The following is a 108,100-nucleotide window of genomic DNA, read 5'->3' on the forward strand; positions in this document are numbered from 1 at the left end:
CCTACAGCGACAAGCCCACCATCCTGACCTCGATCAGGTCGAGGCTGCTCACCCTGCCCGGCGACACCGCGGTCAGGACCGGCCACGGCGAGGACACCACCATCTCCGCCGAGATCAGCCACGTGCAGTGACCGGATGACCAGCGGCTCCGGCCGGGCGGGGTGGCGAGGGACACCCCGCCCGTCCGGAACCGGTCGGCCGACGCCGGTACCCTCGATGAGTGCCTCGCGGTGACGGACGGCTGACGCACGACCTCGACCCCCATTCCCCCGGACCCCAGGACGCCTGCGGCGTCTTCGGTGTCTGGGCGCCGGGGGAGGAGGTCGCCAAGCTGACCTACTTCGGTCTCTACGCCCTGCAGCACCGCGGTCAGGAGGCGGCGGGCATCGCCGTCTCCGACGGCGCCTCGGTGGTGGTCTACAAGGACCTCGGGCTGGTCAGCCAGGTCTTCGACGAGGCCACCCTCGGCAGCCTGCGGGGCCACCTCGCCGTCGGGCACACCCGGTACTCGACGACCGGCGCCTCCACGTGGGAGAACGCCCAGCCGACCTTCCGGACGACGGACGCCGGTACCGGGCTGGCGCTGTGCCACAACGGGAACCTGGTGAACACCGCGGAGCTCGCCAGCCGCGCCGCCGACGCCGGGGTGCCGGGCGCCTTCGCCTCCACCACCGACTCCGACCTGGTGACGGCGCTCATCGCCTCCCGGCCGGACCTCTCGGTGGAGGCCGCCGCGATGGAGGTCCTGCCGCAGCTGCGCGGCGCCTTCAGCTTCACCTTCATGGACGAGACCACCCTCTACGCGGCCCGCGACCCGCAGGGCGTGCGGCCGCTGGTGCTCGGCCGGCTGGAGCGCGGCTGGGTGGTCGCCAGCGAGACGGCGGCCCTCGACATCGTCGGCGCCTCCGTCGTGCGCGAGGTCGAGCCCGGCGAGCTGATCGCCGTCGACGAGAACGGCCTGCGCAGCCAGCACTTCGCGCCGGCCGAGCCCAAGGGCTGCGTGTTCGAGTACGTGTACCTGGCCCGGCCGGACACCACGATCAGCGGCCGCGGCGTGCACGCCGCCCGGGTCGAGATCGGCCGCCGGCTGGCGAGGGAGCACCCGGCCGACGCCGACCTGGTCATCCCCGTGCCGGAGTCGGGCACCCCGGCCGCCGTCGGCTACGCCGAGGCCTCGGGCATCCCCTACGGCATCGGCCTGGTGAAGAACTCCTACGTGGGGCGGACCTTCATCCAGCCCAGCCAGACCATCCGGCAGCTGGGCATCCGGCTCAAGCTCAACCCGCTGCGCGACGTCATCCGCGGCAAGCGGCTGGTCGTCGTCGACGACTCGATCGTGCGCGGCAACACCCAGCGGGCGCTGATCCGCATGCTGCGCGAGGCCGGTGCCGTCGAGGTGCACGTGCGGATCTCCTCGCCGCCGGTGAAGTGGCCGTGCTTCTACGGCATCGACTTCGCCAGCCGGGCCGAGCTGATCGCCAACGGCCTCGACGTCGACGGCGTGCGGGCCTCGATCAACGCCGACTCGCTGGGTTACGTCTCCGAGCAGGGGCTGATCGCGGCCACCGAGCAGCCGGTCAACCGGCTGTGCACCGCCTGCTTCACCGGCGAGTACCCCATCCCGCTGGCCGAGAGCGAGCTCCTCGGCAAGCACCTCCTCGAGGGCATCGGCCGCCGGGTGGACCAGGACCGCGCGGTCACCGGGTGGACCGGCCAGCAGGCCGGCAGGGCCACCGTCCAGGGCGGGGCGGACGACGCGCTGACCCGCCCGTGACCAGCGAGAGCGACGCCCGAGTGAGCCTCGCAGGGAGCGCCGGCGACCGAGGAGCGGAACGAGGGCGGAGCCGAGCCATGGGCACGGCCGAGCAGTTCACCTACGCCGCCTCCGGCGTCGACATCGACGCCGGCGAGCGGGCCGTGACCCTGATGCGGACGGCGGTCGAGAAGACGAACCGCCCGGAGGTCGTCGGTGGCCTCGGCGGCTTCGCCGGGCTCTTCGCGCTGGACACGGCGAAGTACCGGAAGCCGCTGCTGGCCTCCTCCACCGACGGCGTCGGCACCAAGATCGCCCTCGCCCGCCAGTTGCACCGGCACGACACCGTCGGCATCGACCTGGTCGCCATGGTCGTCGACGACCTGGTCGCGTGCGGGGCCGAGCCGCTGTTCCTGCAGGACTACGTCGCCTGCGGGCGGGTCGTCCCGGAGCGGGTCGCGGCGATCGTCACCGGCATCGCGACCGGGTGCACGCTGGCCGGCGCCGCGCTGGTCGGCGGGGAGACCGCCGAGCACGGCGACCTCATGGCCCCCGACGACTACGACCTGGCCGCCACCGCCGTCGGCGTCGTGGAGGCCGACGCGGTGCTGGGGCCCGAGCGGGTCCGGGACGGCGACGTCGTCGTCGCGATGGCGTCGAGCGGCTTCCACTCCAACGGCTACTCCCTGGTGCGGAGGGTCGTCGCGGCCGCCGGCCTCGACCTGACCGCCACGCCGGCCGGGCTGGACCGCCCGCTGGGGGAGGTGCTGCTCGAGCCGACCCGCATCTACGCGCTGGACTGCCTGGCGCTGGTGCAGCGCTTCGGCGTCGAGGGCGTGCACGCCTACGCGCACATCACCGGCGGCGGGCTGGCCGGCAACACCGCCCGCGTCGTCCCCGGCGGGCTGGCGGCCGTGCTGGACCGCGGCACGTGGGCGCTGCCGGCCGCCGTGTCGCTGCTGGAGGAGCACGGCGTGCCGCGGGCGGAGTCCGAGCGGGCGTTCAACTGCGGCGTGGGGATGGTCGCCGCCGTCGCCCCGGACGTCGCCGACGACGTCGTCGCCGCCCTCGCCGAGCGCGGGGTGCCCGCGTGGGTCGCCGGCGCCGTGGGGTCGCGCACGGGCGGGGACGCCGCCCGGCTGGTCGGCAGCTACCGCTGAGCCGCCGGAGGGTGCGTTCGACCCTCTGCGCGCGACGACACCGCAGCCCCCCGAGGGGAGCCGCGGTGTCGTCGGATCAACCCGTGGCGGTCAGGCGGTGGTCAACGACTGGCCGCCCAGTCGTCGTCCGAGTCGTCGTCCGCCCAGCGGTCGGTGTACTCGCCGTCCTCGTCGTCGTCCGTGCTCGCTCGCGAGGGAGCGGAGTAGGACGTCGACGGTGAACCGGCCAGCTCGCGCTGCAGCGCGGAGAGGTCGGTGTTCGGTGAGCTGTACTTGAGCTCACGGGCCACGCGTGTCTGCTTGGCCTTCGCTCGGCCGCGCCCCATCGGCTCGACCCCCTCGTTACGGAGTACGGGAGCCCAGCTCCGGGCTGGACGGCCCGCGTGGCGACCCCGACTGAGTGTCTCTGTCTCGACCGAGCTTACGACACGGATCGGCGACCGGCACGGGTCTCCCCCCGCTGTCGCCCGACCGGGGGCCTTCCTCGGCGCGGCAGCCGGATCCGCGCCAGTCGGCCGACCGACGCATCCGCTCCTCGGCCAGCCGGTCGGCGGCCACGGCGGGGGAGCCGCCGTCGGCGTCGGCGGCCTCGGAAGACCCGCAGCGCGACGTCGGAGATGCGGCCGCTCGAGCCTCGGCGCGCTCGCGGTGGTGACCGCCTCCGCTGCGTCGGGCACCGGGCCTGTTCCGGGAAACCCGTGGTCCCATCGACGCTCGAGCCGTCGCGCCAGGGTTCGACCGAGCAGTTCGTGGACGAGACGGCCCCACTGGCCGCTGTTCAACCAGCGGAACCTCGGCCGCCGGAGGGAACGGCGCCTGCCCCGGTGACCTGCCTCACACGGTAGCCGGAGCGCCCCGGTTCACACCACTCCACCGCCGCCCGGACGCTGCAGCGGGACCCGGGACGGGCCTCGGGTCAGCATGTTGCCGTTCGCGGGGATTCCCTCGACCTGTGCCGGAAGCGTCGACGGCGGGCTTCGCCCGCCGTGCCGGATCAGCGGTCGAGGGGGCCCTTGAGCAGAGAGGAGACGCGCTGGCGAGTGACGCCGAACAGCCGGGCGATCACGTCCATGGTCAGACCCTCATCGTGCAGGGCACGGGCCTCGGCCCGTCGCCAGCGACTCCCGGCGTCGGCGAGCTGGGACAGGGTGTCGCTGATCAACTCCACGATCAACGGGCGCGGCTCAGCCGGCACGATCTCTCGGTAGGAGGCGCCGGCTGCTCGCTGATCCCGGACGAAGGCCGCGCGCTCGAGGATCTGCTCGCCATTCGTGATCATCTGGCGCGCGGTGGCGCACACCTCCTCCAGCGCCGTCATCGCCGGATCCTCCGAGGAGCCTGGCCGCCGCACTGTGTCTCCTGTCGGTCCGGGGCGACGCCTCTGCTCGGTGCCCGCGCCCAGGATACTTCGCATCGCAAGGCCTGTTGCGGCAAGGGGAGGTGCAGCAACGGGCGATTCCGCAATGGTCCTTGCGGCAACGCCTATTGCGCTCGAAGGGTCGGGCTGACACCATCGGCTCGTCGCAATGGGAGCGGGGGCGCCGGAGGTGCGTGATGGCCGATCTCGCCCAGGTCATGTGTGACGTGGCGGCCCAGCTGCGCACGAAGCGGCACCCGCCGGTGGAGACGACGCTGGAGGCGATCACCGCCGCGGCTGTGGACGCCGTGCCCGGCGCCGAGGACGCCGGCATCAGTTTCGTGGTCGACCGCTCTCGGATCGAGGCCCGGGCGCCCACCGGGGCACACCCCAGAGCCCTGGATGCGCTGCAGGACCAGCTCGGCGAGGGCCCGTGCTACTCGGCGATCCGCGAGCACGCGACGGTGCGCGCCCCGGACGTGGCCACCGAGGCGCGCTGGCCCCGCTTCGCGGCGGCCGCCGGCGAGCAGGGGGTGGGCAGCATGTTGACGGTGCGGCTGCACCACACCGCGGATTCGACGCTCGGCGCGCTGAACCTCTACGCCAGCACCCCCCACGCCTTCGACACCGACTCCGAGGCCATCGCGCGGATCTTCGCCGTCCACGCCGCGCTCGCGCTGGCCGCCGCCGAACGCGAGGAGCACCTGGAGGCGGCGCTGCGCAGCCGCGACCGGATCGGTCAGGCCAAGGGCATCCTCATGGAGCGGTACAAGCTCACGCCCGAGCAGGCCTTCGCCGTGCTCGCCACCATCTCCTCGGGCACCAACCGCAAGCTCAGGGACATCGCCGACGAGATCGCCACCACCGGCGCCATCCCCGCAGACCCGCGCGATCACCCCGGCCACCGCCGGAGCGGGCAACACCCGGACACCGCGCTCGCCGACCTCCACCGACCGCCCACAGCCACTGCGCGGACCCCGGAGTCCCGGATCGGAGACCACCACCGCCCGGCCTGACCGCTATGGCGCTCGGACCGACCATCCCCGTGGATCCGAGTCCTGCGACGTGGCCCTGGAGGTCAGCGTCACCACGCTGTTCCCGGTCGACGTCGACCGCGAGGGGGGCGGCGTGAGCGTCCGCGGAACGTCTCTGTCACGGCGTCCGCTCACCAGTCACGCGACAGCCGGATGCCCCGGAGCCGGCCGACGGCGGCCATCCGCTCCTCGGCCAGCCGGTCGGCGGCCACCGCAGGCGAGACGCCCTGCTCCTCGGCCACCTGGAGCACCCGCAGGGTGGTGTCGAAGATCCGCTCCGTCTTCTCCTTGGCTCGGTCGAAGCTGAAGCCGGGCTTGCCGCTCAGCGGTAGCACCCCGGGCAGACCGTGCCGCTCGTCCTCGACCTGCATCACCCCGCCGGCGTTCACCAGGTAGTCGGGGGCGTAGAGGATGCCGCGGCGCATCAGTTCGGCGGCGATCCCCTCGTGCGCGAGCTGGTTGTTGGCCCCGCCGCAGACGATCTCGGCCTCCAGCACCGCGACCGTCTCGTCGTCCAGCGCCCGGCCGAGCGCGCAGGGGGCGTAGACGTCGGTCGGCGTCCGGACCAGCGTGGCGGTGTCGGACACGGCGTCGACGGCGGGGTGGCGGGCCAGCACCCGCTCGACCGCGCCGGCGTCGACGTCGGTGACGACCACGTCGGCACCATCCTCCACGAGCCGGTCGACCAGCCAGCTGCCGACCTTGCCGACCCCGGCCACGCCGACGGTGCGCCCGGCCAGCGAGGGCTTGCCCCACCGGTGCTGCGCCGCCGCGCGCATCCCCTGGAACACGCCGTAGGCGGTCAGCACCGAGGAGTCCCCGCAGCCGCCGTAGGCGAGCGACCGGCCGTGCGCGAAGCGGGTCTCGCGGGCGACGACGTCGAGGTCGGCGTTGGAGGTGCCGACGTCGCAGGCGGTCAGGTACCGCCCGCCCAGGGACTCCACGAACCGGCCGTAGGCGCGCAGCAGCGCCTCGGTCTTGTCGGTGTGCGGATCCCCGATGATGACCGCCTTGCCGCCCCCGAGGTCCAGGCCGGCCAGGCTGTTCTTGTACGACATCGCCCGCGACAGGGCGAGCGCGTCGGCGACCGCGGCGTCCTCGTCCGCGTAGGGGTGGAAGCGGGTCCCGCCGAGCGCCGGCCCGAGCGCGGTGGAGTGGATCGCGATCACCGCCCGCAGCCCGGATGCCGGGTCGGAGCAGAAGACGACCTGTTCGTGACCGGAGCCGAGTACGTCCACGACAGCGAGCCTAGGACGCCGCGGCCGAGGGCCGACGACGCGGAGCTCGGGACCGACCTGCAGCGGGTGCAGCCGAAAAAGGACGCGGCGGGGCCTCAAGTCCACCCGGGAGGGTGACGAGAACAGGAGGGACAGGAGTGGGGCGAGTGCCTCGTGGGCCCGGTGTGACTGCCGTGCCGCGTGGTGACTTCCGAGACCGGTGTGGCGCTGTCACGCTGCGGGCCGCCCCTCCACCCTCTCTTCCCTGGGAGCGACATGCTGCACAGCCGTCCTCACCGGCGTACGCCCGGGACCGTGACGCGCTGCCTCCTGGCCGGTGTCGTGGCCGGCACGGTGGTGCTGACCGGGGTGTCGCCCGCCACGGCCGCCCCCACGCCGCCGCCGCCCAACCCCACCGACGAGCAGATCGGGCAGGCGCAGTCGGCGCAGGACGCCGCCGCCGCGGAGGTCGGCCGGATCGCCGCCCTGGTCGCCCAGGCCGAGTCGCAGCTGGAGGGGTACGCCGTCCAGGCCGAGGCCGCCGGTGCCGCCTACCTGGCCGCGGAGGAGGCCCTCCTGCAGGCGCAGGCCGAGGCGGAGCGGACGGCGGCGGAGCTGCAGGCCGCCACCGAGGCCGTGGACGCATCGCTCGCCCGCATCGCCGGCTTCTCCCGCGACAGCTACATGAACGGCACGACGCTCTCCACCGCCGCGGTCCTGCTGGACGCGGAGGGCCCGGCGGAGCTGGTCCAGCGGGCCGCGATGCTCGACTACGTCTCGGCCAACCAGCTCGACGTCCTCGGCGAGCTCGAGGTGGCCCAGGTCAAGCAGGCCAACGCCGACTCCGCGGCTCGCGCCGCCCGCGACCGGACCGCCGAGGCCGAGGCCGCGGCGGCCGCCGCCAAGGCGAAGGCCGACCAGCAGCTGGCCGCGCAGAAGGCTGCCTACGACCAGGTCGCCGCGCAGAAGGCCGTTCTCGACCAGCAGCTGCAGGCCGCCGAGGTCGAGCTGCTGCGCCTGCAGGGTGAGCGCGACGCCTTCCAGGCGTGGCAGCGGCAGAAGGCCGCCGAGGAGGCGGCCGCCGCCGAGGCCGCCCGCCGCGCGGAGGCCGAGGCCGCCGCCGCGGCCGCCGCGGCCCGCGAGGCCGCCCGCAGCCAGGGCTCCGGGTCGAGCAGCAGCCCCACCAGCGCCGGCAGCTCCGGCGGGTCCGGCCCCTACGTCAAGCCGACGTCGGGCCGCACCTCCAGCTGCTACGGCCTGCGGTGGGGCGCCCTGCACGGCGGCGTGGACATCGCGGCCCCGATCGGGACGCCGATCTACGCGGCGCACTCGGGCGTCGTCGCGCGGGCCGGGACGGCGACCGGCTTCGGCTATGCCGTCTACATCCGCGGCGACGACGGCGCGGTCACCGTCTACGGGCACGTCAACGAGTACTTCGTGCGGGGCGGTGAGCGGGTCGTCGCCGGCGAGCTGATCGCCGAGGTCGGCAACCGCGGTCAGTCCACCGGCCCGCACCTGCACTTCGAGGTGCACCCGGGCGGGGCCATGTACGGCGGTCAGGTCGACCCGGTGCCGTGGATGCGCGCCCGCGGCGTCGCCATCAGCGGTTGTTGAGACGGGCTCCCCTGCAGTGCCCGCCGCGAGCTCGCGAGCAGTGGGGCAGGGGGGCGTCTCTCAGCTCGGAGGCGCCGTCGAGGTCAGGCCGCAGTTGGCGACGACGTAGTCGGTGAGGCCGCTCTGCGCCTCGCCCAGCTCCGCGCCGATCCGCGCCTCCGCGTCGGCGTAGGCCTGCTGACCCTCCGGGGTGCCGAGGTCGAGGGTGCCGGCCGTGTCGGCGAGCCGGCGCAGCCCGTCGAGCAGCGCGGTCCAGTCGCCGGCGACCTCGGCCGGTGCCGCCACCTGCTCCAGCCTGGTCACGACCTCCGGCAGCCGCCCGGCCACCTCCTCGGGGGAGGCCGCGCCGAGGGTGCCCTGCAGCTCGGTGAAGGCGGTGGTCATCTCGCCGCAGAACTCCTCGGCGGCCGGGTCGGGTGCCGCCGTCCCGCTGCTGGGGGCCGAGGACGAGGTCGCCGGTGCCGGCGTGCCCGACGCGGCGGCCGGCTCGTCGCCCCCCGACCCGCCGCAGGCGGTCAGCAGGACGACGGCGGCGGCACCCGCGAGGGCGCGGCGGAGCAGCGGAGCGGGGGAGCGCATGGCCCGACGGTATCCGCCGGTCGCGCCGGGGCGGCCGGGCGCGGCTACCGTGCCCGACGTGCGCACCCCCATCGACCCGCGCGCCACCTGGGACCTCCCCGCCCCCGGGGCGATGCCGCGGACGGCGGACCTCGAGCCGCTGGTGACCCGGGTGCTCGCGCCCAACCCCTCGCCGATGACCCTGGACGGCACCAACACCTACGTGGTCGGTGCCCCCGGCAGCGGGCAGGCGGTGCTGGTCGACCCGGGGCCGGACGACCCGGCGCACCTGGCCGCGGTCGAGGCGGCGCTGGCCGCGCGGGACGCCCGCTGCGTCGCCGTCCTTGTCACCCACCACCACGGCGACCACGCCGAGGCGGCCCTCCCGTGGGGCGTCCGGCTGGAGGCACAGGTCGCGGCGGCCGACGCCCGGGTCGCCGGGCCCGGCGGGTGGGTGCTCGAGCCCGGGGAACGGCTGGAACTGGCCGGCACCACGCTGGACGTCGTCCCCACGCCCGGGCACACCGCCGACCACCTGGCCTTCCGGCTGGAGTCGGGTGCGGTGCTCGTCGGCGACCACGTGCTGGGCCGGGGGACGTCGGTGGTGACCCACCCCGAGGGCGACGTGCTGGCGTACCTGGCGTCGCTGCGCCGGGTGCACGACCTGGGCGCCAGCGCGCTGTACTGCGGGCACGGCCCGGAGCTGACCGAGGACCCGGGCGCGGTGCTCGACTTCTACCTGGCCCACCGGGCGTTCCGGGAGAGCCAGCTGCTGGCGGCGGTGGTGCGCGGCGCCGGGACGGTGGACGAGCTGGTGGCCGACGTCTACGCCGACGTGCCGCGGGAGGTGTGGCCGGCGGCGGCCGAGTCGACGCGGGCCACCCTGGCCAAGCTCGCGGCCGAGGGGCACATGGTGGTGGACGGCGACCGGGTGCGCCTGCCGTGACCGACGTGCCCGTCGTCCGCGCCGCGGCCAGCGAGCGCGACCAGCGGCGGGCCGCGGCGGCGCTGCGGGCGGCGGGGCTGGGGCCGGGCGACCGGCTGCTGGTGTCCGCGGCCGCGTCGCCGGAGCTCCTCGCCGTCGTCCTCGGGGCGCTGCGCACCGGCGTCGTCCCCGTGGTGCTCGACCCGGCGCTGCCGGCCGCCGAGCGGGCCGCGCTCGCCGAGGACGCCGATCCGGGGCTCGACCTCGGCCCCGACCCGGCGCGGCTGCTCACCGGCACCGCCGAGGACGAGCTGGCCGACGTCCCGCTGGCCCGGCCGATGCACTACACCTCCGGGACCACCGGCCGTCGCAAGGGCGTGTGGTCCGGCGTGCTGGCCGAGGACGACGCCCGCGCGCTGGCCGCCGAGGAGATCGACCTCTGGGGCTTCGGCCCGGCCGACCGGTACCTGCTGCTCTCCCCGCTGCACCACTCCGCCCCGCTGCGCTTCGCCGTGCACACGCTGCTGGCCGGCGGCGAGGTGCTGCTGCCCGGCCCGTTCGACGTCGCGCGGGCAGCGGAGGCGATCACCACCCTGCGGCCGACCACCACCTTCTGCGTGCCCACCCACCTGCAGCGGCTGCTGCGCACCGGGGCGTCGACTGGTCGTCCTTCCGCCGGCTGGCCCACGCCGGCGCGCCGTGCCCCGAGCCGCTCAAGCGGGCGGTGCTCGCCGCGGCGCCCGAGGGCAGCGTCTGGGAGTTCTACGGCTCCACCGAGGCGCAGTTCACCGTCTGCTCACCGGAGGACTGGCTGGCGCACCCGGGCAGCGTCGGCCGCGCCCGGCCGGGCCGTCGGCTGGAGACCGACGAGCGCGGCCAGCTGTGGTGCGCGGTGCCGCGCTGGGCCCGCTTCGCGTACTGGCGGGCGCCGGGGAAGACCGCGGCTGCCTGGCGGGGCGACCTCGTGACCGTGGGCGACCTGGGCCGGGTGGACGACGACGGCACGGTGTGGCTGGACGGCCGCCGCGAGGACCTGGTCATCTCCGGCGGGGTCAACGTCTACCCGGCCGAGGTCGAGGCGGTGCTCGACGCGCACCCCGGCGTCGTGGAGAGCGCGGTCGTCGGCGTGCCCGATCCCGACTGGGGCCAGCGGGTGGTCGCCGCCTACGTGGGCGACGCCGACCCCGCCGACCTCGCCGCCTGGGCGCGCGAGCGGCTGGCGCCGGCCAAGCGGCCGAAGAGCCTGCACCCGGTCGGCGAGCTGCCCCGCACCTCGACCGGGAAGGTCCGCCGGCTGGACCTGCCGGAGGCGCTCGGGCTGTGAGCGGCGCCGAGTGGGACGTCGTCGTGGTGGGGGCCGGCACGTCCGGCGCCCCCCTCGCGGCGCGGCTGGCCGACGCCGGCCGGCGGGTGCTGGTGCTGGAGGCCGGCGCCGACCACGCGGTCTTCCCCCCCGACCTGCGGAACGCCGCGCGGATGGCCGCCGCCGTCCCGGGTCACCCCGCGAACTGGGACCTCACCGGGGAGCTCACCGAGGAGGTCACCTTCCCGGTGCCCCGGGGGCGGGTGGCCGGCGGGTCCAGCGCGCTCAACGGCGGCTACTTCATCCGCGGCACGCGGGCCGACCTCGACGGCTGGGCCGCCGCGGGCAACCACCTGTGGTCCTACGACGCCGTCCTGCCGTCGTTCGTCCGGCTGGAGGCCGACCGCGAGTACGGCGACCGGCCCGGGCACGGCGCCGACGGGCCGGTGCCGGTGCGCCGCCCCCGGGACGGGCACCCGCTGGCCGACGCGCTGGGCGCGGCCGCGGCGGAGCTCGGGGCCCCCGACGAGCCGGACAAGAACGCCGACGGGCCGCCCGGCTGGGGTCCGGTCCCGCTCAACGTGGCCGGCGGGGTGCGGGTGAACACCGCCATGGCCTACCTCGCCCCGCGCCGCGGGCACCCCGGGCTGACCGTGCGCGGCGGCGTGCACGTGCGCCGCGTGGTGGTCGAGGCCGGCCGCGCGGTGGGCGTGGAGACGGCGGACGGCGTCGTCCGGGCCGGTGAGGTGGTGCTGGCGGCGGGCGCCGTCGGGTCGCCGCAGCTGCTGCTGCTCTCCGGGATCGGCCCGGCCGACGACCTGCGCGCCCTGGGTGTGGACGTGGCGGCCGACGTCCCCGGGGTGGGCGCGGACTGCACCGACCACCCCGACGTCTACGTCACCTGGCGGCCGGCCCGGCGGCTGCCGATGCCGCGGGACCTGCACCCGCTGTCCGGCGTCCTCAACACCCCGGACGACCTCGAGGTGCTGCCCTGGCTCAAGCCGTTCAGCCGGGTGGTGGCGCCCCGGACGTCGGTGGGCGTGGCGCGCGTGCTGCGCCGGCCGGGGGCCGCGCTGCGCGCGCTGCGCGGGGTCTCCCCGCACCGGCTGCTGGAGACCGCCCGGCACCGCGACGACCTGTTCCTCGGCGTGGGGCTGCAGCGGGAGGACAGCCGCGGCCGGCTCACCTTGACCAGCACCGACCCGCGGGTGCAGCCGCGGCTGGAGTACCGCTACCTGTCCACCGGGTCCGACCGGCGGCGGATGCGGGACGGCGTGCGGCTGGCGGCCGAGCTGCTGCGGACGGCGGCCATGGCCCCGCTGGTCGCCGAGCGGACCGGGCTGCCCGACGACGTCCTGGCCTCCGACCGGGAGCTGGACCGCTGGATCCGCCGCTCGCTGGCCACCGCCGTCCACCTCGCCGGCACCGCGCGGATGGGCCCGGACTCCGACCCGGGAGCGGTGGTCGACCAGCACCTGCGGGTCCGCGGGGTGGAGGGGCTGCGGGTGGTCGACACCTCGGTCATGCCCACGGTGACCTCGCGCGGGCCGGCCGCGACCGCGGTGGCGATCGGCGAGCGCGCCGCGGAGCTGATGACCCGGAGGTGACCTCGGCCCCCCTGCAGGGCGGGGCCCTGCAGGGGGGTCCTCTATCCGCCCGACGGCGGTGGGAGCGGGATGCCCGGCGGCGGGAAGAACACCGGCGCCTCGGCCGACAGGACCGGCAGGAAGGCGTCGTGCCAGATCTGGCCGCCGCGGCTGCCGCCGAAACCGCCGACGTCCACGTTCGCCGTCGGGTTGAACAGCATGACGCTCGCGGTGTACCGCGGCGTGGAGCCGACGAAGGACACCGACGCGCGGTCCTGGGCGGTGCCGGTCTTGGTGGCGATCTGGTGGCCGGGGATCGCGGCCCGCCGGCCCGTGCCGTAGGGCAGCGACGAGCCGCCCACCATCATCTGGTTGACCGTCGTGGCGATCTGCGGCGACACCACCTCCGGCGTGCACGAGGCGCCGGTGCCCAGCGGGCTGCCGTCCTCGCGGGTCAGCGGCCGCCCGTCGCGGCCGAGCACCTCCACGACCGGGACCGGGGTGCACCGGGTGCCGTTGGCGGCGAGCGTGGAGTAGGCGCTGGCCAGCGCGAGCGGGCTGGTCGCCTCCGGGCCGAGGGTGAACGAGCCGCGGTTCTGGGCGATCACCTGGTCGGCCACCGGGTCGAGGGAGGTCAGGCCCAGCCGCTGCGCCACCCGGACCGGCCCCTCGACGCTGCCCAGGTCGTCCTCCAGGGCCACGAAGTAGGTGTTCGAGGAGCGGACCAGCGCCTCGTACATGGTCAGCGTCGGCGGGAACGTGCCCTCGACGTTGCTGACCGTGTAGGGCTCCAGGCCGTTGCGGTACACGCGCGAGGTGTAGGGGTCGCTCGTGGTGATCGTGTGCGAGGGCGGGAAGCCGCGCTCCAGGGCCGCGGTGGCCACGAAGACCTTGTACGTGGAGCCGGAGCCCTTGCTGGCGACCACGTTGAGGTTGACCGACGACTGGGCCGGGTCCGCGGCGTCGAAGCCGAAGACCCGGTTCGCGCTCATCGCGAGCACGTTGCCCGTGCCCGGCTCGACCGCGGTGAACATGGCGGCCACCGGGTCGCCCATCGGCTGGGTCGCCAGGACGGCAGCGTCGGCGGAGCGCTGCAGGTCGGCGCGCATCGTGGTGCGGATGGTCAGCCCGCCGTCCTCGAGCTGCTCCTGGGTCATCCCGAGGGTGCCGACGAGGTACTGCTGCAGGAAGTCGCAGAAGAAGCCGCCGAGGACCCCTGCGCCGGCGCAGCCGTTGGGCGGGGCCGGCGCCGGGTTGGTCTCCACCGGGCCGGCGGCGGCCTCGGCGCGTTCGTCCTCGCTGATGTACCCGAGTGCCTGCATCCGCTCGAGCACCACGTCGCGCCGCTCCCGGGCGCGCTCGGAGTCGACCAGGGGGCTGTCGGACGTCGGCGTCTGCACCAGGCCGGCGAGCATCGCCGCCTGGGGGAGCGTGAGGTCGGCCGCGTCGACGCCGAAGTAGGCCCGGGCCGCGGCCTGCACGCCGTAGGCGCCCTCGCCGAAGTACACGGTGTTCAGGTACCGGGTGAGGATCTCCTCCTTGGGATAGGTCTCCTCCAGCGCCAGGGCCAGCCGGGCCTCGCGCAGCTTGCGGCCCACCGTCTGCTCGGTGGCCGCCTGGCGGTCCTCGGGGGTGACGGCGGTCTGCAGCAGCGTCTGCTTCACCAGCTGCTGGGTGATCGTCGAGCCGCCCTCCTCGACGTCGCCGGAGCTCACGTTGCGCGCCAGCGCCCGCAGCGTGCCCTGCACGTCCAGGCCGTTGTGCTCGTAGAAGCGCTCGTCCTCGATGGCGACCAGCGCCTGCTCCATGACGTCGGCGATTTGATCGGCGCCCACCGGCGTCCGGTTGTCCCGGTAGAAGTACGTGATCACCGACCCGTCGGCGGCCAGGACGACGGTGTTGGGCGGCGGCGTGGCGTCGGTCAGCTCGACCGGCAGCGGGGCGAGCAGCGTGGCGGAGGTGCTGGCGGCCAGGCCCGGCCCGACGACCCAGGGAGCCACCAGCGCGGCCAGCAGCGCGCCGGTGAGCGGGATGACCAGCGCGAGGCTGCCCAGGGCGCGCAGCCGGGGGTGGGGGTGGCCTGACCTGTGCGACCGCGCCATGTCGTCCTCGCCGAGCTCGTGCTCCCGGCGCGCGGGAGAGCGCGACGCCGTGGGGGGAGAGCATCGCGCAGGGCGACCGATCCGGACACCCGGACGGGCACGGTCACCGGCGCGTCCCGGCGGCGCGCCGTGCGCAGCCGCCGGGACGGCGGACGAGGGGTCCTCAGCGGGCGGTCGGCAGCTCCGACGTCGCGGGGTTCACCGACGCGGACCAGGCGTCGGGGTACCGCCGGCCGGCCTCGGCGACCCACCCGCTGCTGGGCCGGGTGGCCGGGCGGGCGCTGAGCCCGACGATGAGGGCGAGCAGGCCCACGAGGCCGACTAGGACACCAGCGACCACCAGCAACGTCGTGAGCATGTACCGAACGTAGGCAGAGGACCGGTCCGTGTCACGTGGCGGAAGTGCACCGGAGTCCGGCGCGAACTCGGACAGGTTCTGCCGAGCCGATCGCTCCTGTCCCACCCGTCCCGGGCGGATCGCCACAGCTGGACGCGGACCCGCCCGACCGGGTATGGGGCGGGGACCCGTCGACAGGAGGACCTCGTGACCGACCTGCCCCGGACGGCCGGCCGTGCCGTCGCCGTCCCGCTGGGGGCGCTGGCCCGCCGGCGCCACGGCAAGCCGATGCACCCCCGGGGGGTGGTGCTGGACGCCGTGCTGGAGCGGGCCGGCGGCCCGGCCGGCTGGGGCGTGCCGTGGCTCGCGGGCGGTGGCGAGGAGGCGGCGCTGGTCCGGCTCTCCCGCGGCGCGGGGCTGCCCGCGCCGCTGCCGGACCTGCTCGGGCTCGCCGTCCGCCTGCCGGGGACGCCGGGCGCGGCGGGGCCGGTGGACCTCCTGCTGTCGAGCACCGGGCGGGGCCGGCTCACCCGCTGGATCCCGGTCCCCCGGTGGGACGCGCTGGCCGTCCACTCGTCGATCATGGGCTACCGGACGGCGGCCGGGCCGGTGTTCCTGGCGGCGCTGCCCGACCCCGGGGCCGGGCCGGTGACCGCGGAGCCGGGGCCGGTCGCCGCGGCGGCCCGCGCCGGCCGGCTCGCATTCACCCTGGCCGCGGCGCGGGGCGCGGGGGAGTGGCAGCCGTTCGCCCGGCTGCGACTGCTCGCCCCGGTGCCCGAGGTGGACCCGGACCTGCGCTTCGACGCCGTCCGCAACCCGCCGCCGGGCCTGGTCCCCGGCGGGCCGATGGCCCGGTTCCGGGCGCCGGCCTACGCGGCCGCCCGGCAGGGGCGGGACGGCTCGTAGGGTCGCCCGGTGTCCACGGTGCCCCCCGACCTCGTGGCACACCTGCGCCGGGCCCGGGACCACGTCGACCGGCACTTCGCCGAGGACCTCGACCTGGACCGCCTGGCTCGGGTGGCCGGGGTGTCGAAGTACCACTTCGTCCGGTCCTTCGAGGCCGCCTACGGGGAGACGCCGATCCGCTACCTCACCCGGCGGCGGGTCGAGCGGGCCCAGGACCTGCTCCGCTCGGCCAACCTCACCGTCACCGAGGTGTGCATGGCGGTGGGCTACGCCAGCCTGGGCTCGTTCTCCACGCGCTTCCGGGCGCTGACCGGGGAGTCGCCGGTCGCCTACCGGGACCGCTGGGCCGCCCGCGGGGAGGCGCACGTGCCCGGCTGCTGGCTGTTCATGCGTGGCGTGGTGGACCTCGGGGGCACGACCGGCTCGGGTCGAGCAATCCCGGAGAAGCCACCGGCCGGTCGCCGTCCCTAGGGTCGGGGCCATGATCACCAACATCTCGCTGGTCACCGTCTACTGCCTCGACCAGGACCGGGCCAAGGAGTTCTACGTCGACGTCCTCGGCTTCGAGGCCCGCACCGACATCACCATGGGCGAGGGCTTCCGCTGGGTCACCCTGTCCCACCCGAGCCAGCCCGAGCTCGAGATCACCCTCATGACCCCCGGGCCGCCGCTGGACGAGGACGCCGCCGCGTTCGTCCGCGGCCAGCTGGAGAAGGGCTCATGGGCGGGCTGGGGCTGGCCGTCGACGACTGCCGGAAGACCTACGAGGAGCTCTCGGCCAAGGGCGTCGTCTTCCTGCAGGAGCCCGCCGAGCGCCCCTACGGCGTCGAGGCCGTGATGCGCGACGTGTCCGGGAACTGGCTGGTGCTGGTCGAGCGGCGGGACTTCACGCCCGCCGACTTCGCCTGACCCCTCCACGGGAGGCCCGTGCACGCCGCGTGACCGCTCGGGTTGGATGGGATGCCGGTGGGTAATTCACCGGTACCAGCCAGTTCTGATCGGAGCACCGCCCCTGCCGTCGCAGTGCGCGGCCGCAGGAGGAGTACCGCACGTGAACGCCGCCGAGCCCCCGGCAGGTCCCGGGATCCGCGTGGTGACCGTCCCGTACTGCGATCCCTACGTCGACGCCGTCCTGCCCGCGGACGTCGTCCGGGTGGGCCCGGCGCAGGGGCCCAGCCCCTGGCTGGACCCGGCCTACCTCGCCGCCCACGCGGACGGCGTCGACGTGGTGCACCTGCACTCCGGCTACGGACACCTGCCCGAGGACGAGGTGGTCAGCTGGGTGGAGACGCTGCGGCGGACCGGTGTGCCCCTGGTGCTGACCGTCCACCAGCTGCGGGACCCCGAGCACGAGACCCGGCGCCGGCACGACGCGCACCTGGCGGCGCTGCTGGCGACGGCGGAGGTGGTGCTGACGCTGACCCCCGGGGCGGCCGACGAGGTCGCCGGGGGGTTCGGCCGGACGGCGATCGTCGTGGCGCACCCCTCGATCGCCGAGCCGGTGCCCGAGCTGGGCGCCGAGCGCGGCCTGGTGGGCCTGGCGCTGCGGGGACCGTGCGCCGCCCTGCCCGACCCCGCCGCGCTGGTCCGCGCGGCGCTGTCCGGGGCGGTCAACGGCGGCGGGCGGCTGCGGGTGTTCCTCGACGACGGCGTCGAGCCGCCGCCGGTCTTCGCCGCCGGGGACAGCCTGGAGTACCGGCCGCGCAAGGCCGACTCGTGGATCGCGCAGCTGCAGGAGCTGCACACCGTCGTCCTGCCCGAGTGCTGTGGCACCCACTCGCCGGAGCTGGAGGTGTGCCGGGACGTCGGCACGCGGGTGGTGGCGCCCAGCTGCGGGTGGTTCGCGGACCAGTGGTCCGACGTCGTCCCCTACGACAACGACGAGGAGCGCGGGCTGGACCCGGTGTCCCTGGACGCCGCCGTCGCCGCGGCGCTCACCCGGCCGGCGCCCCGACCGGCCGACCGGGCGTGGCGGGCGGAGCAGAAGGCCGCCGTCCAGGCCGTGCACGCGCAGGTCTACGCCCAGGTGGTCGCCGACCGCGCCGGCTGAGCGCCGCTCAGAGCTGCCGCTTGAACCCCACGTGCGAGGCGGTGAACCGGAGCCGCTCGTAGAAGCGGTGCGCCTCCGCGCGCCGGGTGTCCGTGGTGAGCTGCACCAGCCCACAGCCGCGCCGGCGGGCCTCGTCGATGGCCCAGGCGAACAGGGCCGCGCCGATGCCCTGGCCGCGCAGGTCGGCCCGCACCCGCACCGCCTCGACCTGCAGCCGCGTCGTCCCGCCCCGGGACAGGCCGGGGATCTCGGTGAGCTGGGCGGTACCGACGACGTCCGGACCCCGCGTGACGGCGAGCAGCAGCTGGGCAGGATCGGCGTCGACGGCGGCGAACGCCCGCCGATAGGGCGCCGGATCGGGGAGCTCGCGGTCGCGGCCGAGCGGGTCGTCGGTGAGCAGCGCCACGAGGGCGGGGACGTCGTCCGCGGTCGCTCGGCGCAGGCCGACGCTGGTGCTGCCGACGTGCAGCGTGGCGGGGAGCGAGGTCACCGCGGCAGTGTGCCCGGCCGGTGTGGCGGGGCAGCAGGAGGATGGTGTGGGCAGGGGCGGGGTCGAACCGCCGACCTCTCGCTTTTCAGGCGAGCGCTCGTACCGACTGAGCTACCTGCCCCTCCCGGTGTCTCCACCGGAGAGCGACCCTGACGGGACTCGAACCCGCGACCTCCGCCGTGACAGGGCGGCGCGCTAACCAACTGCGCTACAGGGCCTTGCTGTGTGGTGCTGGTCGTGCTGTGCCCCCAACGGGGTTCGAACCCGTGCTACCGCCTTGAAAGGGCGGCGTCCTGGACCGCTAGACGATGGGGGCTCGTGTTCGCCGGGGGCAGCGAGAACTCTACATGCTCCGCGCACCACCTCCGACGCGGGGGTGCGGTGTCCCTCGCCACCCTGTGCCGGACGCGGTGCCGATGGCCTTCTGCAGTCTGCCCCGCACCTCGCCGGCTCGGTCCTCCGTCCCCCTCTCTGCTGGCCTCTTCCCGCTCAGACGCCCGGGATCGTCGTACCCCTGCTCTGGCGGTCAACGCCTCGCGGAAGGCGGCGGTGGTGCCGTAGCCGGCATCGGGGACCACCCCCGGCGGGGCCAGCCCCCCAGCCGGCCAGCTCATCGAGCATGTCGATGGCCAGCCGCCACTTCTCCCGTTGCCGGGTCGCGTCGGGGATGCCGGCGCGCTCGCGCCGCGCCCGGACCGCCGCGGCCGCCTCCTCCGTCGCGGTCTGGGTGTCGTCCCAGCCCGCGGGGAGGAACAGCCGCCAGTTCAGTGGGCAGGAGGCGGTGTCGGTGACCGCGCGGACGCTGACGCCGATCCGGCAGTTGCCGACCTTGCCCAGCGTGCCGGAGTACTGGCGGGCCACCCCCGGCGAGGCGCTGCCGTCCTTGGGAAAGCCGGTGTCGTCGACCACCCACGCATGCGGGGCGGTCACCTCGACCGCGCGGCGGGCCAGCCGTTCGCGCACCGGCTCCACTGCCCAGGTGGACGACGAGACGAACTGCTGCAGCCCCCTGGATCACATCGATGAGATCGTCAGGACAGGGCCTAAACGGCCCACTCAGGGCTACCGGTGGCAGTCGAGGCCCGCGATGCCGCAGTGGGGCCAGGTTCCCTCGTCGCTACGAATCCGTGTCAGGTCCCGCTGAGTCCTCCGCCACCGGGATGCTGTAGATGAAGATCCGCTCCGGGCGACCGTCACGGCAGTGCCACACCGACGCACCCTCGACTCGGATGGGCCGCCCGGTAGGTGCCATCCCGAAGAGGTCGCCCGTGTGGGTAGCCGTCAGGGTCCAGCGGTGCGCGAGCCGATCCTCGGTGGCGAAGCGGTCATGGACCGTGGTGCGCAAGTCGGACACCCCGGCGCGATAGGCACGCATGAAGGCGATCCACTCCTGCGGCCCGCGCAGCACCCGAGCGCGGCTGACCAGGTGGATCTCGGTGTCCGGGTACATCCACTCCGTATGCCTGCTGAAGTCTCCTGCATCGTCAGCCGCGGTCCACTGCTCGGCGATGGCGATGAGATCCGCTGCCGACATTCGGGCTCCTCATGCTGTGCAGAGCGATGTCAGCCGAACGATACGGTTCTTGCGAACCGTAATCGCGCCGCTACGCGTCGAAATTGCCGCTGCGCCCAGGACGTGCTCACTAGGGCACGTCAGATGCCCCCCCAACCGCCTTCAGGACTGGGAGGCGGCGCACAAGATCCGCAGGACAGACCCTGGCACCGCGTCAGGTGAGAGTGATGGGCGTGATCGTCTGCGTCCTTCGGCACACGTGCCCACTCGAGGGGAGAAGATCTCGACCCGCGGTGATCCACATCGAGACCGACGACGAGTCGTGCGGCGTCTTCTCGACGATGGACCGCGCAGCGCCGCTCGTCAGCAGCTGACCGAGTTGGAGGAGGAGAGCATCAGCCGGCGCATCGGTCGAGGATCTCCCCGGGCTCTTGCGCCAGGTGGAGGGTCGGGGATCGTCGTCCCCATGGCGGGAGTCGTCGGGACGTCAGGGCCGCCCACGGGAAGCGCCGCACCCGGGGGGAGGGCTCGAACGCTCGCTCAGGTGTACCGACACTTCGGTGAGGTCGACGCCGCGGGGACATCGCCGCTGTACGAGCGCGTCGCCGTCGCCCTGAGCGAGTCCGACGAGGCGCTGCGCGCCATCGGGACGGCGCCGGCGCGCAAGCGGCACCCCACGGTGATCCTCGCCGCGCTGCACGACCTCGCCCTCGCCGGACGGGCCCCGGCGCTGGCCGCGGCGTATGCCGCCGAGGACGGCGACGCCGCCGCTGGCGCGGCCATCGACACGCTGCTGCGGATGACCGACTCGGTCGTGGCCATCGCCGTGCGCCGGCCGACGCGGACCATCGACACCGGACGCTGCGCCGTGCTGTACCCGGCCGTTGCCGAGGCGGCGCGCCGGGTGGGCGCGAACGCGGTCGGGCTGATCGACGTGGGCGGCTCGGCCGGGCTCAACCTCCACGTCGATCGTGTCGGCGTCACCTACAGCCACGGCCGATCGCTCGGCGACCCGTCGTCCCCCGTGCAGCTGTCGTGCTCGATCGTGGGTGACCGGCCGATCCCGGCGCGGGCGGTGCCCGAGGTCGTCGCCCGCGTCGGCGTCGGCCCCGATCCGCTCGACGTGACCGACGCGGATGACGCCCGGTGGCTGCGCGCCTGCCTGTGGCCCGGCCAGCCGGAGCTGGCCGCGAGGCTCGAGGCGGCGATGGCGGTGGCGGCGACGGACCCTCCGCTGCTGCTGCGAGGCAACGCCGTCGAGGTGCTGCCCGACGCCTTCGCCCGTGTGCCCGCGGACGCCCTGCCGGTCGTCACCACGACGTGGGCGCTGTCGCAGTTCCCCCTGGAGAGCCGCCTGCGCTTCCTGCACCGCCTCGACGAGGCGGCGGTCGGCCGGGCGGTGGCGTGGGTGTCAGCCGAGGGGGTCGGCGTCGCGCCGGCGATACCGACGCTCGGCGATCGCCGCGCCTCCGGCCACAGCACCATCGGTCTCGCGGTGTTCGAGGGGTCGGCTCTGCGGGCCGAGGCCATCGGCCGCTGCTGGTCGCAGGGCCGCCTGATGGCGTGGCTGACGGATTCCTAGCGTCCTGACCGGTCGCTCCACCGACGGAGTCCAGGCGACGCGACACGGCAGCCGTGCTCGCGGCTGGAACGGCCCGCGGCTGTCACCCTCAGCGGGTGATCCGTCGTGCCGCCGTCTGCCCGCCCCTCCTGCTCGCCGCCGCGCTGCTGGCCGGCTGCGGGAGCGCCGACCCCGGCACCGCGCCGTCCGCCAGCACGGGGCAGGCCACCGCCACGGCCGGCTCCACGGCACCCGGCTCCGCCGCACCGACCACCGAGGCGGAGGACACCGGCACCGACGTCCCGCCGTTCGAGGGCGGCACGGAGCCCGCGACCCAGGAGGCCTCCGCGGACGCCCTGGTGACCGTCTCCGACATCCGGACCGCACGCCAGGAGGGCTTCGACCGCGTCGTCCTCGAGACGGGCGGCGCCGGGACGCCGGGCTGGGACGTCCGGTACGTCGAGGAGGCGTACGCGCAGGGCACCGGCGACCCGGTGGAGGTGGCCGGCGAGGCCGTCCTGCAGGTGACGATCACCGGTGCCGGCTACCCGTTCGACACCGGCGTCGAGGAGTGGACCGGCCCCGACCCGCTCCCCGGCAGCGGCACCCGGACGGTCACCGAGGTCGCCTGGGACGCGACCTTCGAGGGCACCTCGGTGGCGTTCGTCGGGACGCGGGGCGAGGCGCCCTTCCGCGTGTACGCCCTCGAGGGCCCCACGCGGGTCGTCATCGAGGTCGGCGACCTCGCCTGAGGGCATTCAGCCCAGCGAGGCGGTGAGCTCCACGGAGTCGGCCTCGACGGTGGTGCAGGTCAGCGTCAGCGGGCCTGCGGTCACGGTCTCGCCCTGGGCGCAGGAGACGCTGGCGTTGCCCACCTCGAGCGAGGCCCGCCCGTCCTGGACGCCGCCGAAGCCCAGCGTCGTCCCGAGGATCTCGACCTCGGCCCCGTCGCCGGACAACGTCACCGAGCACTCGCTGCCGCTGCAGGACAAGGTGTCCGAGCTGAACGAGCAGGCCGTCAGCGGCAGCAGCGACAGGCTCCCGGCGAGGACCCCGGCAGCCAGCCGGGAGGCACGCGACGTCGTCGTGGACATGGGCCGAGCCTAGGTCGGCTGGGTCAGCCCGTCGGGGAGGCGGGCGCGGGAGGCGTCGTCGGGCCGGGCGTGGTCGGTGTCGGGCCCGTCGGGGCGTCGTCCCCACCGACGGCGGCGTCCAGCGGGCCGACCACCTCCCGCTCGATGGTCACCTCGGTCTGCCCCAGCCCGCCCAGGGTGATCTCGTCGTAGGCGGTGACCGCCCCGGTCGTCGGGTCGAGGTAGAGCACCGTGCAGGTCAGCGGCTCGGGGAACTCGCCCTGCAGGGCGCGCAGCCCGGCCCCGCCGGTCGAGCCCTCCACCATGAGCAGCGTGCCCCCGTCGAGCCGGGTGACCTCCCGCTCGTGGGTGTGCCCGGCCAGCACCAGGGGGACGACGCCGTCCAGCGGCGGCGCCTGCTCCGGGTCGTGCACCATCGCGACGGCCGGCGTCTCCGGCAGCGACCCGGCGAACGCGGCGAGGCCCTCGCCGGCCGCCTCCAGCGACTCCACGCCGTCGTCGGCCTCCGGGTCGGGGGTGAATCGGGGGTCCGGCGTCCCCACGATCTGGATGCCGGCCACCGTCACGGCCGAGTCGTCCAGCACGGTCGCGTTCGGCTGGGCGGCGACCAGCTGGACGGTGACGGTGGAGTCGTGGTTGCCCTTGGTGAAGACGTAGGGGACGCCGAGGTCGCCGACCCGGCCGACCAGCGTGTTCTCCGGGGGGCTGCCCCAGTCGGTGAGGTCGCCGGTGTCGAGGACGCCGTCCACGCCGAACTGGGTGACCACCTGCTGCACCAGGTCCAGACCGGCGGGGTTGAGGTGGATGTCGGAGACGTGCAGCAGCGCCACGCTGTCGTCGGCGCCGCCCGGCGGGGGCAGCGCGGACAGCGTCGAGTACAGCGAGCTGACGTTGGAGACGAGGTCCTCGAGCGAGGCGCGGTAGGCGTCGAACCTCGCCACGATGTCCTGCGCGCTGCCGATCAGACTGTTCGCGTTGACCAGCAGCCCGGTGTACGTCGGCTGGGAGAGCGCCGCCGGTCGCCAGGTCGCCGCGGCGATGCCGCCGGTCGCGGCGACGAGCGCGGTGGACAGCCCGAGGGCGATGAGCGGTTCGCGGGGGCGTCGCAGCACCAGCAGGGACGCCGCCGTCGCCCCGCCGACCGCGGCCAGCGCGGTCAGCCACGCCACCCGCTCGACGGCGTCCCGCAGGTCGGCGCTCACCCGGTCGACGACGCCGTCCAGCCGGGCGGGGTCGGTCGCCAGCTGCGTCGCCCGGATCTCGTCGACCCGGCTGAGCTGGATCTCCAGCCGCAGCGGCCCGTCGTAGGCGTCGACCTGCAGCGCACCCAACGGGGGGATGTCGAGGGCGGCGCCACCGCCGAGCGGCCGGAAGGCCACCGTCGCGTCGAAGGGACCGATCGGCGCGGACACCCGGCCGAGCAGCAGGATCCCGAGCCAGGCCCCGACCAGGACGACGGCCACCCGGACGGCCCAGCGGCCCACCCCCCGGGCGACGGTGCGGAGGGCGGCGGAGCCCGCGGGAACTGCGGTGCTCGGCTCGCTCACCTGCGCCAACCTAGCGCTGGGCGGCCGGTCCGCCGTCCCGGCCGCCCGGTGGCGAGGCGGGTGTCACCCGATCGTCGGGCGACGAGCTCGGCGGTCGCCTCGGCCGGCCGCCGACCGCTCGTAGCGGGCGGTCAGGCGGTCACGGCGGCGCGCGGGCGGAACAGCCAGCGGAGCGCGACGAACCGCATGAGGCCGACCAGCCCGGTCACCGTGACCACGAGCGAGACCTGGGCGACGACGCCGGCGTTCGGGGCGAACGAGTCGAGGACGCCGAGGGCGGAGCTGCTGAGCAGCAGGCCGATCACCGTGACGCCGCCGGCCTCGAGCTGGGCGGTGAGCCAGCGCACCCGCTCGCCGGCCCGGAACGTGAGCCGGCGGTGCATCTCGTTCGCCAGCACCGTGGAGACGGCGGTCGCCACGACGTGCGCGGTGAGGTAGCCCAGCCACTCCAGGGTGGTGAACAGCGCGGCGTACACGACGGTCGTGGAGCCGCCGACGAGGACGAAGCGGGCGAACTGCCCGAGGGTGTCCTCGGCACGGACCCGCGTCACGACGCTGCCCACGGCGTCGCCGACCGCCGGACGGCGGGTCAGCAGCGACGGGCAGGTCACGAGGTTCCTCCGCAGGTCATGGTTGCTTTCTGCACCCTCTACCTGGGGATCGGCTGGACACCAGTGGTTATTCCCCTGGGAACCGACAGTTCGGCTGTGCAGTCGATCACCGGACCGCAGGCGCCCGCGTGGCCGTCACCGTCGGATCAACCCTCGCTACAGCGCACCGGGGTCGGCATCGCCGCCGGTCGACGGGGGTAGGAGGCCGTCATGAGCCTCATGGGGATCCTCGACCGGGTCGCAGACAAGGCGACCTTCGACAGTGCGATCGAGCCGGCCCGGCGAGCCGTGCAGGCCGCCCTCCGGCCGCAGGCCCTCCGGGACCTGCTGCACGGCACGTGGCTGGGTCACCCGGTGCACCCGATCCTGGTGCAGGTCCCCGTGGGGAGTTGGACGTCGGCCGGCCTGCTCGACGCGATCCCCCGGCTGCGGCCGGCCGCCACCGTCCTCATCGGCACCGGCGTGGCCGCCGCCGTCCCCGCGGCGCTGGCCGGCGCGGCCGACTGGTCGGAGCAGGCGATCGGCGTCCGGCGGCTGGGCGCGCTGCACGCCCTGGGCAACACCGTCGCGCTCGGCCTCTACGTCGGCTCGCTGGCCGCCCGGGCCCGGGGCCGGGGCGGGCTGGGCCGGGTGCTGTCCTACGCGGGGCTCGGCGTCGCGAGCGGATCGGCGGCCATCGGCGGCCACATGTCCTACGCCCAGTCCTCCGGCGCCTCACACGCCGCGACGGCGGCCCGCGCGCTGAGCTCGGACTGGTTCGACCTCGGCCCGCTGGACGACCTGCCCGAGGGGCGCCCGGCGCTGCGGACGGGCAACGGCGGGAGCGTCGACGTCCCGCTGGTCGTCGTCCGCCGGGGAACGCGGGTGGACGCCTTCGTCGGGTCGTGCTCGCACCTGTCCGGCCCGCTGTACGAGGGGTCGGTGGAGCAGGTGCGCGGCGCCGACTGCCTGGTCTGCCCGTGGCACGGCTCGGCCTTCGACCTCGAGGACGGCCAGCCGCGGCGCGGCCCGGCGGCCAACCCGCAGGACAAGATGGAGATCCGCATGCAGGCCGGCCGGGTCATGGCCCGGTTGCCCGGGCGCGACCGGTAGGCCCCCGGACGGTGCCGCCGTCCCTACCCTCGGGCCATGGGACGGACGGCGGCGCTGGCGCTCGTCCTGCTGTGCGCCGCCTGCTCGGAGTCGGACGGCGCCGCCGAGCCGGTCCCGGCGGCGACGCCCGCGGCGCCGGCCCTCCCGCCCGTGCCCGGGCTCGACGCCGAGGTGGTGCGCCACCGCACCGACGTGCCCGTCCCCGGGCGGGTGCACGTGCGGGTCACCGACACCGGCGACCGGCCGTTCACGGTGACCGCGGTGGCGATCGACTCGCCGGGCTTCGCGCCGCTGCCGCCGACCGCGCTGACCGCCGTCTTCGAGCCCGGCCGGACGATCGACCTGCGCACCGCCTACGGCGAGCCGGACTGCGCCGCGCAGCCGGGGCCGGTGGCGGCGCGGCTGACCGTGGTCCGGCCGGACGGGGCGGTCGAGGAGCTGCGCGTGCCGCTGGCCGGGGACGACCTGGACGTCGTCCACCGCGAGGCGTGCGCAGCCACCGGGGTGCTCGCCGTCGCGGACGTCGGCCTCACCGGCCTGGCCGCGGCGGGGGATTCGGTGACCGGGAGCGTCGTCCTGTCCCGCGCCGGGGACGACGGCCGCGCCGTCACGGTGGTCGACGCCCGGGGCAGCGTCGTCCTGGACGTCGCCGTGGCCGGGCTGCCGCTGGAGCTGGGGCCGGGCGAGGAACGGGCGACGGCGGAGGTGGCGTTCACCGCGGCGTCCTGCGACCCGCACGTGCTGGCCGACACCAAGCAGCCGTTCGTTTTCCCGCTGTGGGTCGCGGTGGGGGACGCCGAACCCGTGCCGGTGCCCCTGCCGGTCGACGCCGACCAGCAGGCGCTGCTGCAGGACCTGCTGGGCCGGGTCTGCTGAGGCCGGGTCTGCTGCGGCCGGGATGAGCCCGGCCCGGCCGCCACGGGGGGAACGGGACGACCGGGCCGGAGCCTGGGGCCGCGCGTCGGGAACGTGTCCTCGCGCGGCAGCAGGAGTCACGCTAGGTGACTTGACGGCGTCAAGCCATCCCCTGAGCAGGTGAAGTCCCCGTGTCGTGGACCACGGAGCGTGCGTGCCGGGTTCGCGGGTCGCGGGTGGGGGAACCCGCCGTCCGTGTTCTTCCTCTTCTCCAGCCGGCTCGGCTGCCTGGGCTCGCTGGTCGTCTCCGCGTTGCTGACCCTCCTGCTCCTGTTCCTCTTCGACGTCATCTAGAGGCGACTGCCGTGGGCGAGGGCGCCGAGGAGGCGGAGCTGTGGGTCCCGGTGCTCGTCCGCCGCGGTCACTGGACCGCCGACGTCGTCCGGGACGGGATCGTCCGCGCCCTGGCCCGCGGGCAGCCGCCGTACCGGGCCCGCTGGTTCCGCGGCCTGGCGGCGCGGGTCCTCCTGCCCAAGGGCCCCGCGTGACCGTCCGCGGGGGCCGGGGAGCACGGAACGACACGAGACCCCTGCACGGCGCACCCGTCGCGCGGGGCCTCGTGTCGTCGCGAACCCGCCTGCGCCGGAACCTGCCCGGGCCTCCGGGCGCGGGTGCAGGCTGTGGCCCTCTCCGCGTCGCACTCCGGGAGGAGCAGCCATGCCACCCCTGATCGACCTGGACAGCACGGCCACGTCCGCACCGCGGATGCGCGCGTCGGACGCCGACCGGCTGGCCACCGTCGGGCGCCTGCAGGACGCGGTGGCCCGTGGCCTGCTCACGCCGGACGAGGGCAGTGAGCGGATGGCCGACGCCTTCGCCGCCGTCCACCTGACCGACCTCGACCCGCTGACCGAGGACCTCCCGCCGGCGCCGGCCGAGCGCACGGCGCCGGGGTGGCGGTCGCTCGGGACGCTCGCGGTCGAGCAGGTGCGGGCCTCCCTGACCACCGCCACCGGCCGGTTGAGCGCGGCGCGGGTGGCGGTCGTGCTCCTGGTCGCCGCTCTCTTCCTCGTTCTCGTCGGCGCCCTGAGTGGGGTGGCGCTGTCCGACAGCGGTGGCGGCGGCTGGCACGAGCACGGGCACGACCACTGGGGCGACCGCTGGGACGACGACTGACCTGCTCGCCGATCCCGTCGTCGTTCGGAGACCGGTCGGGGGAGCGGCGGTGCGCGAGGCGGCCCACCTGCCGCCGCTGCGGTTTGCACGACGTCGGGCGGTCACCGGGCGCGGGGAGTGACCGCCGCGTCCGCCGACCAGCTCGCAGACCAGGACCTGCCAGCGACTCCTCAGCGCCTCGTGCAGGAATGGGCACCTCGTCACGACGTGATGGGGAGGCGCAACCCGGCCGCGGCGTCATCGGTGTCCCCTTGCCGCGGAGCGCGCCCGGGGGACGTTGTGCTGCCGTAGGCTCCGCGGTGGCGGATCCGGGGGCTCGAGTCAGCCCCGGTGAGTTGCACCGGGGGAGACCTCGAGGACGACACCGAGAGAACGACGGATCCCCCGGGCCTCTAGCTCAACTGGCAGAGCAGCGGACTTTTAATCCGCGGGTTGTGGGTTCGATCCCCACGGGGCCCACCTTGTCTGACCTGGGCTTTTGTGCGCTCTAAAGGTGTGGAGGTCCCACCCCTGGTGCCGCTGTGGTGGCCACTCAGCCCCACAGTGCCTCCCCCATGCGTCGAGCGGCGTCCTCTGCCAGCTCGGGGGCGACGTGCGAGTAGGTGCCGAGGGTCAGGCTGATCTGCGAGTGACCCAGCATCTCCATCGCCACCCGCGCCGGTACACCTTGCTGCAGGAGCAGCGTCGCCGCGGTGTGCCGGGCGTCGTGCAATCGCGCCTGTGGCACCTTCGCGTCGGCCAGGAGAGCGCGCCAGGCACGGTGGTCGCTCCGCGGGTCGATCGGCTGGCCGTTCTCCTGGCAGAACACGAGGTCGTTGTCCTGCCACTGGGAGCCGGCCGCCATCCGCTCAGCGAGCTGGGCCGTCCGGTGTGCCCGGAGCGCGTCACGCAGTGGTCCCGGGAGTGCGATCGTTCTCCGTCCGGCCCGAGACTTCGGCTGCACGAAGACCAGCCCCTTGCCGGGCTGTCGCTGGAGCGCCTGGCGCACGGTCAGAGTGCCGGCATCGAGGTCGACCGCGTCCCAGGTCAGGCCCAGGCCCTCGCCCTGCCGTAGGCCCAGGGCCAGGGCCACCGACCAGCGGGCCGCGTTCCGGCGCCCACGCGCCGCCTCCAGCACTCGCCGCGCATCCCCCGCGGTCAGCGGCCGGATTTCGTCGCGCTCCACGCTGGGCGCGTCGACCAGCGTGCACACGTTGCGAGCGACCTTGCCGCGCTGCGTGGCGACTTTGAGCGCCCGGGAGAGCACTCGGTGCGCCTGGAGCACGGAGGCGGGCGCCAGGCCACCGGCCTCCAGGTCGCCGTACAGCTTCTCCACGTGCTCGGGCTGTAGGCGGTCGAGCCGGTGGTGCCCGATGCCGGGAACGAGCTGGTTCACCACGAGCTGCCGGTAGCGGACCAGCGTGGAGGGCCGCACCTTGCGCGCCGCGATCGTGTCGAGCCAGTGATCTAGCCACTGTCCGGCGGTCGGCACCTTACCGGCGGCGCCAGCGATGCCGGCGTCCCGCTTGGCCTCCAGGGCCCGCACCTTGGCCACGACGTCAGCCCGCTTCATCGCGGTCACGTGGCGCCGGTCGCGGCGGCCATTCTCCTTCTTGCCCATCGACACGTAGCCGTGCCAGCGGCCGTCCTCGTCCCTGTAGATCGATGACTCGCCGCTCGCCGCACGTCTGCTCACTGGCGCTCCTCGACTTGATCGCTCTGCATGAGCTCCGCGAGCTCCCGCTTCCTCGCCACTTTCAGTTCCTCAATGAGTGCGCGCGTCACGTGGCCACGACGCGCCTGCAACGCTCGCGGCGTCTCGCCCTCGCGTGTGGAACCCACGCGCCGATCGCGCTCGTCGGCAAGGGAGTGACCCCACAAGCTGTGAGCCCAGAGGTCAACGAGACCGGGGGCGATCCCGAGGCGCTTGCCTGCCTTGATCGCCGCTTCGTTCGGTATCCATCCCTCGACTGAGGTCCCAGCGATTCCTCGCTCGCGGGCGGCGCGCTGTGCCCACGTTCCCTCGCCGCTGAGTGCAGGCCACAGCTCTGCGACTCGCACGGTTCCGTCCGGCAACTGAATCTCGCCATCCTCGCCCAAGAGTTCGGACAGCGGCACGCCGTGCGCACAGATGCCCGCCAGCTCAAGCAGCGACAGCGGGCGCCGGCCGGTTACGACCTGGGTCACACGGTTGGCCGTCCACCGGAAGCCCATGACGTTCATGGCGTTGGCGAGGTCCTGGCGCCGCATACCGCTGTTCTCCAGGAAGGCCCCGAGCCGCTTGGCGATCAGCCTGTCAAGTTCGTCCACGTTCGGGACGGTACGGTGCAGCATGCAGAACCGCAAGGCTTGACGAGGCCGCCAACGTCCTTTACCGTCCGCTCAGGCCTTCGGAATCCCAAGGCTGTAACTACCTCACCAGAGGGAGCGGACATGCAGCCCGTACTGCTTCCGATCTATCCGGACGCTGGCCAGGCCCTCGGAGGCCTAGGCCGGACCAAGGTCTACGAGCTGATCACGTCGGGGAAGCTCCGGACGGTCAAGATCGGCCGTCGCCGCTTCGTCCCCGCGTCAGCCGTCATGGAGTACGTCGCCCGGCTTGAGCAGCAGGCGGACCGGCAGGGGGTCGCCTGATGCCCCTCAACATGAAGACCCCCGCTCAGCGGCAACTGAGCGAGGGTCGCGGAACTCACATGGGCAGCGGTTCCGCAGCAAATCGTACGGACAACCGACTGGCCGGGCTACCGGCCGCGCTGCCGTGGGCGGCAAGGTTCATCACCGCGGGTGGGCCGAACGTGCCCACCTACGGCACGCCGGAATGGGAAGCCCTGCCGGACGGTCCCGCGAAGGTGGCCGCCGTCGTGGCCGCCGCCGAGTGCTGGCGGACCTACTGGGACCCCGCCGAGCACGCCCGCCGGCTCCACGCCGAGCTCGACGTGCTGCGGGAGTACGAGGAACCGGCCGTCTGGTCCCCGGAGATCGTTGCCCAGGTCCACCGAACCGCCAACCGCCCCCGCTACGCCGAGCTGTGTGACCTCCGCGGCGAGCCTGAGAAGGCCGCACGCGCCCGCGAACACGAGACCCGGATGCGGGAGGTCGCGTGACCACCAACCGCCGACGCACCCCCCGCGTCATCCGCATCGAGGTCGGCCCACGGAACACCAGCTACCTGCACGGCGCCGGCCTCGTGCCCATCCTCGACAAGCTCGGCGTCCCCCACATGCGCTGCCCGTACCGGCGGGTGCTCTCCTGCCCGTCCAACCGACTCGACGACGTGCTCGCCTACCTCGACCACCGAGACAGCCCCGTCGTCGAACTCGTGGCGGTCGACAGGTGACCCGCCTGACGCCGCGGAACCGGTGGCGAAAGGCGGTCGCCTCGGAGGCGTTCCCGGCCTCTCAGCGGCCCGTCAAGGCGACGCTGCTGGTCCTCGCTGACCTACTCACCCCCACCGGGGAACTGCACGTCTGGCGCGACGAGATGGTGAACGCCACCGGGCTGCCACCGCGAACCCTCGACCGGCACCTGCAACGGGCCGTCCAGGACGGCTGGCTCGTCCGCGAGGTCCCCGGAGGGCATGGCCGGAAGAGCCTCTACCGAGCTGCGATCCCCGGAAGTTGTGCGCCATCCGCGGCCCACAACTCGGGGAGTTGTGCGCCACCTACTCGTATCCAACTCCCGGAAGTTGTGCGCCACCCTGCGGCGAACTCAAGAAAGAAGAGTGCGATCGACAGTGAGCGCGGAGCAGTAGACAGCCCCCGCGGCAGACGACTCGGCCACGACGGCAGCCGCGCCTCCCTTTACGTCGTCGAGACGAAAGACGGCAGCGACAACGGGATCAGTGCGACACCAGTCGCGTTCCTAACTGCCGATCCCAGCGTGCCCGCCACGCAACCGCAGGCCGGGTGGTCAGCATGACCATACGACCCTGCCTCACCTGTGGCGAGCCCACCGAGCGCAGCCGCTGCGACGAGTGCGCCCCGACCCACGCCCGCACCCATCGCACCATCAAGCGGTCAGCCCGTGACCGCGGGTACGACAGCGCCTGGGATGCGCTGAGCAAGCGTGCCCGCCGGATGCAACCGTTCTGCACCGAGTGCGGGACCACCGAGGACCTGACGGCTGACCACAGCCCGGCCGCGTGGCAGCGACGCGCCGAGGGCCTGCCCATCCGACTGTGCGACGTCGAGGTCGTGTGCCGGTCGTGCAACGCCCGCCGCGGTCCCGCTCGACCAGGGGACGGAGGGCCGACCGACCGGCTTAGGGACCCGGGGGGGAAGGCAGAGGGGCGATCACTCTTGCGGGGGCGACGGCCCGTCTCCGCCGGACAGCTCGTAGAGGCTGTAGAACAGCACGACTCCAAAGGAAGTCCACACCAAGGCGCCCCAAAAGTGGTTGAGCCCGTCGGACCTTCCTCCGCCGATAACCGCGACGAGTTCGCCGAGCAGTACGAGAGCGACGATGACAAACGTCACCTGGTGTGCTCGACGGCTCCCGTCCGGGTCCGACCGCCGGTAGGGACGGTCGATGCTCTTGACCATGTTGAGGAAGGCGCTGCCTTTCGCGACCAGCACGAGCAGGAATACGGGCATCACCTGGGCGATCAGCCCGCTCGTCTCCTGACTCATGCGAAGAGGCTATGAGGGCCGGTCCCAAGGCCGCGGTGGACCCTTCGCCGCTGCCCTTCCGGTCTCGGGAGCAGGGTGCGGCGCGGTTGGCCGCGTTCGTCTCCACCTTCTGCACGGTGCCCAAGGGGACCGGAGCGCGGAGGCGGCTGCGGCTGCGGCCGTGGCAGCTCGACCTCATCGGGTCGGTGTGGGATGAGGACCCGCGTCCCCGGCTGGCCGGCTGGATGCTGCCGCGAGGGCAGGGCAAGTCGACGCTGGTGGCCGCACTGGGCCTGTACGACCTACTGCTCGGCGACGAGGGCGCCTCAGTGGTCGTCGCCGCGACCGACGAGCGGCAGGCCGGGATCGTGTTCGGCACCGCGGCGCGCATGGTGGAGCTCGACGAGCGGCTGAGCGCCCGCGTGCAGGTCTACAAGGACCGGCTGGTGGTGCCGGGCCGGGGTGCGTCGTTCACCTGCCTGCCGGCCGAGCCGAAGCGGCTGGAGGGTCTGGACCCGACCCTGGCGATCCTCGATGAGATCGGGGTGATCTCCCGCGAGGTCTACGAGGTCGTGGCGCTGGCGCAGGGCAAGCGGGAGTCCTCGACGCTGCTGGGGATCGGCACGCCCGGCCCGGACCCGCACAACTCGGTACTGACCGACATGCGGGACTACGCCCGCGCCAACCCGGCGGACCCGTCGTTCGTGTGGCGGGAGTTCTCCGCGGCCGGGTTCACCGATCACCCGGTGGACTGCGAGCACTGCTGGGAGCTGGCCAACCCGGCGCTGGATGACTTCCTGCACCGGGACGCGCTGGCCGCGCTGCTGCCGCCGAAGACGCGGGAGGCGACGTTCCGCCGCGCCCGCCTCTGTCAGTTCGTGACCGACACGTCGGGGGCGTTCCTGCCCGAAGGGGTGTGGGACCGGCTGTCGACCGGGGAGGACGTGCCCGAGGGCGCCGAGGTCGTGGTGGCCCTGGACGGCAGTTTCAACGGTGACGCAACTGCGCTGCTGGTGGCGACCGTCTCGCCTCGCCCGCACATGGCCGTCGTGGGCCTGTGGGAGCCGCCGGCCGGTGATTCGGACTACCGGGTGCCGGTCGCGCAGGTGGAGGACGCCGTACGGGCCGCCTGTCGCCGCTGGAAGGTCGTCGAAATCGTGGCCGACCCGTTCCGGTGGACCCGCACGTTGCAGGCGCTCGAGGCCGAGGGCCTGCCGGTGGTGGAGTTCCCGCACTCCACCGGCCGGCTGACTCCGGCGACCACTGACCTGTACGCCGCGTGCATCGCCGGGGAGCTGTCGCACTCCGGGGATGCGGACCTGGCCCGCCACATCGGGAACGCCGTGGTGACCGAGGACGCCCGTGGGGTGCGTCTGGACAAGGGCAAGCGCGGCTCGACCCGACGTATCGACCTGGCCGCGTGCGCGGTCATGGCTCATTCCCGCGCCACCTGGCGCGCCACCCGCAAGCCAACCCGCAGAAGGGCGGTTGCTTTCCGATGACCAAGACCTACCTGGAGACCCTGGGCCGCAAGCTCGACGAGGACGCCGGCCGGCTGGCCACCCTGGACGGCTACTGGCTGGGCACGCAGCCGTCCGCGTTCCTCTCCCCGGAGGCCAAGGAGGCGCTGGGGGACCGGCTGCGGACCCTGGCGGTGAACTTCCCGCGGCTGGCGGTCGGCTCGCTGGCCGAGCGGCTGCGGGTGACCGGGTTCCGCACCGAGGGACCCGGTCACCCGCAGCCGAACGAGGCGCTGTGGCGAGTGTGGCGCCGCAACCGGATGGACGAGGCCGCCGACGCCGCGCACGCCGACGCGCTGGTCTACGGCCGGTCGTTCGTCATCGTGTGGGCCGGCCGGGACCCGGCTGTGCCGCGGGTGACGGTGGAGTCGGCCCGGCAGGTGGCCGTCGAGGTCGACCCGGCCGACCGGACGGTGACTGCCGCGGTCAAGCGGTGGACCGCTGGCGGCCAGGCGCACGCGGTGGTGTACGAGCCCGACCGGATCACCCGCTACGTGTCCGAGGCGACCGTTGTGGAGGCCGGCGCGATTCCGCTCACCGGCTGGACCGCGACGCAGACCATCCCCAACCCGCTCGCTGTCGTGCCGGTGGTGCCGCTGGTCAACCGCGGCCGACTGCTCGACGTCGACGGAGTGTCGGAGATGGGGCCGGTGCTGGACCTGGCCGACGCCATCGCCAAGCTGCACGCCGACGCGATGGTCACCAGCGAGTTCTACGCCCGGCCGCGCCGCTGGGTGACCGGCCTGGAGATCGTCACCGACGACGAGGGGAACCCGGTCAAGCCGTTCTCCACCGAGCTGGACAGCCTGTGGCAGTCCGAGGCGCCGGAGACCAAGTTCGGGCAGTTCGACGCCGCCCGGCTGGACGGCTACGGCGACCTGATCGCCACGCTGACCCAAGAGATCGGCGCGCTGACCGGGCTGCCGCCGCACTACCTCGGGCTGCACGGCGACCAGCCCGCGTCCGCCGACGCGATCCGGTCGGCTGAGGCGTCCCTGGTGGCCCGGGCGCAGTCCAAGGCGCGCACGTTCGGGCAGGCGTGGGCCGACGTCGCGCGGCTGATCCTGGCCGTCCGCGATGGGGTGGACCCGCTGTCCCTGGATGTGGAAACGGTGTGGGCGAACCCGGAGACCCGCACTCCGGCGCAGTCCGCGGACGCCGCCGCCAAGCTCGCCGGGATCGGCGTGCCGTTGTCGGTGGTGCTGGCCGAGCAGATGGGGTGGAGCCCGGCGCAGGTGCAGCGGGTGCGTGACGCTCGCCGCGGGGAGGCCCTGGACGGCGCCGGGCTGGACCTGACCAGCCTGCTCCCGACCGCGGAGGCGTCGTGAGCTACGCCGAGACCATCCGCGGGCTGGCCGGGGACACCGAGCGCCGGGCGCTGGAGCTGTTCGCCGCCTGGCAGGCCGGGGCGTTGACCGACGAGCAGTTCGCCGCCGCGCTGGCCGTGCTGGTCGCCACCGCCAACGCCCAGGCCGTCACGGTCGCGGACCTGTCCCTGGCCGCCGCGGTCACCGTGGCCCTCGGCGTCCCTGTGGCACCGCTGGGGCTGCTGCCCACCCCGGGGGAGCCCGAGAGGCTGGTCAGGGCCTCCAGGACGCTGCTGGAGGCCGTCGAGGTCAGCTCCGACCTGCCGGCCCCGGTGGCTCGCACCGAGCTAGCCACGCCGGCCGGGCAGCCCGACCTATCGGCTCGGGTGGCTCGGCTGGCCCGCGCCGAGCCGCTGACCACCGCCGCCCGCGCCTACAGCGAGGGCATGGCCCGCAGTCCGCACGTCACCGGCTGGAAGCGGGGCCTGTCGGCCAACGCCTGCCAACTCTGCCGCTGGTGGCACCGCGACGGCCGGGTCTGGCCCGCCGATCACAAGATGCCCGTCCACAAGGGCTGTTCGTGCAGCCCGATCCCGACCATCACCGCTACCGCACCCCGACCCGTTCAGCGATGAGAGGACCCACCACCATGCCCGAGATCACCGAGAGCACCACTTCCAGCGAGCCCACCAGCGAGGACGCTCCTACGCTCGACCTGGGACCCGCGGAGGGCCCCCCGCCGTCCCGCCAGGTCGAGCAGCCGGTCGGCGGGACGAGTCGGGCCCCGGAGCCCGAGACGTTCCCGGCCGCCTACGTCCGCGAGCTGCGCCAGGAGAACGCCCGCTACCGCACCCGAGCCCAGGAGGCCGACGCGCTGGCCCAGCGGCTCCACGGGGCGCTCGTGGCCTCCACCGGCCGGCTGGCCGACCCCACCGACCTGCCGTTCGACGCCGCGCACCTCGACGACGAGGCCGCGCTGACCGCCGCCATCGACGAGCTGCTGACCCGCAAGCCTCACCTGGCCGCCCGCCGTCCTGTCGGTGACATCGGGCAGGGTGCGACCTCGGGTCCGACGACGGTCGACCTCGCGGGCCTGCTCCGGTCCCGCGCGAGCTGAATAGGGGGACGAGCGCACCATGAGCGACTACGCGACCGCATGGGACTCGCTATGCCAGGCCATCGGTGCTGCCAAGGGGCAAAGCTCCGGCTACTTCGACGACCAAGACCACCTGACCGTTGACCAGCGGCTCAAGGCCGCCGAGGTGGCCGCGCTGCTGGCGATCGCTCAGGAGCTGTCCGCGATCCGGCACAGCGGGGTCAATCCCAACTACACGCAAGACTAATACCCCCGAGGGGTATGATGAAGGGGCGAGGCCTGGCGCCTCGCCCCTTCGCTGCGGTCCTGGCGGCCGGCGTGATCCCTTTCGATCTCACGTCTGGAGCCACCCATGCCCGCCAGTACCGCCACCGCACCCGAGCTCACCCGCGAGCAGGTGCAGACCATCCTCGTTCAGCCCCTCAGCGCCGCGTCCGCCTTCCTGGCCGCCGGCCCGCGCATCTTCGACACCAACGGCAGTCCGGTCCGCGTTCCCAAGATGGGCGCCCCGACCAACCCGTCGTGGCACGGCGAGAACGAGCAGATCACCGAGGTCGAGGTCGACTTCGACGAGGTGACCCTTCTGCCCTCGACCATGAAGTCGGTCAAGACGCTGACCCGGTTTAGCAACGAGCTGGCCCGCCAGTCCGTCGTCAGCCTTGACGCCGCGCTGCGGGACCGCCTGGTGCGCGACGTCGCCGCGAAGATCGACGCCCAGCTGTTCGGCGCCGGAGGCGACGGCACCACCACCCCGCGGGGCCTGTTCGCCTACTCCGGCACGCAGACGGTCCCGGTCGGTGGCGCGCTAGACCTCGACCACCTGCTCGACGCCTGGGGCCTGGCCCTGGCCGCCAACGTGGACATGAGCCGGCTGCGGTGGGTCATGAAGCCGCGGGAGTTCACCGAGCTGCGCAAGCTCAAGGACGCCGGCAGCCGCTACCAGCTCCAGCCCGACCCCACGCAGGACGGCGTGTTCCGCCTGTTCGGCGCTCCGGTCACCATCACGTCCCGGGTGCCCGACACCACCGCGACCACCCCGACCGCCCGCGCCGCGCTGGTCGACTTCTCCCAGATCGCCGTTGCCCGCGACCAGGCGCCCACGGTCAAGGTGCTCGACCAGACGTTCGGGGACTACGACCAGATGGCCCTTCGGGTCACCGCCCGGTACGACGCCGCCCCGCTCAACCCGGAGGCCATCGTCGTGCTGAGCGGCATCACCATCCCGGCCTGATGCCTCCCATCGCGGAGGACGTGGCCGCGTACCTCGGCCGGCCCGGCGACACCACCGTCGTCGGGCTGGCCGAGCACCACCTGCCCATCGTCGAGGCGATGGTGCGCCGCTACGTCCGCGGGAACGGGTTCGACGCCGCCGGCTTCCCGGACGGCGACCTGTCCGCCGTCATCGTCTCCTGCACCGCCCGTGCGGTCTCCAACCCGGCGCACACCGTCACCGAAGCCATCGACGACTTCAACATCCGTCACGGCGTCTTCAACGGCTGGACCCTGCCGGAGCTGGCGATCCTTCACAGCTACCGCCGCAGAACCGCCTGACACTTCCGGCTCCAGTTCGCCCCTGGCGTTTGAGTCATCCCTTCGGAGCCGGGGCTAGTACCCCGGCCGCCAACGTTCGCCCCCTGCCGATGCGGCGCGGACTGGTAGACGCGGCACCCCGGATGGCGAAAGGTGACGATCATGACAGCACCGGACGATGCTCGTACACGCTGGCCTGACAGCGGCAGCCCCGGCTATCAGGTCCTGCCTGAGCAGGTGGCGCTCGAAGATACGGTCGCCTACCAAGCGGCCGAGCCAACGGAGCCCCCGCCCGACTGGAGCACTGGCTTCGGTGACGTGGGGGACGGCGGTGACGGCGACGGTTAGCGGGCACTACCGGACCCCCTCACTCGGTGAGACAGGTCGACACGCCGCTGTCTCACCGAGCCGCCTTCAGGGCGAACGTTGCCCGGCGCGGCACTAGTTGCTCACTGGGTGCGGATGGCAAGTTCCTCTCGCAGGGCGACGACCTCCCGCCTCAGTGAATCCGTGCCCATGTTGACAGCCCAGGCCACCAGCGCCGTGTGAATGGCGAGCCCCAGGATCGTGAGGATAGCAAGACCGAGAAACACTCAAACTCCGATTCTTTTCTGTCGGTGATCTAATAAGCATCCTCACAATGTTCGACGGGGCCGGTGGCGATGCTCGTCCGAGCCCCCACTCGGATTGGGTAGAGCAGAGGTCAGGGCCTGACTGAGGGCTTCTAGCGTCCACCGCGAGGCCCGCGGTGCACATTAAGCCGGGAGCCCGTTCGGGCTGAACTGCTTACAGGGCCGTCGCCATGCCGAAGCCCAGGAGGTAGGTCACCACCGGCCACACGACGGTGAGCAGCGTCTGCGGGTTCCGCAGCAGCGCACGGACGTCGGCGGCAAGGGACGTGCTGGGGGCCGTGGTGGTCTCGTCGGCGGGCAGGTGGGCGGTAACGTCGAGCATGGTCCTCAGTCCTTCTAGGTGGGGATCAAGGCCCCGTTCGGTGTCCCAGCATCGGCGGGGCCGTCCTGTTCTTTGGGGTGCCGGCTGGTGCCAGCGTGGTGGCCAGCGAACGGCGTTCACGGTCGTCCGCGGGGGTCCGCGACTTACTCCACAAGCCGCTGACCAGGCCAGACGGACGTAGGCGCACCTCGGTGGACAGACCTCCCGCGCCCTTTTAATCCGCGGGTTGTGGGTTCGATCCCCACGGGGCCCACCCAGCGTCACGTCGCCATGCCTGCCGGTCGATGTCCGGCCGGGCGCCACTCCAGCCATGCCTGCACAGCGCCCTGGTGAGCGGGACGGTGGCCGCCGGCGAGCGCTCTCCGGGGGGAGAACTGCCGTTCCGTACTGGTCCAGGCGCTGAGCTCGACTCGCACGACGGGGCACCAGGGTGACCGTTGGTCGAGCCCTGGGCCGGGCCCGCCCGACGTCCGGGGGACATGGGTCCATCGCCATCCGGGCGCGACCCGGCTCTATGGCCAGTCCGTGAGCAGCTCGGCGCCGTAGTGCGCAGCCAGTGTCACGACCCGTTCCAGATCGGGCGGTGCCTGCTCGGCCGGCAGGCTCCGGTCGGGTGCCGGCTCACCGAGTTCGACGAAGAACGACTCCAGACCGCCGGGCGTGACCCAGCTGAGGCTCCGCACCTGCTCCGTCCGCACCGTCAACAGGTGCGGTACGTCGCGGGGGCAGAAGACGAACGAGCCGGGGGTGGCCACGAACGTGTCGTCGCCCACGCGGACGACGACTTCCCCCTCGAGCACGAAGAAGGACTCGTCCTCCCGGTGGTGCACGTGCGGTGGTGGCTCGGCGCCCTTGGCGATCACTCCTTCCATCAACCCGAAGGAGCCGCCTGTCTGCTCCGCCGCGGCGAGCACGGTGACCAGCTCACCGGCCGACACGTAGCTCGTGGCGTCGCGGAGGTTCAGCGCGAACGGAGAGGACGGCATGTCCCACCTCCACCAGGTTCGACAGTGGGGATCCGACGTGCGGCAGAGCCGACGCGAGGTGTCGAGGCCGCGGAGACCGACCTCTGGTCGACGTGGCTGTCGACGCGGCAGTCGGCGGCGTCGCTGACCGACGAAGCCGTTGTAGGAGCGGCCCTCGAGGTCATGACGGCGCACGCCCTCCCGCTCCTCCGGGGCCGATGCGGATGGCACGGTCCGCCTCGGGCACCAAGGACTCCTCCCACGAGCCACCGGTCCACGGCGGCACGACGCGACGCGCGTATGCGGTGCCGAGGAATGCCAGACGCAGGTCCGGAGGCAGGCCCTCGAACGGTGAGGCCTGGGACGCGTGCGCGGCGATGGCCCGCTCTCGCTCGGCCACGTGGTCGGTGGTGTCGGCAACGGTCGTGACGTCCTCGTCCGGGGTCCCGCTGACGGTGATGTCCTCGTCGAGGTAGGCGATGTCGGGGCGCTGCTCTCGCATGACGGCCAGCCAGCGCGCCAGGAGGGACTGCGGGAGGCAGTTGAGGTAGACCCTCTGCACACCGACGGCCTGTGCCGCGACGAGTGCGGCGTCACGGATCCGGGTGTGGTCCCGGTGGCCGTCGCCGTCCTCGATGGTGAGCAGCACGTCGGGGCGGAAGTCCGCGACATGCTGGACCACCGCGCTGACCACCTGCTCGAACGGTGCACCGCTCAGACTGCCGTGAGGGAGCGGCCCGGTCATCCCGGAGTCGACGAAGTGGAGCAGGTCGACGCGCTCGACGCCGAGCAGTGGCGCGGCCTCACGCAGTTCGCGCTCCCGCACCGCAGCGAGGTGCGCAGGACGCCACGTCCGGCCGGGCGGTGGCTCGCCCGCCTCCCCGCGGGTGGCGCAGCAGACCGCGGTGATGGCGCCGGCGGTCGCGGCGTGCAACAGCCACGAGCCGCAGCCGAAGGTCTCGTCGTCCGGGTGCGCGACGACGACCTGTACCCGGGGGCGGGCGGTCGGGGGTCGGTCGGCGCTCGGGAGGTCCTTCTGCCGGCCGGGGTTCGAGGTGGCCATGATGGCTCCACTGCCCATACATACTGCCTTCTGCAGTATCGACAGCCTAGACCCTGCCCTGGGCACCATGTCAATCTCCAGCATGCCCTCGACCCGGAGCACTCGGCGTACGACCACCTCGTACGCGATCCTGGGACTGCTGTCGGTGCGGTCCTGGACCACGTACGAACTGGCCAAACAGGTCACCCGCAGCCTGAACTGGTTCTGGCCCCGAGCCGAGCGGAAGATCTACGACGAGCCCAGACGCCTGGTCGATGAGGGACTCGCGACGGCCACCAAGGGTCACACCGGCCTACGGCCCCGCACCGTCTACAGCATCACCGACGAGGGCCGTCGCGCCCTGCGTCAGTGGCTCGACGAGCCTGCCGCGCCGCGCACCATCGAGTTCGAAGCCATGCTCAAGCTCTTCTACGCCGACGCCGGCTCGCTGGAACAGCTCACCGCCGTACTGGCTGGGATCGAGCGCGAAGCCGCCCAACGACTGGCCGACCTCCGGGCGATGACCGAACGTGCCCTCGAAGGCGACACCGAGTTCCCCCAGCGCCTGCACCTCAACGCGTTGGGTACCAGGCTGTACCTGGAGCAGGAGACGACCGTGCTCCGCTGGGCCCGATGGGCCCGGGCTCAGGTGGCGACCTGGCGATCCACCACTGACCCCGGACCGTGGGACGCCCGCGCGGCACTCGAGGAGCGCACCGACCTGCCGCCGGCCTGACGACATCGGCCACGCCGCTCGCCGGCACCCGCGCGGCCGAGGTCGACGTCAGAGCAGGATCGGGAGGATGTTCAGCAGCGCGAGGCTGTTGAGCGTGATGTGGGCCGCGATGCCGATCCGGATGTCCCTGAACCGCCAGACCACGTACACCATGGGCCCGAGGATGATGATCAGGTTGACCACGTCCCACGGCTTCCACAGGTGGTAGAGGGCGAACAGGCTGGTGTTGACGAGTACGGCCCAGGCGCCGAACCGCCCGATGCGGGGCAGCAGGTAGCCCCGGAAGTAGAGCTCCTCGACGAGGGGGCCGAGCAGGATCAGGATCAGGACGTAGCCGACGGCCGTGACGGTCTTCGCGGTGCCGCTGCCGCTCTCGGCGAAACCCGCCGGAAGGGGATCGAGCGCCCAGCCGGGCATCCAGGAGAAGAAGGAGTCCTTGATGCTGCTGCCGATCCCGAGCACGGACACGGCGAAGCCCCAGGCCACCAGGGCCACGACCAGCAGGACCTTGCGCCACGTGAACGGCCCCGGCCGGAAGGGCAGCACGGCGGCGATGCGCCAGGAGCCGGTGCGTCGGTGTGCCTCGCGCAGCAGCCAGCCGAGCTCGGCGGTGACGAGGACCAGGCCGACGGCGAGGACGGCGGCGCCGATGGCCGGGTAGCCCGCGCGCATCACCGCGGGCGCTGCGGCGTAGAAGACGGCGGCGGTGAGGATCCCGGGCACGAGGTGCAGGGCCACGGACACGGGCAACGGCTGCTGCTCGACGTCCTCGACCGCCGGCGCCGTCAGCGGCAGGTCACCGCCGTGCACCGCTGGACCGGTGTTCACGCTGCGTCCGCTGGGCATCGGAGGGCTCCTCGAGGTGTCGAGTGCGGTGCATCGGTCGCATGGAGCGTCAGGGCTGGGCCGCTCGTCCGGCACGGGGCCACCCCGCGGGATCCCGAGGGCTGACCCTGTAGCGCCGGGGACGGAGCGGGTCCGAGCGGGCGAGCAGACCGGCGGCGCCGGGTGTCCGAGGCGGTACCGGCCGGCTCGGCCGCGGCGTAGCCTCGTCGCTCCGTCCCGGCCCGCGGGGGAGCCGGCGAGCGTGTGCCACGAGGGTTGGCCCGGTAGTCGCCGATCCCTCGGGCGGAGAGCATGCCGGTGTGGAGGCGCGGGTGGTCATCGTGGACGATCACCCCGCGTTCCGGTCGATCGCCCGGCGGCTGCTCGCCGCCGGGGGGTTCGCCGTGGTGGGCGAGGCGGCCGACGGCGCGGGTGGACTGCGCGCCGCCCGCGCACTGCGCCCGGACGTCGTGCTGCTGGACGTGCAGCTCCCCGACGCCGACGGGTTCCAGGTGGCGGCCGCGCTGGCCGCCCTCCCTTCCCCGCCGGCCGTCGTCCTCGTCTCCAGCCGGGCGGCGCGGGACTACGGGAACCGGCTCTCCGAGGGAGGCGCGCGCGGGTTCATAGCCAAGGACCAGCTGAGCGGGAACGCGCTCCGCGCACTGCTGGAGGCGGCACCCCCGTGCGGGTGACTGCTCGCTCCCGGGCGGCGGTGGCGGGCGCCGGGGTGCTGGGCGGGCTCGGCGCCGGCGCTGCGTTGGTCTGGGGCGGCTACACGGTGCCCGCGGACCTCCTCGCTCCGACGCTGGTGCTCGACCTCGCCGTCGGCTGGTCGTTCATCGGCGTGGGGCTGATCGCCTGGTCACGTCGTCCGGGCAGCCGGGTGGGCCTGCTCATGGTGGTCCTGGGGTTCGCCTGGTTCGGCCGGCTCGTCGTGGCGATCGCGACGCCCGCCGGGTTCGTGGTCGGGATGCTGCTGAACACGCTGCACCTCGGCGTGCTCATCCACCTGCTCGTCAGCTTCCCCGACGGCCGGGTGCGGACCTGGCCGCAGCGGGTGGTCGTCACGATCTCGTACCTGCTGGCCACCCCGGCGGACCTGGTTCTCCTCCTGCTGCGCGGCGTCCCCCTGCTCCCGACGGAGGCCGTTCCCCCGGGCGGCGTCGTGATCACCGTGCGGGGGGCCGTGCAGGGGCTCACCGTGGTGGGAGCCGGGTCCCAGGCGTTCGTCGCGGTGTTCGCCGCGTCGGTGATCGCGCTGGTCGTGCGCCGGTGGCGCCGGGCGAGCGCGGTCCGGCGCCGCACGGCGGCACCCGCGGTCTGGGGCGGCGTCGGGATCGTCGCGGTGATCCTCGCGCAGCGCGTCGGGTACCTGCTGCAGGTCCCGCCCGAGGTCGCCGTGGCCCTGGCCTGGGCGGCCAACGTCGTCCTCGTCGTGTGGCCGCTGGCGCTGCTGATCGCCCTGATGCGCAGCCAGCTCGACCGGTCCTCGGTGGGCTCGCTGATGATCGAGCTGGGCTCGGGCGTCCCCGAGCCCGACCGACTCCGCGCGGCGCTCGCCCGGACGGTGCACGACCCGACGCTGGAGCTGGCCTACTGGATCCCGGACGAGGGGGTGTTCGTGGACGCGCACGGGGTCCCGGTCGCGATGGCAGCCGGTGGCGACGAGCGTGCGGTGACCGTGGTGGAGCGCGACGGCGAGCCCATCGCCGCCCTGCGGCACGACGCCGCACTCGTCGCCGAGCCCGAGCTGGTGGACGCCGTGGTCGCGGGCGCCGGGATGGCGTTGCAGAACGAGCGGTTGCACGCCGAGGTCCGCGCACAGCTGCGCGAGGCCCAGGCGTCACGGGCCCGGTTGGTCGACGCGGGAGATGCCGCGCGCCGGCGGGTCGAGCGCGACCTCCACGACGGAGCGCAGCAGGCGCTGGTCTCGGTGGCCCTGGCGCTGCGCCTCGCGCGCTCGCAGCTGGGGACGGTGCCCACGACGGAGACCGCGGCACTGCTGGACGAGACCGCCGCGGAGCTGGACACGGCGCTGCGGGAGCTGCGGGAACTCGCCCGCGGCATCTACCCGGTGCTGCTGAGCGACGCCGGGTTGACCCCGGCGCTCCGGTCGCTGGCCGATCGGTCCCCCGTCCCCGTCGTCCTCGCCGCCGACGACGGACCCCGCATGCCCACGCCGGTCGAGCAGACCTGCTACTTCGTGGTGTCCGAGGCGCTGGCCAACGCCGCGAAGCACGCGGCGGCGAGCGAGGTGCGGATCGGGATCGGCCGCCGCCCCGGCCACGTCGTGGTGGAGATCGCCGACGACGGTGTGGGCGGCGCCGACCCGACGGGATCGGGTCTGCGCGGGCTCGACGACCGCGTCGCCGCCCAGGGCGGACGGCTGGACGTGCACAGCCCGGCGGGCGCCGGCACGACCGTCCGGGCGGAGATCCCGTGCGCCTGATCGTCGCCGATGACGCGGCGCTGTTCCGGGAGGGGGTCGCCCGCCTGCTCACCGGAGCCGGGTTCCAGGTGACCGCCACGGCTCGCGACGCCGCGGAGCTGGTCGCCCGGGTGGACGACGACCCTCCCGACGTCGTCGTGGTGGACATCAGGATGCCGCCCACCTTCACCACCGAGGGCCTCGACGCCGCTCGCACCCTGCGCGAACGCCACCCCCGTCTCGGCATCCTGGTGCTGTCGGCCCACGTGGAGCCGCACTACGCCCTGCAGCTGCTCGAGACCAACGCGACAGGAGCCGGGTACCTGCTCAAGGAGCGCGTGACCGACCTGACCGAGCTCACCGACGCCCTCCACCGGCTCGCGGCCGGCGGACTGGTCATCGATCCGGCGGTGGTGGCGCAACTGGTGGGCCGGCGCCGCGTACGGAACCCCGTCGACGAGCTGAGCACCCGGGAGCGGGAGGTCCTCGCGGTCATGGCCGAGGGCCGGTCCAACCAGGCCATCGGGGAGCGGCTGTTCCTCAGCCCGAAGACCGTCGAGGCCTACGTGCCCAGCGTGTTCACCAAGCTCGGGCTGCACCAGGGACCCGACGACCACCGCCGCGTGCTCGCCGTGCTCGCCTTCCTCCGCAGCTGACCCGCGACGGCGGCGGGCCCACCTGGACCGAGCGCCGCGACGCGCCGGTGTCGCACCGGTGCGAGCGCGACCGAGCGCCGCCGGGAGCCGTTCCACGCTCGGGCGCAGGGGGCTTGTCGACAAGGCGGTGGGCGCAGCGACGGGTCACCGGCCGCGGGACGGGGCCTCCACAACGATGCGGTGACGGGCGCTTCCGCAGCGCGTCCGCGAGCCCGGATCGGCCCTGGTCGGCCCCTACTTTTCGGGCTGTCCGCGGCACGTCCCCGGCCGCGACGGACCCGCCTGAGGAGACCCCGCGTGAGCGCGCCCACCACCACGAGATCCGAGCACCGGCCGACCGACGACGGGCTGGCCCTGCTCCTGGACCTGTTCGCGCTCGAGCCCGCCGAGGAGCCGCAGCGCCGTCCGGCCGACCGGCCGCGGGTCCCCGTCCGGGCGCGGGTGCAGGACTGGGCACGGCGGGCGGCCCTCTGGGGCGCCGGGCCACAGGGGGCCTGGCGTGCCTGGTGAGCGCCCGGCGCCCGGGATCAGGTCGATGAGGACCCGGTCCGCCGGTCCGGCGGCCGGACCGCACTGCGGAGGTGGACTGTGGTGATGGTGGGGCTGGTGGAGGCCGCGCTGGCCTTCGTGGCACTGATCGGCCTGGTGATCGGGCTGGGCCGGAGCTCGACGGCCCGGTACGAGCGCGCCCGCGCGCAGGAGGCCCGGCAGCAGGCGGCGTCCGCGGCGCCCCAGCAGCGGCCCGAGGCCGGCTCGGCGAACCACCCGGCCGGCCGTCAGGTGTCCGCGTGGTGGCTGGTCGACGAGGCCGGGGACCAGCGGGGCGCCCGGGTGCTGGCCGGTCCCTTCCCCGACCGGATCGCGGCGGACTGGGCCGCGGTCTGCGAGGGGCTGCCCGCCTCGGCGTCCGCCGTCTACGGCGCGCGCCGGCCCGACGGCACCCTGGTGCGGCGGCAGTCGCCTGCCGAGCGGGCGTGGCTCGCCGAGCTCGGGCACCAGCTGGACGGGCTGGCCGAGGACTGGGACGAGCTGCTGACGGACGCCGACGCGCTGACCACGCTGCTGGTGGAGGTGAGCGCGGCTCTGGTCGAGGCCGGGTTCGGCCTGCACGACTGCGCCGAGGACAGCCCGGCCGGCGGCGTGTGCCTGGTCCCCGATCCCGGTCACCGCGGCATCCTGGTCAGCTGGCGCCAGCACGACCGGATGAGCGTCGAGCGGGTCCGGGGCGCCGCGGTGGAGGCGTCGGTGCAGCGGACGATGAACTCCGCGATCGCCGACGTCCTCGTCGAGATGGGGTTCCCCGTCACGCCCGTCGGGACGAGCGGGAGCCACCTCGTGGTCGCCTCCGAGCAGTCCGCGTCGGCCGCCTGACGGGCCGGGCTCGGCCGGCTCGAGGGACGGGCGCCCCGCGGACCTGCGGATCACGGGCCACGGGGCGGCCCTCCGCACATGGCCGTCACGTGGTGGTCGTGCACGGGAGCGGAGCGCACCGGCATCGGCTCCGCGGCGGACGGCGGCACCCGGAGGGGCCCGCCCCCGAGCTCAGCCGATGCCGGGCCCACCAGCTCGGCGGGCGACGGAGGACCCTTCCGCCGTCCGTGCCGGGATGGAAGCGTCAGGGGCAGGTCCCTCCGCGGAGACGTCGGCCGGAGCGACCACGTCTGCGGGGGTGAGGACATGGGCGGCAGGACCTCGGACACCGCAGCGCGGCTCGACGTCTACGAGGTGGCCCACCTGGCCGGCGGCCCGGCCCGCGTGGTGGACACGGCGGTGGTCGTGCTCGTGCGCTCGGGTCGGGTGCGCGTGCACGCGCCCGGCGAGCTGGCGACGGCGGAGCTGACCCGGCGTCATCCCGTCGAGGCGGCCGTGCTCGACGCCATCGGGCCGACCGGGCACCGGACCGTGGAGACGGTCCGGTGGCGACTCGCCGGCGACGAGCGGATCGGGAACCTCGCCCGTCGGCTGCAGCAGGAGGGCCTGCTCCGGCCTCGCGGGCTCGGCGCCCTGCCCCGGCGCGAGGCGGCGCCGGTGTCGCCCACCCGATCGGGCCGCCGGCTGCTGGCCCGGCTGCGGGAGGAGCGCGGTGCCGTCGACGAGCCCTGGCGGGTCGCCCTCGGCGGCCGGGCGGCCATGCAGGACCACCGACTCCGGGCCGCGGTGTTCGAGCCGCCGCAGGCCGAGCGGGACGTGGGCCGGCGCAGCATCCGTGCGGCCCGCAGAGAGCTCGCCGCCCAGGATCCGACCCTGTCGGCGCGGTACACGTTCGGGACCGCGGCGGGGAGCGCCGCCGTGGTGGGCTTCGGTGACGGCGGCTTCGCTGACGGCGGAGGCGGTGGTGACGGGGGCGGCTGACGCCCGCGGCGACCGGACCGTCAGCAGGCGGACGACGGCAGCGCGTCGGCGGCCGTGCCCGCGGTGCTGAGCACCCCGGCCAGCGTGTCCAGCGCGCCCGGCACCAGCGCGTAGTACGCCCACACCCCGCGCTTGTCGCGGGACAGCAGCCCGGCGTCCACCAGCACCTTGAGGTGGTGGGAGACCGTCGGCTGGGACAGGCCCAGCGGCTCGGTCAGGTCGCAGGCGCACGCCTCCCCACCGGCGTGCGCCGCGACCAGGGACAGCAGCCGCAGCCGCGCGGGGTCGGCGATCGCCTTGAGCACCCGGGAGAGGTCGCCGGCCTCCTCGGCGGAGAGCGGGCGGCGGACCAGCGGAGCGCAGCAGACCGCGGCCAGCGGGAGAGGGGTGTCGACGCTCACGCGGCCAGTATGCCGATGAGATAGACGGTCGTCGATGGGTCCGCGACACGACCGCCTGAGGGCCGGCGGACGGCGTCGCGCCGTGCCGCACGTCCCACCCGCGGGGCGGGACGTGACCACCGTGACGTTTGAGCCGGTGCTGTGGCCACCTGCACAGACGTGGGGACGGCGGGAGCCGCCCGGAGCTGCCACCGTGGACGTGGGTGCCCGAGGTCGTGTGCTCTCCCCGCCCCTCGAGCGGCCACCCCTGTGCGGTGGCCCGTGTCCCCTCTGCGAGGTCCCCGTGCGCACCTCTCCGCTGCTCTCGCGTGCCCGCACGCACGTACCCGTCCCCCTGCGCGCTCCCGGAGAGCCGTCGCTGCCCCGGCTGCACGCCGCGGTGGCCGCCGTCTTCGCCCTCGACGGCGCGGTCTTCGGCAGCTGGGCCGCCCGCGTGCCGGACGTCGCCGCCACGGTGGGCGTGGGGCACAGCGCGCTCGGCGTCGCGCTGCTCTGCCTGTCCATCGGCGCGCTGGCCGCCATGCAGGTCACCGGCGCGCTGTGCGCCCGCCTCGGCGCCGGGGTGGTGACCACCCTCGGGGCGTTCCTGCTCTGCGTGTCGGTGGTGCTGCCCGGCCTGGCGACGTCCATGCCCGGGCTGTGCGCCGCCCTGCTCGTCTTCGGCGGGGCCACCGGCATGGTGAACGTGGCGGCCAACGCGGTCGGTGTCACCGTCGAGGGCCGGCTCGCGCGGCCGGTGCTGTCCGGCCTGCACGCCGGGTTCAGCTTCGGCGGCCTGGCCGGCGCGCTGCTCGGCGGCCTGCTCGCCACGGTCGCCGGCGTGGCCGCCCACCTGGTGCTGGTCGGTGCCGCCGGGCTGCTGGTCACCGCGTGGGCTGCGCGGGCCCTCGCCGGCGCGGACGGGCCCCGGCCCGCGGCGCCCCGCGCCGCCGCCGCCGACGAGCGGCGGTCGCGGCCCACCGCGGTGCTCGTCGTCCTCGGTGCCATCGCTGGCTGCACCGCCTTCGGCGAGGGCGCGCTCTCGGACTGGGGCGCGCTGCACCTGCGCGACGAGCTCGGGGCGACGACGGCGGTGGCCGCCGCCGGGTACGCCGGCTTCTCCCTCGCCATGGCCTGCGGCCGCCTCGCCGGGGGCCGGCTGGTGGCGGCCCTGGGGGAGCGGCGGCTGCTGGCCGGGGGCACCGTGCTGGCCGCCGCCGGCGGGATCGCCGCGGTCACCGCGACCTCGGTGCCGACCGCCCTGGCCGGGTTCGTCGTGGTCGGACTGGGGCTGGCGAACGTCTTCCCGCTGGCCGTCTCGCGGGCCGGCCTCCTCGGGGGCGCCCGCGGCATCGCGCTGGCGACCACGGTCGGCTACACCGGGCTGCTCGGCGGTCCGCCCCTGATCGGCCTGGTCGCCGAGCACGCCGGGCTGCCCGCGGCGCTGGCGACGGTCCCGCTGCTCGCGCTGGTCGCCACCGTGCTGGCGCTCTCGGTCGCGGGGGACGCGGTGCGGGCGCCCGTGACACCGCGCGGCCTGGTCGCGGTCGTCGCGCCCCGGGTCCAGCCGCTGGTGTCGGGCTTCGGCCACGGCACCGCGGTCTACGTCCGTGAGCTGCGGGTCCTGGACCCGTCGACCTGACCGGACGCCCCGGTTCGGCTTGAGGCCGGACTGCCCGGTGCCGAAGGGACGATGACGGTGGAGTCCGTGCTCCGCCGTGGTCGCGCGCGGCGGGGAGGTGGGGCGGTGGTCAGCGGCACGACCGCGCCCGGCACCGGGCCCCCGCCCGCTGCCGGCGGCCCGCCGGCAGTCATCGCGCCCGCGGCAGCCATCGCGCCCCCCGGGGATCCCCACGGGAGCCGGCCCGAGGGCCGGCCGCTCGTGCTGCTCGCCTACGCCTGCGGCTTCGCGATGGTCGCCCTCTCCTACGGCCTCGACGAGACGCTCGGCGTGATCGCCGGCGTGCTCAACGTCGTCTTCGGCATCTACTTCTGCCGGCACCTCGGCTTCGCCGTCGCCGCCGCCCGCTGGGCCGAGCACGACATGCTCGCCGCCGACGTCGGGCTGCACGGCTACACGCCCCCGGTCGCGGTCTTCGTGGGCTGCAAGAACGAGGAGCTCGTCGTCGACGGGATGGTGACGGCGCTGCTCGCGCTGGACTACCCGGCAGACCGGCTCACCCTCGTCGTGGTCGACGACGGCTCCGACGACACCACCGGCGCCCGGCTGGACGCGTGGGCCGCCCGCGAGCCACGGCTGCGCGTGCTGCACCGCCCGCCGGGCTCCGGCGGCGGCAAGTCCGGCGCCCTCAACGACGCGCTGCACCTGGTCGACGCCGAGATCGCCGTCGTCTTCGACGCCGACCACGAGCCGGAGCCGACGGCGCTGCGGCGGCTGGTCCGGCACTTCCGCGACCCGGTCGTCGGCGCGGTCATGGGCCGCTGCGTCATCCGCAACGGCCGCGACTCGCCGATGGCCTCGACCGTCTTCGTGGACTTCCTCTCCGGCTACCTGGTCAACGAGTACGGCCGGCAGGCGCTGTTCGAGCTGCCCGCGTACGGCGGGGCCAACTGCGCGGTCCGCATGTCCACGCTGCGCGGCTTCGGCGGGTGGAACCCGCACACCGTCACCGAGGACACCGACCTCACGCTGCGGGTGCTCCTGGCCGGCCAGCGCGTCCGCTACGACCTCTCCGCCGTCGACTTCGAGGAGGCGGTGGTCAGCGCGCAGCGGTTCTGGAAGCAGCGGTACCGGTGGGCCCGCGGCCACCAGAAGTGCTTCCGCGACTACTGGCGCCCGCTCATGCGCTCGCCGCACCTGAACCTGGTCGAGAAGATCGAGACGACGCTCTTCCTGCTCGTCTACCACGTGCCCCTGCTCAGCGGCATGGGCCTGGTGCTGACCGTGCTGCGCGCCTTCGGCATCGGCGACCTGCCGGTCGTGGCGCTGCTGCCGCTGTCGATGCTGCTCTTCGTCGGCCCGCTGGCCGAGCTCTCGGTCGGCCTGCTGATCGGCCGGGTCGAGCGGCGGTCGGCCTGGCGGCTGCTGGGCTTCCTGCCCGCCTTCGCGCTGTCCATCTGGATCACCACGCGTGCCTACGTCGACGGCATGCTCGGCCGCCCCTACACCTGGGTGAAGACCTCCCGGTCCGGCGCGACCTCCACGGTGCGGGTCGACCCGCCCGTGGTCGCGCCGGCCGGCGCGGGGTCGTGACGGCCACCGCTGCGGCGGTGCCCCTCGAGCGGGGTCGGCACCGGTACCGGCAGCCCCGCCGACCCCGGCGCAGCGGCCGCCGGCTGGTCCCGGTGCTGCTCGACCTGCTGCTGGCCGTGGTCATCTGCGCCGTCGGCTTCCGCTACGGCGCCGGGTTCCTGCAGGTGCACGAGGCCCGCTGGGTGGCCAACGTGCTCGACCTGGTCGGCGTCGACTCGGTGTCGGCGTCGCTGGAACGGCACATCCTGGTGTTCCGCCCCGACGGCGAGATCATCCTGGCCGAGGTCACCGAGTCGTGCTCCTCGATCCTGTCGGTCCTCGGCCTGACCGCGCTCACCGCCGTCGTCCTGCGCGGCCGGCGCCAGCACGCGGTCGCCGGGCTGGTCGTCGCCGTCGCCGCGCTGCTCGTCCTCAACCACCTGCGGCTGGCCGGCTCCACGCTCGCCGGCCTGGTGTGGGGGACCCCGGCGCTGGTGCTCTTCCACGACTGGGTCGGGACCGTGTGGAACCTCGCGGCCACCCTCGGCGGCTTCCTGCTGATGGTCTGCATCACGCTGCCCACGGCCGAGCGCGCCGAGCAGGACGTCGCCGGCCGGCACACGGCCCGCCGTCCCGACAGCTGGGCGCGCCCCGGCCTGGGCTACCGGCTGGCCGAGGAGGACGTCCGCGCCGTCTCCCGCCGGCTGAACCTGACCGGCCTCATGTACCGGTACGTGCTGCACCGGCGGGTCGCCCGCTGGATGGGCGCGCGCCGCGAGGCCGGGCGCATCGACTACCGCATCGGCCACCTGCCCTCGGCCGAGCGCGCCGCGCGGGTGCGCGCGCTGGCCGGCGACGGGCTGGGGGCGCACGCCGCCTCGCTGGTGGCGGTGGCGACCTACGACGACGACCCGGCCGTCCTGGACGCGCTGGCCGGGGCCATCGCGGCGCGGCAGTGGGAGCCGGTGACCAACTCCCGGGTGGCGGCGCTCCGGCTGTGGGCGCGCGGCTGGCTGCTGCAGCACCCGGAGCGGGACGCCGTCCCCGCCTCCGGGCACGGGGCGGCGCCGGAACCCGAGCCGCCCGTCGCGCCCGGGGTCGACGCCGTCCCCGAGGACGACGCCGTCCCCGAGGACGCCGTCCCCGAGGACGACGAGCCGTCCACCGTGCGGCTGCTGCGGCTGCCCACGCGCGCCGACCTGCGCCCGCCCGTGCCGCTGCCGCCGCGCCCCCGTGTCCCCGTGCCCACCCCGACGACCCAGGACGCCCGATGACCTCCTCCCTGCCCCAGCCCCGCCCGCCCGCGGCCGCCCCGCCCGCCGCCCGCGCCGCCGCCCGCGCCGCCGTCCTCGTCACGGGTTCCGGTGGCCCCGCCGGCGTGGCCGTCGTCCGCCGGCTGGCCGCCCTCGGTCACCGCGTCGTCGCCGGCGACGCCGACAGCGCCGCCGCCGGCGGCGCGCTGGCCGACGTGGCCGTCACCCTCCCGCGCGGTGACCACCCCCGGTTCGTCGAGGCGCTCGTCGGCGTCTGCGCGACGTACGGCGCCGACGCGCTGATCAGCACGGTGGCCGAGGAGCTGCCGCACCTCGCGGCCGGCGCCGGCCGGTTGGCCGCGGCCGGGGTCGCCACCTGGCTGCCCGAGGCCGCCGCCGTGGACCTGTGCTGCGACAAGGCCGCGTTCGCCCGGGCCATGGCCGCCGCGGGGGTGCCGCACCCGGCGACCGCCGCGTCCGCCGGCGAGGCCGCCGGCGTCCCGGGGCCGTGGGTGGTCAAGCCGCTGGCCGGCCGCGGCAGCCGCAGCGTGCGGCTGCTCGACGAGCGCGCTGCCGTGGTGGGGGCGCTCCGCGAGGACGGCGGGCTGATCGCACAGACCCGGCTGACCGGGCGCGAGTTCACCGCCGACGCCCTGGTCGACCGGGACGGCGCCGTCCGCGTGGTCGTGCCGCGCTGGCGGGAGGAGACCAAGGCCGGGATCTCGGTGAAGGGCCGCACCTTCGCCTCCGCCGCGGTGACCGGGGTCGTCGTCGGCGCCCTGGCCGCGGTCGGGCTCACCGGGCCGGCCAACGTGCAGGGCTTCGTCGCCGACGACGGCACCGCGACGGTCGTGGAGATCAACCCGCGCTTCTCCGGCGGGCTGCCGCTCACCCTCGCGGCCGGGGCGGACGTCGTCAGCGCGTACCTGGCCGGCGTCCGCGGCGAGCCGCTGCCGGAGCTGTCCTTCCGGCCCGGCGTCGCGATGAGCCGCTACTTCGCCGAGACCTACTCGAGCCACGACGGCAGCCCCGTCGTCGACCCGTGCGCCCCCGTGGCGGTGACGGCGTGAGCCGCTCACGGCACGTGCTGGTGCCGTTCGGCACCCGGCCGGAGGTGGTCAAGCTGGCTCCGGTCGTCAGCGCGCTGACCGCCGCCGGCCACCGGGTCAGCGTGGTCGACACCGGCCAGCACACCGACCCGGCGATGGGCTCGCAGCTGCAGGCGGCGCTCGGGCTGACCCCCGGGCACCGCTTCGCGCTGCCGGCCGACCCGGCCGAGCGCACCGGCGCGCTCCACGCCGACGCCTTCCGGGCGCTGCGCCTGTTCCAGCCGGACCTGGTGCTCGCGCTCGGCGACACCAACACCGTGCCGGCGTACGCGCTGGCCGCCCGCGCCGCGGGAGTGCCGTTCGCGCACCTCGAGGCCGGCCTGCGCAGCCTCAACCCGCGCAGCGTCGAGGAGGTCAACCGGCGGGTCGCCGCGGCCACCGCCCAGCTGCACCTCGCGCCGACCAAGCGGGCGGCGGCCTTCCTCGCCGACGAGGGGGTCCCCGCCGAGCGGGTGTTCGTCGTCGGCAACCCCTGCATCGACACCCTGGTCGCCCGCGGTGTGCGGCGGGTGCCGGTCGCCGAGCGCTCGGGAGTGCTGGTCACCGCGCACCGGCCGACGAACGTCGACGACCCGGTCCGCCTGGCCCGCCTGGTCGGTGTGGTGCGGGCGCTGGCCGAGCAGGTCGGCCCGGTCACCTTCCCGGTGCACCCGCGCACCGCGGCACGGCTGTCGTCGACCGGGCTGGACCGGGGGCTGGAGCACCCGGGGGTCACCCGCACCGGGCCGGTCGGGTACGACGTCCTGCTGGCCGCGCTGGCCGCGGCGCGCCTGGCGGTCACCGACTCCGGCGGCATCCAGGAGGAGGCCGCGTACCTCGGCGTCCCCGTGGTGGTGCTGCGCGGCTCGACGCCGCGCTGGGAGGGCGTGGAGGCCGGGACGACGACGCTCGCCGGGCTGGCCGACGACCGCGCGGCGGCCGCCGTCCTCTCCGCCGCGGCCGGGCACACCAGCGCCGAGGGGCAGGAGCGGGCCGCGACGGTGCCGTGCCCGTACGGCGACGGGACGACGGGTCCGCAGGTGGCCGCCGTCCTCGCCGACGAGCGGACCGACGCCCTGCTGGCCCTCGACGAGCCGGACTTCACCGACGGCCGGCTGCCGTGGTGAGCCGGCCCCCGCCGCTGGGTGTGGTCGTCGACCTCGACGACACCCTCTACCCCCAGGCCGACTACCTCGCCTCGGCCGCGGCGGCGGTCGGGGTCGCGGCCGGGCACGCGGGGCTGGACGGCGCCGCCGTGCAGGCCGCTCTGCGGCGCGAGCTGGCCGCCGGTTCCGACGCCGGCGGGACGATCGACCGGGCGCTGCTCGCGGTCGGCGTCCCGGCGTCGTCTCTGGTCGAGTTGGTGCCGCCGCTCGTGGCGGCGTTCACCCGGCACACCCCGCCCCGGCTGTCGCCCTACCCGGGGGTGGAGGAGGCGCTGCGGCTGCTCGCGGCGGCCGCCCCGCTGGCCTGCCTGACCGACGGCACCCCGGCCATCCAGGCGGCGAAGGTGGCCGCGACCGGCCTCGGCCCGCTGCTGCCGGTCGTCGTCGTCACGGACACGCTGGGCGGCCGCGCCGTCCGCAAGCCGCGCCCTGCCGGCCTGCTCGCCGTCGCCGAGCGGCTCGGCCTGCCCCCGGAGCGGCTGCTGGTGATCGGCGACCGGCCCGGCAAGGACGTCGCCGTGGCGGCGGCCGTGGGTGCACGGGCGATCCGCGTCCGGCAGGGGGAGTACGCCACGGCTCCCGACGAGCCGCGGGCGGAGGCCGTCGTCGACACCTTCCCGGCGGCCGCCGAGCTGGCCCTGTCCCTGCTGGGGCGCTGGCCCGGAGCTGACGTCCCTCCTTCGGGGGGTTCGCGGCCCGGAGCCCTGTGGTCCCGGCCCGGGCCTGCCGATGCGTCCCGGACGGGCGGGCCGGCCGCCCCGGAGACGAGGACTCGGTTCATGGACGGCAGGTCATCCACGGTGCGGCGCGTCCGCGCCCGCGTCTCCCGTGCCGCGCTGGTCGCTGTGGTCGCGGTCGTGGGGCTGCTCGCCCTGCCGGGCACGGCATCGGCGGTCGGCGAGGTGACGCCGGTGGTCAACTGCATCAAGCGGGTGGCGGGTGAGGCCGACTGGATCGCCGTGCTGGGGTACACGAACAGCAGCACCCAGGCGGTGACCTACCCACGCGGGACGGACAACCGGCTGGTGCCCTCCACCCACGACGGCCGGCAGCCGACGACGTTCCAACCGGGCACGGTCAACGGGGTGTTCACCGAGACCTTCAACGCCAACGAGACGGCGACCTGGACGGTCTCCGGCAGGTCCGTGACGATCACCCGTGACGGTCCGGCGTGCCCTGCGTCGACGGAGCTGCCGGAGGAGGGCAACGGCACCGGCCCGGCCATCGGGCTCGCGGCCGCGGGCGTCGTCGGCGCCGTCCTGGTGCAGCGGACCCGCAAGCGGGCGCTGGCCGTGACCGGGGGCGACGATGCGTAGGGTCCTCGCGGTCGGGGCGCACCCCGACGACATCGAGCTCGGCTGCGGCGCCACGCTGTTGGCGCACTCGGCGGCCGGCGACGCCGTCACCATGCTCGTGATGACCGGGGGCGAGAACGGCCCGGGGGACGTCGAGGTCATCGTCGGCCGGCGTCTCGAGCAGGAGCAGGCCGCCCGCACCCTGGGTGCCCGGCTGCTGTGGGGCGGCCAGGTCGACTGCACCGTCACGCCGGACGCCGCCACGGTCGCGGTCGTGGAGCGGGCGATCAAGGAGACCGACGCCGACGTCGTCTACGTGCACGCCCCCGACGACAGCCACCAGGACCACCGCGCCGTCGCCGCGGCGACCCTGTCGGCAGCCCGCCGGCTCTCCCGGGTCATGCACTACCAGAGCCCGTCCACGCTGACCTTCTCCCCGACGACGTTCGTCGACGTGACCGCCTACCTCTCCGGCAAGCTCGCCGCGCTCGGCGCGCACGCCTCGCAGGTGGAGATGTCGGCGATGGTGGAGCCCGACGCGGTCGTGGCCTCGGCCCGGCACTGGGGCGCTCAGGCCCGGATCGGCTACGCGGAGGCCTTCGCGCCGACGCGCTTGGTCATCGACCTGGTGCCCACGCCGCGACGCGCCGCGGATGACGTCCCGGACACCCTCCGGCTGACCCTGCCCGCCTCCCTGGCGGCCAACGCCCGCTGACGGGTCGCGTTCCGCACCTCGAGCCCGGTGGTCCGGGCCGGTACCCCCGGCCCGGGCCACCGGGCTCGTTCGTCGTCGCCCGACGCTCTACCCGTCGCCCGGCTCGTCGCGGACCGATGGGACCGGCCGGCGCTGCGAGGAGGACACGCCGGGCGAACGGGTGCCGCCCGCGGCAGCGGGTACGCGCAGGTCGAGGGCTCGCGCAGTCCCGCGCGGCCCCGACGGAGGGAGATGCCGTGCCCGAGGTACCGCAGCCGGTCACCGACAACAGCGTCAAGGTCCGCCAGCTCAGCCACTACCAGTTCAGCTGGGTGGCGGGGGAGCCCGGGAAGCCGGGCACCTACACCCTGCAGCTGGTGCTCGACCAGGGCGCCTGGGAGGAGGTCCTCACCCTGGACCCCGACGACGCGGACAACCTGCAGGACCTGCTCGCCAACACCGCCACCGTGCACTACGACATCGAGCGCCGGGTCCTGATGTTCGGCGTCACCCCCACCGGGAGCTGACCGGCCCGGCACGCCACGAGGCCCCGCCGGCGCGATCGCGCCGGCGGGGCCTCGTCGTGTGGTCCTGCGATCAGCGGCCGATCCGGCCGTCGTCGTCGCGGTCGAGGGCGTCCTTGGCCTTGTCGACGAAGCCGCGGTCGTCGCGGCCGGTGGTGCCACCGGTCACGCCGGTGCCCTGGGCGCCGTCGACCTCGATCTCCTCCTTGCGGACATCGGCCGCCACCCGCTCCTGGTCGGTGACGGTCTGCTTGTCCAGGCGCACCCGCTCGACCGGCACGGCCTCCTTCTCCACCACCGGACGCTCGGCGCGGAGCGTGACCTCGTGCTCCTCCTCGGAGATCGCCGGGCCGTCGAGGGCGTTGCCGATGTTGGCGTCGGTGATCGGCTCGCGCTCGACCCGGACCTCCTCGTGCGACACCGGGACGGTCTGGGTCACGTTCTCGGTGACGACGTACTTGCGCAGCCGGGCGCGGCCGACCTCCTCGGAGCGGGTGCCCACGTTGAGGCGCTCCTCCGAGCGGGTCATCGCGTTGTCGGTGGTGGGGCCGGAGGTGTCGTGGCCGACGACGCCCGCCTCACCCGACAGGTCGTGGCGCCCGCCAGCCGTACCCGCGGTCCCGGCCAGCCCGGCCGTCCCGGTGGTCGTGGTGGTGGTGTCGGTGACCGCCGTGCCGTTGCCGAGGCCGTAGTAGCGGTAGAGCTCCTGCTCCTCCTGCGGCGACAGGTGGCCGTCGGTCTCGATCTTCGGGGCGTCCTTCACCTTCGACTTGTCGTAGGGGAAGCGGAGCTGGTCGCCGGAGAGCTCGGCCTGGGCCAGCGGCACGAAGGTCTCCTTGGTGCCGAACAGGCCGGTGTGCACGGTGGCCCACTCGGGGCGGCCGGTCTCGTCGTCGAGGTAGACCTCGCCGACCTTGCCCAGCTTGTCGCCGTCGGCGTCGACGGCGGTGGTGCCGATGACCTGCTGGATCTGCGTCTCGGTGATCATGCTGCTCCTGTCGCGTGTCTCGGGGCGTGCTGCGGGTCCGCAGCACCGTCCGTTGGCGCACCGTCGTGCAGGCGCTGAGGTGGGTGTGCCCGTCGTGCTTACGGCGTAAACACGGTGATCCCGGGTACGCCAGGACGCCAGGTCCACGCGAGGCGGGCCGTACGGCGTACAACGGGGGTCCACGGACGACGACGGGAGGCAGGCGTGGCCGACGACGCTGGGCCTCCTGCTGCTGTGCCCCGGGACGGGCAGCCGCACACACGGGCGCTCCGCGCGTCCCCGCCCGGGACGGCCCGGACGCCGCTCGACCGGCGCCGGGTGCTCGCCGCGGCCATCGAGTTCATCGACGAGCACGGGCTCGACGCGCTCACCATGCGCCGCATGGGGGCGCACCTGGGCGTCGAGGGGATGGCGCTGTACCGGCACGTCACCGGCCGCGAGGACCTGCTCGACGGGGTCGTCGACCTGGTCGTCGACGAGCTGTACGGCGACCCGGAGGTGTACCTGGCGCCGAAGCACGGCTGGCAGGACTACCTGCAGCGGCTGGCGCACGGGGTCCGGCGGATGGCCATCGCCCACCCGGCCCTGTTCCCGCTGATCGCGACCCGGCCCCCCGCCGCCCCGTGGGTGCGGCCACCGCTGCGCAGCCTGCGCTGGCTGGAGAGCTTCCTCGACGCGCTCACCGGCCACGGGTTCAGCGACGAGGCCGCGGTCGCCGCCTACCGCGCGTACACCAGCTTCCTGCTCGGGCACCTGCTGCTCGAGGTCGCGCAGCGGGGGGTGCCGATCACCGCGGAGGACGACCCCGAGGGGGCACCCGACGCGGACGAGCGGTCGCTCGCGGAGTTCCCGCTGGTGCGCCGGCTCGCACCGCTGCTGGCCGAGGACGAGTCCGCCGCGGAGTTCGAGGAGTCGCTGGAGAACCTGCTCGATCGCCTGCAGCGCATGCTCCGCGCGTCCGGGCGTCCCGGCCCGACGACCTGAGCGGCCGCGGTCAGCCGGCGACGACGTCGAACAGGTCGGCCACCCCGGTCAGCCGCAGCACCTGCAGCACCCCCCGCGACGGGTTGCGCAGCTCCGGCCGCCCACCGGCCCGGCGGTGCGCGTCGGTCTCGCGGACCAGCAGGGCGACCCCGGCGGAGTTGAGGAAGCCGGCGGCGGAGGCGTCGACCGCGACGACCGCACCCGACGGCGCGCCGTCCGCCCCGGGTCGTTCGGCGTCCCAGCGGACCACGGTGGCGGTGTCGACCTCGCCCCGGAGGTGCAGGACGGCGCCGTCGTCCCCCTGCTCCAGCCAGACGGCACCGGGTGGGTGGGGCGGCGCGGCGCAGGGGGGCACGGGTCCTCCGGGTCGGCAGGCGGGTCGGCGGCGTGGTCCCCAGGGTGGACCGGATGCCGCCGGCGTGGGGCGGCCGGCACCCCGACGTGTCCGCGTTGTGCGCAGACCGCGGCTGCCCGAGCGGCGGCCGGGCCGCTCCCCCTCGTGGCCGCCGAGCTGCGGACCGCGGTCACCGGCTTCGTGCGCTGACCCCCCGGTCCGCGCATGCGCAGGTCGCCCGGCGGGCAGGACAGCAACCTCGGCAACCCCAGGAGGTACCCGTCGTGAGCCGTTCCATCGCCGACCAGTCGGTCGAGGAGCTCGGGGGGCCGGGCAGCGTCCTGGTCCGCCAGCGCCGCGACCACATCCAGCTGGACCGGCTGCTGCACGCGTTGGAGGGCACGACCGGCCGCGCGCAGGAGGAGGTCCTCACCCGCATCGACCGGCTGGTGTTCAGCCACGCCTTCGCCGAGGAGAGCGTGCTGTGGCCGGTGCTGCGCCGGGTGCTGCCCGACGGCGAGGAGCTCACGCTGCGGATCGAGCAGGAGCACCAGGAGGTCAACGAGCTGGTCAGCGAGCTCGAGACGCTGCCGCACGACGATCCGCGGCGCACCCAGCGGCTGTCCCGCCTCGTGGAGGTGCTGCGCGAGGACGTGCGCGACGAGGAGGACGTGCTCTTCCCGCGGGTGCAGGAACGGCTCGACCCGCACGAGCTGCGGGCGCTGGGCCGCCGCTGGGAGCTGGTCCGCCGCATCTCGCCGACCCGGCCGCACCCGACGGTGTCCCGCCGTCCGCCGGGCAACGCGCTCTCGGCGCTGCCCCTGTCGGCGCTGGACCGCAGCCGCGACGTCGTCGACGCCGTCGTCCGCCGGGCCCCCGCGGGGCTGGCCCCCGTCGGCGAGGTGGTCAGCCGGGGGCTGGCCGGGCTCGCGGGCCTGGTCGAGCGGATCCCGCCGGCCCGCCGCGGCGACCGCCCGCCGACGTCCCGCTGACAGCGGTTCTCGGCGAGATCGGCGATCTCGCACGCTTCGAGCCTGTGACCGTACGAGACCGCCGGTCTCGCCGCTGCGACGGCACGGACCGTCAACCGATCAGCACACCGCTGTGCGACGACCCGGGCCCCCTCCCGATCGGGAGGGGGCCCGGCGCACGGCCTCCCTTCAGGGTCCCGCGCCGAGCATGCGAGGCATGGGGGGAAGGGTGGCCCTTCGTCAGTGCGTGTGCCGGTCCTTGGGCTCGGCGCGGGCGTCGAGCTGGATCTCCTTCTCGGCCAGCGGCACGCCCTCCTTGAGCTCCTTGGTGCGCTCGATCTCGGCGTCGAGCTCGATGCCGAAGAGCAGCGCCAGGTTGGTCAGCCAGAACCAGACGAGGAAGACGATCACGCCGGCCAGGGCGCCGTAGGTGGCGTTGTAGTTGCTGAAGTTCGCCACGTAGAAGGCGAACAGCGCCGAGGCCACGGCCCACACCAGCAGCGCCACGGCGGCACCCGGGCTGGTGAAGCGGAAGCCGCGCAGCTTCACGTTGGGGGTCGAGTAGTAGAGGACGGCGATCATCAGCGCGACCAGCACGACGACGACCGGCCACTTGGCCCAGCTCCACACGGTCACCACCGCGTCGGGCAGACCGATGGCCCCGGCGACCGCGTCGACCACCGGGCCGCTGAGCACCAGCATGGCCACGATCAGCGCGGCGAACAGCACGCCGATCAGCGTGACCAGCAGCTGCAGCGGCTTGAGCTTCCAGACCTTGCGGCCCTCGGGGGTCTCGTAGACCACGTTGGCCGCGCGGGTGAAGGCCCCGACGTAGCCCGAGGCCGACCAGATGGCGGCGGCGAGACCGAGGACCAGACCGAGGCCGACCGGCGCGGTGTTGCCCGCGAGCTGCTCGACCACCGGCGTCAAGGTGCTGGCCGCCTGCTGGGGCACGACGGCCGTGAGCGCGGTGGTGAGGTCCTGCGGGTTGGTCAGCAGCCCGACGATCGACAGCAGCGCGATCAGCGCCGGGAACAGCGCGAGGGTGCCGTAGTAGGTGAGCGCCGCCGCCCAGTCGGTGAGGTTGTCCTCGCTGAACTCCTTGAGCGTCCGCTTCAGCGTTCCGCCGGTCGTCGGCGCCTTGTCGGCGCCCTGGGGCGCGTTGTCGAGCCGGGTGTCGTTGACCTTGGGGTCGTCCGGAGCGGGGTCCCCCGCGGTGTTGCCGGTGAAGCGGGTGTCGTTCGCGGCGGTACCGCTGCCGCGTGGGCCGCTGGAGCGGGCCATCGTCAGTCCTCCGGTCGGATGGGTGCGTACCGCCTGAGGTGCCCCGGGTGATCGAGGTCCATGCCCGCCGCCGGTGTGTCGCGACCCGTCCGTGATCTCAGCGGGCGCCGGGGACCGCGGCCGTCGCGGCCTCCACCGCCGTGTCGCGCCGCCCCCGGCCGGCCAGCGTGACCACGGCGACGGCGGCCGCGCTGCCGGCCCCCACGAGCGCGACCGCGGTGAACGAGCCCGCCGAGGGGAAGCCGGTCAAGCCCGTGCCCGCGGCCAGTACCGCGACGGTCACCGTGCTGCCCACCGCCTGGCCGACCGACCGCGCGATGGAGTTCACCGCGTTGGCCACCCCGGTCTCCTCGGGCCGGACGGCGGCGACCACGAGCGCGGGCAGCGCGGCGTAGGCCACGGTGACCCACAGCTGGGTGAGCAGCCCGGCGACGACCACCTGCGCCGGGCTGTCGCGCAGCACCGCGAGCAGCAGGAAGCCGGCCAGCCCGCACACCGCGCCGGCGCGCAGCGTGGCGAGCGCGCCCAGCCGGGCCACGACCCGCCCCGCCAGCGGCCCCAGCAGGACGCCGGCCACCCCACCGGGCAGCAGGTAGACGACCGCGGCCTCCAGCACCGAGGCGCCGAAGCCGTACCCGGCGGCCTCCGGCGGCGTCTGCACGTACTGCAGGACGACGAGGAAGGAGGCGAACAGGCCGATCCCGGTGAGCAGCCCGGCGACGTTGGGGACCACGATCCGCGGATCGGCCAGCAGCCCCGGGCGGACCAGCGGCTCGGCGCGTCGCCGCTGCAGCAGCACCCAGCCGGGCAGCACGAGCGCCGCGCCGGCCAGGCAGCCCAGCGTCCCCGGCGACGCCCACCCCCAGGCGTTGCCCTGCGAGACCGGCAGCAGCAGGAGCACCAGGCCCCCGGCCAGCACGGCGGCGCCGGTCCAGTCGACCCGGCCGGAGCCGGTGGCGCGGCGGCGGGGGAGCACCACCGCCGTCAGCACCAGGGTGACCAGGCAGACGACCAGCCCGATCCAGAACGGCCGGTGGTAGTCGCCGCCGTCCCGGGTGAGCACCCCGGCGGCCACCAGGCCGACCACGCCGCCCACGGCCAGCGTGCTGCTGACCACCGACATCGCGACGTCCAGCCGGGCGGCGGGGAGCTCCCGGCGCAGCACGCTGATCGCCAGCGGGAACAGGCCGTAGGAGGCGCCCTGCAGGACCCGCGCCACCAGGAGCAGCGGCAGCGAGGTGGTGACCAGGGCGAGCAGCGTCCCGGCCGACATGGCGACGAGGACGCCGAGGGCCACCGGCCGCTCGCCCCAGGTGTCGCCCAGGCGGCCCAGGACCGGCGTGGCGACGGCGGCGGCCAGCAGGTTGGCGGTCAGCACCCAGCCGGCGGCGTTCGCCGAGACGCCGAGCTGCTCGCCGATCGCCGGGAGCAGCGGGACGACGAGGCTCTGCATGAGCGACAGCGCGGTCGTGCCGAGGGCGAGGACGGCGACCAGGACCGCCGGTCGCGGCGACCGCTGCTCGTCGTCGGCGCCGCGGGACACCCGGCGATCAGACCACGGGCGGTGATCCGGGGCGCACCTGACGCCGGGTGTGGAGTCGATCACACACCATCAGGTGCAGCCCCACCTCGACGATTGAGACGGCGGTCGAGCGGGGTAGACCCGGAGCAACGACGACGTGCCACGGGGGCCTCTCGACCCCTGCGGCGACTCTGCACAAAGGGGTTTGACTGATGGTGCTGTGGCCGGCCGTGACCCTCGTGGGGTTCCTGGTCCTGACCGCACTGGTGATCGTGATGGGCACCTCCTCGACCGCGCGGTACGAGCGGGAGCAGCGCGCGGCGCAGGCCGTGGCGGCCCGCCCGGCGACCACCCGGACCGTGAGCGCCGAACCGGTGGGTGCCCGCGCCGCGTGAAGGAGGACCACCCTTCCCCCACGCCTCGCAAGCTCGGAGTGGGCCCCTGAAGGGTGGCCGTTCCATCACCTCACCAGCGCCCCGCGCCTCCTGCCGGAGTCGCGGGGCGGTCGTGCGTCAGAGCCAGGCCTCGTCGGTGTCGAGAACGGTCCGGTCCAGCGACTCGAGCAGGTCGAACTGGGCGCGGGTGCGCGGCAGCTCCCAGCGCCAGAAGTAGCGGGCCGCGGCGCGCTTGCCCTCGGGGAAGGCGCCGGTCGAGCCCTCGCAGGCCAGCGCCTGCTCCAGCCACAGCCAGCCGACCACCAGGTGGCCCGCGGCTTCCAGGTAGACGCTGGCGTTGGCCAGCGCGAGGTCCGGGTCGCCGGTGCCCCACAGCGTCGCGGTCACCGAGCCCAGCCGGGCCCCCGCGGCGTCCAGGTCGGCGGCGAACCCGGCCCACTGCGTGCCCGCAGCGCGCGCCGTCGTCGAGGTGATCGTCTCGCCGAGCAGCCGCAGCCCGGCCCCACCCTGCGCGACCACCTTGCGGCCGAGCAGGTCCAGCGCCTGGATGCCGTTCGTGCCCTCGTGGATCGGGTTGAGCCGGTTGTCCCGGTAGAACTGCTCGACCGGGTAGTCGCGGGTGTAGCCGTAGCCGCCGTGCACCTGGATGGCCAGGTCGTCGGCGACCGGGCCCCACTGCGAGGGCCACGCCTTGGCGATCGGTGTGAGGGTGTCCAGCAGCAGGTGGGCGCGGGCGCGCTCCTCCTCGGTCCCCGCGGTCTGCTCCTCGTCGACCAGCCGGGCGCAGTACAGGCCCAGGGCCAGCCCGCCCTCGGCGTAGGACTTGGCGGCCAGCAGCATCCGGCGCACGTCGGGGTGCTCGATGATCGGCACCGCCGGCGAGGAGGGGTCCTTGGCCCCCGCCGGCCGGCCCTGCGTGCGGGTGCGGGCGTACTCCAGCGCGTGCAGGTAGCCGGTGTAGCCCAGCACGGTGGCGCCCATGCCGACGCCGATCCGCGCCTCGTTCATCATGTGGAACATGTAGGTGAGGCCGTGGTGCGGCTCGCCCACCAGGTAGCCGACGGCGCCGAGCCGCCCGCCGGGGCGGTGCACGCCCTCGCCGAAGTTCAGCAGCGTGTTCGTCGTCCCCCGGTAGCCCATCTTGTGGTTCAGGCCGGCCAGGACGACGTCGTTGCGCTCACCCAGCGAGCCGTCCGGGTTCACCAGGAACTTCGGGACGACGAACAGCGAGATGCCCTTCACCCCGGGCGGGCCGCCGGGGATCTTGGCCAGCACCAGGTGGACGATGTTCTCGGTCAGCTCGTGGTCGCCGCCGGAGATCCACATCTTGTTGCCGGTGAGCCGGTAGGTGCCGTCGTCCTGCGGCACGGCCCTGGTGGTGATGTCCGCGAGCGACGAGCCCGCCTGCGGCTCCGACAGCGCCATCGTGCCGAACCAGCGGCCCTCGATCTCCGGGCGCACGTAGGTGTCGATCTGCTCCCGGCTGCCGTGGGCGAGCAGCAGCCGGGCGTTGCCCATGGTGAGGAACGGGTAGGCCGACGTCCCGACGTTGGCGGCCTTGAACCAGGCGAAGACGGCCTGGCCGACGACGTGCGGCAGCTGCAGGCCGCCGTACTCCTCGTCGAACTCCCCGGCCATCAGCCCGGCCGCCACGAAGACGTCCAGCGCCTGCTTGACCTCGGGGACGAGCACGACCCTCCCGTCGACCATCCGCGGCTCGTTCTCGTCGGCCTTCCGGTTGTGCGGCGCGAAGTGCTCGGTGGCGATCTGCTCGGCCAGGTCGAGCACCGCGTCGAACGTCTCCCGCGAGTGCTCGGCGTAGCGCGGGCGCTTGACCAGGTCCTCGACCTGCAGCCACTCGTGCAGGAGGAAGTCCAGGTCGCGGCGGGACAGGATCAGCGACGAGCGCACGAAGAGCCTCCGGGGACGACGGGGCCGGCGAGCAGCGGCCCCGGTCACAGTAGGCGCGGTTGGCCGCGGCGCCGCGGTGGGTAGCCCGCGGGCGACACCCGTCGACGCCAGGAGGACGCGTCATGGTCGTGCCCAGGTTCCTCGACTCCCTCCGGGGAGCCGCCACGGAGGCTGGGGGCGCGCTGCTCGGCCGCCTCCAGCACGTGCGGCTGCCCGGGGCGGGGCAGTCGTCGTCCACCGACGCCCCCGGGACCGCCGCCCGTCGCTGGCGCGCGGTCACCGTGCTGTGCCCGCCGGAGCAGGTGGGCACCGGGACGGACCTGCCGGCGCCGCTGGCCGCGCTCGGCGACCGCATCGAGGTGCGGATCACCCCGGCGCCGGGCGACCGCGGCACCGAGCTCGCCGCCCGCTACCGCGACCGGCCGTCGGACGACGAGCTGCGCGCGCTCCGCTCGGCCCTGCGCGAGGCCAAGCAGCTCATCGAGGTCGGCGAGGTGCTCCGGGTGGACCCGGCGCCGCACGGGGTGCGCACGCCGACGCCACAGGGTGCGGCGCTGGAGGGGATGACCCGGCGCGCCGGGGGAGAGGGCGTGCTGTGAGGGCGGCGACCTGGACCGGGGTCAACGAGGTGTCGGTGGAGACCGTCCCGGACCCGCAGGTCCTCAACGACCACGACGTCGTCCTGCGGGTGCGGCGCACCACCACCTGCGGGTCGGACCTGCACCTGCTCGGCGGCTACATCCCGTTCATGCGGGCCGGTGACGTCCTCGGCCACGAGTTCATGGGCGAGGTCGTCGAGGTGGGGAAGGGCGTGCGGGACCGGAAGGTCGGCGACCGCGTCGTCGTCAACTCCTTCATCGCCTGCGGGCACTGCTGGTACTGCCGGCAGGAGCTCTACAGCCTGTGCGACAACGGCAACCCGAACCCCGGCATCACCGAGTCGCTGTGGGGCCAGAGCCCGGGCGGCTGCTTCGGCTACTCGCACGCGATGGGCGGCTGGGCCGGCAGCCACGCGGAGTACGTCCGGGTCCCGTACGCCGACGTCGGGGCGTTCGTCGTCCCGGAGGGTGTGAGCGACGAGCGGGCGCTGTTCGCCTCCGACGCGGTCTCCACCGGCTGGATGGGCGCCGACCTGGCCGGCACCAAGCCTGGTGACGTCGTCGCCGTGTGGGGCGCCGGCGGGGTCGGCCAGATGGCGGCCCGGGCCGCGATGCTGCTGGGCGCGGAGCGGGTCCACGTCATCGACCGGCTGCCCGAGCGGCTGGCCCAGGTCCGCGAGCACGTGGGCGCCGAGGTCATCGACTACTCCTCGACCGACGTCCTGGCCGAGCTGCGCGAGGTCACCGGCGGTCGCGGACCGGACGTCTGCATCGAGGCGGTCGGCATGGAGGCGCACAGCACCGGCGTCCAGGGGGCCTACGACCAGGTCAAGCAGCAGCTGCGGCTGCAGACCGACCGGCCCTCCGCCGTCCGGGAGGCGATCCTCGCCTGCCGCAAGGGTGGCAGCGTCTTCGTGCTCGGCGTCTTCGCGCAGATGGTGGACAAGTTCCCGCTCGGCGCGCTGATGAACAAGGGGCTGACCGTGCGCGGGGCGCAGGTGCACGGGCAGCGCTACATGCCCCGGATCCTCGAGCACATGGCCCGCGGGGAGCTGACCACCGAGCACCTGGCCACGCACGTGATGCCGCTGGAGGAGGCGCCGCGCGGGTACCAGATGTTCAAGGACAAGACCGACGGCTGCGTGCGGGCGGTCTTCACACCCTGAGCCCTCGGACGATCATGGCGCCGTGACCACCGGAGAGCACTCCGGGGCGGTCACGGCGCCATGATCGCCGGGAAGAGGTACTGTCAGGCGCGGTGCCGGTGCCGGGGGTTGCCGGGGCGGCCCACCGGCGGAGCGGTGGACGTCGGCGCCGCGGCGCCGACCGCCTGCGGGACCTGCTCACCCGCGTCGTTGGCGGACGGGGCGCCGGCGGCCTGCCGCGCGGCCTCCCGGGCGGCCTGGATGCCGGACTTGTTCGACAGGGCGAGCTGCGGCAGGAACAGGAACACGACGAACCCGAGCCCCGCCACGCACGCGGCGATGAGGAACACCAGGTCGATCGAGTCGGAGAACCCGGCCTTGAACGGCAGGGCCAGGTGCGCCGGCAGGTCCTGGATGAACGAGGTGTCCGACAGGTCGGCGCCGGCCTGCAGCTCACCGGTCTGCAGCGCCTGCCCGACCCGCGGGTCCGTGGCCGCCGCCGAGGTCAGCGACTCCTCGATGTCGACCGGCAGGCGGGTGAACAGCACGGAGAGGAACGCGGCGGTGCCGACGGTCGCGCCCATCTGGCGGAAGAACGTCACCGAGGAGGTGGCCACGCCCATCTGGCTCGGCGGGACGGCGTTCTGCACCGCGAGGACCGCGGGCTGGAAGTTGAAGCCCAGCCCCACGCCCAGCAGGACCATGAACGGCACCAGCGCCCAGATCGACGTCTCCGCGCCGACGACGACGGACAGGGCCAGCAGGGCGACGGTCATCAGCGTGGTGCCGGCCAGCGGGAAGACCTTGTACTTCCCGGTCTTGGAGATGGCGATCCCTGAGCTCATCGCGCCGATCATGATCCCGGCGACCAGGGGGATCATCTGCAGGCCCGCGACGGTCGCGCTCGAGCCGTGCACGATCTGCAGGTACTGCGGGAGCAGCAGCAGGCCGCCGAACATGCCCGCGCCCACGACCACGCTGCCGAGGGTGGCGATGGTGAAGCTGCGGTTGCCGAACAGGCGCAGCGGCAGCAGGGCCTCGTCGCCGTAGGCCCGCTCGGCCAGCACGAAGAGGACCAGGCCGACGGCGCCGATGGCGTAGCAGGCGAGGGCGCGGCCCGACGTCCAGCCCCAGAGCCGGCCCTGCTCGGCGACGATCAGCAGCGGCACGATCGCGGTGACCAGGGCCAGCGCGCCCGGCCAGTCGATGCGGTGGTCGCGGCGCAGGTGCGGCAGGTGCAGCACGCGGTAGACGGCGAGGAAGGCGAGCAGGCCGAGGGGCACGTTGACGAAGAAGATCCAGCGCCAGCCGGTCAGCCCCAGCAGCGACGTCTGGCCGGCCAGGAAGCCACCGATGACCGGGCCGAGCACGCTGGAGGTGCCGAAGACGGCCATGAAGTAGCCCTGGTACCGGGAGCGCTCCCGCGGCGGCACGATGTCGCCGATGATCGCCAGGGCCAGCGACATCAGGCCTCCGGCACCGGCGCCCTGGACCGCCCGGTAGGCGGCCAGCTGGTACATCGAGTCCGCGATGCCGCAGAGCACCGAGCCGACGACGAAGAGGGCGATGGCGAACAGGTAGAACGGCCGCCGTCCGTAGATGTCGGAGAGCTTGCCGTACAGCGGGGTGGAGATCGTCGAGGTGATCAGGAACGCCGTGGTCGCCCAGGCCTGCAGGTCGTAGCCCTGCAGGTCGTCGGCGATGGTGCGGATGGCCGTCGCCACCACGGTCTGGTCCAGGGCCGCCAGGAACATCGCGACCATCAGCCCGGCGATGATCGTGAGGATCTGCCGGTGGCTGAAGGCGCCGTCCTCGGCGGGCGCGGCGGCCAGCGCCCGGGCGTCCCGCCGCTCGGCCGCGCTGGGGCGGGTGCTGTAGGTCATGGCTTCTCTCTCGAGGGGACGGCGACCGGCGCGACGGTGGACTCGCCGGGCAGGGCCGCGGCGAGGTCGTCGAGGAGGCGACCGAGCAGGTGGGTCAGGGCGGTCAGGTCCGCAGCCGGCCAGTCGGCGGTGACCCGGGCGAGGTGGGCCTCGCGCTCGGCGCGGAGCCGGCCGAGCGCGGCCCGGCCGGCATCGGTGACGACCAGCCGGCTGGCCCGCCCGTCGGTCTCGTCGGCGACCCGGTGGACCAGGCCCTCCTCGATCAGCGCGGCCACGTGCCGGCTGACCGTCGAGGGGTCGGCGTGCACCAGCTCGGCCAGCGCGCCCTGGCGCAGCGGACCGAGCCGCTCCAGGGGGAACAGCAGGACCAGCGCGGCGCGGCCCTCGGCGGCGTGGCCGGCCCTGAGGGCGTGCACCAGCCGCATGAAACGCGGCAACTGCTCCCCCAGGACGGCCAGGTCGGTGAGCCGGTCGTCGCCGGGCGCCGCCGGGCCGGGCACGGCAGGGGACGCGGACACGGGTCCTCCAGGGGACGGCGGGCGGAACACCGTGCACCCTACAACCGGTTGCACCGGCCAAACAACCAGTTGTACGGCGCACGCAAGTGAGGCGCCCCACCCCCGCCGACCCGGCCGCGGTGCGATCCTGGAGAACGCGCCGGCCGCCGTCCCCGCAGCCGCACCCCCCATCCCCAGCCGAGGAGACCGTCCGTGACCACGCCGCCCGACGAGCTGCGTGCGCGGCTGGCCGGACTGACCCTCGAGGACCGGCACCGGCTGGCCCGGCGGCTCGACGGCACCCGGAAGACGCGGGACGCCGAGGCGCGGGCGAGGCAGCGGGCGCGGATCGCCGCCGACGTCGCGGCCGCCGAGGAGCGCATCGCCCGCCGTCGTGCCGCCGCCCCCGCCGTGCGCTACCCCGCCGAGCTGCCGGTGAGCGCGCGCCGGGACGACATCGCCGCCGCGCTGCGCGACCACCAGGTGGTCGTCGTCGCGGGGGAGACCGGCTCGGGCAAGACCACCCAGCTGCCCAAGATCGCCCTCGAGCTCGGCCGCGGGGTGCTGGGCCGGATCGGGCACACCCAGCCGCGGCGGATCGCCGCCCGCACCGTCGCCGAGCGGATCGCCGAGGAGCTGGACACACCGCTCGGCGAGGTCGTCGGCTGGAAGGTGCGCTTCACCGACCAGGTCTCCGACACGACGCTGGTCAAGGTCATGACCGACGGCGTGCTGCTCGCCGAGATCGGCCGCGACCGGCTGCTGCGCCAGTACGACACGCTGATCATCGACGAGGCGCACGAGCGCAGCCTCAACATCGACTTCCTGCTCGGCTACCTGGCGCAGGTCCTGCCGCGGCGGCCCGACCTCAAGCTGGTCATCACCTCGGCGACCATCGACGTCGAGCGGGTCGCCAAGCACTTCTCGGTCGACGGAGCCGAGGTCCCGGTCGTCGAGGTCAGCGGGCGGACCTACCCGGTCGAGGTCCGCTACCGCCCGGTGGTCGACCCCGACGACCCGGACGCCGACCCGGACCGCGACCAGGTCACCGCCATCGCCGACGCGGTCGACGAGCTGGCGGCCGAGGGGCCCGGCGACGTCCTGGTCTTCCTCGCCGGCGAGCGGGAGATCCGCGACACCGCCGACGTCCTCACCGAGCGGTTCCCCGCCGTCGAGGTGCTGCCGCTCTACTCGCGCCTGTCGGCCGCCGACCAGCACCGGGTGTTCGCCCCGCACACCGGCCGGCGGATCGTGCTGGCCACCAACGTCGCCGAGACCTCGCTGACCGTGCCGGGCATCCGCTACGTCGTCGACCCGGGCACCGCGCGCATCTCCCGGTACAGCTCGCGGCTCAAGGTGCAGCGGCTGCCGATCGAGCCGATCAGCCAGGCCTCGGCGCGGCAGCGCTCCGGCCGCTGCGGGCGCACCTCCGAGGGCATCGCCATCCGGCTCTACACCGAGGAGGACTTTGACAGCCGGCCGGAGTACACCGACCCGGAGATCCTGCGCACCAGCCTGGCCTCGGTGCTGCTGCAGATGGCCGCCCTCGAGCTGGGGGACGTCGCCGACTTCCCCTTCATCGACCCGCCGGACCGCCGCGCGGTCGCCGACGGCGTGGCGCTGCTGGAGGAGCTCGGCGCACTGGACGACGCGGGCGCGCTCACCCCCACCGGCCGGGCGCTCGCCGCCCTGCCGCTGGACCCGCGCATGGCCCGGATGGTCGTCGAGGCCGACCGGCGCGGCGTGCTGGAGGAGGTCCTGGTCATCGCGGCCGGGCTGACCATCCAGGACCCGCGCGAGCGGCCCGGCGAGCACCAGCAGGCCGCCGACCAGGCGCACGCCCGGTTCGCCGACGAGAACTCCGACTTCCTCGCGCTGCTCAACCTCTGGCGGTACCTGTCCGGGCAGCAGGAGGTGCTGTCGGGCAGCCAGTTCCGGCGCACCCTCAAGCGCGAGTTCCTGCACTACCTGCGCGTCCGCGAGTGGCAGGACCTCTACGGCCAGCTGCGCAGCACCGCCCGCCGGCTGGGCATGACCGTCGGTGAGCCCGCGACCGAGCCCGACGAGCGCGGCATCCACACCGCGCTGCTGGCCGGCCTGCTCTCCCACGTGGGCCTGCAGGTCGAGGACACCAAGAACGGCCGCGGTCGCGGGCGGGAGTACCTCGGCGCCCGCAATGCCCGCTTCGTCATCGCCCCCGGCACCCCGCTGGCGAAGAAACCGCCACGCTGGGTGGTCGCCGCCGAGCTCGTGGAGACCAGCCGGCTGTTCGCCCGCACCGTCGCCCGGATCGACCCGGAGGTCGTCGAGCGGCTGGCCGACCACCTCGTCCGGCGGGAGCACTCCGAGCCCCGCTGGGACGCCAGGCGCGGCTCCGTCGTCGCCACCGAGCGGGTCACCCTCTACGGCATCCCGCTGGTCACCGGCCGCCGCGTGCAGTACGGCTCCATCGACCCCGTCGTCTCCCGGGAGCTGTTCATCCGGCACGCCCTGGTCGGCGGCGAGTGGACGACGCACCACCGGTTCTGGCACGACAACGGCGAGGCGATGCGCCGGGTCGCCGAGCTGGAGGAGCGGGCCCGCCGCCGCGACATCCGGGTGGACGACGAGACGCTGTTCGAGCTCTACGACGCGCGCATCCCGGCTGACGTCGTCTCCACCCGGCACTTCGACAAGTGGTGGAAGGCCGCCCGCCGGCAGACCCCCGACCTGCTCACCTTCACGCCCGAGACGCTCACCAACGCCGCCGCGGCCGGGCAGGTGCGGGCCGAGGACTACCCGGACCAGGTGCCGCTCAGCCAGGGGCTGACCCTGCCGCTGTCGTACGCGTTCGCGCCGGGCACCCCGACCGACGGCGTGACCGTCGACGTCCCGCTGGCGGTGCTGGACACCGTGGCCGAGCAGACCTCGGGGGAGTCGCTGGCCTTCACCGTCCCCGGGCTGCGGGAGGAGCTGGTCACCGCGCTGCTGCGCACCCTGCCCAAGCAGCTGCGCCGCGCGCTCGTGCCGATCCCCGACCGGGTCCGCGAGGTGCTGCCGCGCATCGCGCCCACTGAGCCGCTGCTGCCGGCGCTGGAGCGGGAGCTGCGGCGGGCCGCGGGGGTCGTCGTCCCGCCGGACGCCTGGGCGCCGGACCAGGTGCCCGGCCACCTGCGGGCGACGTTCCGGGTCGTCGACGACCGGCACCGGCCACTGGCCAGCGGCAAGGACCTGCAGGCGCTGCGCCGGGAGGTCGCGCCGCAGAGCCGGGTCAGCCTGGCCGCGGCCGCCTCGGACATCGAGCGCACCGGGCAGACCGCCTGGACGTTCGGCACGCTGCCGCGGACCGTCGAGGTCCGCCGGGGCGGGCACGTGGTCACCGCGTTCCCCGCGCTGGTCGACGAGGGGACGACGGTCGGCGTCCGCGTGGTCGCCACCGAGGTGGAGGCCACCCGGCTGACCTGGCGCGGCGCCCGGCGACTGCTGGTGCTGGTCGCGGGCTCACCCACCCGGCAGGTGGTGAAGGGGCTGTCCCCGACCACCCGGCTGGCGCTGCAGTTCAACCCCGACGGCGAGATCCCCGCGCTGGTCGACGACTGCGTGGACGCCGCGGCCGACGAGCTGCTCGCCGCCGCCGGCGGGCCGCCGCGGGACGAGCCCGCGTTCGCCGCGCTGGTGCAGTCCGCCCGCGCCCAGCTAGTGCCGCTGACCACCGACACCGTGCGGCGGGTGGAGGCGGTGCTCGTCCAGGCCCGCGAGGTCGCCGTCGCCATCGGCGCCGCGCCCGGACGGCGGGTGCCCGAGGCGGCGATCGCCGACCTGCGCCGGCAGATGGGCGGGCTGCTGCACCGCGGCTTCGTGGCCGCGGCCGGACGGCGCCGGCTGCCGGACCTCGTGCGCTACCTGAAGGGGATGGCGCACCGGCTGGAGAAGCTGCCGGCCAACGCGGTGCGCGACGAGCTGTGGATGCAGCAGGTCGCCGCGGTGACCGCCGAGTACGAGCAGCTGCGCGCGCAGGTGCCGTCGACCGGGGCACCCGACGACCCGGTGGCGCGGGTGCGCTGGATGCTCGAGGAACTGCGGGTCAGCCTCTTCGCGCAGAGCGTCGGCACCCCGCGGCCGGTGTCGGAGCAGCGGGTCTACAAGGCGATCGACGCGCTCATCGCGTGACCGGCGGTTTCCGCGGAAACCGCCGGTCCGGCTAGGCCTGGGCGCCGCGGGCCCGCTCGCGCAGCAGGGCGGAGATGCGCTGCCGGGTGACGCCGAACATCGCGGCGATCCGGTTGATGCTGACCTGCTCGGCGGCCAGTGCGTGCGCCTGCTCGCGCCGCCAGGCGCCCCCGGCGCTGGCCAGGGAGCCCATCACCGAGCTGATCTGCTCCACCACCAGCGGCCGGGACTCCGCGGTCACGATGTCGAGCCAGGTGCGGCCGGTCTGCCGCTCCTCGAGCAGCTTCTCCGCGCGCGCCCGGGCGCCGCTCAGCTCGGTGATGCAGCTGTCCAGCACGGACAGGAGCTCGGTGAGCGCCCGGACCGCCGGGTCCTGCTCGATGCGTTCGGTCGACAAGGGCCCTCCGCCTCTGGACGTCGGATGTGGAGCAATCCGGTTGCACACTATCCATACTCCTGGAGCGGAACGCAAGGCCCGTGACGTGCAATGGCCGTCGCCGGGCAATGGTCGTTGCGCGCAACCGGTCGGACCCATAGGTTGTGCGCTACGGGGTGGTGCGGCACCGAGCCGGCGCCGGTGATCGCGGCTGCGGTCGTGGTCCCCGATGAGGGGAGAAGCGATGTCCACGCTCGCCGCCAGCGTCGACCTCAGACCGGTGGCGGCCAGCGTCCCGGTCGCCCGGCACCTGGTGCTGGGCCTGCTGGGCGCCTGGAAGGCGCCGCACGACGCCGGCGACGCCGCCCTCCTCGTGACCGAGCTGGTCGCCAACGTCGTGGACCACGTCGCCGGTGAGGCCTCCTTCACCCTCGAGGTCCTCCTGTCGGAGCGCTGGCTGCGGATCTCCGTCGCCGACGGCTCGGCCCTCCGCCCCGTCGTGCGGGAGCTGGAGGTCGGCGCCTCCCGCGGTCGGGGCATGCGGCTCGTCGCCGCCATCGCCGACCGCTGGGGTGTGGAGGACCACGCCGACGGCAAGCGCGTCTGGTTCGAGCTCGCGGCACCCGTCGGGTCGGGTTTGCCGACCGGGCCCACCGGGGACGGGTGGGGGGAGCGACCGACCGAGGAGGAGGCGGCATGAGCGAGCCGAACGGCACGACCTACAGCGCGGGCGAGGGGCTGTCCGACGAGGAGATGGTCCGCACCGTCGCCGAGCAGACCGACAGCATCTCCGAGCACGCCGACGAGGCGGGCAAGGACTGGAACGGCGACGCGAGCCAGGCCCCGGACCCGAACGTCGACCCCACCGGCTGACCGAGGGATCCCCCGCGGCTCGGTCGGGCTAGCCGGCGGGGGTGAGCATCCCGGCGCCGACGGTGGCGTTGGTGGCCTCGTCGACCAGGATGAACCGCCCGGTCGCCCGGTTGCGGGTGTAGTCGTCGACGAACAGCGGCTGGGTGACCCGCAGCCGCACCCGGCCGATGTCGTTGAGGCCCAGCTCGGAAGCCTCCTTGTCGCGGTGCAGCGTGTTGACGTCGAGCCGGTAGGCCAGCTCCTTGACCATCGCCCGCACCGTGCGGGTGGTGTGCTTGACCGCGATCCGCTGGCGGGGCCGCAGCGGTTCGTCGGCCATCCAGCAGACCAGCGCGTCGAGGTCCTGGGTGACCGTCGGGGCGTTCTCCGGCTTGCAGACCAGGTCGCCGCGCGAGACGTCGAGGTCGTCGGCCAGGCGCAGGGTCACCGCCATCGGCGGGAAGGCCTCGTCCACCGGGCCGCGCGGTCCGTCGATGCCGGCGATCGTCGTGGTCAGCCCGCTGGGCAGGACCTGGACCTCGTCGCCGGCGCGGAACACCCCGCTGGCCACGGTGCCGGCGTAGCCCCGGTAGTCGTGGTGCTCGTCGGTCTGCGGCCGGACGACGTACTGCACCGGGAACCGCGCGTCGGTCAGGTTGCGGTCGCTGGCCACGTGCACGTGCTCGAGGTGGTGGATCAGCGTCGGGCCCTCGTACCAGGGCGTGTTCGCCGAGTGCGTGACGACGTTGTCGCCGTGCAGCGCCGAGATCGGGACGACGGTCAGGTCGGGCACGCTGAGCTTGGCCGCGAAGGCGCTGAACTCGTCGGCGATCGCGTCGAAGACCTCCTCCGACCAGCCGACGAGGTCCATCTTGTTGACGGCGACCACCAGGTGCGGCACCCGCAGCAGCGAGGCGAGGAAGGCGTGCCGGCGACTCTGCTCGACCATGCCCTTGCGCGAGTCGACCAGCACGATCGCGAGGTCGGCGGTGGAGGCGCCGGTGACCATGTTCCGCGTGTACTGCACGTGGCCGGGGGTGTCGGCCAGGATGAACGTCCGCCGCGGGGTGGCGAAGTAGCGGTAAGCGACGTCGATCGTGATGCCCTGCTCGCGCTCGGCGCGCAGGCCGTCGGTGAGCAGTGCGAGGTCGACGTGGTCGCCCTTGCTGGCGCGGGCCACCGCCTCGTACTGGTCCTCGAAGATGGCCTTGCTGTCGTAGAGCAGCCGGCCGATCAGCGTGCTCTTGCCGTCGTCCACCGAGCCTGCGGTGGCGATGCGCAGGATGTCCTTGCGCGCGGTGGCCAGCTCCACGGCGTGCTCGGCGACGGGGGAGTGGACGTCGACGGCGCCGTCGGCGTCGAGGGGGACCGCGGTGTCGGGGTGGACGCCGGGCTGGGCGGCGGTATTCGTGTCAGGAGCCATCAGAAGTAGCCCTCCTTCTTCCGGTCCTCCATGGCGGCGTCGCTGACCTTGTCGTCGCCGCGGGTGGCGCCCCGCTCGGTCATGCGGGTCACCGCGATCTCGGCGATGACGTCGGCGACCGTGGTGGCCTCCGAGCGGACGGCGGCGGTCAGGTTCGCGTCGCCGACCGTGCGGTAGCGGACCGTCGCGCGGAACGGCTGCTCGCCGTCCTTCGGCCGGATGAACTCGTTGACCGCGTAGAGCATCCCCTGCCGCTCGACGACCTCCCGTTCCTGCGCGAGGTACAGCGGCGGGATGGCGATCTGCTCGCGGAGGATGTACTGCCAGATGTCCAGCTCGGTCCAGTTCGACAGCGGGAAGACCCGGAGGGACTCGCCGAGGTGGATCCGGCCGTTGTAGAGGTCCCACAGCTCGGGGCGCTGGTTCTTCGGGTCCCACTGGCCGAACTCGTCGCGGAAGGAGAACACCCGCTCCTTGGCGCGCGCCTTGTCCTCGTCGCGGCGGGCGCCGCCGAACAGCGCGGTGAAACCGTGCTCCTCCACCGCGTCGAGCAGCACCGGCGTCTGGATGCGGTTGCGGGAGCCGTTGGGCTCCTCCCTGACCGTGCCGGCCGCGATCGCGTCGGGCACCGAGGCGACGATCAGCTGCACGCCCAGCTCGGCGACCCGCTTGTCGCGGAACTCCAGCACGTCCTGGAAGTTCAGCCCGGTGTCGACGTGCATGACCGGGAAGGGGATGCGGGCCGGCGCGAACGCCTTGCGGGCCAGTTCCAGCATCACGATGGAGTCCTTGCCGCCGGAGAAGAGCAGCACCGGGCGCTCGAGCTCCGCGGCCACCTCACGGATGACGTGGATGGACTCGGCCTCCAGCGTCTCCAGTTGGGAGAGCCGGTAGTCGGGGGTCGTCACGCGTTCTCCTCGCTGGCGCTCGTCGCCCGCGCGCCGAGTCGTGCTGTGTTCTCGGGTGAGCTCGCGAGCTCGCTCACGTGTTCTCCTCGCTGGCGCTCGTCGCCCGCGCGCCGGGTCGTGCTGTGTTCTCGGGTGAGCTCGCGAGCTCGCTCACGTGTCAGGGCTCCGGGGACGTCGGGGTCAGGGCTCGAACCAGCAGCAACCGCACCGGCCCGGGGAGGATTCCCGCCTCCCAGTCTCCGCCATGCCCCTACGGCGTCGGCTGTGACCCCACCCGCACCGCCGCCAGCAGCCGATCGGCCAGCTCCGGGCGGCACACCAGCAGGTCGGGCAGCCAGGCGTCGGGGCCGTTGTAGACCAGCGGCGAGCCGTCGAGCCGGACGGCGGTGAGCCCCGCGGCCCGGGCGACGGCGACCGGCGCGGCCGAGTCCCACTGGTACATGCCGCCGGCGTGCACGTAGGCGTCGGCCTCGCCGCGGACGACGGCGGTGACCTTCCACCCGGCCGAGCCCATCGGCACCAGCTCGGCGCCGAGGGCAGCTGCCGCGGTGGCGGCGATCGCGGGCGGTCGGCTGCGGCTGACCGCGATCCGCGGCCGTCCGCCGTCGGACGCCGGCACGGTGGGTGCGGGGTCGGTGCGGAGCACCTCGCCGAGCGCGGGAAGCGCGACCGCCGCCGCCGTCAGCTCACCCGCCGACCACAGCGCCACGTGCACCGCCCAGTCCGGTCGCGGGACCTCGCCGTACTCGCGGGTGCCGTCGAGCGGGTCGACGATCCACACCCGGTCGGCGGTCAGCCGGCGGCGGTCGTCGGCCGCCTCCTCGCTGAAGACGACCTCGCCGGGACGGTGCTCGGTCAGGACCCCCGTGATGGCGGCCTGCGCGGCGGCGTCCCCGGCGTCCCCGAGCGCCCGGCCGGTGAGCCGGCCCTCCGCGCGCAACCCCGTGAGGACGGCGGCGGCCGCACGCGCCGCCTCGGCGGCGACCTCGACGTCCCTCACGGCCGGTCGGCGAGCGCGGTGGCGTCGGTGGGGCGCCCCGGCGGCCGGTGCTGGCCGGAGGCGTCGGTGATCGCGCCGAAGTAGTCGGCGTGCAGCTCCTCGCGCGGCATGACGAAGACGCCGCGGGCCTCGACCAGGGTGCGGTCGGGTGCCTCGGCGGTCGCGATGGTGCCGGTCACGACGCACTTGCGGCCGGCCGCCTCGGTGACCCGGGCCTGCAGGGTCAGCGGCGTCGACAGCGGCACCGGCCGGCGATAGTCCAGCTCGAGCCGGACGGTCATGCCCCACAGGCCGGCGGCGATCGCGGCCGAGCCGAGCAGCTGGTCCATGAGCATGCTGCTCATCCCGCCGTGGACGTACCCGGGCGGGCCCTCGTAGGCCGGGCCGAGCGTGGCCTCGCCGACGACGCCGCCCTCGACCCGGTGGATCGTCACCGGCGGCGCCAGCGCGCTGCCCACCCCGCTCACCGGGTTGTAGACGCGGCGGAAGACCAGGGGGTCGTCGAGCACGGGCAGCTGCGTCGGCGGGCGCCGTGCGGCGGCCAGCCGACCGGTGACGGCCCGGGCCTCGGCGGCCGCGGCGCGCAGCTCGTCGGCCGGGACGGTGGTCAGCACCGAGGCGTCCACCAGGTCCCGCAGGGCGGCGCCGAGCTCGGTCACCGCGGCCATCAGATCGGCGTCGTAGGGCTGCCCGCCCGCGTCGGAGGTCACCGGCGAACGGTAACCGCACCGCCCGCCGGCTCAGGCCGCCGGGCCGTCCGTCCCCGGTGCGGCCGCGGGGCCCGAGCGGGGCAGCCGGACGGTGAACACGGCGCCCCGGCCCGGGGCGGTGTCCAGGTGGACCGTGCCGCCGTGCGCGGCGACCAGCGCGCTGACGATGGCCAGCCCCAGCCCCGTGCCACCGGCCGTCCGGGCCCGCGACGGGTCGGCGCGGTAGAAGCGCTCGAAGACCCGCGCGGCGTCCTCGGGGGCCATGCCAGGGCCCTGGTCGGCCACCCGCAGCACGACCACGCCGCCGTCGTCGCCGTCCGCCGTCCCGTCGCCGGCCGCCGGCTCGTCGGAGAGGGTCACCGTGACCGGCGTGGTCGGGGGCGTGTGCACCAGCGCGTTGGTGACCAGGTTGCCGACGACCTGGCGCAGCCGGGCCTCGTCGCCGAGCACCACGGGCAGCTCGCTGAGCGCCGGGTCCAGGTGCAGGCCGATGGGGCGGTCGGGCTGGACGGCGCGGGCGTCGTGGACGGCGTCGCCGGCGACCTCGGCGAGGTCGACCGGGGTGATGGTGAGCGGGCGCTGCTGGTCGAGACGGGCCAGCTGCAGCAGGTCCTCGACCAGCACGCCCATGCGGGCGCCCTCGGACTCGATGCGCTGCATCAGCCGGGCGGTCTCCTCGGGGCTGCCCACCGCGCCCTGCCGGTACAGCTCGGCGAAGCCGCGGATCGAGGTCAGCGGGGTGCGCAGCTCGTGGCTGGCGTCGGCGACGAACCGGCGCATCCGGGTCTCCGAGGCGCGCGCCTGCTCCTCGGAGGCCTGCTGCGCCCGGAAGCCGTGCTCGATGCGGGACAGCATGCCGTTGAGCGCGGTGGCCAGCCGGCCGACCTCGGTGCGGTCGTCCCCGGCCGGCACCCGCTGGGAGAGGTCGCCGGCGGCGATCGCGGCGGCGGTGCGCTCCACCTCGGTCAGGGGCCGCAGGCTGTTGCGGACCAGCAGATACGCGGCGTAGCCGAGGACGGTGAGCACGATCAGCCCGACGACCACCTGCAGCGCGACCAGCCGGGCGAGCACGCGGTCGTCGCTGTCGAGGTCGACGCCCGCGATCGCGATCACGCCGCCGTCGACGTCCTCGCTGATGAGCAGCCACTTCGTCCCGTCCGGTGCCTCCGCGAAGACCGGCCGGTCGACGTCGTCGAGCAGCCGCTCGACGACGGTGCGGTCCATCTCCACCGGCAGGCTCTCCCGGGGCCCGGGCGGTCCGGAGAGCACGACGACCTGGTCGACCCCTGGGGTCAGGCAGGCCACGTAGATCGTCCCGATCGAGGCTTCCCCCGGCCCCCACCGTCGTGTCGAGCACCCGTCGCGGAACCACGGTCCGTTCTCGTACCTGGCCAGGGTGTCGATCAGCTGCTGGTGCTGCTGGCCCCGCACGTAGTCCTCGAGCAGTGCGCTCGTGAGGAACCCCGTCAGGGTCAGCGCGGCGGCGACCAGTCCGGTGAGCAGTGCCACGAGCGTGACCCGCAGCGGTAGCCGGGGGGCGGACCAGGGGCGCGCGGGTCTCCCGCGGCCCTGCTGTCGCGCCGTGCCGGGGTCCTGCAGGATCTCGCCGGCGCCGACCGGTGGCGGGGCGTCCGGAGGTGCGGCCTGGCTGCGTGCCCCCGCCACCCCGGTCACGTGTCCTCCTCGCCGGTCCTCGTCGAGCTCGTGCCCGACGGTGCCACCTCGCGGCGTGACCCCGCGACCGCGGTCACGTCCCGCGTGGCAGCCGCAGGGTGTACCCCACGCCGCGGATGGTGTGCAGCAGCCGCGGCTCGGTCGTGTCGATCTTGCGGCGCAGGTAGGAGATGTAAGACTCCACCACGTTGGCGTCGCCGTTGAAGTCGTAGTTCCACACGTGGTCGAGGATCTGCGCCTTGGACAGCACCCGCCCGGCGTTGGCCATCAGGTAGCGCAGCAGCTTGAACTCCGTCGGCGAGAGGCTGACCACCTCGCCGGCCTTCACGACCTCGTGCGACTCCTCGTCCAGCTCGATGTCGGCGAAGGACAGCCGCGGGGACTCCGCCGGGCGCTGCGGGCCGGTGCTGCGGCGCAGCACCGCCCGGATCCGCGCCAGCACCTCGTCGAGGCTGAACGGCTTGGTGACGTAGTCGTCGCCGCCGAGCGTCAACCCGGAGACCTTGTCCTCCGCGGCGTCGCGCGCGGTGAGGAACAGCACCGGCGTGTGCCGGCCGCTCTCCCGCAGCCGGCGGACGACGCCGAAGCCGTCCAGCCCCGGCATCATCACGTCGAGGACGAGCAGGTCCGGGCGGAAGGACGTCGCCATCGCCAGTGCCTGCTGCCCGTCGGCCGCCGTGGCCACCTCGAAGCCGGCGTAGCGGAGGCTGGCCGACAGCAGCTCGCGGATGTTGGGTTCGTCGTCCACCACCAGGAGGCGTGCCTCCGGTGCCGGACTCGTTCCGGTGCTGGTCACAGCACCCCCTGTCGAACGCGCTGCGGTGGTCATCTCACGAGGGTGGAGCCCCGGGCTGGAGCGGCCCTGGGGGTCACCTGTGAGGAGTCTGGACGCCGTCCGGCCTCCTCCTGATTGTCCCTCGCGAGGTGCCGCCGCCGTCAGCTGCCCATGGCCCGGCCGCGCCGCCAGTAGCCGATCGCGTGGTGCTGCGCCCGGCCGAGCCCCCACCGGCCGCGCAGGTCCGCACGGATGGCGCGGACGGCGCTCGACTCGGCGGCCACCCAGGCGAAGACGTCCTCGCCGTCGGGCCGGTCCAGCGCCGCGACGGCGTCGGACAGCAGCGTGCCTTCCCCGGGCGGGGTGCCCTCGCGGTGCAGCCAGCGGACCTCGACGTCGTCCGGCGCCGGCAGCGGCTGCTCCTCCGCGGCGTCGGCGACCTCGACGAGGGCGACGCCGCGCGTCGACGGCGGCGCGGCGGCCAGGATGCGGGTGATCGCCGGCAACGCGGTCTCGTCGCCGGCCAGCAGCAGCCACCCGGCCGGCCGGTCGCCCAGCGGGCCGCCACCGGCCACGGCCACCGTCGTCCCGGGCGCGGCGGCACCGGCCCACGCCGCGGCCGGGCCGTCGCCGTGCAGGACGAAGTCGATCTCGACCTCGCCGCGGTCGGCGTCCTGCCGTCGGGCGGTGTAGCTGCGCAGGCTCACCCCGTGCGAGCCCTCGGGCCAGACGATCCGCCCGTCCCGCTGGACCCGCGGCCAGCGCGGCGCCGGGTCCCCGACGCGGGGGACCAGCAGCGAGATCGTCGGCCCGGCGGCCGCGGCCGCCGCGGGGGTGCCGGAGAGCAGGATGCGGCGCACCGACGGGGTGACGTCGGTGACCGCGGCCACGGTGAGCACGTCGACCGGCCGGGTGGGGTCAGGTGCGGTCACGGAGCCCGAGCCTAGATGCGGGCCGACCCGGCCGACCCCGGGGGAATGGGGTCGACCGGGCCGGCGATCGCGGACGGGTGCGTCACGGCCGGTAGTCGCATCCACAGCTGTGAGCAGCGGGAACGGTGTGACGCTCCCCGTCGACCGGAACGCTACGTGACGGACCGGCCGGAGTCAGTGCCCGCACGGGTGATCCCGCATCCCGGACGGGTGATGTGTGCCGGGGGCCCGCTCCGGGCAGGGGCAGGGGACCGCGCCGAGCACCCGGGAGGGCCCGATGTCCGACGAGTTCCAGAAGGGTGACCACGTCACCTGGAACAGCCACGGCCAGGAGGTCGAGGGCACCGTCAAGCGGAAGATCACCTCCGAGACGGAGGCGTCCGGCCGGAAGGTCAAGGCCAGCGAGGACGAGCCGCAGTACGAGGTCGAGAGCGACAAGAGCGGCAAGACCGCGGTGCACAAGCCCGGCGCCCTGCACGAGAAGTGACCACGCACCGAGGAGGAGGGGCGATCGTGAGCGAGAGCGGAGACCAGTTCGCCGGGACGGCGGCCCGCAGCACCAAGCACAGCCCTCGCGTCGACGAGGAGATGGAGCACGAGATCCAGGGGATGCTCAAGGCCGAGCGGGCCACCCGCGCCGAGGAGTGGCGCGAGGTCGAGCCCTCGGCGGAGGGCGATCCCGACGTCGACAGCAGTCCCGACGGCACCCTCGTCGGAGGCGTGCCGGTGGGCATGACCGAGGACGCCGTCGTCGCCCGGGCCGAGCTGGCCCGCTGGCTCGACCGCGCCGACTTCCCGAGCGACGGGCCGGCCCTCGTCGAGGCGGCCCTGGACCACCGGGCGCCGGACGTCGTCGTCGACGAACTGCGGCGGCTGCCCGAGGGCGAGACCTACGAGCGGATCGGCGACGTCGTCCGCGCGCTGGGCTACCCCACCGAGACCTGAGCCGCGGCCGGGAGCCGGGCCCACCGGCTCCCGGCCGTCACCCGCCCTCCGCGGCCTGCTGCTCCTCGTCCTCGGCGATCTCCTCGGCGCCCCGCCGCCGGAACAGCCGGGAGCCGGGGAAACCCTTCACCACGTGCCGCAGGTCCTGCATGGTGTCGAGCAGGTCGTGCACGTCGGTGCCGACGTTCCCCAGAGACGACAGCACCGGGAGGACGTCCTCGTCGAGGTGGGTCATCAGCTGCGGCAGCCGGTCGATGAAGGCGACGACGGCCTCGACCTCGGCCGGGTCCACGCTCGCCGCCAGGCGGCGCACCGCCGGGGCCAGGGCCATCAACGGTTCCTGGAAGACGTCGACCATGGGGTCGACCCGCCCCAGCAGCCCCTCGGCCCGCGTCACCGCGCCGTCCGCGCCGGAGACCGTGCTGCCGGCGGCGGTGATGGTCTCGTCGGAGCGGGCGATGGTGGCGCCCACGGCGGTGATGGCCTCGTCGGAGCGGGCGATGGTGGCGCCGACGGCGGTGATGGCCTGGTCGGCCTTCTGGTTGGTGCTGGTGACCGCGGTGATGGCCTGGTCGGCCTTCTGGTTGGTGCTGGTGACCGCGGTGATGGCGGCGTCGGCCTTCTGGTTGGTGCTGGTGACCGCGGCGATGGCCTGGTCGGCCTTCTGGTTGGTGCTGGTGACCGCGGCGATGGCCTGGTCGGCCCTCTGGTTCGTGGTGGTGACCGCGGCGATGGCGGCGTCGGCCCTCTGGTTCGTGGTGGTGACGGCGGTGATGGCCTCGTCCGAGCGGGCGATGGTGGCGCCGACGGCGGCGATGGCGGCGTCGGCCTTCTGGTTGGTGGTGCCGACCGCGACGATCGCCTCGTCCGCCTTCTCCCGCGTCGCCCCGACGCCCGCGATGGCCTCGTCCGCCTTCGTCCGCGTGCTCTCGACAGCAGCGATCGCGTCGTCCGCTCTCGCCCGGGTGCCCACCACCTCGGCGATGGCCTCGTCCGCCCGCTGCCGCGTGCTGTTCACCGCAGCGATCGCGTCGTCCGCCCTCGTCCGGGTGCCCTCGACTGCGGTGATCGCCGCGTCGGCCCGCTCCACGACGCGCTCGATCCCATCCACGACGGTGGTGGCCCGGTCGAGCAGCGACTCCACCCGCCCGACGACCGTGATCAGTCGCGGGACCAGCGCCAGGGCCTCGGCCACGCCCTCGCGGACCCCCTCGACCGCGGAGATCATGTCGGACGGACCCGGCACGAACGGCAGCTTCACCTCGGGGACGCTACGACGGCCAGGACCGTCCTGCCCGCCGGTCCCCGCGCGTCCGGCCCCGGCGGGGCCTCCGCGCCCGTATCGTGGGTGACTGCCCGATTGCGCAGCGATACCTCCGCGCGCGAGCCGGGAGCGACGGTGCCCGCCAGGGCGGCAGTTCGAGGATGGGAAGTCGGCACGGGTGGGGAACAAGCGCACGCGCGACGACGCAGGGGAGGCCCGCTCGTCCGGGCGTCTCCGGGGTCGGCGCCGCCCGGCTGCGGCATCCCCTGCCGCGGGTGACGGGGAGCCGGCCCGGGAGCCGATCACCGTCGAGCAGCTGATCGCCCGGCAGGGCGGCGATGTCGGCCGTCGCCGCGCCGCTCGCACCGGCGAGATCCCGCTGCCGCTGGCCGTCGGCGAGCAGGTGCCCGAGCGCCGCCGCGGCCTGCCCCAGGTCCCCGCCGAGGAGGCCCCGGCGCCCCGTGGGGCGGGACGCCGACCCTCCGGACGGCGCGCCGGTGACGCGCCGCGCGCTGCGGACGACACACCCGCGCCGCAGCGTGGCCTGCCCCCGGTGCCGGGCGGGCCGGTGGTGCGGGCAGCCGAGGCCCCGGTGACGCCGGCCGTCGTCCCTCCGCTGCCTACCGCTGCTGCCCCGCAGCCGGAGTCCCCGGCGGCGCCCGAGCCAGCCCCGGCGGTGCCCGAGCCGCCGCGCAGCGGCCTGCCGCCGGTGCCGCCGTCGGCCCGCCCCTCGGTGCCGCTGTTCCCGCCGTTCGACGAGCGGACCGGCCACCGCCCGTCCCGCCCGGTCGCGCCGCTGCCCCCGATCCCCGGCCGTGACGCCCTGCTGTCCGGCGCGACCCGGCTGGCGCCGCCCTCGCCGCGCGAGCGCCGGGCCGCCCGCCGCGCCGCGCGCAGCCCCGGCCGCAGGCGGCTGGTCCGTGCCGCGACCGGCCTGGCGGCCCTCGTCGGCGTCGTCCTCGCCTACCACCTGGGCCTGTACTTCTACGTCGACCAGCGCATCGAGCGCGTGGCGGCCCTGACCCCCGACGGCGCGGAGGTGCTCGCCCCCGCCCTGCAGGAGGGCGCGGCGACCTACCTCGTCATCGGCACGGGGCTGCCCGGCGAGGAGGGCCCGGCCTCGGTCGCCACCCTCCTGGCGCACGTCACCGCGGACGAGGAGCGCGCCGTCCTGGTCAGCATCCCGCCGACCGCGCTCGTCGACACCCCCGGCTGCACCCGCGCCGACGGCGAGGTCCGCGAGGCCGTCACCGAGTCCTTCGCCGCCTCGCTCCTGGAGGGCGGGCCGTCCTGCACGGTCCGCGTGGTGCAGCAGCTGTCCGGGCTGCGCGTCGACCACTACCTGGGCGTGGACCTGGCCCGGCTGCCCGGCATGGTCGACGCCCTCGGCGGAGTCTCCGTGTGCCTGCCCGCGGCGACGCCGGCGGTCGCCGCCTCGGCCGAGCCGTTGCCGGCCGGTGCCAGCACGATGTCGGGGGAGCGCGCCACGGGCTACCTGGCCCCGGGCGACGCCGGCGCCGACGTCACCGGTGCGGCGGTCGCCGAGCGCGCGCAGCTCGTGCTGACCTCCACCCTGCGGACGGCGATGTCGGCCGGGACCCTCGGCAACCCGGCCACCCTCACCCGGTTCCTGACCGGGGCCTCCGACGCCCTGACCGTGGACGAGGCGACCACGCTGGGCGACCTGCGCACCCTCGCCGGGACGCTCGGGGACCTCTCCGGCGACGCGGTCCAGCGCACCGGCCTCCCCGTCGCCCAGGTGGGCTACGTGCCGGCCGGCAGCGAGCAGGCCCACGTCGTGCTCGACGCCACCGCCACCCGCGCACTGTTCGACCGGGTGATCGAGGAGGGCCGGCTGCCCGCGGAGCTGCTCGCGCCCGAGCCCGCCGACCCGGCGGCCGTGGCCGCGGCGCCCGCCCCCGCGGCCGCCGAGCAGCCCGTGACGACGCCCGCGGGACAGCCGCTGACCGCCGCGCCGTCCGGCATCACCGTCGACGTGCTCAACGGCACCGCCACCAGCGGGCTGGCCGCCACCGTGGCCGAGCAGATGCGCGCCCAGGGCTTCGCGGTCGGCCAGGTCGGCAACGAGCTCGGCGTGGTCAACGAGACCGTCGTCCGGTACGGGGCCGGTGCCGAGGAGCAGGCGCGCACGGTCGCGGCGGCCGTCCCCGGGGCGGTGCTGCAGCCCAGCGACGCGACCGCGGGAGGCATCCAGCTGGTCATCGGGCCTGGCTTCTCCAGCGTCGTCCCGGTGGTCATCCCGCCCGTGGCCCCCGAGGCGCCGGCTCCCGCGGCACCGGCCACGCCGTCCGCCGAGCCGGCCGTCACTGCCAGCTGCTCCTGACACAACGCCCCCGGGGCCCCGCGGCGCCCCGCCCGGCGCCGGGTGCGTGCGTGCACGCAACGCCGAAAGGGCCGCCGCGGGAGATCCCGCAGCGGCCCCTGACGCGGGGGCCTTGCTCAGCCGAAGCGGCCGGAGATGTAGTCCTCGGTCGCCTTCTGGTCCGGGTTGCTGAAGATCTTCTCGGTCGGGTTGAACTCGATCAGCCGGCCGGGCTGACCCACCCCGCTGAGGTTGAAGAAGCCGGTCTGCTCGCTCACCCGCGCGGCCTGCTGCATGTTGTGGGTGACGATGACGATCGTGAACCGCTCCTTGAGGTCGGCCATCAGGTCCTCGATCGCCAGCGTGGAGATCGGGTCCAGCGCGGAGGCCGGCTCGTCCATCAGCAGGACGTCGGGCTCCACGGCGATCGCGCGAGCGATGCACAGCCGCTGCTGCTGACCGCCGGACAGGCCGGCGCCGGGGCGGTTGAGGCGGTCCTTGACCTCGTTCCAGAGGTTGGCTCCCCGGAGCGAACGCTCGACCAGGTCGTCGAGGTCGGACTTCTTCATCCTCTTGTTGTTCAGCCGGATGCCCGCGGCGACGTTCTCGTAGATCGACATCGTCGGGAACGGGTTCGGCCGCTGGAAGACCATCCCGATCTGCCGGCGGACGTCGACCGGGTCGACGTCGGGGCCGTAGAGGTCCTGCCCGTCCATGACGATCTTGCCCTCGACGCGGCCACCCGGGATGACCTCGTGCATCCGGTTGATCGAACGCAGGAAGGTCGACTTCCCGCAGCCCGACGGCCCGATGAGGGCGGTGATGCTGCGCGGCTCGATCGAGACGTTGACGTTCTCGACCGCCAGGAAGTTGCCGTAGTAGATGTTGAGGTCGGAGACGTCGATGCGCTTGGCCACAGGAGGTCCTCCAGGGTTGCCGGTCAGCGACCGGACTTGGGGGCGAAGAAGCGACTGATGAGCCGGGCGACGACGTTGAGACCCATCACCAGGATGATCAGGACCAGGGCCGCCGTCCAGGCCCGGTCCGTGGCGAACTCCGGCGGCACGCCCGGCTGGGTCAGCTGGTAGTAGGCGTAGACCGGCAGTGTCGCCATGCGGCCGTCGAACGCGTTGAGGTTCGTGGCGTTGGTGATGCCGAGGGTGATCAGCAGCGGGGCGGTCTCGCCGACGACGCGGGCGATCGCCAGGGTGACGCCGGTGCCCAGGCCCGCGATGGCGGTCGGGATGACCACCTTGACGATGGTCCGCCACTTGGGCACGCCCAGGGCGTAGGAGGCCTCGCGCAGCTCGTTCGGCACCAGCTTGAGCACCTCCTCCGCCGAGCGGACGACGACCGGGATCATCAGCACCGACAGCGCGATGGCGCCCATGATCCCCAGCCGGACCCCCGGGCCGAGGAAGATCGCGAACAGGGCGTAGGCGAACAGGCCGGCCACGATCGACGGGATGCCGGTCATGACATCGACCATGAACGTGATGCCCCGCTTCAGCCGCCCCTGGGCGTACTCGACGAGGAAGATCGCGGTCATCAGGCCGATCGGCACCGAGATCAGCGTGGTCAGGGCCGTGATGATCAGCGTGCCCATGATCGCGTGGTACGCGCCGCCGCCCTCGCCGACGATCCCGACGAGGGAGGAATTGAAGAAGGTGCCGTCCAGCCGCCCGATCCCCCGGCTGACGACCTCCCAGACCAGCGAGACCAGCGGCACCATCGCCAGCCCGAACGCGCTGACCACCAGGCACGTCACCAGCCGGTCGGTGGCTCGCCGGGGGCCCTCCACGGCGCGGGTCAGCAGGTACACCGCGAGGGTCCCGAGGACGACGGTGTAGAGCACGAACAGCGCGATGTTGAGGTCGAACACCGGCCAGAGCACCCCGACGACGGCGGCCGCCGCGGCGAAGGCCGCCCAGGGCGCCCAGTTCGGCAGCCGCCGGCTGCGCTCGGTGCGGCGCGGGCCGCCGGGCGCGCCGCTGCCGCCACGGGTGACCGGCGCGGTCGAGATCTGGCTCATCAGTTCGCTCCGGAGAAGTCGGCGCGCCGGTTGACGATCGCGCGGGCCAGCATGTTGACCGCGAGGGTGATGACGAACAGGGCCAGGCCGCTGGCGATGAGCGTGTTGATGTCGATGCCCGAGGACTCCGGGAACTCCAGCGCGATGTTCGCCGCGATGGTCGACGGGTTCCCGCTGCTGATCAGGTTGAACGTGATGCCGCCGGAGACCGACAGCACGATGGCGACGGCCATGGTCTCGCCGAGTGCCCGGCCCAGGCCCAGCATGGAGCCGCCGATGACGCCGGAGCGGCCGTAGGGGAGGACCGCCATCCGGATCATCTCCCAGCGGGTGGCGCCCAGGGCCAGCGCGGCCTCGCGGTGCAGGCTCGGCACCTGCAGGAAGACCTCGCGGGAGATGGCGCTGACGATCGGCAGGATCATCACGGCGAGGACCAGGCCGGTGGTCAGCATGGTGCGGCCCGTCGTCGAGGCCGGGCCGGCGAACAGCGGGATGAAGCCGAGGTTGCGCTCGAGCCACTCGAAGAAGGGCACCAGCTTCGGCGCCAGCCAGAAGATGCCCCAGAAGCCGTAGACGATGCTGGGGATCGCGGCGAGCAGGTCGACCAGGTAGCCCAGGCCCTGGGCCAGCCGCCGTGGGGCGTAGTAGCCGATGAACAGGGCGATGGCCACCGCCAGCGGCGTGGCCACCACCAGGGCGATGACCGCGGCCAGCAGGGTGCCGAAGACCAGCGGGGCGATGTAGCCGACCAGGCCGCCGTCGCCGGGGATGTCCTCGGCCGGCGCGGTCAGCGCGGGCACCGCCTCGACGACGAGGAACGCGGCGACCCCGGCGAGGATGACGAGGATGAGGATGCCGGCGCCCCTGGCGGTCCCGGCGAAGACCCGGTCGCCGGGACGGCGGACCGACCGTCGCGTCCCGGGAGGGGACGGGGGTGTGGCCCTGGTGCTGCTCACCGCTGCTCCGTGGGGTGTGGGCCGGTGCCTGGGGACCCGGCGGGGTGTGGGTCGGGTACCCGGCCGGAGCCGGGCCCGCCAACGGCCCGGGGCGCCATCGGGCACCCCGGGCCGTTGCCGGTCATTGTGGGCTCAGCCGGCGGTGATCGCGTCCACGGCCGTCTGCGCCTGCTCGCGCAGCGCGTCGGAGATGGGCGCGGAGCCCGCGGCCTCGGCCGCGGCCTGCTGGCCCTCCTCGCTGATCACATACCCCATGAAGTCCTTGACCAGACCGGCCTTCTCCGCGTCGTCGTAGGTGATGCAGCCGATGTGGTAGCTCACCAGGACGATCGGGTAGTTGCCGGACTCGGTGGTGTCCCGGGCGAGCTCGATGGCGAAGTCGTACTCGCCCCGGCCCTCGAGCCGCTCGGAGTTCTCGACCACCGCGGCCGCGGCCTCGGGGGTCGGGGTCACGAACTCCTCGCCGACACCGATGTTCGCCACCCCCAGGTCGCCGGCCTGGGACAGGTCGGCGTAGCCGATGGTGCCGTTGCCGCCGCTGACGGCGCTGACCACACCGGAGGTGCCCTGGGCGGCCTCGCCGCCGGCCACCGGCCAGTTGCCGTCCGGCTCGTGCGGCCAGGCCTCGGCGGCCGCGGCGGCCAGGTACTCGGTGAAGTTCTCGGTCGTGCCCGACTCGTCGGACCGGTTCACCGGGGTGATCGCCAGGTCGGGCAGCGCGACGCCGGGGTTGTCGGCGGCGATCGCCGGGTCGTTCCAGGTGGTGACCTGCTGGTTGAAGATGCCGGCCAGCACCGCGGGGGAGAGGTTGAGACCCTCGACGCCCTCGAGGTTGTAGACGACCGCGATCGGCGAGATGTAGTTCGGCAGCTCGAAGACCTCACCGCCGGCGCAGCGCTCCTGCGCCGCGGCCAGCTCCTCCTCGTCCAGCGCGGCGTCGGAGCCGGCGAAGTCGGTGCCGCCGGCGACGAACTGCTCGCGCCCACCGCCGGAGCCCACCGGGTCGTAGTTCACGGTCACACCCGGCTGCACGCTCGAGTAACCGGCGGTCCAGCCCTGCATCGCGGCCTGCTGGCTGCTGGCGCCGGCGCCGGCGAGGCTGCCGCTCAGTTCCTCGGAGCCGCCGGTGGTGCTGGTGGCCTCGCCACCGGCGGTCTCCTCGTTCGCGGCGCCGCACGCGGTCAGCGCGAGGGTGCCGGCGAGCGCAGCCGAGAGGACGACGGCGCGCGACGTGGTGCTGAGCTTCAAGGAAGGGGCCCTTCGACGGTGTGCCCGGGGCTTCTGCCGGGCAGCGCGGAACCAACGGGCACCGACGGTAGGCAGCCGAGGTTGACGCCTCCCCGTCGCTCGGTGAACTCGGGGTGAACGCCGGTCGAGGCTTGCGTCACGGGGTGTGGACCAGCTCACGTCCAACCGGTGAACGACCGCGCGCCGATTGGCGGACCCGCGCGTTCCGTCCCCGGCGGGAGGACCAGGTGGCTAGCCGCCGCGGCGCCACGAGACGTCGACGGCGTGCCGGGTGAACCCGCTGCGCTCGTAGAGGGAAACCGCCGCGGTGTTGTCCTCCTCGACGTACAGGAGGACCTGGCGCAGCCCCAGGCTCCGCAGGTGGGCCAGCCCCACGTCGGTCAGCGCGCGCCCCAGGCCCAGGCCCTGCGCGTCGGGGTCGATGCCCAGCACGTAGACCTCGCCGACCGCCTCCGGTCCCTCGTCGCCGGGCGGGTGGACCTTCGTCCAGTGCGAGCCCAGCAGCCTCTCGCCGTTCCAGGCCAGGAAGAAGCCGGCCGGGTCGAACCACGGCTCGGCCTCGCGCAGCCGCAGGTCGTCGGCGGTCCAGCTGCCCTGCTCGGGGTGGGCGGCGAAGGCCCGGGCGTTGGTGCGCAGCCAGGCCTGCTCGTCGCGGCCGGGGCGGAAGGTGCGCACCACGACGCCCTCGGGCAGGCGCAGCCGCGGGTCGGGGTCGACGCCGGCCAGCTCCCGCCGCATCTGCAGCAGCACCCGCGCCCGCTCGTGGCCGTGTCGCCGCGCCAGCTCCGCCGACCCGGGCAGGTCGCCGTGGGCCCACACCCGCAGGGGACGGTCCCCGGCCAGCTCCTCGAGGTGGGTCAGCAGCGTGTCCCCGATGCCCTGCCGCCGGGAGTCCGGGGCGACGACCAGCTCGGCCTCGGCGTCCCCGCTGCCGTCGCCGCCCTCGAAGCGGGCGTAGCCGGTCAGCGTGCCGTCAGCAGCGCCGACCAGCACGTCCCGGCCGCCGGGCGGACCGCCGTGCTGGAGCCGCAGCTCCGCCTCCTCCGACAGGGGGCGGACGCCGTCGGCCGCGGTCGCCGCGCGCAGCAACGCGAGGACCGCCTGGACGCCGGCCGGGTCGAGCCGGTCGACGTCCCGGACGAGGGGTGCAGTGGACAGGGCGGCCTCAGACCAGCTCGGTGTCGTTCTGCGTCTCGGCCTGGGCGCGCGCGGCGGCCGCGGTCGCGTCGGCGACCTGCTGGTCGAGCTTGTAGCCGACGTTGCGGACGGTGCCGATCAGCGCCTCGTGCTCGGTGCCGAGCTTGGCCCGCAGCCGCCGCACGTGGACGTCGACGGTGCGGGTGCCGCCGAAGTAGTCGTAGCCCCAGATCTCCTGCAGCAGCTGCGCGCGGGAAAAGACCCGGCCCGGGTGCTGGGCCAGGTACTTGAGCAGCTCGAACTCCTTGTAGGTGAGGTCGAGCGGGCGGCCGCGCAGCTTCGCGGAGTAGCTGTGCTCGTCGATCACCAGCTCACCGGCCTGGGTCACGCCGCCGTCGGCGCCGTCGGCGGGGGTGGTGGCGGCCAGCCGGCGGGCGGTGGCCCACTTGAGGCGGGCGTCGACCTCGGCCGGGCCGGCGGTGTCGAGCAGCACGTCGTCGACGCCCCAGTCGGCCGACAGCGCGACCAGGCCGCCCTCGGAGAGGACGGCGACCAGCGCCGAGGCCACCCCGGTGGAGGAGAGCAGCCCGCAGAGCGTGCGGGCCTGGATCAGGTCGTGCCGGGCGTCGACGAGGACGACGTCGCCGGAGTCGCCGTCGAGCAGGCTGGAGAGCTCGGGAGGCACCACGCGGACGTGGTGCCCCAGGAGGCCGAGCGCGGGCAGCACCTCGGTCGTGGCCTGGCGTGCGGCGGTCATGAGCACGAGTCGCATGACGTCTCCTCGGAGGAGCCGGGGACGACGGGGTCGTCCGGGGGCCCACGACAGCGCTGTCGAAGAGACAGCAGGATAACCGACGTGTACCGGCGATCCGGCTCCGTGACCGGATCGCGACCGGTGACCGTCCCCACGGCGGGCGGCGTGCGCCTCGCGCCGGGCCGGGCGGCCGGACCGACGGCGACGGCCCGGGTGGTCCCCTGGGCCGGACACGCCGAGAGCGGAGCCACCGCCCCGCTCGTCGAGCGGATCGGCCGCTGGGTGTCTGCGACGATCGGGCCGTGACGGCGACGGATGCGCGGCCCGGGCTCCCCGCCCGCGCGGAGCACCTGCCCACGGTCGCCGCGGTCGTAGCAGCGACCGCGCTGCTCGTCGGGGTGCCCGCGGCCGCGGGCGACGCGGGCCGGCTGGTCGCGGTCGCCGTCCTGCAGGTCGCCCTGGTGGTGGCGTGGGTGCCCGCCACGGGGATCCTCGCCCGGGCCGGCGCGCCGGCGCTCGGGCTCGCCGCGGCGGCCGGAGCCGACCTGCTCCTCGTGCTGCCCCAGCGGCCGGAGATCGGCGCGCTCGTCGCCGTGCCGGGGCTGGGCCTGCTCGCCGCGGTGCTGCACCAGATGACGCGCCGGGCGCCGCGGTCGGACGTGGTCGGTTCGCTGGCGGGTGTGCTCCTGCTCGTCTGCGCCGTCACCGCCCTGGCCGTCGTGCTGCTCCTGCCGGCCGAGGGGGACGCGGCGGCGCCCGCCACCAGCACCCTGCTCGTCGTGGGGACGACGCTGGTGGTGGGTGCCCTCGTCGACCTGGTGCTGCCCCGGCCGACGGTGGCCACCGGTGTGCCGCGGGGGGTGCCCGCGCTCGTGCTGTCCGTGCTGGCCGGGGCCGCCGTCGCGGTGGTGCGCTCCGGCGCCGGTGACCTGGCTCCGGTCCTGGGGGCGCTCGTCGCCGGCCTGGCGCTGGGTGCGGTCACCGCGCTGGTCGCCCTGGCCGCGGGCTACGTCGTCGCCGGCGGGCCGGCCCGGGCGTGGGCCGCGGCGCTGCTGCAGGCGGTGCTGCCCGTCGCCGCGGCCGCTCCGGTGGCCTTCTCCGTCGTGCTGCAGAACGCCCTCTGAGCGGCCCGGTCGTGCGCGCGCTGCTGGTGGTCCTGCTGCTCCTCGGCGGCCTGGTGTTCGCCGCCGACCGGGTCGGCGAGGAGATCGCCGAGGACCAGGTGGCACGGGTGGTCGCCCAGCGGGGCGGGCTCGCCGGCGCACCCGACCTGGAGATCGGGGGCTTCCCCTTCCTGACCCAGGCGGTCGGCGGGCGCTACGAGGACGTGCGGGTCTCCCTGACCGGCGCCGACCTGGGGCAGCCCGAGGGCACCGGCGTCGACGTCTCGCTGCGAGGTGTCGAGGTGGCGCTGTCCGACGTCCTGTCCGGATCGGTGCAGCAGGTGCCGGTCGAGCGGGTCGACGGGACCGCGACGCTGTCCTACGCGCTGCTCGCCGCCCAGCTGGGCCCGGGGACCACCGTGACCCGCGACGGCGCCGGGCTGCGCGTGCAGCGCACCGTCGAGGTCGCCGGCGTGAGCGTCCCGCTCGCCGCGACCGGCACGGTGTCGCTCGACGGCGACACCGTGCTGGTGGACGTCGAGGACGCCTCCGGCGCGGGCGTCGACGTGCCGGACTTCCTCGTCGACCGGGTCAGCGACGCCCTCGACGTGCGCTACGTCATCCCGTCACTGCCCTTCGGCCTGCAGGTCACCGGGGTCACGCCGGCGGACGACGGCCTGCGCGTCGCCGTCGGGGCGACCGACACGGTGCTCAGCGGCTGACCCGCCCTCCGGTTCCCCCGGACCGGCGAGCCGGAACAGCCGGTGGCCGGGCCCGGTTGTCCCCGGGGTGGACCCGATCGGAGCCGCCGTGCTGGCCGTCGCCCTCGCGCTGACGGCCGTCGCGGCCCGGGAGCTGCGGAGGAGGAACGGCGCGGTGCGCGGACCCGACAGCGGGCAGGAGCGGACGACGACGGCCGTGCTCGAGGGCCTGGGGGTGCGCCCCGGCGACGCCGACCTGACCGTCGTCCAGTTCTCGACGGCGTTCTGCGGGCCGTGCCGCGCGACCCGGCTCCGGTTGCAGCAGCTGCAGGCCACGCGGCCGGGGCTGGCGCACGTCGACGTCGACGCAGAGAGCCACCTCGACGCCGTCCGGGAGCTCGACGTCCGCCGGACCCCGACGCTGTTCTACCTGGACCGCGACGGCCGCCTGCTCGGCCGCAGCAGCGGCGCCCCGCGACCCGCCGAGCTCACCGCCCTGGTCGAGGCGCACGCGTCCCCTGCCGGTGCCCGGGACGGGCGGGGCGTGTGATCCGTTACCCTTCCGCCGTGGGCATCCTGCTGACCAGCCGTCGCACAGTGGACCTGTGCCGCGTCGGCAGCTGCCTGTGTCCGGCCTCCTAGGACGAGCCCGGTCTCGTCCAGACGCGCCCTGACCGCCGTCCGGAAGCCCTCTGCACCCATGCCCCCTGCACACCCCCCGCCCGGGCGACTCGTCGACGTCCGTGGTCCGCGCTCCGCCGCGTGGGTCACCAGCGCCGTCCTCGCCGTCGCCCTGCTGACCGGCAGCGGCCTGCTGGTGGCCGCCCAGGCCGCCGTCTTCGCCGTCGGCGCCCTCGCCGGTCTGCGGTATGCGCCCTACGGGGTGCTGTTCCGCCTCCTCGTCGCCCCGCGGCTGGGGCGGGTCCGCGAGCGGGAACCCGAGGCGCCGGCGCGCTTCGCCCAGCTCGTCGGCCTGGTCTTCGCCGTCGTGGGCGCCGCCGGGTACCTCTCCGGGGCGCCGCTGGTCGGCGCCGTCGCGACCGGCCTCGCGCTGGTGGCGGCCCTGCTCAACGCGGCCACCGGCTTCTGCCTCGGCTGTGAGCTGTACCTGACCGTCCGCCGGGTCCGTCCCGCGCGCACCGCCTGACCGACCGCACACCCACCACAGGAGGGAACACCCCCCATGAGCCGCAACGACGTGCTCGTCTCCGCCGACTGGGCCCAGGAGCACATCGGCGCCCCCGGCATCGTCTTCGTCGAGGTCGACGAGGACACCAGCGCCTACGACAAGGGCCACATCGAGGGCGCCGTCAAGCTCGACTGGCGCACCGATCTGCAGGACCCGCTGCGCCGGGACTTCGTCGACCGCGAGCAGTTCGAGAAGCTGCTGTCCGAGCGCGGCATCAGCAATGACGACACCGTCGTCCTCTACGGCGGCAACAACAACTGGTTCGCCGCCTACGCGTACTGGTACTTCAAGCTCTACGGCCACCAGGCGGTCAAGCTGATCGACGGCGGCCGCAAGAAGTGGGAGCTCGACAGCCGCCCGCTGTCCACCGGGACCGTCTCCCGCCCGGCGACGCAGTACAAGGCCGCCGAGCCCGACACCTCGATCCGCGCCTTCCGCGACGAGGTCGTCGCCGCGATCGGCGAGAAGAACCTGGTCGACGTCCGCTCGCCCGACGAGTTCGCCGGCAAGCTGGTCGCCCCGGCGCACCTGCCGCAGGAGGGTGCGCAGCGCCCCGGCCACATCCCGACTGCGGTGAACGTGCCGTGGAGCAAGGCGGCCAACGAGGACGGCACGTTCAAGAGCGACGAGGAGCTGGCCAAGCTCTACGCCGAGGCGGGCCTGGACACCTCGAAGGACACCATCGCCTACTGCCGGATCGGGGAGCGCTCGAGCCACACCTGGTTCGTGCTGCGCGAGCTGCTCGGCCACCAGAACGTCAAGAACTACGACGGCTCCTGGACCGAGTACGGCTCCCTCGTCGGCGTCCCGATCGCGAAGGGGGCCTGAGCATGTGCGGCGCCCCGAAGCAGGGCGGCGCGCTGGCCGGCGTGGACCTGAGCACCCAGACGGTCATCCAGGGCCAGGTCTGGCACGACGGCGCGCCCGTCGCCGGTGCCTACGTGCGGCTGCTCGACGCCACCGACGAGTTCACCGCCGAGGTGGTGACCAGCCCGGAGGGTGAGTTCCGCTTCTTCGCCGCCCCGGGGGACTGGAAGCTGCGGACGCTGGCCCCGGTGGGCAGGGGCGAGCGCGTGCTCACCGCTGACGTCGGCCTCAACGAGACCACCGTCGCCATCGCCTGACACCGATGACCAGGTGACCTGATCGCCAGGGGTCCTGGCTCGCCCTCGACGCCGAGCCAGGACCCCGCACGGTGAGCCAGGACGCCGTCCGCAGCGCCCGCTTCCCTCCTCGGGGGGGGCGGGCGCTGTGCTGTCCTGGCGCCGTGCGCGTCGCGGTCCTCGGCAGCGGGCAGGTGGGCCGGGCACTCGCCCGGGGGTGGACGGCGCACGGCCACGGCGGCATCGAGGCCAGCCGGTGGCTCGAGGCCATGTGCATGGCCTGGGTCGTCCACGGAGCGCGCACGGGCACCTGGGGGCACGCCTTCGAGCTGCTGCGCTGACGGCCCCGCCTCAGTCGACGCCGGGCGGCAGGCGGTTGGGACCCGCCTCGGGCGGCCGGGGACGGTCCTCCGGATGGCCCCGGACGGCGACGATCGCGACGTCGTCGGCGCCGGGCTCGGGCAGCATCCGCGCCAGCAGGGTGTCGCAGAGCTCCTCCAGGGGTGTCGTCCCGAGATCGCGCAGCGCCTCCTGCAGCGCGGCCAGGCCGGCGTCCAGGTCGGTGTCCCGCCGCTCGACCAGGCCGTCGGTGACCAACAGCAGCGTGGCGCCGACCCCGAGCTCGACGGTGTGGTCGGCGCGCGGAGCGTCGGCGTCCACGCCGAGCATCAGGTCGGGGCGGGTCTCCAGCAGCGTCGTGGTGCCGTCGGGGGCCAGCAGCACCGGCGGGAGGTGGCCGGCGTTGCTCCACCGCAGCACGCGCGTGCCGGCGACGGGCACGTCCGGGTGGCGCTCGATGCGGGCAAGCACCACGGTCGCCATCGTGCTGACGGCCAGCCCGCGGGCGACGTGCTCGGTGCGGGACAGCGTCGCCGACGGTGGCTCGTCGTTGTCGTAGGCGAGCGCGCGCAGCAGTCCGCGCAGCTGGCCCATCGCCGCGGCGGCGCCGCTGTCGTGGCCCACGACGTCGCCGATGGCGAGCATCGTCGCGCCGTCGGGCTGGAGGAACGCGTCGTACCAGTCGCCGCCGACCTGCGCCTCGTGGGCGGCGGGGCGGTAGCGCACGGCGACCTGCAGGTGGTCCGGTTCCGGGGGTGGGGTGAGCAGGGCCTGCTGCAGGCGGTCGGACAGCGCACGCTGCGCGGCGGCGCGCTCGGTCATCCGCTGCAGCTCCGTGGCCTGGCGCCGGGCGGCCAGCCGGTCGGTCAGGTCGCGGAAGGAGACCACCACACCGGTCACCACGCCGTCCTCCACCGTCGGGACGGCGATCAGCTCGACCGGCACGGGGATGCCGTCGCGGTGCCAGAACACCTCGTCGTCGGCGGTGACCGTCCGGCCGGACGTCAGGGCGTGCCAGACCGGGCACTCGTGCTTCGGGTACGGCGAGCCGTCGGGCCGGCGGCCGTGGATCACCGCGTGCTGGTCGCGGCCCAGCTGCTCCTCCGCCGCCAGGCCGGTGATGCGCACCGCCGCGGGGTTGACGAACTCGACGCGGCCGTCGGCGTCCAGGCCGTAGATGCCGTCGGCGACGTTGGCCAGCACGCGCTCGTAGCGGGCGAGGGTCCGCGAGAGCAGGGTCTCCACGTCCGAGCGGAGCGCGCCGCCCCCGCCGTTCTCACGCACACCCACAGTCCCGCCACCTCCTCCGCGTCCCGACCGGCACCGGTCCGGTACGCCAGCCTGCCCCATCGCGGACCGAGCTCAACCGTGACCTCGGCGACCGGCGCCGTCCTCCCCGCGGACGCCCGCCGGCAGGACGGCGACGAGGGCCAGGACAACGGCCGTCGCGAGCAGCGCGCCCCCGCCGCGGAACGCCGCGGCCACCGCCGCCGAGCGCAGGTCCGGCGCGCCGCCGATCGCGCTCAGCCCGCCGGCGAGACCGGCGACGGCGACGACCGCCCAGGGCAGCCACCACCGCGGCCGGGTCGGCGCCGGGACGGCGGGCGTGCGCCGCCACCACCGCGCCAGCCAGGCCAGCAGGACGAGGCCGCCCACGACGCCGAGCGCGTAGTCCAGCCAGCGGAGGCCGGGCAGCGGCCCCCACGCCCGCGCCAGGACTGGGAGGTGCTCGGCGCCCCAGCGGCCGGGGTGGGTGAACTCGTCGATGAGCACGTGGATGCCGGCGCCGACGGCCAGGGCGAGCAGGACCAGACCCGCAGCGCGGGCCGACCGCAGCCGCCGGCGGAGGCCGATCGGCACGCCGGCGAGCCGACCGCGCAGGCCCGCCGGTGCCGCGGACAACGCCGCGGGGGCCAGCAGCGCGTGCCACAGCGCCCAGGCCAGCCCGCCGAGCAACACGTCCACGGTGACGACCGCGAGGGCGGTGTGCGTCGGCCACGACAGCGTCAGCGGCAGGTAGAAGGGGATGTCGGGCGCGATGCTGCCGGCGACGAGGGCCGAGGCGGGTAGCGGCGTCCGCAGGAGCGGCAGCACCGCCGCCGGGTGGCTGCCGGTGAAGGGCACCTCAGAACCCGAGGAGCCCGGCGAGCTCGCCCATGGCGACGTCGAAGTACTCGTCGGTGTCCGCGACGGTTCCGGCGAGGTGGCCGAAGAGCTCGAAGCTGACCGTGCCGTACACCGAGCTCCAGGCGAGCAGCGCGCGCAGCCGGACGGTGTCGTCGATCGCGGGGTGCTCCCCGCCGAGGACGGCCGCCGCCTCGTCGCTCACCAGCTTCGGGTCGCGGGCGACGCCCACCGCCTCGGGCAGAGCGCCGCTGCGGGCCGCGTCGCCGAGGATGCGCCCCAGGACCACGCCGACCCGCGCGGCGGCGGGCACCGTGTCGCGGGGGGCCGCGTAGCCGGGGACCGGTGAGCCGTAGAGCAGCGCGTACTCGTGCGGGTGCGCCAGGGCCCACGACCGGACGGCGCGGCACACCGCCAGCCACCGCTCCCGAGGCGGGGCGGTGGGGTCGTCGGCCGCTTCCGCGGCGGCGCCCAGGGCGTCGTACCCGTCGATGATCAGGCGGGTCAGCAGGTCGTCGCGGCTGGGGAAGTAGCGGTACACGGCCGACGAGGCCATGCCCATCTCCCGCGCCACCGCTCGCAGCGAGAGACCGGCCGCGCCGACCTCGGCGAGCTGCCGGCGCGCGGCCGCGGTGATCTCGGCGGTCAGCGCGGTGCGGACGCGTTCGCGCACGGTGGAGGGCACGCCCCCGATGGTCTCTGGTGTGATCAGTGCGCGCAACCGAGAGCGCTGCTCTTGACGCCGGTCGACCCCTTCTGCGAGCGTCGTCCGCAACCGAGAGCGGTGCTCTCGGTCCGATCTCCGAGGAGGATCCATGGCACTGCACGTGATCGTCGGCAAGGGTCCGGTCGGGACGACGACCGCCGAGCTGCTCGCCACCCAGGGCCACCGCGTGCGGGTGCTCTCGCGCAGCGGTGGGACGTCGACCGGCGCCGTTGAGCACCGGCAGGTCAACGCCGCCGACCCCGACGCCCTGACCGCGGCCGTCCGGGGAGCCGCCGCCGTCTACAACGCCGTCAACCCGACCTACCACCGGTGGCCCGCCGACTGGCCGCCCGTCGCGGCGGCCCTGCTCACCGCGGCCCAGCGGACCGGTGCCGTCCTCGTGACGATGTCCAACCTCTACGGCTACGGGCGCCCGTCGGGGCCGATGACCCCCGAGACGCCGCTGGCCGCCGTCGACGTCAAGGGCCGGGTGCGGATCCGCATGTGGGCCGACGCTCTGGCGGCGCACGAGGCGGGCCGCGTGCGGGTCACCGAGGCTCGGGCCGCGGACTTCGTCGGCCCCCAGGTACCGGCCGCGCACTCCCACCTGACCCGCCAGCTCCCGGCCCTGCGCGCAGGGCGGCGGGCCTGGGTGGTCGGCGACCCCGACGCCACGCGCAGCTGGGCGTACCTGCCCGACGTCGCGGCGACGCTGGTGACCCTCGGCACGGACGAACGGGCACTCGGCCGCGCTGGCACGTGCCGAGCGCTCCGCCACGCTCCCAGCGGCAGGCGCTGACCGACCTGGCGGAGGCCCTCGCTGCGCCGCCTGCCCGGGTGAGCCCGATCCCCTGGTCGGTCCTCCGCGGGATCGGGCTGGTGTCGCCGATGATGCGGGAGGTCGTCGATGTCCGGCACCAGTTCGACCGGGAGTTCGTGATCGACGCCAGCGCCACCACCGCGACGTTGGGGCTGACCGCCACGCCGTGGGAGGAGATCGTGCGGGCGACCGTGGGGGCGGTGCCGGCGACCGCCTGAGCCCGTCCGCGGGTGCGGTCCTACGGTGGAGCGCATGATCTCTGCGTGGGTCCTCGTCGCCCTGGCGTCGCTCGCGGCGCTCGGCTGCGGGTACGGCGCCGCCCGGCTCGCCCGCCGTCCGCGGGAGGGGCGCCGATGAGCGGCGACACCGAGCTGCCGGTCGCGGACACCGTCGACGTCCGCTCCGGCCCGGAGGTCTCCGAGGAGTTGCTCGCCGTCCTGCCGCTGCTCGGCGAGTGGCACGGCGAGGGGCAGGCCGCCGGGCCCGGCGGCGACCACCGCTTCGGCCAGTGGATCCGGTTCAGCCACGACGGCCGCGGCTTCCTGGCCTACGACTCGCGCACCTGGCGGCTGACCGACGACGGCACGGTCGTGGGTCCGGCGGTCCGGGAGTCCGGCTTCTTGCGGCCACGCGGCGGGGACGACGTCGAGCTGCTGGTCACCAGCCCCGACGGGCTCGTCGAGCTGTACGTCGGCCGGGCCCGGACGACGACCAGCTGGGAGCTGACCAGCGACGTCCTCGCCCGGACGCCGGACGCCCCCGACGTGGCCCGCGCCGTGCGGCTCTACGGCATCGTCAAGGGCGCGCTCATGTACGCCATCGACCGCGCCGCCGGCGACGGGCCGCTGCGGCCCACCATGTCCGCCCGCCTTGAGCGGCTCCGGTGAGCACCCCGCCCGACTCGTCCGCCCACCCCGCCACCCCCCGCCGGGTCGCCGACCGGTACGTCGACGCGGTCTGCGACCTCGACCCGATCGTGGCCACGGCGCTGGGCACCCGACCCGGCGACGACCGGCTGCCCGACCCCAGCCCCGCCGGGCTGGAGGCCGAGGCGCAGCTGGCCCGCGACACGCGCGCCGAACTGGACCGCGTCCTGGCGGCCGACCCGTCCCTGGACGACGACCCGGTCGAGCGGCGCTGCGCCCGGCTGCTGCGCGAGCGGCTGGGCGCCGAGCTCCACGTGCACGAGGCCGGTGAGGGGCTGCGGGCGCTGTCCAACCTGTTCAGCCCGGTGCACTCGATCCGCCAGGTGTTCCTGCTCATGCCGACGGCGTCCGACGACGACTGGTCGGTCGTCGCCCGCCGGATGGCGCGGGTGCCCGAGGCCTACCGCGGCTTCCGGGCGTCGCTCGAGGAGGGCGCCCGGCGCGGCCTGCTCGTCGCGCCGCGCCAGGTGTCGACCGTGGTGGAGCAGCTCGGCGAGTGGCTGGCCGGGCCGTTCTTCGGCGGGTTCGCCGCCCGGGGTCCGGACGCGCTCCGCGGCGAGCTGGACGCCGCCGCGCAGGCCGCCGACGGCGCGGTCGCCGAGGTGCGCGACTTCCTCCGCGACGCGTACCTGCCGAAGGCCGAGGGGACGCCGGACGCCGTCGGCCGCGACCGCTACGCGCTGGCCGCCCGCCGCTGGACCGGCTCGGACCTGGGCGCCGGGGCCGGGCTCGAGGACGCCTACGCCTGGGGGTGGGGTGAGCACCGGCGGATCCTCGCCGAGCAGCGGGCCGAGGCCGAGCGGGTGGTGCCCGGCGCCACGCCGATGGAGGCGATGCGCTGGCTGGACGTGCACGGCCCCGCGGTCGACGGCGTCGAGGCCATCCGCGAGCGGCTGCAGGCGATGATGGACGAGGCGATCGAGGCCCTGGACGGCGTCCACTTCGACCTCGCCGAGCCGGTCCGCCAGGTGGAGGCCATGATCGCGCCGCCCGGCAGCGCCGCCGCGCCGTACTACACCCGGCCCGCCCAGGACTTCTCGCGCCCGGGCCGCACCTGGCTGCCGACGCTGGGCCGGGAGCGCTTCCCGCTCTGGGACCTGACCTCGATCTGGTACCACGAGGGCGTTCCGGGCCACCACCTGCAGCTGGCCCAGTGGGCGTACGTCTCGGGGCAGCTGTCGACCTACCAGACGTCGTTGGGCTCGGTCGGCGCGAACGTCGAGGGCTGGGCGCTGTACGCCGAGCGGCTCATGGACGAGCTCGGCTACTTCGCCGACCCGGGGACGCGCCTGGGCTTCCTCGACGCCCAGCAGCTGCGGGCGGTGCGGGTCGTCATCGACATCGGCATGCACCTGGAGCTGCCCGTCCCGGACGACGCCGACGGCGTCCTCGCGGGCTCCCGCGGCCGGCCGTGGACGCCGGAGCTGGCGCGGGCCTTCCTGGGGGAGCACAGCGGCGCGACCCCGGCCTTCCTCGACAGCGAGCTGGTCCGCTACCTCGGGCTGCCGGGGCAGGCGATCAGCTACAAGCTGGGGGAGCGCGCGTGGCTCGAGGGCCGCGCGGCGGCGGAGCGGGCGCGCGGCGGGTCCTTCGACCGCAAGGCGTGGCACATGGCCGCGCTGTCGCAGGGCTCGCTGGGGCTGGACGACCTGGCCGCGGAGCTCGCCGTCCTCTAGAAGCGGGTCGGGGCGGGGTTGACCGGGTCGGTGTCGTGGCCGACCGGGTCGTCCGGGGCGGCCGGGTGCGCCTCCAGCAGGGAGCCGAGGACGTCGTCGACCGCGCCGGCCGGCCCGCCGACGTAGGTGCTCATCAGGGCCGGGTCGGTGGCCACGAGCCACGCGCGGTCGGCGGGCCACCACACCGCCGCGCTCTGCTCCTGCGGCTCGGGGGCGAAGTTGGCCGCGGCCAGCGTGACCGGGCCGCGGCGCAGCAGCAGGTCGCAGCCGGGCAGCACCAGGTGCGGCCGGTCGCCGTGCGCGTCGTCGCACCAGCCGAACCAGCACTCCTGCGGCGTGGTCGTCCACCGGGCGAGCAGTGTGGCGAGGACGACGGCCACGGAGGCGGGCAGGTGGCCCTCGGCGGGGCTGTCGTTCCAGACGCCGGGCTGGTCCTCCTCGGCCACGTACTCCCACGAGCCGGTGATCGCCGGCCACTGCATGAGCCGGTGCGCCGTGGTGCCGTTGTGCGCCGCGACCTCGTCCCAGCGGACGTCGACGTCCTCGTCCGCCGCGTAGCGGACGGCGGGGTGCAGGACGCGGGCGTAGGCCTCGAAGACCGGGGGGACGAGGGAGGCGACGGTGCGGTCGCGCCGGACGGCGGCGGCGATCCAGGCGCCGGGGGAGACGTCGGTCTCGACGAGGTGGTCGCTGGACATCGCTGACCCTCCCCGGAGAACGGACAACCCCCGGGCTGCTCCGCGGCGCCCGGCCCTCCGAGGAGGGGAGCAGCACGCGGGCCGGCTGGACAAATGCCGGCGGCCCGGGGGTCGGGTGACTGTCCGGTTCTCGCTCGCCGCCGTACGACGGACGGGCGATCTGCCGTCGCTCAGACTGTCGTCTGAACGGGCGGCCCATCTGGACGGCGGCTAGCGGACAGCCACCTCACGAGTCCGATAAGCATGCAAGTTACGGACCACCTCCTCTCTCGTGTACCTCGACGGTACGTCCCATCCGCGGCGGCCTGCAACGCGGAATTTCAGCCGTCGGCGGAACCGTCGGTGGCGCGCCCGGGCGGGGCTGTGCCGCCCGGGTCCAGGCGGTGGTCGGCGCGGTCGTCGACCGTCTCCCGCTGGTACACGTCCGGGATGCCGTCCCGGTCGAAGTCGGCTCGCTCGTCCTCGTAGATCCGCTTGTAGCGGCGGTTGCGCAGCCGCAGGACGACGGTGGCGAGCAGCGCGGCCAGCAGGGTGCCGGTCAGGATGCCGACCTTGGCGTGGTCGTAGGTCTCCGTGCCCAGGCCGAAGGCCAGCTCGGTGATGAGCAGCGAGACGGTGAACCCGATGCCACCGAGCAGCGAGAGCCCGAGGACGTCGGGCCAGCCGAGGTGCTCGTCGAGCTGGGCGCGGGTGAAGCGGGAGACCAGCCAGGTCGCGCCGGTGATGCCGATGGCCTTGCCCAGCACCAGTCCGACGGCGATGCCGACGGCGACGCTGTCGGTGACCGACTCGGTCAGCCCCGCGAGCCCGCCGACCGCGACACCGGCGGAGAAGAAGGCGAAGACCGGGACCGCGATGCCGGCCGAGATGGGCCGGATCCGGTGCTCGAAGTGCTCGGCGAGGCCCGGGCCGGCGTCCGGGCCGCCCGCGGCCGCGCTGCGCACCACCGGAACGGTGAACGCCAGCAGCACGCCGGCGACCGTCGCGTGCACGCCGGACTCGTGCATGAACACCCAGGTGAGCGCGGCCAGCGGGAGGAGCAGCCACCAGGACCGGACCCGTCGCTGCACGAGGAGCCCGAAGACCGCCAGCGGGACCAGCGACAGGAGCAGGAACCCGAGGGAGAAGTCGTCGGTGTAGAAGACCGCGATGACGACGATCGCCAGCAGGTCGTCGACCACCGCGAGGGTCAGCAGGAAGGTGCGCAGGGCCGCCGGCAGGTGGGTGCTGATCACGGCGAGGACGGCGAGGGCGAACGCGATGTCGGTGGCCGACGGGATGGCCCAGCCGCGCAGGGCGTCGTCGTCCCGACCCAGGTTGAACAGCACGAACAGCAGCGCGGGCACGGCCATGCCGCCGACCGCCGCGGCGATCGGCAGCGCGGCGCGGCGCGGTTCCCGCAGGTCGCCGGCGACGAACTCCCGCTTGAGCTCCAGGCCGGCGACGAAGAAGAAGATCGCGAGGAGCCCGTCGGCCGCCCAGGTACCCAGCGACAGGTCGAGGTGGAGGGACGCCGGGCCGACCTTCGTGTCGCGCAGGGTCTCGTAGGCCCCGCCCCACGGGGAGTTGGCCCACCCCAGCGCGATCGCCGCGGCGGCCAGCAGCAGCGCCCCGCCGACAGTCTCCTTGCGGAGGATGTCGGCGATCCGGCTGGTCTCGGCCCAGGAGCCTCGGCCGAACAGACGGGCGGTGGAGGTGGACGGCACGAGCAACTCCAGGAGACGGGGTCGGCGAGGACGTTGCCGACCAGACTTCCCGGCGCACCTGTCCCGGGAGCCTACCGGCGACCCGCCGCGGGCACCGTCTGGCGACCCCCGGCTCCGTACAGTGGGCGCCGTGACGCACCGCTCCCCTCCGCCCTCCGGATCCGCCCGGTGAGGCTCGCCGAGCTGGCCGGGCGCCGGGTCGGCGTCTGGGGGTACGGGCGGGAGGGACACGCCGCGGTCCGCGCCGCACGCGCCGCCGGCGCGGCGGGGGTCCTGGTCGTCGACGCCGTCCCCCCGGCGGACCTGCCGCCGGGCGTGCAGGCCGGTACGGACGTCGCCGAGCTGGCCGGCTGCGACGTGGTGTTCCGCTCGCCCGGGATCAGCCCCTACCGCGAGGACGCCCGTGCGCTGGCCGCCCGGACCACCCTCGCATCCGGCACCGGCGTGGCCCTGGTCGAGTTCGCCGCCCGCGGCGTCCCGACGATGTGCGTCACCGGCACCAAGGGCAAGAGCACCACCAGCGCGCTGGCCGCCGCCGTGCTCACCGCGGCCGGCCGCCCCGCGGTGCACGCCGGCAACATCGGCACCCCGCTGCTCGACGTCCTGCTCGACGACGCCGTCGGAGACGGGACCGCGCTGGTCGTCGAGGTGTCCAGCTACCAGGCGGCCGCGGTCGAGGGTTGGTCCGGCTGGGGCGCGGTGACCTCGCTGGCCCCCGAGCACCTGGACTGGCACGGCGACGTCGAGACCTACTACCGCGACAAGCTGCACGTCTTCGCGAACTGTGGACCGGGTTCGGTGGTGGTCGGCGCGCAGGCGCGGCCCGTCGCGGAGCAGCACCTGGACCCTGCGGTGCTGGTCGACCCGGCCGACGTCGTCCCCGAGGCGCGGCTGGCCCGCTTCCCGCTCGAGCGGCTCTCGGGCGCGCACAACGTCGCCAACCTGCACGTCGCGCTGGCCGCGTGCGTGCGGATGGGGGTGGACCTCGACCGGTCCGCCGACGCCGTGCGCGCGGCCGTCGCCGGGTTCCGGGCCCTGCCGCACCGCCTGTCCCCGGTGGCCACGCGGGACGGCGTGACGTTCGTCGACGACACGCTGAGCACCACCCCGGTGTCGGTGCGGGCGGCGATCGACGCCTTCGCCGGTCAGCAGGTCACGCTCATCGCCGGCGGGCAGGACCGCGGGCTGGACTACACCGAGCTGGCCGCGGCGGTCGTCGCCCGCGGCGGGACGGTGCAGGTGCTGACGATCCCGGACACCGGCGCCCGGTTCGCCGCCGACATCCGCGCCGCCGCGGTTGCGGCCGGCGTCGACGCCCCCGTGACCGAGACCGCTTCCCTGGCCGACGCCGTGGCCGAGGCGCTCGCGGGAGCCCGTCCGGGCGGGCTGGTGCTGCTCTCCCCCGGGGCCCCCTCCTACAACCGCTTCCGCAACTACGAGGAGTTGGCACGGACCTATGAGCAGATCCTCCTCGACGCCGGAGCCCGGCGTGTCTGAGCAGGACTCGTCGGCTCCCGGGGGGGGGGGGGGGGGGGGGGGGGGGGGGGGGGGGGGGCGGGGGGGGGGGGGGGGGGGGGGGGGGGGGCGGGCGGGCGGGCGGGGCCGGG

At 74.7% G+C, this 108,100-nt stretch carries 113 protein-coding genes, 4 tRNA genes and 1 pseudogene; 68 read left to right on the top strand and 50 right to left on the bottom strand.

The window, feature by feature from the left end; genetic code table 11:
• Positions 1 to 220 precede the first annotated feature (220 nt).
• Both purF and purM read left to right on the top strand, forming a co-directional pair.
• On the top strand, positions 221 to 1,774 hold the full coding sequence (gene purF / locus ACI78Z_RS08265) for an amidophosphoribosyltransferase (protein WP_457036046.1): 1,554 nt from the start codon (positions 221 to 223) through the stop codon (positions 1,772 to 1,774).
• Between the two features lie 77 nt (positions 1,775 to 1,851).
• A complete protein-coding gene (gene purM, locus ACI78Z_RS08270; RefSeq protein ID WP_457036047.1) occupies positions 1,852 to 2,913 on the top strand; it encodes a phosphoribosylformylglycinamidine cyclo-ligase in 1,062 nt (353 codons plus the stop codon).
• A 101-nt stretch (positions 2,914 to 3,014) separates the two neighbouring features.
• Here purM and ACI78Z_RS08275 read toward each other — a convergent pair whose 3' ends face one another.
• Together ACI78Z_RS08275 and ACI78Z_RS08280 are read right to left on the bottom strand one after the other, a co-directional pair.
• Positions 3,015 to 3,239: a DUF3073 domain-containing protein gene (locus ACI78Z_RS08275; RefSeq protein WP_457036048.1), complete on the bottom strand. Its 225-nt coding sequence runs from the start codon at positions 3,237 to 3,239 to the stop codon at positions 3,015 to 3,017.
• Between the two features lie 668 nt (positions 3,240 to 3,907).
• Entirely contained in the window at positions 3,908 to 4,231 is a 324-nt protein-coding gene (locus ACI78Z_RS08280; RefSeq protein WP_457036049.1) for a hypothetical protein, read from the bottom strand.
• A gap of 236 nt (positions 4,232 to 4,467) precedes the next feature.
• Between ACI78Z_RS08280 and ACI78Z_RS08285 the strand changes: the two genes are divergently transcribed.
• On the top strand, positions 4,468 to 5,286 hold the full coding sequence (locus ACI78Z_RS08285) for a GAF and ANTAR domain-containing protein (RefSeq protein WP_457036050.1): 819 nt from the start codon (positions 4,468 to 4,470) through the stop codon (positions 5,284 to 5,286).
• Positions 5,287 to 5,435: 149 nt separating this feature from the next.
• Here the strand turns inward: ACI78Z_RS08285 and ACI78Z_RS08290 are convergent, their stop codons facing one another.
• Positions 5,436 to 6,542: a Glu/Leu/Phe/Val family dehydrogenase gene (locus ACI78Z_RS08290; RefSeq protein ID WP_457036051.1), complete on the bottom strand. Its 1,107-nt coding sequence runs from the start codon at positions 6,540 to 6,542 to the stop codon at positions 5,436 to 5,438.
• 294 nt (positions 6,543 to 6,836) lie between these two features.
• Here ACI78Z_RS08290 and ACI78Z_RS08295 point away from each other — a divergent pair, with 294 nt between their 5' ends.
• Entirely contained in the window at positions 6,837 to 8,135 is a 1,299-nt protein-coding gene (locus tag ACI78Z_RS08295; protein ID WP_457036052.1) for a M23 family metallopeptidase, read from the top strand.
• Between the two features lie 60 nt (positions 8,136 to 8,195).
• On the opposite strand, the gene ACI78Z_RS08300 is transcribed toward ACI78Z_RS08295, so the two are convergent.
• Positions 8,196 to 8,714, bottom strand: a complete 519-nt coding sequence (locus ACI78Z_RS08300) for a hypothetical protein (RefSeq protein WP_457036053.1) — start codon at positions 8,712 to 8,714, stop codon at positions 8,196 to 8,198.
• Positions 8,715 to 8,772: 58 nt separating this feature from the next.
• On the opposite strand from ACI78Z_RS08300, the gene ACI78Z_RS08305 reads away from it, so the two are divergent.
• Genes ACI78Z_RS08305 through mftG form a run of 4 tightly spaced genes read left to right on the top strand, consistent with a single transcriptional unit; the run spans position 8,773 to position 12,528 of the window.
• Positions 8,773 to 9,639, top strand: coding sequence for an MBL fold metallo-hydrolase (locus ACI78Z_RS08305; protein WP_457036054.1), 867 nt, complete (start codon positions 8,773 to 8,775; stop codon positions 9,637 to 9,639).
• Positions 9,636 to 10,586 (top strand): AMP-binding protein, encoded by a 951-nt coding sequence (locus ACI78Z_RS08310; RefSeq protein WP_457036055.1) that lies wholly within the window; start codon positions 9,636 to 9,638, stop codon positions 10,584 to 10,586. Before ACI78Z_RS08305 ends, ACI78Z_RS08310 begins: the two co-directional genes overlap by 4 nt.
• Positions 10,583 to 10,942, top strand: coding sequence for a class I adenylate-forming enzyme family protein (locus ACI78Z_RS08315; protein WP_457036056.1), 360 nt, complete (start codon positions 10,583 to 10,585; stop codon positions 10,940 to 10,942). Before ACI78Z_RS08310 ends, ACI78Z_RS08315 begins: the two co-directional genes overlap by 4 nt.
• The gene (gene mftG, locus ACI78Z_RS08320; RefSeq protein WP_457036057.1) at positions 10,939 to 12,528 is read left to right on the top strand and encodes a mycofactocin dehydrogenase MftG; all 1,590 of its coding nucleotides are present in this window, start codon (positions 10,939 to 10,941) and stop codon (positions 12,526 to 12,528) included. Before ACI78Z_RS08315 ends, mftG begins: the two co-directional genes overlap by 4 nt.
• A gap of 41 nt (positions 12,529 to 12,569) precedes the next feature.
• On the opposite strand, the gene ACI78Z_RS08325 is transcribed toward mftG, so the two are convergent.
• Both ACI78Z_RS08325 and ACI78Z_RS08330 read right to left on the bottom strand, forming a co-directional pair.
• Positions 12,570 to 14,609: a transglycosylase domain-containing protein gene (locus tag ACI78Z_RS08325; protein ID WP_457036058.1), complete on the bottom strand. Its 2,040-nt coding sequence runs from the start codon at positions 14,607 to 14,609 to the stop codon at positions 12,570 to 12,572.
• Between the two features lie 163 nt (positions 14,610 to 14,772).
• Positions 14,773 to 14,967 (bottom strand): hypothetical protein, encoded by a 195-nt coding sequence (locus tag ACI78Z_RS08330; protein WP_457036059.1) that lies wholly within the window; start codon positions 14,965 to 14,967, stop codon positions 14,773 to 14,775.
• 186 nt (positions 14,968 to 15,153) lie between these two features.
• Here ACI78Z_RS08330 and ACI78Z_RS08335 point away from each other — a divergent pair, with 186 nt between their 5' ends.
• The 4 genes and pseudogenes from ACI78Z_RS08335 (at position 15,154) to ACI78Z_RS08350 (ending at position 17,902) form a co-directional block, all read left to right on the top strand.
• Complete coding sequence (locus ACI78Z_RS08335) at positions 15,154 to 15,852, top strand: phosphodiesterase (protein ID WP_457036060.1); 699 nt, start codon at positions 15,154 to 15,156, stop codon at positions 15,850 to 15,852.
• Between the two features lie 9 nt (positions 15,853 to 15,861).
• Entirely contained in the window at positions 15,862 to 16,323 is a 462-nt protein-coding gene (locus ACI78Z_RS08340) for a helix-turn-helix domain-containing protein (protein ID WP_457036061.1), read from the top strand.
• Between the two features lie 10 nt (positions 16,324 to 16,333).
• Positions 16,334 to 16,761: pseudogene (locus tag ACI78Z_RS08345) on the top strand (VOC family protein).
• 142 nt (positions 16,762 to 16,903) lie between these two features.
• Positions 16,904 to 17,902, top strand: coding sequence for a hypothetical protein (locus ACI78Z_RS08350; protein ID WP_457036062.1), 999 nt, complete (start codon positions 16,904 to 16,906; stop codon positions 17,900 to 17,902).
• 7 nt (positions 17,903 to 17,909) lie between these two features.
• On the opposite strand, the gene ACI78Z_RS08355 is transcribed toward ACI78Z_RS08350, so the two are convergent.
• The 6 genes from ACI78Z_RS08355 to ACI78Z_RS08380 all read right to left on the bottom strand — a co-directional run bounded on the left by ACI78Z_RS08355 (position 17,910) and on the right by ACI78Z_RS08380 (position 19,926).
• The gene (locus tag ACI78Z_RS08355) at positions 17,910 to 18,392 is read right to left on the bottom strand and encodes an N-acetyltransferase family protein (RefSeq protein WP_457036063.1); all 483 of its coding nucleotides are present in this window, start codon (positions 18,390 to 18,392) and stop codon (positions 17,910 to 17,912) included.
• Positions 18,393 to 18,439: 47 nt separating this feature from the next.
• Positions 18,440 to 18,513: transfer RNA gene (locus tag ACI78Z_RS08360), tRNA-Phe, on the bottom strand.
• Positions 18,514 to 18,536: 23 nt separating this feature from the next.
• A tRNA-Asp gene (locus tag ACI78Z_RS08365) sits at positions 18,537 to 18,610 on the bottom strand.
• A 25-nt stretch (positions 18,611 to 18,635) separates the two neighbouring features.
• Positions 18,636 to 18,708: transfer RNA gene (locus ACI78Z_RS08370), tRNA-Glu, on the bottom strand.
• 173 nt (positions 18,709 to 18,881) lie between these two features.
• Positions 18,882 to 19,355 (bottom strand): transposase, encoded by a 474-nt coding sequence (locus tag ACI78Z_RS08375; RefSeq protein ID WP_457036064.1) that lies wholly within the window; start codon positions 19,353 to 19,355, stop codon positions 18,882 to 18,884.
• A gap of 154 nt (positions 19,356 to 19,509) precedes the next feature.
• The gene (locus tag ACI78Z_RS08380; protein WP_457036065.1) at positions 19,510 to 19,926 is read right to left on the bottom strand and encodes an ester cyclase; all 417 of its coding nucleotides are present in this window, start codon (positions 19,924 to 19,926) and stop codon (positions 19,510 to 19,512) included.
• Positions 19,927 to 20,449: 523 nt separating this feature from the next.
• On the opposite strand from ACI78Z_RS08380, the gene ACI78Z_RS08385 reads away from it, so the two are divergent.
• Positions 20,450 to 21,487 carry a DUF2332 domain-containing protein gene (locus ACI78Z_RS08385; RefSeq protein WP_457036066.1) on the top strand — a complete coding sequence of 346 codons (1,038 nt, stop codon included), beginning with the start codon at positions 20,450 to 20,452 and terminating at the stop codon, positions 21,485 to 21,487.
• Between the two features lie 95 nt (positions 21,488 to 21,582).
• Positions 21,583 to 22,218: an AMIN-like domain-containing (lipo)protein gene (locus ACI78Z_RS08390; RefSeq protein WP_457036067.1), complete on the top strand. Its 636-nt coding sequence runs from the start codon at positions 21,583 to 21,585 to the stop codon at positions 22,216 to 22,218.
• 6 nt (positions 22,219 to 22,224) lie between these two features.
• On the opposite strand, the gene ACI78Z_RS08395 is transcribed toward ACI78Z_RS08390, so the two are convergent.
• From ACI78Z_RS08395 to ACI78Z_RS08405, 3 genes are all read right to left on the bottom strand, one after another.
• Complete coding sequence (locus ACI78Z_RS08395; protein ID WP_457036068.1) at positions 22,225 to 22,560, bottom strand: hypothetical protein; 336 nt, start codon at positions 22,558 to 22,560, stop codon at positions 22,225 to 22,227.
• A 23-nt stretch (positions 22,561 to 22,583) separates the two neighbouring features.
• Positions 22,584 to 24,107, bottom strand: a complete 1,524-nt coding sequence (locus ACI78Z_RS08400; protein ID WP_457036069.1) for a metallophosphoesterase family protein — start codon at positions 24,105 to 24,107, stop codon at positions 22,584 to 22,586.
• 131 nt (positions 24,108 to 24,238) lie between these two features.
• Positions 24,239 to 24,718, bottom strand: coding sequence for a GtrA family protein (locus tag ACI78Z_RS08405; protein ID WP_457036070.1), 480 nt, complete (start codon positions 24,716 to 24,718; stop codon positions 24,239 to 24,241).
• A 210-nt stretch (positions 24,719 to 24,928) separates the two neighbouring features.
• On the opposite strand from ACI78Z_RS08405, the gene ACI78Z_RS08410 reads away from it, so the two are divergent.
• From ACI78Z_RS08410 to ACI78Z_RS08430, 5 genes are all read left to right on the top strand, one after another.
• Entirely contained in the window at positions 24,929 to 25,810 is an 882-nt protein-coding gene (locus tag ACI78Z_RS08410) for a Rieske 2Fe-2S domain-containing protein (RefSeq protein WP_457036071.1), read from the top strand.
• 36 nt (positions 25,811 to 25,846) lie between these two features.
• Positions 25,847 to 26,686 (top strand): hypothetical protein, encoded by an 840-nt coding sequence (locus ACI78Z_RS08415; protein WP_457036072.1) that lies wholly within the window; start codon positions 25,847 to 25,849, stop codon positions 26,684 to 26,686.
• A gap of 344 nt (positions 26,687 to 27,030) precedes the next feature.
• Complete coding sequence (locus ACI78Z_RS08420) at positions 27,031 to 27,213, top strand: hypothetical protein (protein ID WP_457036073.1); 183 nt, start codon at positions 27,031 to 27,033, stop codon at positions 27,211 to 27,213.
• Between the two features lie 169 nt (positions 27,214 to 27,382).
• On the top strand, positions 27,383 to 27,841 hold the full coding sequence (locus ACI78Z_RS08425) for a DUF1707 SHOCT-like domain-containing protein (protein ID WP_457036074.1): 459 nt from the start codon (positions 27,383 to 27,385) through the stop codon (positions 27,839 to 27,841).
• A 386-nt stretch (positions 27,842 to 28,227) separates the two neighbouring features.
• A tRNA-Lys gene (locus ACI78Z_RS08430) sits at positions 28,228 to 28,300 on the top strand.
• 73 nt (positions 28,301 to 28,373) lie between these two features.
• Here ACI78Z_RS08430 and ACI78Z_RS08435 read toward each other — a convergent pair.
• Together ACI78Z_RS08435 and ACI78Z_RS08440 are read right to left on the bottom strand one after the other, a co-directional pair.
• Entirely contained in the window at positions 28,374 to 29,516 is a 1,143-nt protein-coding gene (locus ACI78Z_RS08435) for a tyrosine-type recombinase/integrase (RefSeq protein WP_457036075.1), read from the bottom strand.
• Positions 29,513 to 30,130 carry a helix-turn-helix domain-containing protein gene (locus ACI78Z_RS08440; RefSeq protein ID WP_457036076.1) on the bottom strand — a complete coding sequence of 206 codons (618 nt, stop codon included), beginning with the start codon at positions 30,128 to 30,130 and terminating at the stop codon, positions 29,513 to 29,515. The genes ACI78Z_RS08435 and ACI78Z_RS08440 overlap by 4 nt, the downstream gene beginning before the upstream one ends.
• A 123-nt stretch (positions 30,131 to 30,253) precedes the next feature.
• Between ACI78Z_RS08440 and ACI78Z_RS08445 the strand changes: the two genes are divergently transcribed.
• Genes ACI78Z_RS08445 through ACI78Z_RS08455 form a run of 3 tightly spaced genes read left to right on the top strand, consistent with a single transcriptional unit; the run spans position 30,254 to position 31,157 of the window.
• The gene (locus tag ACI78Z_RS08445) at positions 30,254 to 30,454 is read left to right on the top strand and encodes a helix-turn-helix domain-containing protein (protein ID WP_457036077.1); all 201 of its coding nucleotides are present in this window, start codon (positions 30,254 to 30,256) and stop codon (positions 30,452 to 30,454) included.
• Positions 30,455 to 30,465: 11 nt separating this feature from the next.
• Positions 30,466 to 30,924: a hypothetical protein gene (locus tag ACI78Z_RS08450; protein ID WP_457036078.1), complete on the top strand. Its 459-nt coding sequence runs from the start codon at positions 30,466 to 30,468 to the stop codon at positions 30,922 to 30,924.
• Entirely contained in the window at positions 30,921 to 31,157 is a 237-nt protein-coding gene (locus ACI78Z_RS08455; protein WP_457036079.1) for a hypothetical protein, read from the top strand. The genes ACI78Z_RS08450 and ACI78Z_RS08455 overlap by 4 nt, the downstream gene beginning before the upstream one ends.
• Positions 31,158 to 32,112: 955 nt before the next feature.
• On the opposite strand, the gene ACI78Z_RS08460 is transcribed toward ACI78Z_RS08455, so the two are convergent.
• Positions 32,113 to 32,448, bottom strand: a complete 336-nt coding sequence (locus ACI78Z_RS08460; RefSeq protein WP_457036080.1) for a hypothetical protein — start codon at positions 32,446 to 32,448, stop codon at positions 32,113 to 32,115.
• Positions 32,449 to 32,459: 11 nt separating this feature from the next.
• On the opposite strand from ACI78Z_RS08460, the gene ACI78Z_RS08465 reads away from it, so the two are divergent.
• From ACI78Z_RS08465 to ACI78Z_RS08500, 8 genes are all read left to right on the top strand, one after another.
• Entirely contained in the window at positions 32,460 to 33,929 is a 1,470-nt protein-coding gene (locus tag ACI78Z_RS08465) for a terminase large subunit domain-containing protein (RefSeq protein WP_457036081.1), read from the top strand.
• Entirely contained in the window at positions 33,926 to 35,275 is a 1,350-nt protein-coding gene (locus ACI78Z_RS08470) for a phage portal protein (protein WP_457036082.1), read from the top strand. Before ACI78Z_RS08465 ends, ACI78Z_RS08470 begins: the two co-directional genes overlap by 4 nt.
• A complete protein-coding gene (locus ACI78Z_RS08475) occupies positions 35,272 to 35,889 on the top strand; it encodes a hypothetical protein (protein WP_457036083.1) in 618 nt (205 codons plus the stop codon). Before ACI78Z_RS08470 ends, ACI78Z_RS08475 begins: the two co-directional genes overlap by 4 nt.
• Positions 35,890 to 35,903: 14 nt before the next feature.
• Complete coding sequence (locus ACI78Z_RS08480; RefSeq protein ID WP_457036084.1) at positions 35,904 to 36,371, top strand: hypothetical protein; 468 nt, start codon at positions 35,904 to 35,906, stop codon at positions 36,369 to 36,371.
• Positions 36,372 to 36,390: 19 nt separating this feature from the next.
• Entirely contained in the window at positions 36,391 to 36,597 is a 207-nt protein-coding gene (locus ACI78Z_RS08485; protein WP_457036085.1) for a hypothetical protein, read from the top strand.
• 105 nt (positions 36,598 to 36,702) lie between these two features.
• Positions 36,703 to 37,581, top strand: a complete 879-nt coding sequence (locus ACI78Z_RS08490; protein ID WP_457036086.1) for a phage major capsid protein — start codon at positions 36,703 to 36,705, stop codon at positions 37,579 to 37,581.
• On the top strand, positions 37,581 to 37,901 hold the full coding sequence (locus tag ACI78Z_RS08495; protein ID WP_457036087.1) for a hypothetical protein: 321 nt from the start codon (positions 37,581 to 37,583) through the stop codon (positions 37,899 to 37,901). The genes ACI78Z_RS08490 and ACI78Z_RS08495 overlap by 1 nt, the downstream gene beginning before the upstream one ends.
• A 141-nt stretch (positions 37,902 to 38,042) precedes the next feature.
• The gene (locus ACI78Z_RS08500) at positions 38,043 to 38,228 is read left to right on the top strand and encodes a hypothetical protein (RefSeq protein WP_457036088.1); all 186 of its coding nucleotides are present in this window, start codon (positions 38,043 to 38,045) and stop codon (positions 38,226 to 38,228) included.
• 438 nt (positions 38,229 to 38,666) lie between these two features.
• On the opposite strand, the gene ACI78Z_RS08505 is transcribed toward ACI78Z_RS08500, so the two are convergent.
• The 3 genes from ACI78Z_RS08505 to ACI78Z_RS08515 all read right to left on the bottom strand — a co-directional run bounded on the left by ACI78Z_RS08505 (position 38,667) and on the right by ACI78Z_RS08515 (position 40,862).
• The gene (locus tag ACI78Z_RS08505) at positions 38,667 to 38,834 is read right to left on the bottom strand and encodes a hypothetical protein (protein WP_457036089.1); all 168 of its coding nucleotides are present in this window, start codon (positions 38,832 to 38,834) and stop codon (positions 38,667 to 38,669) included.
• A gap of 512 nt (positions 38,835 to 39,346) precedes the next feature.
• Complete coding sequence (locus ACI78Z_RS08510; protein WP_457036090.1) at positions 39,347 to 39,820, bottom strand: quercetin 2,3-dioxygenase; 474 nt, start codon at positions 39,818 to 39,820, stop codon at positions 39,347 to 39,349.
• A 160-nt stretch (positions 39,821 to 39,980) separates the two neighbouring features.
• Entirely contained in the window at positions 39,981 to 40,862 is an 882-nt protein-coding gene (locus tag ACI78Z_RS08515) for a PIG-L deacetylase family protein (RefSeq protein WP_457036091.1), read from the bottom strand.
• 67 nt (positions 40,863 to 40,929) lie between these two features.
• On the opposite strand from ACI78Z_RS08515, the gene ACI78Z_RS08520 reads away from it, so the two are divergent.
• Positions 40,930 to 41,577 carry a PadR family transcriptional regulator gene (locus tag ACI78Z_RS08520; RefSeq protein ID WP_457036092.1) on the top strand — a complete coding sequence of 216 codons (648 nt, stop codon included), beginning with the start codon at positions 40,930 to 40,932 and terminating at the stop codon, positions 41,575 to 41,577.
• 48 nt (positions 41,578 to 41,625) lie between these two features.
• On the opposite strand, the gene ACI78Z_RS08525 is transcribed toward ACI78Z_RS08520, so the two are convergent.
• On the bottom strand, positions 41,626 to 42,423 hold the full coding sequence (locus ACI78Z_RS08525; protein WP_457036093.1) for a CPBP family intramembrane glutamic endopeptidase: 798 nt from the start codon (positions 42,421 to 42,423) through the stop codon (positions 41,626 to 41,628).
• A 311-nt stretch (positions 42,424 to 42,734) separates the two neighbouring features.
• Between ACI78Z_RS08525 and ACI78Z_RS08530 the strand changes: the two genes are divergently transcribed.
• The 6 genes from ACI78Z_RS08530 (at position 42,735) to ACI78Z_RS08555 (ending at position 47,838) form a co-directional block, all read left to right on the top strand.
• Positions 42,735 to 43,094 carry a response regulator gene (locus ACI78Z_RS08530; protein ID WP_457036094.1) on the top strand — a complete coding sequence of 120 codons (360 nt, stop codon included), beginning with the start codon at positions 42,735 to 42,737 and terminating at the stop codon, positions 43,092 to 43,094.
• A complete protein-coding gene (locus ACI78Z_RS08535) occupies positions 43,091 to 44,851 on the top strand; it encodes a histidine kinase (protein WP_457036095.1) in 1,761 nt (586 codons plus the stop codon). Before ACI78Z_RS08530 ends, ACI78Z_RS08535 begins: the two co-directional genes overlap by 4 nt.
• Positions 44,842 to 45,486 (top strand): response regulator, encoded by a 645-nt coding sequence (locus tag ACI78Z_RS08540; protein ID WP_457036096.1) that lies wholly within the window; start codon positions 44,842 to 44,844, stop codon positions 45,484 to 45,486. Before ACI78Z_RS08535 ends, ACI78Z_RS08540 begins: the two co-directional genes overlap by 10 nt.
• A gap of 297 nt (positions 45,487 to 45,783) precedes the next feature.
• Positions 45,784 to 45,996, top strand: a complete 213-nt coding sequence (locus tag ACI78Z_RS08545) for a hypothetical protein (RefSeq protein ID WP_457036097.1) — start codon at positions 45,784 to 45,786, stop codon at positions 45,994 to 45,996.
• Between the two features lie 84 nt (positions 45,997 to 46,080).
• Positions 46,081 to 46,857: a hypothetical protein gene (locus ACI78Z_RS08550; protein ID WP_457036156.1), complete on the top strand. Its 777-nt coding sequence runs from the start codon at positions 46,081 to 46,083 to the stop codon at positions 46,855 to 46,857.
• Positions 46,858 to 47,163: 306 nt separating this feature from the next.
• Entirely contained in the window at positions 47,164 to 47,838 is a 675-nt protein-coding gene (locus tag ACI78Z_RS08555) for a TIGR04222 domain-containing membrane protein (protein ID WP_457036098.1), read from the top strand.
• Between the two features lie 20 nt (positions 47,839 to 47,858).
• Here the strand turns inward: ACI78Z_RS08555 and ACI78Z_RS08560 are convergent, their stop codons facing one another.
• Positions 47,859 to 48,239, bottom strand: a complete 381-nt coding sequence (locus ACI78Z_RS08560) for an ArsR/SmtB family transcription factor (RefSeq protein WP_457036099.1) — start codon at positions 48,237 to 48,239, stop codon at positions 47,859 to 47,861.
• Positions 48,240 to 48,522: 283 nt separating this feature from the next.
• Between ACI78Z_RS08560 and ACI78Z_RS08565 the strand changes: the two genes are divergently transcribed.
• From ACI78Z_RS08565 to ACI78Z_RS08600, 8 genes are all read left to right on the top strand, one after another.
• On the top strand, positions 48,523 to 49,860 hold the full coding sequence (locus ACI78Z_RS08565) for an MFS transporter (RefSeq protein WP_457036100.1): 1,338 nt from the start codon (positions 48,523 to 48,525) through the stop codon (positions 49,858 to 49,860).
• 105 nt (positions 49,861 to 49,965) lie between these two features.
• Complete coding sequence (locus ACI78Z_RS08570) at positions 49,966 to 51,432, top strand: glycosyltransferase (RefSeq protein ID WP_457036101.1); 1,467 nt, start codon at positions 49,966 to 49,968, stop codon at positions 51,430 to 51,432.
• Positions 51,429 to 52,685 (top strand): exosortase/archaeosortase family protein, encoded by a 1,257-nt coding sequence (locus ACI78Z_RS08575; RefSeq protein WP_457036102.1) that lies wholly within the window; start codon positions 51,429 to 51,431, stop codon positions 52,683 to 52,685. The genes ACI78Z_RS08570 and ACI78Z_RS08575 overlap by 4 nt, the downstream gene beginning before the upstream one ends.
• Positions 52,682 to 53,734 carry an ATP-grasp domain-containing protein gene (locus ACI78Z_RS08580; protein WP_457036103.1) on the top strand — a complete coding sequence of 351 codons (1,053 nt, stop codon included), beginning with the start codon at positions 52,682 to 52,684 and terminating at the stop codon, positions 53,732 to 53,734. Before ACI78Z_RS08575 ends, ACI78Z_RS08580 begins: the two co-directional genes overlap by 4 nt.
• A complete protein-coding gene (gene wecB, locus ACI78Z_RS08585) occupies positions 53,731 to 54,879 on the top strand; it encodes a non-hydrolyzing UDP-N-acetylglucosamine 2-epimerase (protein ID WP_457036104.1) in 1,149 nt (382 codons plus the stop codon). The genes ACI78Z_RS08580 and wecB overlap by 4 nt, the downstream gene beginning before the upstream one ends.
• Positions 54,876 to 56,234, top strand: a complete 1,359-nt coding sequence (locus ACI78Z_RS08590; RefSeq protein ID WP_457036105.1) for an HAD family hydrolase — start codon at positions 54,876 to 54,878, stop codon at positions 56,232 to 56,234. The genes wecB and ACI78Z_RS08590 overlap by 4 nt, the downstream gene beginning before the upstream one ends.
• On the top strand, positions 56,227 to 56,928 hold the full coding sequence (locus ACI78Z_RS08595; RefSeq protein WP_457036106.1) for a PIG-L deacetylase family protein: 702 nt from the start codon (positions 56,227 to 56,229) through the stop codon (positions 56,926 to 56,928). Before ACI78Z_RS08590 ends, ACI78Z_RS08595 begins: the two co-directional genes overlap by 8 nt.
• Positions 56,929 to 57,164: 236 nt before the next feature.
• Positions 57,165 to 57,434: a hypothetical protein gene (locus ACI78Z_RS08600; protein WP_091448646.1), complete on the top strand. Its 270-nt coding sequence runs from the start codon at positions 57,165 to 57,167 to the stop codon at positions 57,432 to 57,434.
• Positions 57,435 to 57,504: 70 nt separating this feature from the next.
• Here ACI78Z_RS08600 and ACI78Z_RS08605 read toward each other — a convergent pair whose 3' ends face one another.
• Entirely contained in the window at positions 57,505 to 58,419 is a 915-nt protein-coding gene (locus ACI78Z_RS08605; RefSeq protein ID WP_457036107.1) for a DUF2382 domain-containing protein, read from the bottom strand.
• A gap of 204 nt (positions 58,420 to 58,623) precedes the next feature.
• Between ACI78Z_RS08605 and ACI78Z_RS08610 the strand changes: the two genes are divergently transcribed.
• Positions 58,624 to 59,403 carry a TetR/AcrR family transcriptional regulator C-terminal domain-containing protein gene (locus ACI78Z_RS08610; RefSeq protein ID WP_457036108.1) on the top strand — a complete coding sequence of 260 codons (780 nt, stop codon included), beginning with the start codon at positions 58,624 to 58,626 and terminating at the stop codon, positions 59,401 to 59,403.
• Between the two features lie 10 nt (positions 59,404 to 59,413).
• On the opposite strand, the gene ACI78Z_RS08615 is transcribed toward ACI78Z_RS08610, so the two are convergent.
• A complete protein-coding gene (locus ACI78Z_RS08615; RefSeq protein ID WP_457036109.1) occupies positions 59,414 to 59,758 on the bottom strand; it encodes an STAS domain-containing protein in 345 nt (114 codons plus the stop codon).
• A gap of 263 nt (positions 59,759 to 60,021) precedes the next feature.
• Here ACI78Z_RS08615 and ACI78Z_RS08620 point away from each other — a divergent pair, with 263 nt between their 5' ends.
• On the top strand, positions 60,022 to 60,729 hold the full coding sequence (locus ACI78Z_RS08620; protein WP_457036110.1) for a hemerythrin domain-containing protein: 708 nt from the start codon (positions 60,022 to 60,024) through the stop codon (positions 60,727 to 60,729).
• A gap of 219 nt (positions 60,730 to 60,948) precedes the next feature.
• Here the strand turns inward: ACI78Z_RS08620 and ACI78Z_RS08625 are convergent, their stop codons facing one another.
• Together ACI78Z_RS08625 and ACI78Z_RS08630 are read right to left on the bottom strand one after the other, a co-directional pair.
• On the bottom strand, positions 60,949 to 61,992 hold the full coding sequence (locus ACI78Z_RS08625) for a YihY/virulence factor BrkB family protein (protein ID WP_457036111.1): 1,044 nt from the start codon (positions 61,990 to 61,992) through the stop codon (positions 60,949 to 60,951).
• 97 nt (positions 61,993 to 62,089) lie between these two features.
• Complete coding sequence (locus tag ACI78Z_RS08630) at positions 62,090 to 63,535, bottom strand: MFS transporter (protein ID WP_457036112.1); 1,446 nt, start codon at positions 63,533 to 63,535, stop codon at positions 62,090 to 62,092.
• A gap of 191 nt (positions 63,536 to 63,726) precedes the next feature.
• Here ACI78Z_RS08630 and ACI78Z_RS08635 point away from each other — a divergent pair, with 191 nt between their 5' ends.
• Complete coding sequence (locus tag ACI78Z_RS08635) at positions 63,727 to 63,909, top strand: hypothetical protein (RefSeq protein ID WP_457036113.1); 183 nt, start codon at positions 63,727 to 63,729, stop codon at positions 63,907 to 63,909.
• Between the two features lie 117 nt (positions 63,910 to 64,026).
• Here ACI78Z_RS08635 and ACI78Z_RS08640 read toward each other — a convergent pair whose 3' ends face one another.
• Positions 64,027 to 65,820: an acyl-CoA dehydrogenase gene (locus tag ACI78Z_RS08640; RefSeq protein WP_457036114.1), complete on the bottom strand. Its 1,794-nt coding sequence runs from the start codon at positions 65,818 to 65,820 to the stop codon at positions 64,027 to 64,029.
• Positions 65,821 to 65,942: 122 nt separating this feature from the next.
• On the opposite strand from ACI78Z_RS08640, the gene ACI78Z_RS08645 reads away from it, so the two are divergent.
• The gene (locus ACI78Z_RS08645) at positions 65,943 to 66,419 is read left to right on the top strand and encodes a hypothetical protein (protein ID WP_457036115.1); all 477 of its coding nucleotides are present in this window, start codon (positions 65,943 to 65,945) and stop codon (positions 66,417 to 66,419) included.
• Positions 66,416 to 67,585 carry a zinc-dependent alcohol dehydrogenase gene (locus ACI78Z_RS08650; RefSeq protein WP_457036116.1) on the top strand — a complete coding sequence of 390 codons (1,170 nt, stop codon included), beginning with the start codon at positions 66,416 to 66,418 and terminating at the stop codon, positions 67,583 to 67,585. The genes ACI78Z_RS08645 and ACI78Z_RS08650 overlap by 4 nt, the downstream gene beginning before the upstream one ends.
• Before the next feature lie 83 nt (positions 67,586 to 67,668).
• On the opposite strand, the gene ACI78Z_RS08655 is transcribed toward ACI78Z_RS08650, so the two are convergent.
• Both ACI78Z_RS08655 and ACI78Z_RS08660 read right to left on the bottom strand, forming a co-directional pair.
• On the bottom strand, positions 67,669 to 69,447 hold the full coding sequence (locus tag ACI78Z_RS08655) for an MDR family MFS transporter (protein ID WP_457036117.1): 1,779 nt from the start codon (positions 69,445 to 69,447) through the stop codon (positions 67,669 to 67,671).
• Entirely contained in the window at positions 69,444 to 69,965 is a 522-nt protein-coding gene (locus tag ACI78Z_RS08660; protein WP_457036118.1) for a MarR family winged helix-turn-helix transcriptional regulator, read from the bottom strand. The genes ACI78Z_RS08655 and ACI78Z_RS08660 overlap by 4 nt, the downstream gene beginning before the upstream one ends.
• A gap of 192 nt (positions 69,966 to 70,157) precedes the next feature.
• On the opposite strand from ACI78Z_RS08660, the gene hrpA reads away from it, so the two are divergent.
• Complete coding sequence (hrpA, locus tag ACI78Z_RS08665; protein WP_457036119.1) at positions 70,158 to 74,093, top strand: ATP-dependent RNA helicase HrpA; 3,936 nt, start codon at positions 70,158 to 70,160, stop codon at positions 74,091 to 74,093.
• 31 nt (positions 74,094 to 74,124) lie between these two features.
• Here hrpA and ACI78Z_RS08670 read toward each other — a convergent pair whose 3' ends face one another.
• Positions 74,125 to 74,490 carry a hypothetical protein gene (locus tag ACI78Z_RS08670; protein ID WP_457036120.1) on the bottom strand — a complete coding sequence of 122 codons (366 nt, stop codon included), beginning with the start codon at positions 74,488 to 74,490 and terminating at the stop codon, positions 74,125 to 74,127.
• 223 nt (positions 74,491 to 74,713) lie between these two features.
• Here ACI78Z_RS08670 and ACI78Z_RS08675 point away from each other — a divergent pair, with 223 nt between their 5' ends.
• Complete coding sequence (locus tag ACI78Z_RS08675; RefSeq protein WP_457036121.1) at positions 74,714 to 75,169, top strand: ATP-binding protein; 456 nt, start codon at positions 74,714 to 74,716, stop codon at positions 75,167 to 75,169.
• Positions 75,166 to 75,342 carry a hypothetical protein gene (locus tag ACI78Z_RS08680; RefSeq protein ID WP_457036122.1) on the top strand — a complete coding sequence of 59 codons (177 nt, stop codon included), beginning with the start codon at positions 75,166 to 75,168 and terminating at the stop codon, positions 75,340 to 75,342. Before ACI78Z_RS08675 ends, ACI78Z_RS08680 begins: the two co-directional genes overlap by 4 nt.
• Positions 75,343 to 75,370: 28 nt before the next feature.
• Here ACI78Z_RS08680 and ACI78Z_RS08685 read toward each other — a convergent pair whose 3' ends face one another.
• The 7 genes from ACI78Z_RS08685 to ACI78Z_RS08715 all read right to left on the bottom strand — a co-directional run bounded on the left by ACI78Z_RS08685 (position 75,371) and on the right by ACI78Z_RS08715 (position 82,743).
• Entirely contained in the window at positions 75,371 to 76,744 is a 1,374-nt protein-coding gene (locus ACI78Z_RS08685; protein ID WP_457036123.1) for a sulfate adenylyltransferase subunit 1, read from the bottom strand.
• The gene (cysD, locus tag ACI78Z_RS08690; RefSeq protein ID WP_457036124.1) at positions 76,744 to 77,652 is read right to left on the bottom strand and encodes a sulfate adenylyltransferase subunit CysD; all 909 of its coding nucleotides are present in this window, start codon (positions 77,650 to 77,652) and stop codon (positions 76,744 to 76,746) included. Before cysD ends, ACI78Z_RS08685 begins: the two co-directional genes overlap by 1 nt.
• 250 nt (positions 77,653 to 77,902) lie before the next feature.
• On the bottom strand, positions 77,903 to 78,652 hold the full coding sequence (locus ACI78Z_RS08695; RefSeq protein ID WP_457036125.1) for an inositol monophosphatase family protein: 750 nt from the start codon (positions 78,650 to 78,652) through the stop codon (positions 77,903 to 77,905).
• Complete coding sequence (locus tag ACI78Z_RS08700; RefSeq protein WP_457036126.1) at positions 78,649 to 79,362, bottom strand: PaaI family thioesterase; 714 nt, start codon at positions 79,360 to 79,362, stop codon at positions 78,649 to 78,651. The genes ACI78Z_RS08695 and ACI78Z_RS08700 overlap by 4 nt, the downstream gene beginning before the upstream one ends.
• A 30-nt stretch (positions 79,363 to 79,392) precedes the next feature.
• Positions 79,393 to 81,036, bottom strand: coding sequence for a sensor histidine kinase (locus ACI78Z_RS08705; RefSeq protein ID WP_457036127.1), 1,644 nt, complete (start codon positions 81,034 to 81,036; stop codon positions 79,393 to 79,395).
• A 73-nt stretch (positions 81,037 to 81,109) separates the two neighbouring features.
• Positions 81,110 to 81,832 carry a response regulator transcription factor gene (locus tag ACI78Z_RS08710; RefSeq protein WP_457036128.1) on the bottom strand — a complete coding sequence of 241 codons (723 nt, stop codon included), beginning with the start codon at positions 81,830 to 81,832 and terminating at the stop codon, positions 81,110 to 81,112.
• Between the two features lie 140 nt (positions 81,833 to 81,972).
• Positions 81,973 to 82,743: a siderophore-interacting protein gene (locus tag ACI78Z_RS08715; RefSeq protein WP_457036129.1), complete on the bottom strand. Its 771-nt coding sequence runs from the start codon at positions 82,741 to 82,743 to the stop codon at positions 81,973 to 81,975.
• Between the two features lie 277 nt (positions 82,744 to 83,020).
• On the opposite strand from ACI78Z_RS08715, the gene ACI78Z_RS08720 reads away from it, so the two are divergent.
• The gene (locus ACI78Z_RS08720; RefSeq protein WP_457036130.1) at positions 83,021 to 83,230 is read left to right on the top strand and encodes a DUF2945 domain-containing protein; all 210 of its coding nucleotides are present in this window, start codon (positions 83,021 to 83,023) and stop codon (positions 83,228 to 83,230) included.
• A gap of 26 nt (positions 83,231 to 83,256) precedes the next feature.
• Complete coding sequence (locus ACI78Z_RS08725) at positions 83,257 to 83,688, top strand: DUF2795 domain-containing protein (protein ID WP_457036131.1); 432 nt, start codon at positions 83,257 to 83,259, stop codon at positions 83,686 to 83,688.
• Positions 83,689 to 83,725: 37 nt separating this feature from the next.
• Here ACI78Z_RS08725 and ACI78Z_RS08730 read toward each other — a convergent pair whose 3' ends face one another.
• Positions 83,726 to 84,949 carry a hypothetical protein gene (locus tag ACI78Z_RS08730; protein WP_457036132.1) on the bottom strand — a complete coding sequence of 408 codons (1,224 nt, stop codon included), beginning with the start codon at positions 84,947 to 84,949 and terminating at the stop codon, positions 83,726 to 83,728.
• A 181-nt stretch (positions 84,950 to 85,130) separates the two neighbouring features.
• On the opposite strand from ACI78Z_RS08730, the gene ACI78Z_RS08735 reads away from it, so the two are divergent.
• Entirely contained in the window at positions 85,131 to 87,296 is a 2,166-nt protein-coding gene (locus tag ACI78Z_RS08735) for an LCP family glycopolymer transferase (RefSeq protein ID WP_457036133.1), read from the top strand.
• A 116-nt stretch (positions 87,297 to 87,412) separates the two neighbouring features.
• Here the strand turns inward: ACI78Z_RS08735 and pstB are convergent, their stop codons facing one another.
• From pstB to ACI78Z_RS08765, 6 genes are all read right to left on the bottom strand, one after another.
• Positions 87,413 to 88,192, bottom strand: coding sequence for a phosphate ABC transporter ATP-binding protein PstB (pstB, locus tag ACI78Z_RS08740; protein WP_457036134.1), 780 nt, complete (start codon positions 88,190 to 88,192; stop codon positions 87,413 to 87,415).
• A 23-nt stretch (positions 88,193 to 88,215) separates the two neighbouring features.
• Entirely contained in the window at positions 88,216 to 89,307 is a 1,092-nt protein-coding gene (pstA, locus tag ACI78Z_RS08745) for a phosphate ABC transporter permease PstA (RefSeq protein WP_457036135.1), read from the bottom strand.
• Complete coding sequence (gene pstC, locus ACI78Z_RS08750; protein ID WP_457036136.1) at positions 89,307 to 90,263, bottom strand: phosphate ABC transporter permease subunit PstC; 957 nt, start codon at positions 90,261 to 90,263, stop codon at positions 89,307 to 89,309. Before pstC ends, pstA begins: the two co-directional genes overlap by 1 nt.
• Positions 90,264 to 90,395: 132 nt before the next feature.
• Entirely contained in the window at positions 90,396 to 91,511 is a 1,116-nt protein-coding gene (gene pstS / locus ACI78Z_RS08755; protein WP_457036137.1) for a phosphate ABC transporter substrate-binding protein PstS, read from the bottom strand.
• 231 nt (positions 91,512 to 91,742) lie between these two features.
• Positions 91,743 to 92,669, bottom strand: a complete 927-nt coding sequence (gene mshD / locus ACI78Z_RS08760) for a mycothiol synthase (RefSeq protein WP_457036157.1) — start codon at positions 92,667 to 92,669, stop codon at positions 91,743 to 91,745.
• Between the two features lie 7 nt (positions 92,670 to 92,676).
• Positions 92,677 to 93,420, bottom strand: a complete 744-nt coding sequence (locus tag ACI78Z_RS08765; protein WP_457036138.1) for a winged helix-turn-helix domain-containing protein — start codon at positions 93,418 to 93,420, stop codon at positions 92,677 to 92,679.
• A 284-nt stretch (positions 93,421 to 93,704) separates the two neighbouring features.
• Between ACI78Z_RS08765 and ACI78Z_RS08770 the strand changes: the two genes are divergently transcribed.
• The 7 genes from ACI78Z_RS08770 (at position 93,705) to ACI78Z_RS08800 (ending at position 97,839) form a co-directional block, all read left to right on the top strand.
• On the top strand, positions 93,705 to 94,526 hold the full coding sequence (locus tag ACI78Z_RS08770; RefSeq protein ID WP_457036139.1) for a hypothetical protein: 822 nt from the start codon (positions 93,705 to 93,707) through the stop codon (positions 94,524 to 94,526).
• An 11-nt stretch (positions 94,527 to 94,537) separates the two neighbouring features.
• Positions 94,538 to 95,227: an LmeA family phospholipid-binding protein gene (locus ACI78Z_RS08775; RefSeq protein ID WP_457036140.1), complete on the top strand. Its 690-nt coding sequence runs from the start codon at positions 94,538 to 94,540 to the stop codon at positions 95,225 to 95,227.
• Between the two features lie 67 nt (positions 95,228 to 95,294).
• Complete coding sequence (locus ACI78Z_RS08780) at positions 95,295 to 95,756, top strand: thioredoxin family protein (RefSeq protein WP_457036141.1); 462 nt, start codon at positions 95,295 to 95,297, stop codon at positions 95,754 to 95,756.
• A gap of 150 nt (positions 95,757 to 95,906) precedes the next feature.
• On the top strand, positions 95,907 to 96,353 hold the full coding sequence (locus ACI78Z_RS08785; RefSeq protein ID WP_457036142.1) for a DUF4395 domain-containing protein: 447 nt from the start codon (positions 95,907 to 95,909) through the stop codon (positions 96,351 to 96,353).
• A 36-nt stretch (positions 96,354 to 96,389) separates the two neighbouring features.
• On the top strand, positions 96,390 to 97,223 hold the full coding sequence (locus ACI78Z_RS08790) for a sulfurtransferase (protein WP_457036143.1): 834 nt from the start codon (positions 96,390 to 96,392) through the stop codon (positions 97,221 to 97,223).
• A gap of 2 nt (positions 97,224 to 97,225) precedes the next feature.
• On the top strand, positions 97,226 to 97,519 hold the full coding sequence (locus ACI78Z_RS08795; RefSeq protein ID WP_457036144.1) for a DUF1416 domain-containing protein: 294 nt from the start codon (positions 97,226 to 97,228) through the stop codon (positions 97,517 to 97,519).
• Between the two features lie 143 nt (positions 97,520 to 97,662).
• On the top strand, positions 97,663 to 97,839 hold the full coding sequence (locus tag ACI78Z_RS08800; RefSeq protein WP_457036145.1) for an NAD(P)-binding domain-containing protein: 177 nt from the start codon (positions 97,663 to 97,665) through the stop codon (positions 97,837 to 97,839).
• A 10-nt stretch (positions 97,840 to 97,849) separates the two neighbouring features.
• Here ACI78Z_RS08800 and ACI78Z_RS08805 read toward each other — a convergent pair whose 3' ends face one another.
• From ACI78Z_RS08805 to ACI78Z_RS08815, 3 genes are all read right to left on the bottom strand, one after another.
• Positions 97,850 to 99,127: a PP2C family protein-serine/threonine phosphatase gene (locus ACI78Z_RS08805; RefSeq protein ID WP_457036146.1), complete on the bottom strand. Its 1,278-nt coding sequence runs from the start codon at positions 99,125 to 99,127 to the stop codon at positions 97,850 to 97,852.
• Between the two features lie 72 nt (positions 99,128 to 99,199).
• Positions 99,200 to 99,961 (bottom strand): DUF4184 family protein, encoded by a 762-nt coding sequence (locus tag ACI78Z_RS08810; protein WP_457036147.1) that lies wholly within the window; start codon positions 99,959 to 99,961, stop codon positions 99,200 to 99,202.
• Between the two features lies 1 nt (position 99,962).
• A complete protein-coding gene (locus tag ACI78Z_RS08815) occupies positions 99,963 to 100,646 on the bottom strand; it encodes a TetR/AcrR family transcriptional regulator (protein WP_457036148.1) in 684 nt (227 codons plus the stop codon).
• Positions 100,647 to 100,776: 130 nt separating this feature from the next.
• Here ACI78Z_RS08815 and ACI78Z_RS08820 point away from each other — a divergent pair, with 130 nt between their 5' ends.
• The 4 genes from ACI78Z_RS08820 to ACI78Z_RS08835 all read left to right on the top strand — a co-directional run bounded on the left by ACI78Z_RS08820 (position 100,777) and on the right by ACI78Z_RS08835 (position 104,089).
• A complete protein-coding gene (locus ACI78Z_RS08820; RefSeq protein WP_457036149.1) occupies positions 100,777 to 101,466 on the top strand; it encodes an NAD-dependent epimerase/dehydratase family protein in 690 nt (229 codons plus the stop codon).
• A gap of 38 nt (positions 101,467 to 101,504) precedes the next feature.
• Positions 101,505 to 101,705, top strand: a complete 201-nt coding sequence (locus ACI78Z_RS08825; protein WP_457036150.1) for a hypothetical protein — start codon at positions 101,505 to 101,507, stop codon at positions 101,703 to 101,705.
• Positions 101,706 to 101,840: 135 nt separating this feature from the next.
• Positions 101,841 to 102,374: an FABP family protein gene (locus ACI78Z_RS08830; RefSeq protein WP_457036151.1), complete on the top strand. Its 534-nt coding sequence runs from the start codon at positions 101,841 to 101,843 to the stop codon at positions 102,372 to 102,374.
• A complete protein-coding gene (locus ACI78Z_RS08835; RefSeq protein WP_457036152.1) occupies positions 102,371 to 104,089 on the top strand; it encodes a DUF885 domain-containing protein in 1,719 nt (572 codons plus the stop codon). The genes ACI78Z_RS08830 and ACI78Z_RS08835 overlap by 4 nt, the downstream gene beginning before the upstream one ends.
• On the opposite strand, the gene ACI78Z_RS08840 is transcribed toward ACI78Z_RS08835, so the two are convergent.
• Positions 104,086 to 104,787, bottom strand: coding sequence for a hypothetical protein (locus ACI78Z_RS08840; RefSeq protein WP_457036153.1), 702 nt, complete (start codon positions 104,785 to 104,787; stop codon positions 104,086 to 104,088). The two genes, ACI78Z_RS08835 and ACI78Z_RS08840, sit on opposite strands and share 4 nt — an antisense overlap.
• Positions 104,788 to 105,107: 320 nt before the next feature.
• Positions 105,108 to 106,493, bottom strand: a complete 1,386-nt coding sequence (gene nhaA / locus ACI78Z_RS08845; RefSeq protein ID WP_457036154.1) for a Na+/H+ antiporter NhaA — start codon at positions 106,491 to 106,493, stop codon at positions 105,108 to 105,110.
• A gap of 168 nt (positions 106,494 to 106,661) precedes the next feature.
• On the opposite strand from nhaA, the gene murD reads away from it, so the two are divergent.
• The gene (gene murD, locus ACI78Z_RS08850; RefSeq protein WP_457036155.1) at positions 106,662 to 107,990 is read left to right on the top strand and encodes a UDP-N-acetylmuramoyl-L-alanine--D-glutamate ligase; all 1,329 of its coding nucleotides are present in this window, start codon (positions 106,662 to 106,664) and stop codon (positions 107,988 to 107,990) included.
• The last annotated feature ends 110 nt before the right edge of the window (positions 107,991 to 108,100 follow it).

Source organism: Geodermatophilus sp. SYSU D01176 (assembly GCF_054050015.1).

Excerpts from the sequence above, each read along its gene's own strand:
- ACI78Z_RS08450 (WP_457036078.1), top strand. The coding sequence starts at position 30,466 with ATGAAGACCCCCGCTCAGCGGCAACTGAGCGAGGGTCGCGGAACTCAC.
- ACI78Z_RS08680 (WP_457036122.1), top strand. The coding sequence starts at position 75,166 with ATGAGCGAGCCGAACGGCACGACCTACAGCGCGGGCGAGGGGCTGTCC.
- ACI78Z_RS08785 (WP_457036142.1), top strand. The coding sequence starts at position 95,907 with ATGCCCCCTGCACACCCCCCGCCCGGGCGACTCGTCGACGTCCGTGGT.
- ACI78Z_RS08645 (WP_457036115.1), top strand. The coding sequence starts at position 65,943 with ATGGTCGTGCCCAGGTTCCTCGACTCCCTCCGGGGAGCCGCCACGGAG.
- ACI78Z_RS08410 (WP_457036071.1), top strand. The coding sequence starts at position 24,929 with ATGAGCCTCATGGGGATCCTCGACCGGGTCGCAGACAAGGCGACCTTC.
- pstA (WP_457036135.1), bottom strand. The coding sequence starts at position 89,307 with ATGAGCCAGATCTCGACCGCGCCGGTCACCCGTGGCGGCAGCGGCGCG.
- ACI78Z_RS08460 (WP_457036080.1), bottom strand. The coding sequence starts at position 32,448 with ATGAGTCAGGAGACGAGCGGGCTGATCGCCCAGGTGATGCCCGTATTC.
- ACI78Z_RS08495 (WP_457036087.1), top strand. The coding sequence starts at position 37,581 with ATGCCTCCCATCGCGGAGGACGTGGCCGCGTACCTCGGCCGGCCCGGC.
- ACI78Z_RS08820 (WP_457036149.1), top strand. The coding sequence starts at position 100,777 with ATGGCACTGCACGTGATCGTCGGCAAGGGTCCGGTCGGGACGACGACC.
- ACI78Z_RS08830 (WP_457036151.1), top strand. The coding sequence starts at position 101,841 with ATGAGCGGCGACACCGAGCTGCCGGTCGCGGACACCGTCGACGTCCGC.
- ACI78Z_RS08415 (WP_457036072.1), top strand. The coding sequence starts at position 25,847 with ATGGGACGGACGGCGGCGCTGGCGCTCGTCCTGCTGTGCGCCGCCTGC.
- ACI78Z_RS08465 (WP_457036081.1), top strand. The coding sequence starts at position 32,460 with ATGAGGGCCGGTCCCAAGGCCGCGGTGGACCCTTCGCCGCTGCCCTTC.
- ACI78Z_RS08325 (WP_457036058.1), bottom strand. The coding sequence starts at position 14,609 with ATGGCGCGGTCGCACAGGTCAGGCCACCCCCACCCCCGGCTGCGCGCC.
- ACI78Z_RS08675 (WP_457036121.1), top strand. The coding sequence starts at position 74,714 with ATGTCCACGCTCGCCGCCAGCGTCGACCTCAGACCGGTGGCGGCCAGC.
- ACI78Z_RS08555 (WP_457036098.1), top strand. The coding sequence starts at position 47,164 with ATGGGCGGCAGGACCTCGGACACCGCAGCGCGGCTCGACGTCTACGAG.
- ACI78Z_RS08525 (WP_457036093.1), bottom strand. The coding sequence starts at position 42,423 with ATGCCCAGCGGACGCAGCGTGAACACCGGTCCAGCGGTGCACGGCGGT.
- purM (WP_457036047.1), top strand. The coding sequence starts at position 1,852 with ATGGGCACGGCCGAGCAGTTCACCTACGCCGCCTCCGGCGTCGACATC.
- ACI78Z_RS08380 (WP_457036065.1), bottom strand. The coding sequence starts at position 19,926 with ATGTCGGCAGCGGATCTCATCGCCATCGCCGAGCAGTGGACCGCGGCT.
- ACI78Z_RS08655 (WP_457036117.1), bottom strand. The coding sequence starts at position 69,447 with ATGACCTACAGCACCCGCCCCAGCGCGGCCGAGCGGCGGGACGCCCGG.
- ACI78Z_RS08330 (WP_457036059.1), bottom strand. The coding sequence starts at position 14,967 with ATGCTCACGACGTTGCTGGTGGTCGCTGGTGTCCTAGTCGGCCTCGTG.
- ACI78Z_RS08685 (WP_457036123.1), bottom strand. The coding sequence starts at position 76,744 with ATGGCTCCTGACACGAATACCGCCGCCCAGCCCGGCGTCCACCCCGAC.
- ACI78Z_RS08515 (WP_457036091.1), bottom strand. The coding sequence starts at position 40,862 with ATGGCCACCTCGAACCCCGGCCGGCAGAAGGACCTCCCGAGCGCCGAC.
- ACI78Z_RS08395 (WP_457036068.1), bottom strand. The coding sequence starts at position 22,560 with ATGTCCACGACGACGTCGCGTGCCTCCCGGCTGGCTGCCGGGGTCCTC.
- ACI78Z_RS08550 (WP_457036156.1), top strand. The coding sequence starts at position 46,081 with ATGGTGGGGCTGGTGGAGGCCGCGCTGGCCTTCGTGGCACTGATCGGC.
- ACI78Z_RS08485 (WP_457036085.1), top strand. The coding sequence starts at position 36,391 with ATGAGCGACTACGCGACCGCATGGGACTCGCTATGCCAGGCCATCGGT.
- ACI78Z_RS08490 (WP_457036086.1), top strand. The coding sequence starts at position 36,703 with ATGCCCGCCAGTACCGCCACCGCACCCGAGCTCACCCGCGAGCAGGTG.
- ACI78Z_RS08720 (WP_457036130.1), top strand. The coding sequence starts at position 83,021 with ATGTCCGACGAGTTCCAGAAGGGTGACCACGTCACCTGGAACAGCCAC.
- ACI78Z_RS08520 (WP_457036092.1), top strand. The coding sequence starts at position 40,930 with ATGTCAATCTCCAGCATGCCCTCGACCCGGAGCACTCGGCGTACGACC.
- ACI78Z_RS08425 (WP_457036074.1), top strand. The coding sequence starts at position 27,383 with ATGCCACCCCTGATCGACCTGGACAGCACGGCCACGTCCGCACCGCGG.
- ACI78Z_RS08505 (WP_457036089.1), bottom strand. The coding sequence starts at position 38,834 with ATGCTCGACGTTACCGCCCACCTGCCCGCCGACGAGACCACCACGGCC.
- ACI78Z_RS08790 (WP_457036143.1), top strand. The coding sequence starts at position 96,390 with ATGAGCCGCAACGACGTGCTCGTCTCCGCCGACTGGGCCCAGGAGCAC.
- ACI78Z_RS08605 (WP_457036107.1), bottom strand. The coding sequence starts at position 58,419 with ATGATCACCGAGACGCAGATCCAGCAGGTCATCGGCACCACCGCCGTC.
- ACI78Z_RS08285 (WP_457036050.1), top strand. The coding sequence starts at position 4,468 with ATGGCCGATCTCGCCCAGGTCATGTGTGACGTGGCGGCCCAGCTGCGC.
- ACI78Z_RS08595 (WP_457036106.1), top strand. The coding sequence starts at position 56,227 with ATGCGTAGGGTCCTCGCGGTCGGGGCGCACCCCGACGACATCGAGCTC.
- ACI78Z_RS08480 (WP_457036084.1), top strand. The coding sequence starts at position 35,904 with ATGCCCGAGATCACCGAGAGCACCACTTCCAGCGAGCCCACCAGCGAG.
- ACI78Z_RS08795 (WP_457036144.1), top strand. The coding sequence starts at position 97,226 with ATGTGCGGCGCCCCGAAGCAGGGCGGCGCGCTGGCCGGCGTGGACCTG.
- ACI78Z_RS08840 (WP_457036153.1), bottom strand. The coding sequence starts at position 104,787 with ATGTCCAGCGACCACCTCGTCGAGACCGACGTCTCCCCCGGCGCCTGG.
- ACI78Z_RS08510 (WP_457036090.1), bottom strand. The coding sequence starts at position 39,820 with ATGCCGTCCTCTCCGTTCGCGCTGAACCTCCGCGACGCCACGAGCTAC.
- ACI78Z_RS08625 (WP_457036111.1), bottom strand. The coding sequence starts at position 61,992 with ATGGCCCGCTCCAGCGGCCCACGCGGCAGCGGTACCGCCGCGAACGAC.
- ACI78Z_RS08275 (WP_457036048.1), bottom strand. The coding sequence starts at position 3,239 with ATGGGGCGCGGCCGAGCGAAGGCCAAGCAGACACGCGTGGCCCGTGAG.
- ACI78Z_RS08300 (WP_457036053.1), bottom strand. The coding sequence starts at position 8,714 with ATGCGCTCCCCCGCTCCGCTGCTCCGCCGCGCCCTCGCGGGTGCCGCC.
- ACI78Z_RS08470 (WP_457036082.1), top strand. The coding sequence starts at position 33,926 with ATGACCAAGACCTACCTGGAGACCCTGGGCCGCAAGCTCGACGAGGAC.
- ACI78Z_RS08500 (WP_457036088.1), top strand. The coding sequence starts at position 38,043 with ATGACAGCACCGGACGATGCTCGTACACGCTGGCCTGACAGCGGCAGC.
- ACI78Z_RS08765 (WP_457036138.1), bottom strand. The coding sequence starts at position 93,420 with ATGCGACTCGTGCTCATGACCGCCGCACGCCAGGCCACGACCGAGGTG.
- ACI78Z_RS08580 (WP_457036103.1), top strand. The coding sequence starts at position 52,682 with ATGACCTCCTCCCTGCCCCAGCCCCGCCCGCCCGCGGCCGCCCCGCCC.
- ACI78Z_RS08280 (WP_457036049.1), bottom strand. The coding sequence starts at position 4,231 with ATGACGGCGCTGGAGGAGGTGTGCGCCACCGCGCGCCAGATGATCACG.
- ACI78Z_RS08635 (WP_457036113.1), top strand. The coding sequence starts at position 63,727 with ATGGTGCTGTGGCCGGCCGTGACCCTCGTGGGGTTCCTGGTCCTGACC.
- ACI78Z_RS08445 (WP_457036077.1), top strand. The coding sequence starts at position 30,254 with ATGCAGCCCGTACTGCTTCCGATCTATCCGGACGCTGGCCAGGCCCTC.